Raw genomic sequence first — 115,343 nt, forward strand, 5'->3', positions numbered from 1 at the left:
GCGGGCGACCGAGCGAGGCCGTGAGTGGCAGCATCCGGACGGCGCGCGCTGGTGGCTGGATGCGGCGGGGCAGCTAGCCGAGCGTACGCATCCTGCGCGAGGCGTGGAGCAGTTCACGTGGGACGAGTTCGGGCGGATGGTGGGGTTCGAGAACACCGCTAATGAGCGATGGGTGTATCGATATGATGCGCTCGGTCGGCGTATTGGCAAGCAGGCGGCGGATGTCAGGCCGGAGGTGGGGCACAGGCATCGCGATGAAGGGGCGTGGACGTGGTTCCTGTGGGACGGCGATGCGATGGCCGGCGAGGTGCGGCGAACGGCGTTTATCGAGAGCGAAGCGCGGTTTTATGTGTATCGGCAGGATGGCTTCGAGCCCTTGGCGATGCAGGTGGATGACGGGGCCTGCAAGCGGATTTACTTCTATCAGAATGATCCGAATGGTGCGCCGGTCAGGCTAAGCAGCGCGGACGGTGACATAGTTTGGGAAACGCACTACAGTGTTGCGGGTGGGATCGATTGGGTTGAGACGCGGAAGGTCGAGCAGGCCATTCGGTTGCAGGGGCAGTATTACGACGCTGAATCTAACCTGCATTACAACCGGTACAGATATTTCGATCCCTACACTGGACATTTCATCTCTCAGGACCCCATTGGGCTGCTTGGCGGCTTGAATGTTTTTGAGTTTGGACCGAATACATTTGGATGGATTGATCCCCTTGGCCTAAAGAAAAAGAAGAAATGTGCGTCGCCAAGGTGGAAGAGCAGAAGGAGATTCAGTGCGGGTGATTCAGGACTCAAGGGATCACGCGCACCGACATTCCAATCTGTCGCCAGCAGAGTATCTTGATCGCGGTAGGCAAAACGTCACGGACGGAGTACAGCTTAAAGGTGGAAAATACCCCGACGCAGGGTATTATGTTCGGAAAGTTGGAGAAGATAGTTACAGTCTTACCATCACAGACAAGAAAGGACAAATTCTTTCGATAGATACTTGGTCAAAAGAAGGTGCAACTATAAATCAGGAAAAACTTAGTGTCGGATTTAGAAATAGCGGCATTACACCACCGAAGCATTTTTGGGAGAGTCTGTGATGACCACGGCGCGAATGGTCGAATTAAAGCAGGCTTTGGAGAACGCCGGTTGGATGATTTTCGACGAGGATAGCGATTTATTCATTGTTGACGATGAGAGAGTGGTTTGGAAGATAGAGAAGATTCAATCCGGGAAGTCACTCGATCTGATTTTTTATTTATTCGACGATCTTGGTAGAAGAACTCAAAAATTGGCGGACATTCTGTACGTCGAAGACAACAATCGACGAAAAAGACTTTATTTTAGCAAGATCACATCGAGTAAATGGAAGGAAGATTTAGAGAGGTTTGTTCGCAGTTTGTGAGGTAGGTTGCAGGGGCAGTACTTCGATGACGAGTCGGGGCTGCATTACAACCGGTATAGATATTTCGATCCCTACACGGGGCAGTTCATCTCGCAGGATCCGATTGGACTTGAAGGCGGTGAAAATCCATATGAGTTCGCACTCAACATGTTTGGGTGGATCGATCCCCTAGGACTCAGATCATGCGATAAAAAATTTGATACCCGCCAGGAAGCGTTGGACGCAATATTCGATAGGGCCGGAATTCCCAGAGGCACAAGGCCAGATGCAGTTTGGGAAGTTGGAAACGATGCGACAAGACGAGGCATGCCTGGCTATTTGTTCTCTAATCACACTCAATCTCATGGCCGATATATGCAGTTTGAGACAGATCAAGGGTCGAGAGTGATCTCGGAACATTTGAAAGATGGAGATCCGCATTTCCATGCAGGGCAGCCAAAAATCGATCCGACGCGCGATTTCGTTGATTTTGGCTGGGGTGGTAACGTAAATGTGGCAGAACGCTACTCGCAGATCGATGGCGGACATCACTATTACTATCCGGGGGGGAAATGAAAATTGATGCAAAGTCCCAATTAGAATTTTTCTTAGGGAAACATCCCGAGGTTATCTTCTCCGGTTTTGCGAATGAGATCCAAACCTTTACGCCGCAACAGGTTTGGACGCATGTGGTACGCATTGGGTCGCAACCGTCAGTCGTCTTCTCTGACCGTTGCATGGAAGATGCGTCGAAAAGCTGGTGGAAGCTTGCACAATCGGCTGAGCTAATATCGGCCACGACATCAGACGTTTCTTGTTTGATTTCAATCGGAGGGTTGGGCTTACTTCCTTGGGCGATGGTTCAATTCCCGTTGGAAACTCCCATTCTTGAGGTATTCGCGGTAAATAGAGAGAGTCCTGAGTTTATTGTTTCAAGTAAATCTAAAGATACCTATTTGGCGGTTGTTAGCGAGGAGGACGAGATTTGGATTTATTTCGTGAATAGATGTGGTTCTGAGCTTAAGACAATGCTGCTTCAGCCATAAAGAGTCGACCCTGAACAATGCGCCGAGCCCTGCACGAGTTGAGTTACGAGAGGAACATTCGAGGAGGCATGCTGAAGAACAAGCTCAGCATTAAGACGTAAAAAAGCGTCAGCCTCCTGAGGATCATCCTCAGGTTGTAACCCGCGCCGCACAACACTGCGTGAATCGCATCGCCTAATGCACCTTTGAGCCAATTCCGATCAAGCCTGCCGTCTGTCTTCATGTGGCCGATGGCGGGCTCGATTGCGCTTCGCCGGCGGATCATCGCGCGCAGTCCACGCGTGATGCCGCGACGCATACCCGGGTGATAGATCTTTGCGCCTTCAATCGCAACGCCCTTGTATCCGCGATCCACAATCGCCACTTCAGGACTTACATCACTCAGAATTGCGGCCTGCTCCAACGCCTCTGCCAGCGTGTGACCATCGTACGGATTTCCCGGCATCAAGCGAGCCCCGACGACCAACCCTTCCTTATGCGTCGTCGTGATCGACACTTTCACCCCAAATTCATAAGGCATGCGAGCCTTGCCTTTGGCTAGACACTCGACTTCGGGAGCGTGTAGTGCGTAGAGCTTGTTCTTGTCCCTCGGCTTTTGCGACAGGATGCGCTTCGTTTGAGCAATCAGTTCGAGCAATGCGATGCGGCCCGACTCCGATACCCGCTCGACTTGCCGTTCGACATCGCGCATCACCCTGCCCACACGCGAGCGCAGCGTTCGCAATGCCTTTCTCATCCGCTTGAATTGCTTGGCGTGCGCGTAGCGGCCAATCTGCAGCGCCAGGCGGGGCGCTTCGCGGTTGTAGTTCTGCCGAAGCTTCAGACCGTGGCGCTCTGCAGCCTTGACCAGATGCTCGCGACACCGCTCAAGCAAGCGAGAGTCAGTGGGATGGGCGATTGTCTTGGGCATGACGGTCGTGTCGACGATCACGCGCTTGACGCCTTGATAACGCCGGCGCGTTTGGCAGCCTCGATGGTCTGCGCCAACAACGCTTCGATTCCCGCCTCACCGAGTCGTTTGCGCCAGCGCGTTAGGCTCGACGGATCGATGGGTGGCTCGGTCTGCAGAACACTTCGCCCGTGAAGACTTGCCAATAAGGGTTTTCGACCCACTGCCACACAACCTCTTCATCGGACAGGTCAAACGTGTGTTGAAGATAGAACAAACCAGCAAAAGCGCGGGGATGTCGCGGAGCGTCCAGCAACAGACACGAAGCTTGCACTCATCGTCGTGCCGAGATGCGCCCAGTCGATCAACCCGGCCAGGCGCACCAGTGGATGCTTCAAATTGATCTGCTCAAGCATCGGCTGGCGGAAGAAATCTCGCTGTGTCACACGCGCTTTCATTCGAACCTCATCGAATTTTGCAGGCTTGCACGCTCTAATATGCCCGTATCCTGCAATTCCGGTAATCTAGTTTCGCCATTAACAGCCCATCAGTAAGGGACTTCGAGATTTTTAAGGATCGACTAATTACAATCCGCCGTGTTCGACGTTGATTCTCACGCGCTGCCCTGGGCTGAACACCCGGCCTGCTCGATCCAGTGCCCGGCGAGCCTGAGCCACGGATAAATCGGCGGTTCTTTGCGTTTCCAATCACGCACAGTCGATCCGCTCGGGCGCGTGTTGAACATCCGTTGCGATCCGTTGGGACGGATCGTGAGTCGCATCGCGGAGAGGACAGGCACGATACCCGTTTTCTGACAAATCAGTCCCTTCTCCGCAACTTCCGACGCTTCAGATACATTCGCCTAAGGGTTAACGATCCCGGCAGTTCAGATTAATCGTGTATTCCCTGCTCCAACCGCTTCATAAAATTACGCATATAAGAAAAGCTTTGAAGGCAGAGCGCGTGTTGGTTTGAGAGGCGAGCCAACTAGGGATAGCGCCCCGCATAGGCGGGGCGCGCGTCCTGACGGCAACTGCGGACTCACTTCAAAGAAGCACGCAACGTCTCCGCCGCCGCGACCATATTCCTGAGCGCCGGAATTACCTCATCCCACTGACGCGTCTTCAGCCCGCAATCCGGATTCACCCACAGGCGTTCCGCCGGAATCCGCTCTGCCGCCTTCCTCATCAGATTGACGATATGTTCCTGGCTCGGAATGTTCGGCGAATGGATGTCATACACACCCGGCCCAATCTGATTCGGATACTTGAAGTCATCGAAGGCATCGAGCAGTTCCATATCCGAACGTGACGTCTCGATGGTAATCACATCCGCATCCATGTCAGCGATCGAGGCGATGATGTCGTTGAATTCCGAATAGCACATGTGCGTGTGAATCTGCGTTTCATCCTGTACGCCATTGGCCGTGATGCGGAACGATTCCACCGCCCAGCGCAGATACGCGTCCCACTGCGCGCGCCGCAACGGCAAACCTTCGCGAAGCGCCGCTTCGTCGATCTGAATCACACGGACGCCGGCCCTCTCGAGATCCAGGACTTCCTGACGGATCGCGAGCGCCAACTGCTGGCATGACACCGAGCGAGGTTGATCGTCACGTACGAAAGACCAGTTAAGGATCGTGACCGGGCCGGTCAGCATGCCTTTCATCGGCTTGCTGGTCTGTGAGGCCGCGTACCGCGTCCATTCCACCGTCATGGCCTTCGGGCGGCTGATATCGCCGAACAGGATCGGCGGCTTGACGCAGCGCGATCCATACGACTGCACCCAGCCGAACCGACTGAACGCATAGCCGTCCAGCTGCTCGCCGAAGTATTCGACCATGTCGTTGCGTTCGGCTTCGCCATGCACGAGCACATCGAGCCCGAGCGCCTCCTGTTCGCGCACCGCACGGGCGATTTCCTGCTCCATCGCCGTGCGATAGCTCGCGTCGTCGAGTTCGCCGCGCTTGAACCGGCTGCGCGCCTGACGAATCTCGCCGGTCTGCGGGAACGATCCGATAGTTGTCGTCGGGAATGCGGGCAGGCCGAGAATCGCGGCCTGCTTCTTCGCCCGTTCTTCGTAGCCGTGTTGACGCTTGCCGAGCGTCGCGTCGATGCCTGCAATGGCTGCCTTCACCGCCGGGTTATTGACGCGCGGAGACCGACGCCGGCTTTCGATGGCGGTTGCGTTCGCGCCAAGTTCATCGGCGACGGATTTTCGGCCATGATTCAACGCGCCGGCCAGCACTTCCAGTTCCCCGAGTTTCTGCAGCGCAAAAGCGAGCCACGACTTGATCTCGGCATCGAGTTGAACTTCCGTGTCGAGGTCGACCGGCACATGAAGCAGCGAGCAGGACGGTGCGATCCACAACCGATCACCAAGTTGCCGGTGCAGCGGTTCGAGCCATTCGAGAATCGCGTTCAGGTTGCTTTTCCAGATATTGCGTCCGTCGATCGCGCCGACGGACACCACCGCCGTGTCCGGCAGCTCAGCGGCGGCGGCATCGATTTCTTTACGTGCGTTGATCGCATCGATATGCAGCCCGTCGATCGGCAATCGGCACGCGAGCGAAAGGTTCTCCTGCAACTGGCCGAAGTAGGTGGTGAGGAGCACTCGCACGCGTCGGGCGGACAGCGCATCGTAAGCAGTGACGAACGCAGCGCGCCATGCTTCGTCCAGTTCGGTGACGAGCGCCGGTTCGTCGATCTGCACCCAGTCCACACCTTGCGCCGCGAAATGATCGAGCAACGCGGCGTAGACCGGCAGGATGCGCGGCAGCAGTGCGAGCTTGTCGCTGTCGTCTTTCGCCTTGCCGAGCCACAGATACGTCACCGGCCCGATGATGACTGGCTTCACATTCACGCCCAGCGCACGCGCCTGCGAAACCTGTTCGACCAGACGTGACGTATCGAGTTTGAAGTGCGTGTTCGCATCGAACTCGGGGACGATGTAGTGATAGTTGGTATCGAACCACTTGGTCATCTCGCCGGCGGCGACGCCCGCGCAGCAGGCGGCGCGCGCTTCAGCACCCGCCGCCGAGCGGCCGCGCGCAACGCGGAAGGTGTTGTCCAGCGTGTCGCCGTGGAAGTCGCGCACGCGTTCGGGCAGATTGCCAAGCGTGAAGCTCATGTCGAGCACTTGATCGTAGAACGCGAATTCGCCGACGGGTACATAGTCCAGACGCGCCTGTTGCTTCCAGTGACGTTCACGCAGCTGCGCGCCGACCGTTTTGAGTTCATCGAGCGACGACTCGTCCTTCCAGTATTTCTCGAGCGCGAACTTCAATTCGCGTCCGGCGCCGATGCGCGGAAAACCCGGGTTGTGTGTCGTGACCATCGCGCGTGTCGTCCATGAAAGTGGCGGTAGCGACGATGATAGAATTTCCGATGTATGAATAAAAATGGTAAGTTTTCATACAATGATCAAATTCTTTCATGGAGCACGTCATGCTGGAACGCAGTCATTTGCTCGTCGTGCGTGAGGTCGAGAGGCAAGGTTCGCTGACTGCCGCAGCGGAGGTCCTGAATCTCACCCAGTCGGCGCTGAGCCACACGGTCAGGAAGCTCGAACAGCAATTGGGCACGGCGGTCTGGACGCGTGAAGGCCGTTCCATGCGGTTGACGCAGGCGGGGCACTACCTGCTTGGTCTGGCGAATCGGCTGTTGCCGCAGTTCGAGCATGCCGAAGCGCGCATGAAGCAGTACGCACAGGGCGAGCGCGGCACCTTGCGCATCGGCATGGAGTGTCATCCCTGCTATCAATGGCTGCTTCGCGTGGTCTCGCCGTATCTTGCGAGCTGGCCCGACGTCGATGTGGATGTGAAGCAGCGTTTCCAGTTCGGCGGAATCGGCGCGCTGTTCGGCTTCGACATCGACATCCTCGTGACGCCGGACCCCTTGAAAAAGGAGGGTTTGCGCTTCGTGCCGGTGTTCGACTACGAACAGGTTCTCGTGGTCCCGGAGGACCATGCGCTGGCATCGGCGGACTACGTCACGCCGGAACAGATCGGGTCCGAAGTGCTCATCACCTATCCGGTCGAAACCGACAGGCTCGACATCTACACGCAGTTTCTGACGCCGGCCAACGTCGTGCCGCGGCGGCACAAGGTGATCGAGACGACGGACATCATGATGCAGATGGTAGCGAGCGGCCGGGGCGTCGCCGCGCTGCCACGCTGGCTCGCGGAAGAGTATGCGGACCGGATGCCCATTGCGCCGCTCAAGCTGGGCCGGAAGGGCATCGCGAAGAAGATCTATCTCGGCATGCGCGAGTCGGACCAGGGCATCGACTATCTGGCGGCATTCGTCGACCTGGCGCGCGGGGCCGACGGCGCGCACGCACGCATGCGGGCGTGAACCTCGGCTTCACGCGTCGATGTGAAGGCTCACCACCTCCTGCACCCGTTCCAGCGCAAGCCGTAACGTCTCCACATCCACCGATCCCAGCGCCAGCCGCAACGCATGCGGCACGTGCGCCGTCGTGCAGAAAGGCTCGGCCGTCGATACCGAGATCCGTTCCTGTATCAGCGCCTTCGCGATGCGGTCCGCGCGGACGTCTTCCGGCATCGGCAGCCAGATGAAATAGGACGCGGGATGCGCCAGCCGTTTCAAGCGGCTCAACGCGCGGGCCGCCACTGTCTGGCGCATCGTGGCATCGGCGCGCTTTTCCGCTTCGAGTCGTTCGACCGTTCCGTCTTCGAGCCAGCCACAGGCCAATGCTGTCATTACGCCAGGCGTGTTCCACGTCGTCACCCGGATCGCGCGTTCGATCTTCGACACCCGCTCGCGCGGGGCCACGACATAGCCGACACGCAATCCCGTTGCCACGCTCTTCGAGAAGCCCGACACATACACCGTGATATCCGGCGCGAGGGCCGCGAGTGGGGGCGGCGCGTCATCGGCGAGAAAGGCATAGGCGGCGTCCTCGATGATGAACAGCCCATGCTTGCGCGCGATCGACACGAGTTGCCTGCGTCTGCTCGCCGTCATCACCCAGCCGAGCGGATTGTGCAGCGTGGGCATCGTGTAGATGGCGCGGACGCGACGCCGCTTGCAGAGCGCTTCGAGCGCATCGGGATCGGGTCCGGCGCCGGACGCGGCGAGCGGTGCGAGTTCCAGCCGCTGCGACTGCGCCAGCAACTTGAAGCCGGTATAAGTGAGCGCGTCCACCGCTACCACATCGCCGGGCTTGAGCAAGCCCATGACGGTGGTCGCCAGACCATGCTGCGCGCCATCGACGAGCAAGACCTGCTCTGCGTCGATCGAAAGTCCGCGGCGTTCGAGATGGCGCGCGACGCACGCGCGTTCGTGAAGCCGTCCGGCATGCGGCTGATAGCGCAGCAAGGCCTCCAGATTCCCCGCAGATGCCAGTTGCCGCAACGCTGTGCGCAGCAATTCCGTCTGCCCCGCAAGCGCGGGATAGTTGAAGTTCAGATCGACCATGTCCAAGGCGATGGCGACCTGATCGATGCCCAGCCCGTTCGGCAGGCCGGCTTCCTTCACGAAAGTACCGCGCCCGGTCTCGCCGCTGACGAGTCCCATGGCGTCGAGCTCGGCGTACACGCGCGTGGCCGTGACGATGCCGAGTCCTTCGCGCGCGGCCAGTTCACGATGCGTCGGCAGACGCGTGCCCGGCTTAAGTTGGCCCGATGCGATATCTTCAGCGATGCGGTCGACGATCTGTTTGTAACGTGCAGGCTGTGGCATGAGACGCGTCCGGAACAGGATGTATCCATGACAATCATTTGATTGTATTCATGGCTGACCGTAGCATGCCTGAACTCTCCCCGCCATGAAAGGTTGTCGCCATGCACATCGCCATTCTCACGTTCGATGGGTTCAACGAACTCGACTCGCTGATCGCGCTCGGCATTCTGAATCGCATCAGGAAGCCGGACTGGAGGGTTTCGCTTGCGTGTCCGTTGGCGGAAGTGACGTCGATGAACGGCGTCGTCATCCGGGCGCAGGCCACGCTGGAGGAGGCGAGCGCGGCGGATGCGGTGATCGTCGGCAGCGGCAGGCAAACGCGCGACGTCGTGGCCGATGCCGCATTGATGGCGCGCATCCGCCTCGACCCCAGCCGCCAGTTGCTTGCGGCCCAGTGCTCGGGAACGCTGATCCTCGCGAAACTCGGCCTGCTGAACGATGTACCCGCCTGCACCGACCTCACCACGAAGCCGTGGGTTCAGGAAGCCGGCGTGCGCACGCTCGATCAGCCTTTCGTCGCGAACGGCAATGTGGCGACGGCGGGCGGATGTCTTGCATCCCAGTATCTGGCAGCCTGGGTGATCGCGCGTCTGGAAGGTGTCGATGCGGCATGCGCCGCGTTGGATTATGTCGCGCCGGTCGGCGAAAAAGACGAATACGTCGAACGCGCCATGAAAAATATCCTGCCGTTCGTGGACGCTGCCGCGCCCGTGTGACGCAGCGGAATTCGTGCACTGCAAAGCCCGTCGCCATGCGCGCGACGGGCATTTTCATGCTGCATCCGCGCATGAAGCAAATCTCCATCGAGGCGCAGAACCGTCCGGGAAAGTCCCGAGAGAAACATCAGACGTCTGATGTACATTTCAGTGACTGCCAACCGAGAGACCTTCATGCGCCTGAGCGTCGAGCGTTCGATGAGCGACAAGATCCAGGCGTCGCTTCTCGACATGATCCATGAGCGCAAGCTCAAGCCCGGCGATCAGATTCCCACTGAAATAGAGCTTTGCGAGCTGCTCGGCGTCGGCCGGTCCAGTCTGCGCGAGGCCGTGGCGCAGATGATCTCGCACGGGCTGCTGTCGCGTCTGCAGGGCAAGGGCACCTTCATCAGACAAATTTCGCTGAAGCTGCACGGCGGGCTCGATGATCTGATGTCGGTGACGGACATGATCCGCAGCGTGGGCGCTGTGCCGTCGACGAGCCGCAAGCAGATGGAGCATGTGGCGGCATCGGAGAGTCTGGCGGAGAAGCTCGGCATCCGGCCCGGCGATCCGTGCGTGCGCATCGAGCGCGTGCGCCGCGCGGATGACGCCATCGCCGCGTACTGCATCGATACCATCCCGAAGCACGTCTTCGACGGCGCGGAGGGCGAGTTGGGCGAATCGCTGTTCGGCATGCTGGAGCGCACCGGACGCCGGCTGTCGCACACCCACACGTCGATCCAGCCGACCATCCTGACGCCGCGCGACCTGCCGGAACTCGGCGATGGTTTCGGCCTGTTCCTGCTGCTGGACGAAGTGGATTTCGATCAGAGCGGCGAGCCGCTCTGCTACAGCAACGACTACTACAACACGAGCATCTTCAAGTTCGATCTGGTGCGCAAGCGTCGTTGAGCGCGCGTGCCGGAGCACATCGGAGGAGGCACCGATGGAGTTTGAAGCTTTCACGGCGCAGGAACTGGCCGCGTATCTGGGCGGCGTGCCCGACGTGCGCGCGCTGCTGGGCGATCCTGCGGATCTGGATGTCGCGGAAGTCGGCGACGGCAATCTGAACTATGTGTATTTCGTGACCAACACGAAAACGCCGCAGCGCAGTGTCGTCGTGAAGCAGGCGCCGCCGTTCCTGCGTCTGGTCGGCAAGACCTGGCCGCTGTCGTGTCAGCGCATGGAGCATGAAGTCGCCGCGTTGCGGCGCTTCGGCGCGCTCTGTCCGCAACATGTGCCGAAGGTCTATCACGCGGACAGCACGCGCTTCCTGATGGTGATGCAGCATCTCGCGTCGCATCGCATCCTGCGGCAAGGCCTGATGGACGGCACGGTCTATCCGTTGCTTGCGCAGCATCTGTCGGCGTATCTCGCCCATACGCTCTTCTTCGGCTCCGATCTCTTTCTCTCGGCCGACATCAAGAAGCAGGCAGCCGGCGCGGCCATCAATCCGGAGCTGTGCAAGATCACCGAGGATCTGGTTTTTACCTTTCCGTTCGAGGCGCATCCTTCGAACGTCTACAGTCCCGCGCTGCCGCAGGCGGCCATCGAAAGGCTCAGGACCCACGAACCGCTGCGCGCCGCCGCCGCCGACATGAAGTGGGCCTTCATGAACCACGCGGAAACGCTGCTGCACGGCGACCTGCATACCGGCTCGATCATGGTGAACGCGGAAGACACCTTCGTGATCGATCCCGAGTTCGCGTTCTATGGCCCGATGGGCTTCGACGTCGGTGCGCTGCTTGCGAACCTGCTGCTCGCGTACTTCTCGCGCGACTGGCACGGACGTCTCGACGGGCGCGATCCGCTCGAATACCAGGAATGGCTGCTCGACCAGATGACGCGCATCTGGAACGGCTTCAGCGCGCAATTCGTGGCGCTGTGGCGCGATCACGAAAACCGCAGCAAGCGGCCGTTCATCGGCGGCGGCGCAGAGAACCGCGCGGTCGCGGCCTATCGAGCGCACTTCATGCGCCGGCTGCTCGCCGAGTCGCTCGGCTTCGCGGGCTGCAAGATGATCCGGCGTATCGTCGGCATGGCGAAGGTCGCGGAGATCACGCGCATCGCCGATGCCGAAGCGCGGGCCCGCATCGAGATGCGCTGTCTGCGTTGCGCGGAGACCTTGCTCGTGCAGCGCGCGGCGCTGGGCGACATCGAACAGGTCGCGACGCTGGCGCGCGAGCTCCAGCGCGATGCGGTGTCAATGTAACGGCGGCTCGTTTCGCACAGGTTTCGCACAGGGAGACTTCATGGATTCGCAGCGCTTGTTCAGCACGCTTCCCCCGACGATCGAATGGCGCGACGGCGATCTGCTGCTGCTCGACCAGACGCGTCTGCCGCATGAGATCGTGGTGGAGAACGTGGCGGACGTGCAGTCCGTCTGGCGCGCCATTCGCGAGTTGCGCGTGCGCGGTGCGCCGGCCATCGGCGTGGCGGCGGCATACGGGCTGTGCATCGCGATGCGCGACTCGACCGCGTTGCCCATCGCGGAGTTTCGTGCGGCGCTCGAACGTCAGGCGGTGTGGCTCGAATCCGCGCGGCCCACGGCGGTCAATCTGAGCTGGGGCTTGCGGCGCATGCTGGACCGCGCCCGCGCGACCGACGCACACGATGCCGCCATGCTGTATCAGGCTTTGGTCGAAGAGGCGCGGCGCATCCACGAGGAAGATGTGGCGCTGTGCGAAGGCATCGGCATGCATGGCATGGCGCTCATTCGCGAAGGCAGCGGCGTGCTCACGCACTGCAATGCCGGTGCGCTTGCGACCACCGGCACCGGCACGGCAACGGCGCCGATCTACGCGGCGCATCGCGCGGGCCGCGCCTTCAAAGTCTATGCCGACGAAACGCGCCCGCTGTTGCAGGGCGCGCGGCTCACGGCATTCGAATTGCAGCAGGCGGGCGTCGACGTGACGCTCATCATGGACAGCGCGGCGGCGTCGATCATGTCGCAAGGACTCGTCGATCTGGTGATCGTCGGGACGGATCGCGTCGCGGCGAACGGCGACTTCGCCAACAAGATCGGCACGCTCGGCGTCGCCATCGCGGCGCATCACTACGGCATTCCGTTCTATGTCGCGTGTCCGTCGTCGACGCTGGACCTGCACACCGCTGGCGGCGCGCGTATCGAAATCGAGGAACGCGCGGCGGAGGAAGTCACGCATCTGGCCGGGCGGCGCGTCGCGCCCGACGCCATCCAGGCGCGCAATCCGGCTTTCGATGTCACGCCGCATGCGCTCGTGACCGGCTTCATCACGGAGCGCGGCATCGTGAAGCCGCCGTTCGAGCACGCGCTGCGCAGTCTGTTCGCGGCCGAGGGGAATGCCGCATGAGCGCGATGCAGGAAGTCGCGCTGCGGCAAGGGATCGTCGAGACAGCGCTCGAGATGGAACGGCTGGGCATCAATCAAGGCACCTCGGGCAACGTGAGCGCGCGGCATGGCGACGGCTTCCTGATTACACCAAGCGGCGTCGCCGCGCGCGAGCTGGACGCAGGACAGATCGTCCGCTTGCCGCTCGACATCGCCGACGACGCCGACGTGTTGCGCACCGCGCGGCCGTCTTCGGAATGGCGCATTCATCGCGACATCCTGCGCGCGCGCGGCGACATGCATGCCGTCGTCCACACGCATTCGATCGCGGCCACCGCGCTTGCCATTCACGGCCGCGAGATTCCCGCGCTGCACTACATGGTGGCGGCAGCAGGCGGCAACTCCGTGCGTTGCGCGCCCTATGCGGTGTTCGGCAGCCAGCAACTGTCGGATCACGCGCTGGCGGCGTTGCAGGACCGCCGCGCGTGTTTGCTGGCGCATCACGGCGTGATCGCGTTGGGAACGGACCTGGCGCGCGCGGTCTGGCTCGCGCACGAAATCGAAGTGCTCGCGCGGCAGTATCTGCTGGCGTTGCAGATTGGTGCACCGCCCGTGCTGTCGGATCAGCAGATGGAAGAAGTGCTGGAGAAGTTCAAGACTTATGGCAGGCGCAGCAACGAAGCTCGCTGACGGCAGCACGGAGCAAAAAAGCCAGCGCAGCGCTCACCGCAACGTCATCGCATTGAACCACTCGTACAACGGAGACAACCATGGCCTGGAGTTCAGCAAGATTCGACAGTTGGGGCACGTTCGGCAAATCCACGGGCGCCGTCGTGCTGTGCGCGGCCGCCGCGCTGACCGGATGCTCGAAGAGCGACAACTCATCGTCCACGAGCAGCACCAGTTCAGCGGCGAGCGCGAGCGCGCCCGCCAGCGCACCCGCGAGCGCGGCGGCGACGAGTTCGGCGGGCGGCAAGCCGAAGATCGGCTTCTCGATCGCGACGCTCAACAACGCGTTCTTCGTCGGCCTGAAGGCGGGCGTCGAACGCGGTTCGAAGGAGCAGGGCTTCGAGCTCGTGCAGACCAACGCGAACGGCGACGCCCAGCAGCAGGTCAACGACGCCCTCAACCTGCTGAGCCAGGGCGTGACGGCCATCGTGCTGAATCCGATCGACTCGAAAGCGATCATCCCCGCCGTGCAGAAGGCGAATGAAATGAACGTTCCGGTGTTCACGCTGGACCGCGGTTCGGATGGCGGCAAGGTGACCTCGTTTGTCGCGTCGGACAACGTGGCGCTCGGCCAGACCGGCGCGAAATGGATCGCCGAGCAACTGAAGAAGCGCTACGGCGAGGAGAAGGGCAACGTGGTGGACCTGATCGGGTTGGTCGGCACGACAGCGGCGACGGACCGTGAGAAGGGCTTCAGCGAGGAGATCGCCAAGTATCCGAACATCAAGGTCGTCGCACGCCAGGAAGGCGCGTTCGACCAGGAGAAGTCGCTCAACGCGATGACCAATATCCTGCAGAAATTCCCGCAGATCGATGCCGTCTTCGGCGCCAACGACGACAACACCGTGGGCGCGGAAAAGGCCATCGACAATGCCGGGCGCTACAAGCCGCTCGGCGACAAGGAGCATATCCTCGTGATCGGCGCCGACGGCACCGCGCAGGCGCTCTCCGCGATCCGCGCGGGCAAGCAGGACGCCACCATCTCGCAGAATCCGATCATGATGGCGGCTAAGTCGCTGCAATTCATCGCGGATTACAACGCGAAGAAGGACGTGCCCGCGAACTACGCGTGGCCGACGATGCTGATCGACAAATCCAACATCGACTCGGATGAAGTGAAGAAATACGGGCTGTGGTCGGAGGAAGTGAAGCAGTAAGGGCAACCGGCGGCCGCGTGTCCTCCAGGACAGGCGGCCCGCACACGGAATGCGGATCATGACAGTCGAAACACACGCTCACGCACGTACCCCCGCCACATCGGCCAAACCGTTGCTGCGCATGCAGGGCATCGTGAAGAGCTTTCCCGGCGTGAAGGCGTTGCGCGGCGTCAGCCTCGAGCTGCACGCAGGGCACGTGATGGCGATCGTCGGCGAGAACGGCGCGGGCAAGTCGTCGCTGGTGAAGACGCTTTCAGGCGCCTACGAACCCGATGAGGGCACGATCGAGATCGACGGCATGCCGCTTGCGCGCGGCACGAACGCCGCCATCGACGCGGGCGTGGCCGTGATCTATCAGGAGCTTTCGCTCATCAACGACATGACGGTCGCGGAGAATCTGTTCCTCGGCCGCATGCCCGCGCGCAACGGTTTCATGAGGATGCGCGAAGCGAACCAGATGGCGCGTGAAGCGCTCGCGCGCGTCGGGCTGGACAACGTGCCGCCCTGGATGCGCCTCGGCGATCTGCCGCTGAACAAGCGTCAGCTGGTAGAAGTCGCGAAGGCGATTGCACGCGACGCACGCATCCTCGTGATGGACGAACCCACCGCCGCGCTGCAAAGCCACGACATCGCGAATCTGTACGCCGTGGTGCGGCGGCTGCGCGCGGAAGGCATGGGGATCATCTTCATTTCGCACCATCTGGAAGAGGTGTTCGAACTCGCGGACTCGGCGGTCGTGATGCGCGACGGCGCGACGGTCGGCGCGCGCCCGATGTCCAAATGGACCGAGGCCGATCTCGTGCAGGCCATGGTCGCGCGCGATCTCGAATCGTTCTATCCGTGGGAGCCGCGTGAATACGGTCCCGTGGTGCTCGAAGTCCGCGATCTCGCCAGCGCGCCGCTGCTGCGCAACGCGAGCTTTGCGGTGCGCGCGGGGGAAATCGTCGGCATTGCGGGGATCGCAGGTGCGGGGCGCACGGAGTTGCTGAAGACCATCTTTGGCGCGCTGCCGGTGACAGGCGGCGAAATCCACGTGCGCGGCAAGAAAGTGAGCAATCACTCGCCGACGCAAGGCGTGCGGCATGGCCTCGTCTACACGTCGGAGGACCGCAAGCTCGAAGGGCTGGTGCTGGAGGCGAACATCGAGGAGAACATCGCGCTGTCGAGCCTGAAGGCGCTGGCGAGCGGCGGCTTCGTCAGCCGCGCGAAGAAGCGCAAGCTCGCGCACGAAGCCAGCGCGCGTTTCAGCGTGCGAGCTTCGTCCGTGTTGCAGATCACCGGCACGCTCTCCGGCGGCAACCAGCAGAAAGTGATTCTCGGCCGCGCGACGGCAACCAGCCCGTCCGTCATCATGCTCGATGAACCGACGCGCGGCATCGACGTGGGCGCGAAGTCGGAGATCTACGCGCACATGGTGACGATGGCGCGCGCGGGCGCGGCGGTCGTCATGGTGAGTTCGGAGCTGCCGGAACTGCTCGGCATGTCGGATCGCGTGCTGGTGATGTATCGCGGCACTATCGTGACCGAGATTCCGCGCGCTCAGGCGAACTCGGAAACCGTCATTCAGTGGGCAACGACAGGAGCAGGCGCATGACCTCCACAGCAGCCGATCGTGCGGATTCCGAGGCGCTCTCGCGCCGCGTGATCCGCCAGTTGCGCAGCGGCATCGGGCCGTTGTTCGCGGCGCTCGTCATCATATGCGTGGCGCTTTCCATTGCATCGCCGGAATTTCTCACCACCAGCACGCTGACCAACATCATGGTGCAGGTGTCCGTCGTGGGCATCGCGGCGGTGGGCGGCACCTTCGTCATCATCACGTCGGGGATCGATCTGTCGGTCGGCTCGCTCGTGGCGCTGAGCGGCATGGTCGCCGCCACCGTGATGGCCGGCTCCAGTCCGGGCGCGGTGGGGCTCGGCGTTGCAGGACTGTGCGTGACGCTCGCCGTCGGCGCGGGCGCGGGCGCGCTCAACGGCCTCGCGGTCTCGTGGCTGCGGCTCGTGCCGTTCATCGTCACGCTCGCGGCAATGGCCATGGCGCGCGGTCTCACGCTCGCCATTTCCGATGGCCGCACCAAGTTCGATTTTCCGAGCGCGTTCACGCTGTTCGGCGCGAAGACGGTCGCCGGCCTGCCCATGCCGATGGTCGTCATGCTCGTGGTCTTCGTCATCGGCCACGTATTGCTGCGCAAGACCACCTTCGGACATCAGGTGTTCGCCGTCGGCGGCAATCAGGAAGCGGCGCGGCTCGCGGGCATCCCGGTGCGGCGCGTGGTGTTCTTCACCTACATGCTGGCCGGCGTCACGGCGGCGATCGCGGGCATCGTGCTGGCCGGGCGGCTCAATTCCGCGTTGCCTTCCGCTGCGAACGGACTCGAGTTGCAGGTCATTGCGGCCATCGTGATCGGCGGGACTTCGCTCGCGGGCGGGCGCGGGTCCATTGTCGGCACGTTCATCGGCGTGGTGCTGATCGGCGTGATCAATGTCGGCTTGTCGCTGCTCGGCGTGAATCCGTTCTGGACACAGTTCATTCAAGGCGGCGTCATCTTCGCCGCCGTGCTGCTCGATGCCCTGAGCCAACGGCGCAAGCCCTGAACACATTGGAGACGCCCACCATGAAGAAAATCATCAACCAGCCGGACGAATTCGTCGACGAGATCATCGAGGCGCTGCTGCTCGCCCATCCGCACTGGATCCGCGCCGCCACCGCCGATCAGCGCGCACTGGTTCGCGCCGATGCGCCGGGCAAGGGCCGTGTCGGCATCGTGACGGGCGGCGGCTCGGGCCATCTGCCGGGCTTTCTGGGTTACGTAGGCGAGGGCTTGTGCAGCGGCGTCGCGGTGGGCAACGTGTTCTCGTCGCCGTCGTCCGAGCAGATTTTCGAAGCGACCAAGGCCGTGAGCGGCGGCGCGGGCGTGCTGTATGTGTACGGCAACTACGGTGGCGACGTGCTCAACTTCGATCTCGCGGCGGATCTGGCGGAGGCTGAAGGCATCGACGTGAAGACGGTCGTGCTCACCGATGACGTCGCCTCCGCACCGAAAGACCGCGCAGCCGACCGGCGCGGCGTCGCTGGCATGGTGTTCGCGTTCAAGTGCGCCGGCGCGGCGGCGGAGCGCGGCGATTCGCTCGACGACGTGACGCGCATCTGCGCGAAGGCCAATGCCAACTGCCGCACGATGGGCGTCGGCCTCTCGCCCACCATTCTCCCCGCCGCCGGAAAGCCCACCTTCACGCTGCCCGAAGGGGAAATGGAGATCGGCATCGGCATTCATGGCGAACCGGGCACGCATCGCGGCAAGCTGGAATCCGCCGATGCGATCGCCGAGCGCATCACCACGCAGATCACCAGCGATCTCGCCGCTCCGAAGGGCTCGCGCGTCGCGCTGCTGGTGAACGGGCTGGGCGCGACGCCGCTCGAAGAACTGTATCTGCTGTACCGGCGCTCGGCGAAGCTGATCGCGGATCAAGGGCTGAAGATCGCGCGTTCGTATGTTGGCGAATACGTGACGAGCCTGGAAATGGCAGGTGCGTCGATCACCCTCATGCTGCTCGACGGCGAACTCGAAGCGCTGCTCGACGCCCCCGCGCGCTCGCCTTTCTTCCGCGACGGCACCGAATCCTGAAGGAGCGATCCATGAGTGTGACGAGCCAGGAGCTTCGCGACATCCTCACGCGCACGCTGAACGCGCTGCCTGCCCATGCCGATGAGCTGCGTGATCTCGACGCAGCGCTCGGCGACGGCGATCTCGGCATTACGGTGCAGTCGGGATCGGTGGCCGTGGTGAAGGCGCTGGCCGCGCTGCCCGCCGAAGCGACGCTGAACGAAACGCTGCTGGCGGCCGCAAAGGCGTTTTCGACGGCGAATCCATCGACGTTCGCGGCGCTGATCGGCGGCGGACTGCTCGCGGCGGCGAAGACGGTGAACGGCAAGGACGCGTTGAACCGCGATGATGTGCTCGCGATCGGTCAGGCGGTGGCCGGTCGCATCATCGAGCGCGGCAAGAGTCAGGTCGGCGACAAGACCGTGCTCGATGCGCTCGTGCCGAGCCTCGACGTGCTGGCCGCGTCGCAGGGCAGCACCAGTGACGCGCTCGATGCGATGATCGCGAAGGCCGACGAGCAGGTCAACGCAACGGCCGCGATGCAGTCGAGGAAAGGCCGTGCGGCGTGGGTGCAGGAGCGCAGTGTCGGTCATGCCGACCCTGGCGCGACCGCGTATCTCCGCTTTCTCCAGGCCTTGCAACAGACACTTTCAGCCTGAGCACGGGCAAACCTAAGCGCGCTTCTTCTTCAACACGACTTCGCCCTTGCCCGAATGCACGACCTTGAGTTTCGTGCGGGCGAGGGCGAGCGCTTCTCCCTTCGTGCCGACACACGGACCCGAGCCAGGCAACGGCTTGCGCGCGCTTTCTTGCAGCGCGAACACCGACATCATGCCGATCACCGAGGCCGCCATCAGATAGTAGGCGGGCATCATCAGGTTGCCGGTTGCATCGACGAGCCATGCCGTGACCAGCGGCGTCGTGCCGCCGAACAGCGATACCGAAACATTGAAGCCGATGGCCAGCGCGCCATAGCGGATGCGCGTCGGGAAGAGGGCGGGCAGGGAAGAAGGCATGACGCCGGTAAACGTGGACAGCAGCGCGCCGAACATCAGCAGGCCGAGAAACACGAGAGAAGGCGCACCGGTGCGCACGAGCAGCAGCGCCGGAATCGAGAGCGCGAACAGGCCGATACACCCAGTCATCATCACGGGCCGGCGGCCGAGACGATCGGAGAGATGGCCGGCGCACAGCGTCATCGGGATCATCAGCAGCATGACGAGCAGCACGAGCAGCAGGCCTCGCGTCTCGGCGAAATGCAGCGTCGCCGACAGATAGCTCGGCAGATACGAAAGCGCCATGTAGTCGGTGACGTTGAAGATCAGCACGAGGCCGACGCATTGCAGCATCGGCTTGCCCTGATGCGACAGCAACTGCACGAACGATTCCTTCGGCCGCGAGCGCTCGTCCTTCTCGCGCGCCTGCGCCTCCTTCTTGAACGCAGGCGTTTCCTCCAGCTTCATGCGGATGTACAGGCCGACCAGACCCAGCGGCCCGGCGATCATGAACGGCACGCGCCAGCCCCACGAGAGCAGCGCATCATGCGGCAGCAAGGCGGTCAGCAGGGCGACGGTGCCCGCGCCGAGGATGTAGCCCACCAGCGTGCCCACTTCGAGGAAGCTGCCGAAGAAGCCGCGCCGCGCATCGGTGGAGAACTCGGCGATGAAGGTCGCCGCGCCGCCATATTCGCCGCCGGTGGAGAAGCCCTGCACGAGCCGCGCGAGCAGCAGCAGGACGGGCGCGAAGATGCCGATCGACGTATAGGCCGGAAGGAGGCCGATGCAGAAGGTGCCGGCGGCCATCATGATCATCGTCATCGCGAGCACGCGCTGGCGGCCGATGCGGTCGCCGAGCGGGCCGAACACCATGCCGCCAATGGGCCGCACGAGAAAGGCTGCCGCGAAGGTGCCGAAGGTTGCGATCAGCTGCGCGGACGGAATGCTCGACGGAAAGAACACCTGGCCCAGCACCACGGCGATATAGCTGTAGACGCCGAAATCGAACCACTCCATGGCATTGCCCAGCGCCATTGCGCCGACCGCGCGTTTGAGCAAAGCGTGATCGACGACGGTGATGTCGTCCAGCGTGACGGGCGGTGACGGCTGCGAGGCGGCATGACGCGCGTGCGTGGGGCTCACTTGTCTCACTCCTGTAGTGCAGGCTAGGGAGTGTGCGGATCATCGCGCCTGACTGCCTTCGCCCACGCGTCTGGAAACTGGCGGAAAACGACACGGCTGCATGGCGGTGTCGGAGACGCGCGAACAGGGCGGCTTCAGAGCGTCGTCGTGCCGCCGACACATGGAGCATGCGCGGCCGCGTGCGCTGACGCGCTCGCCCTTTCATGACGGGCTTTGCGGGCATCTGCCGCGCACACTGGCATGGGCCATGCACTTCGGGGCGCGGGACGTTATCGATCCGCGAAGGAAGCCGCCATGAAACCCCAGTTCATCATCATTCTTCTCGCCGCGAGCGTGGCATGGTCCGCCGTGCCTGCGTTAGCCGGCGATTGCAGCATGTCGAAACGCGTCTGCCGGGTTTCGCATGCGGACCGATTCGCCGGTGCCAAGGCGTCGCCGCACCCGGTGCGCGGCGTCGACGCCCGTCGCACGCAGCCCGGAAAGCACGAGCAGCGCGACAGCATCGACGCCTGGTATCGCGGAGGCTGAACTCCCCGCGCGGCGCTCAATCGAGCGTGATGCCGTCGAAGCGGTGTCCGCCAAGCGGGCTGATCAGATAGCCGTGAACGCGCTTCGAGATCGGCTGGAAGATGTTGGCGTGCGCGAGCGGCGTGTACGGCACCTGATCCTTGAACACCACCTGCGCTTCCTCGTACAGCTTCGTGCGCGCGTTCTGATCCGTGATGAGCCGGGCCTTCGCAAGCAGGTCGTCGAACTGCTTGTTGCACCACTTCGCCATGTTGCTGCCATGCACCGCGTCGCAGCCCAGCGTGGTGCCGAGCCAGTTGTCCGGATCGCCGTTGTCGCCGAGCCAGCCGTAAAGAATGGCGTCGTGTTCGCCGTCGGTCTTCGCGCGCTTGTTGTACTCGGCCCATTCGTACGTCACGATGTTCGCCTTCACGCCGATCTTCGCCCAGTCGGACTGGATCAGCTGCGCCATCAGACGCGCGTTCGGGTTATAGCCGCGCTGCACCGGCATGGCCCACAGCGTGATCGTGAAGCCGTCCGGAAAGCCCGCTTCCTTCAGCAGCGCCTTCGCCTTCGCGGGGTCGCGCGGCGCGTCCTTCAGCGCCTTGTTATAGGACCATTGCGAGGGCGGCATCGGATTGGTCGCCACCGTGGCCGCGCCTTCGTAGACGGTCTTGATGATCGCCTGCTTGTCGATTGCCATGTCCAGCGCGCGGCGCACCTTCACGTTGTCGAGCGGCTTGTGGGTCGTGTTGTAGCCGACATAGGCCACGTTGAAACCGACGCCCGACAGCACCGTGAGTTTCGAGTCCTGTTTCGATGTGGCGATGTCGGCGGGACGCGGGAACGACGTCACCTGGCATTCGCCGCTCGCGAGCTTCTGCTGACGCACGGCCGCGTCGGGCGTGATCGAGAAGACGAGCTTGTCGATATGCACGTCCTTGCGGTTCCAATAAGTCGGATTCACTTCGTAGCGGATGGTCGAGTCCTTCTGGTAGTCGCGGAACACGAACGCGCCGGTGCCCACCGGCTTCTGGTTGATATCTTCCGGCTTGCCCTGCTTGAGCAATTGCGCCGCATACTCGGCCGAGACGATCGACGCGAATTCCATCGCGACGTTGCGCACGAACACCACGTCCGGCGTCTTCAGCGTGAAGCGGACCGTGTTGTCGTCGAGCTTCTCCACCGAGGCGATGTTCTTGTCGTAGCCGAGATCGGTCAGATAGGGAAAGCTGACCGGATGCGCCTTCTGGAACGGCTCGTTCGGGTCGATCATGCGCTTGAACGTGAACACCACGTCGTCGGCGTTGAAGTCGCGCGTCGGTTTGAACCAGGGTGTCGACTGGAACTTCACGCCGCGTCGCAGATGGAAGGTGAAGGTCTTCGCATCCGGCGACTCGTCCCATTTCTCGGCGAGTCCGGGCGTGAGATCCAGCGTGCCGCGCTTGAATTCGACCAGCGTGTCGTAGACGGCGTGAGCGCCCGCGTCGAAGTCGGTGCTGGTGGTGTACTGCGCGGAATCGAAACCGGCGGGGCTGCCTTCGGAACAGAACACGAGCGTCTTGCTCGCAGCCGATGCAGCCTGTGAAGACAGGGCGAGCGCGGCAAGGAGGGATACGGCGAGAGTGCGTCGTCTGTTGATCATTGTTCTTGTTGCCCGGAAGAGTTGGCTGGCCGCCCTGCGGCGGACGCGAACCCTACTCTACCCGAGCCGACTTTTTTTCTCGCGACGCGGTTCTACAGCGCCCGCAATGCGAAACGCTTGAGCTTGCCGGTCTCCGTGCGCGGCAAGGCCGCGAGGAAGGTCACCAGACGCGGATACTTGTAGGGCGCGACGTTGCGCTTCACGAAGGCCTGCAACTCGGCGGTAAGCGCATCATCGCCGATAAAACCGGGATTGAGCACGACGAAAGCCTTCACGATCTGGCCGCGCGTCTCGTCCGGCACGCCGATCACGCCGCACTCCGCCACGGCTTCGTGCTTCATCAGCACGCTTTCCACTTCGGGCCCGGAGATGTTGTAGCCCGCCGAGACGATCATGTCGTCGGCGCGCGCCTGATAGAACACATAGCCGTCTTCATCGATCACGACAGCATCGCCGGGCAGGTTCCAGCCGTCGCGCACGAAGTTCTGCTGACGCGGGTCCGACAGATAGCGGCAACCGGTCGGACCGCGCACCGCGAGCTTGCCGAGGGTGCCGGGCGGCACGGGCTGCATGGCGTCGTCGACGGCCTGCACGACATAGCCAGGCACCGCGCGGCCGATGGCCTGATCGCGCACCTCCGCGCCCGCCGACGAGATGAAGATATGGATCATCTCCGTGCCGCCAATACCATCGATCATCTCGATCCCGCTCGCGTCACGCCACAGAGCGCGCGTGGAGGCAGGCAAGGCTTCGCCGGCGGAGACGGTTTTTTTCAGGCTCGATACATCGAAGCGGCCGATCAGCGGCGCCATCTGCCGATAGAAGGTCGGCGCGGTGAACACGATGCTGGCCTTGAAGCGCTCGATGGTGTGCAGCAAGGACTCGGGCGTGAGCTTTTCCAGCAGCACCGTGGATGCCCCGGCGCGCAACGGAAAGCACAGCAGCCCGCCGAGCCCGAACGTAAACGCGAGCGGCGGCGTGCCGCAGAACACATCGTCGGGCGTGGGCTTGAGGATATGGCGCGGGAACAGGTCGCACATCGCGAGCACGTCGCGATGAAAGTGCATGCAGCCCTTCGGCGCGCCCGTCGTGCCGCTCGTGAACGCGATGAGGCAGACATCGTCGGCGGCGGTGTCGCAGGCGTCGAAATGATCGGGCTTCGATGCCGCCAGCACCTCCAGCGCGTCCGGGGCATCGTCGTGGAAGGTGAAGACTTGCGCGAGCGTGGCGCAATGATGCTCGCCCGCCTCGCGACAGCGCGCGAGTTCTTCGGTGAGCCGCACGTCGCAGAGCGCCGCCGAGATGCGCGCCTTGTCGATGATCTGCTTCAGTTCCTTCGCGCGCAGCAGCGGCATGGTCGGCACGACGACCAGCCCCGCTTTCAACGCCGCGAGGAACGCCACCGCCATCTGCAAGGTATTCGGTCCGCGCAGCAACAGCCGGTTACCGGGACGCAGGCCCATTTCATCGACGAGCACATGAGCGCTGCGATTCACGAGCGCATTCAGTTCCCGATAAGTCGTCGCGTGCGGCGCGCCGTCTACGTCCGACCAGATGGCGGGACGCTCGCCATGACCGGCATCGATGGCCCGGTCCAGCAGTTCGGTCGCGCAATTCAGGCGCGGCGGATAAGCAGTGTCGGCATGGTCCAGCAGAAGCACGGGCCATTGATCCTGAGGCGGCAATGAATCGCGCGCGAAGGTATCGACGTGTGCGGACGGTTCCATGGCGCGCTCCGTTCAGTCGGGAATGACAGCCGTTGCTTCGATTTCCACCAGCGCATCGTCTTCGATCAGCGCGACGACCTGCACGGCGCTCATCGCGATGTCGTAGTCGCCGATATGCTCGCGAAACGCCGCACCGATCTCCTTCGCCGCCGCGAGATACGCGCGCTTGTCGGTCACGTACCAGGTCATGCGCACGATGTGGTCCGGCTTGCCGCCTGCCTCGCGCAGCACGGCCGCCACGTTGCGCAGCGCCTGCGCGGCCTGCGCGCCGAACTCGCGGCTGACGAAGCGCGCCTGTTCGTCCCAGCCAATCTGGCCGGCGATGTACACCTGCGTGCCACGCACCGCGACGCCGTTCGCATAGCCGCGCGGCTTGATCCAGCCCGGAGGCAGAAGCGTTTTCTTCATGTGTCCGATTCCTCCTGCAAGGCGCGGCTCGTGCCCGGCGCGAACTGTTCGATGGCGCGGGCGATGTCGCCGGGAATGTCGATTGAACGGCCATCGTCGAGCGAGGTCGTCACGAGAACCTGTCTGGAGCGGAAGCGCACTTCGCCGTTGCACTGGCACACGATCCCGATGCGCACCGAACGCTGCCCCACCGAATCGACACTCAGCGAGAGCGTCACGGTTTCGCCGAGACGGCTGGGACGCGAGAATTCGCAGTTGAGCTTGACGATCGGCAGCCCGACGCGGCGCACCGAAATCATGTGCGCATACTCGATGCCGAGCGCGTCGTCGAACCAGTCTTCGACCAGCGCATTCGTCATCACGAGGTATTGCGGAAAGTAGACGATGCCGGCCGGATCGCAGTGCGCGAAGCGGATGCGTACCGGCATCTCGAAGGTGGGTGTCATCGCGTGCTGTCTCCCTGCGCCTTCAGCAGATCGCGCCCGACAATCAGTTGCTGGACCTCGGTGGCGCCCTCATAGATGCGCAGCGCGCGAATCTCGCGATACAGCGACTCCACTGCCATGCCGCGCTTCACGCCGAGCCCGCCCCACAGTTGCACGGCTGCGTCGATGACCTGCTGCGCGCCTTCTGTCGCATGCCATTTCGCCATGGCGGCTTCGCGCGTGACGCGTTCGCCCTGATCGCGCAGCCAGGCCGCGCGATAGACGAGCAGCGCGCTGGTATCGATGGTCAGCGCCATCTGCGCGAGCTTCGCCTGCGTCAACTGGAAGTCGCCGAGGGTCTGGCCGAACATCTGGCGTGATGTTGCGCGCGCCAGACCTTCTTGCAGCGCACGCCTCGCAAAACCCAGCGACGCCGCCGCGACCGAGGTGCGGAAGATGTCGAGCGTGCGCATCGCCAGCTTGAAGCCTTCGCCAGGCGCGCCGAGCATCTGGTTGCGCGGCACGTTCAGCGCGTTGAAACGCAGCCGCGCGAGCGGATGCGGCGCGATCACGTCGATGCGCTCGGCAATCTCGAGCCCGTCGGTGTCTGCATCGACGATGAACGCGCTGATGCCTCGCGCACCCGGCGCTTCGCCTGTACGCGCGAACACCACATAGAAATCCGCGATACCGCCGTTCGAAATCCAGGTCTTCTCGCCGTTCAGCACGTAGGTGTCGCCATCGGCGTGAGCTTGCAGCGACATCGCGGCTACGTCCGAGCCGGCTTCGGGCTCCGACAGCGCGAACGCCGCCAGCGCCGTGCCGGCTGCGACGCGCGGCAAGTAGCGCTGCTTCTGTGCATCGGTGCCGGCGAGCGTGATGGCGCCCGAGCCGAGCCCTTGCATCGCGAACGCGAAATCCGCCAGGCCGTCGTGCTTCGCGAGCGTTTCGCGCAGCAGACAGACGGCGCGCGTATCGATGGCATCGCCCGACGCGCCGTAAGCGGTGCCGCCGATGCAGTGCCTCAACCAGCCCGCCTCGCCGAGCATGCGCGCAAGCTGCTTGCAGGCGGTGTCAGGATCGGCGTGATCGATGTGCTTCAGATGCGCCGATGCCCATGCATCGGCCTCGCAAGCCAGCTTACGATGACGGTCCTCGAAAAACGGCCACGCGAGCGCGCTGTGCGGATCGACGGTCAATTCAGTCTCCTTCGAACACGGGGCGGGACTTGGCGGCGAAGGCGCGGTAGGCGCGCTCGAAGTCGCGCGTGCTCATGCAGATGGCCTGTGCCTGTGCTTCGGCTTCGATCGCTTCGTCGATGCCCATGTTCCATTCCTGATGCAGCATCTTCTTCGTGATGCCGTGAGCGAAGGTCGGTCCTGCGACGAGATCCGCGGCGAGGCGTGCCGCTTCATCGCGCAGGGAATCCGGTTCGCACAGGCGGTTGTAGAACCCCCAGGCATGCGCTTCCTCGCCCGACGCCGAGCGGCCTGTGAACAGCAGTTCCGACGCGCGCCCCTGCCCGATGATGCGCGGCAGGATCGAACACGCGCCCATGTCGCAGCCCGCAAGCCCGACGCGCGTGAACAGAAACGCAAGCTTGCTGCGCGCGGTGCCGAGCCGCAGATCCGATGCCATCGCGAGAATGGCGCCCGCGCCCGCGCAAACGCCGTCCACCGCTGCGATCACCGGTTGCGGGCAATGGCGCATGGCCTTGACGAGATCACCGGTCATGCGCGTGAAGAGCAGCAGCTCGGGCATCGGCAGATCGATCAGCGGCGCGATGATGTCATGCACGTCGCCGCCGGAGCAGAAGTTCTCGCCCGCGCCCTGGATCACGACGGCATGCACGTCCGTCGCATACGCCAACTGGCGAAACAGGTCGCGCAGCTCGGCATACGATTCGAAGGTCAACGGATTCTTGCGTTCGGGCCGGTTCAGCGTGATCGTCCCGACACCGCCCGCCACGCACCACAGGACATGTTGCGCGCGATACCCCGCGAGTTCGATGCGGTTGCCGGCGAGAAGCGCGGCGGCGGCGGATGAGGTCATCGATCGCTCCTTCATTCCTTGAATGTCTTCAACAGATGCTGCTTGAGTTTGCCGAGGCGCTGATGCGTCTGCGACTTCTCGTTCAGTTCGAGCCCGCCAAACATCTCGACGACCCATTGCTCGTGAGCGGCAGCCATCTTGTCGAACGATGCGCGGCCTTGCGGCGTGAGGCGAACGCTGATCGAACGGCGGTCGTCGGGATCGGCGTAGCGCGACACGAGCCCTTCCTTTTCGAGCTGATCCGTGATGCCCGTCACGTTGCCACCCGTGACCATCATGCGGCGCGACAACTCGGTCATCCTGAGCCCTTGCGGATGCCGTTCGAGCTGCGCCATCAGATCGAAGCGCGGCAGCGTGGTGTCGAACTCGGCGCGCAGGCGCTTGCGCAGTTCGGCCTGGACGAGGTTGGTCGTGGTCAGCATGCGCAGCCACAGACGCAGGCCCATGTGGCTGTCCGCGCCAGTGCTCATTTCGAGATCGACGACATTGTCCGCCGGCTTTTCGACGCCCTTGCGCGGGGCTTTTGCGTCGCCGGCGGCGGGCGCTTTTCGGTTGCGTGCGGCTTGCGTCACGTGACTTCTCCACCGGAAACGGAAATGGACTGGCCGTTCATCGAAGCCGATGCGGGCGCGCAGAGCCACAGCACGGCACTGGCGACTTCCTCGGGCTGGATGAAACGGCGTTGCGGATTGTTGCGCATGAGCGCTTCGCGTGCGTCCTGCTCGCTGCGCGAGGTCTTCGACATGATCTGGTCGAGCGATGAACGCAGCAACTCTGTCTCCGTATAGCCGGGACAGACGGCGTTGACCGTGACGCCCTTTGTCGCGACTTCGGCGGCCAGCGCGCGCGTCAGGCCGATGACGCCGTGCTTCGCGGCGCAATAGGCGGCGACGTAGGCATAGCCGGTCTGCCCGGCCGTGCTCGCGACGTTGACGATGCGGCCGAAGCCGCGTTCGAGCATCGATGGCAGCACGGCGCGGGTACAGAGAAACACGCCTGTGAGGTTCACGTCGAGCATGCGTTGCCACAATGCAGCATCGGTTTGCGCGAAGGGTGCGGCCTGGGCATGGCCCGCGTTGTTGACGAGCACATCGACCGGGCCATGGCGTTCCACGGCACGCGCGAAGGCAGCGGCGACTGCGGCTTCATCGGTCACGTCTACCGGCACGCAGGCTGCGTCCGCGTCACTGCGCATTGCATGGCGTTGCGCTTCCAGGCGCGCAAGGTCGCGGCCCATCAACGTGATGCGCGCACCGGCTTGCGCCAGCGCTTCCGCGCATGCAGCGCCGATGCCGCTGCCGCCACCGGTTATCACCGCATGTTTGCCGTTCAGAGAGAACATGATCAGACGCTTCCTTCGGCGCGTTGTGCGCGTTCTTGCGGACTGAGACTCGCATGCTCGGCGGCGCTGGCACGCTCGCGCTCCAGATTGCGCTCGAGTTGCGATTTCGCGGCGGCATATTGGCGAGGCCACGCGATATCGAAATAGCCGATCTTCGCGGCTTCGGTCAGCGTCCACGATGGATTGGCGAGATGCGGGCGCGCCACCGCGCACAGGTCGGCGCGTCCGGCAGCGATGATGCTGTTGACGTGATCCGCCTCGGAGATCGCGCCCACGGCCATCGTGGCGATGCCTGCCTCGTTGCGGATGCGGTCGGCGAAGGGCGTCTGGAACATGCGCCCGTACACCGGCTTTTCGTCCTTGCTGACCTGGCCCGACGAGACGTCGATCATGTCGGCGCCCGCCGCCTTGAATGCGCGTGCGATCTGCACAGCATCGTCGGGAGTCGTGCCGCCATCGACCCAGTCGTGCGCCGAAATGCGGACTGACATCGGCTTGTCCTGCGGCCAGACGGCGCGCATCGCGCTGAAGACCTGCAACGGGTAGCGCAAGCGGTTCTCGAGCGAGCCGCCGTATTCATCGGTGCGACGGTTCGTGAGCGGCGACAGAAAGCTCGACAGGAAATAGCCATGCGCGCAATGCAGTTCGAGCCAGTCGAAGCCCGCTTCATCGGCCATGCGGGTGGCGCGCACGAATTGCGCCTCGATCTCGCGCAGGTCGTCGTGCGAGGCTTCGCGCGACCACTGGCTCACGTCGCGCAGATACTGCTGCGGCGATGCAGAGACGAGCGGCCAGTTGCCGTCCGGAAGCGGTTGATCGATGCCTTCCCAGGCCAATCGCGTCGATGCCTTCGCGCCCGCATGACCGAGCTGCATGCCGATCTTCGCGTCCGACTGCGCATGCACGAACGCGACGATGCGCCGCCACGCCGCAAGCTGCCCGGACGTGTACATGCCGGGGCATCCCGGCGTGATGCGAGCCTCCGCTGACACGCAAGTCATCTCCGTCATCACGAGCGCGGCGCCGCCCATGGCGCGCGCGCCGAGATGCATCAGGTGATAGTCGCCCGCGATGCCATCGACGGCGGAATACTGCGCCATCGGCGATACGACAATGCGGTTCTTCAGCGTGACGCCGCGCAGCGTGAAGGGCGTGAACATCGGCGGGACGGCGCGCTGGTTCGTGTCGCGCACGATGCCCGAGCGTTCCGCGAGCCAGTGTTCGAACGACGCGAGATAGCGCGCGTCGCGTTCGCGCAGGTTTTCGTGCGAGATGCGTTGCGAGCGGGTCAGCAGCGAGTAAGCGAATTGCTCCGGCTCGAACGACGCGTAGCGGTCCACGTTTTCGAACCATTCAGTCGAATTACGCGCGGCGTTCTGGATGCGCAGGACATCTACGCTGCGGACTCGGGTGTAGTGATCGAGCGCGCCTTCGAGATCGCCGTCACGCCTGGCGAACGCGGTGTCGATGCTGTTCGCCAGTTCGATTGCATCTTCCAGCGCGAGCTTCGTGCCCGAGCCGATGGAAAAATGCGCGGTGTGCGCGGCATCGCCCATCAGGACGACGGGTGTGCGCTTGCCGTTCGCGTCCTCTCGCCAGTGAACCCACTCGCGATTCACGACGCGCGGGAAGCGTATCCACTGCGCGGAACCGCGCCGATGCGATGCGTTGGAAATCAGCGGATGGCCGTCGAGATACCGGGCAAAGAGCTTCTCGCAGAACGCGATGCCTTCCTCCTTGCTCATGTCGGCAAGGCCTGCCGCGCGCCAGACGCGTTCTGGCGCTTCGACGATGAAGGTCGAGGTGTTGTCGTCGAAGCGGTACGCATGCGCCTGGAACCAGCCCCATTCGGTCTTTTCGAACGCGAACGTGAAGGCGTCGAAGCATTTGTTCGTGCCGAGCCAGACGAATCGGCAGTCGCGCAGGTCGATATCCGGCTGATACGTGGCGGCGTATTTCTGCCGGATCGCGCTGTTGGCGCCGTCGCAGGCAATGATGAGATCGGCTTCGTAGTCTTCGTCGTTCACGACGTGCGTTTCGAAGACGAGCTTGACGCCGAGTGCTTCACAACGCGTCTGCAGGATATTGAGCAGACGTTTCCTTCCGATGCCGCAAAAGCCGTGACCCGACGAACGGACCGTGCTGCCGTTGATATGGACTTCGATGTCGTCCCAGTGATTGAAGGCACCGAGAATGGCTTCGGCGCTGGGAGCGTCGGCGGCGCGCAGATTGCCCAAGGTTTGATCGGAGAAGACGACGCCCCAGCCGAAGGTGTCGTAAGGGCGGTTGCGCTCGACCACGATGACCTCGCTGGCGGGATGCCGGCGCTTCATCAACAAGCCGAAGTAAAGCCCAGCCGGGCCGCCGCCGATGCAGACAATGCGCATGCCGGGTTCTCCAGTTCGCGTTTGCTCGTGGAGATAATTTAGAGTCGAATAGTTTAGATGTCAAGTAAATCGAGTTGCGAGCGACCGTTGCGGATCCTCTCGAGGAGAGCGTTGCAGGCGTGTCCCTTGGGTTATCGCGAAGGCGCGTGCCGCGAACAGGATGACTTGTGCGCCGATGCCAACGAAGTCATCCAATGCACTGCGGTGGAGACTTGCATCAAACCCATGCAGCGCCTATACAGAGATATCGTTCCGGAATGCGTGGCTGTGAGAACGATAGGGCGCGTTCTGCAGATGGATGTCGCCGATGAGATGGACGCCGGATGTCACCGGAACCAACCCAACACACCTGTCGACATGACCAAAGTCTTCAATGCGTCAGCCGCGGATAGCGGGCTGAGTGTCAAGGCTTACTCGGGCGACCATTGCGTTCTGCTCGCATTCAGTCTGGCCGATGACCTGACTGAACGCCTGGCGGGATTCGCCATTCAACGCTCATCTTCGGCGAATGAACATTGGACATGGCTCGGCAACCGTCTGAATTTTGCAGGCGCCTATACCGATCCGGACGTATCGCACGATCACAAATTCTTCCCTTCCAATACGGCGCCGTTTCAGAAGTTCTGGTGGATCGACTTTCCGCCGGAAGACTCGAAAGGAAGTCTGCGTTATGAGGTCATCGTCAGACGTTTCAAGGACGGCAATGATGACACGTCGATCGAACTGGTCGATGATCAGCGCGTCAAGCTCGAAATAGAAGTGGCTCCGTTCCGAAGCGGTCTGATCGAAGTGGCTTTCACGCGCGGTTATCTGTCATCCCAGGCCTACGCGGACAAGTTTCACAATGCGGCCTTTCAGCGCCGGCAGAGCAAGGGAAAATGGAATTTTGCCACCGGCCCGTTCATCGAACAGTGGACCTGGCTTGGCGGACATGCACGTCAGGCGATTATCGACTTTCTGAACGACTGTCATACCGACACGACATGCACGCTCGATGCGTGCGTCTATGACCTGAACGAGCCTGACATGATCAATGCGTTCGCGTCGCTAGCGCAAGCCGGACGCTTACGCCTGCTCGCCGACGATGCCAGACTTCACGGTCCAAAGTCCGCACACGGGCAGGCGTTCGAATTCATTCGCAACTCAGCGGAAGCGGAGCATCAAGCCAATTTCAAGCGTGGCAAGTTCGGGCGCTTTCAACATAACAAGGTGTTGATCAAACGGGATGCGTCCGGGCAGGCGATACGAGTGCTGAGCGGGTCGACGAATTTCTCGGTCACCGGACTGTATGTCAACGCAAATCATGTTGTCGTGTTTGACGCCAGGGCGGTAGCCGCGAAATACGCAGCGGCGTTTCAGGCAGCATTCGACACCGGAATGGACGCCTCCGCGTTCCAGAAAGCCGACATCGCGCGCAGCGAGTCCAATATCGATGACGCCAGCTTACCTGCGATCGCGCTGTCCTTCGCGCCACACGCGCATCCGACGTCTTCATTGGAGTCGCTTCTGTCTGCCTTGAAGGACGCCGAGAGTTCCGTTATCTTCGCCGTGATGGAACTCGGCGGAACGAGCAAGGTGCTGGAAACACTGCGTGAGCTACACAACTCGCACACCGTTTTCTCGTACGGCATCTCCGATAACGTCGAAGCCGCCGACAATACGGTGAATGGAACGACAGTCTATACGCCTGATCGGGGTGGCGAGCTTGTCTATTCGAAGGAGAACCCCGAGAAGTTTCCGCCGCCGTTCAACGCCGAGCTTGAGGTGCGCAACGCCGTGGCCCACATTGTTCATCATAAGTTCGTGGTGGTCGACTTCAACGGCGCTCATCCCGTTGTGTTTGGCGGTTCATCGAATTTGGCCGAGCTTGGAGAAGAGCTGAACGGCGACAACCTGTTCGCGATTCATGACAAAGCGATTGCCACCGTTTTCGCCATCGAAGGTTTGCGTCTGGTGGATCACTATGCGTTCGCGGCGGCGCTCAAGCGCGCCGAGGCGGGTGGAAAAGCCCCTGCGCCCTTGTGCCTGAAGAAGAACAGCGAAAGATGGTATGCCTCGTACTATCAAGAGGGCAGCATCCGGCAAACGGAGCGTTTGCTCTTCACCCGCTGACACGCACTCTCGTGCTCAGTCCAGCCGTTCCCGCGTAACCAGCCCGCTCGCCGCATCCCACTCTTTCGGCGTCATCCTCTTCACCAGCACGCCGATCGTCCAGATATGCCCTTCCGGATCTTTGGCACGATAGGTCCGCTCGCCGTAGAACTGCGTCTCCGGCTTCGCAACGATAAGGGCGCCTGCTGAACGGGCGTGTTCGCAATGCGCGTCCACGTCCTCGCCCTCCGCGAGTTGCACATGGACCGACTGCGTGTTCTTGCCGTCGATGGAACGCGGGCTGCGATGATCGTCGCTCCATTCCCGGCCGATCATGACAACCGAGTCGCCGAAGGTCAGCTCGCCGTGCACGAAGTCGTCACTGGCGTCGAGGATCACGAAGAGCGGCTCGAATCCGAATGCCGCTTCGAGAAAGCGAAAGCCGAGTTTCGGATCGCGGTAGGACACCGCGCTCGACAAACCTTTGAGGCGATAGAGTTCATTCATGTCGCTGCTCCCGGGTGAGGGTTGAATGAAAAGCGTGAACGCCTGCTCATTCTATGCCTCACGGCCGGGGCGCTTCGCCGGTCAACGCCGTGCGTAATCCCTTGCGGAACACAACGATGAGGCGAGGGCGAGCTTCGTTTCATCCTCGCCACGAAGACGCGCGAGCCAGCGGTTCGCGTCCTTCGACATCGCCGTGATGGGGCTCGTCAGACGTTGCAGCATGGCTTGCCCTTTGGTGACCACCTGCACGTTTTCCATCATGCCGCGGTCTTCATGATCGAGGATATGGCAATGCATGACGAACTCGCCCGTGTAATCCTCGTAGACGGTGCGCATGGTGAGCGTATAGCCCGCCTTGATGAACAGCGTGTCACGCACCACGCCCTTGAGATGGCAATACTCGGTATCGGTGCCATCTCCGGAGTTGCAGTCGCCGTTCGCATCGAAGATGGACGTCGTGCCGTTCTTGATGTCCATGATCTTGAACTTGTTGATATGGATGTGGAACATGTGCGGAGCAAAAGGCGACGCCGTGATGTTCCATTCATCGGTCGTGCCGAGTGTACCCGTTACGGGAATGCTGGCGGGATCATAGCCTGCGCCATTGATGGTGAAGCCCGTCGGAAGCGTGATGTCGAACGTCGCATTGTTCACCTGTTCGATCGGACCATCCACTTCGGCGGTCGGCGCAAAGGCGGTCAATTGCAGCGAATTCAACTGGCTCTTGACCGTGGACGGCAGGAGCGGATTGGCCGCGACAAGCTGATTGCGGATATAGACCCAGTACTTCGAGTGACTGCCTTCCGTCGTGTTCGGGATATTCACGCCGGGACCGACCCGCGCGAGCGACAACAAGCGCCGATCCTTGACCTTGGTCGCGGTCGGGCGGAAGTTGATGGTCTGCGAACTGGGCGCGGCTTCATCGAGAACGCAATAAAGTCCCGGCGATGGAAACGCCACGAGCACGTCGCTGCGATAGCCGGGATTCATCGCGTTGACGTCTTTTTCCAGCATGTTCGTCATCGTGATGCCGTCTTCCGCGAATTCCAGCTGCTTGACGACCTCACCGCTGCACACCTGATCGAGCGTGATGGTTTGCGATGCCTTGGTGCGCGAGTTGGAGAGTGCGTTGGCGGCCGTGTTGGTGGCGGCGTTGACTTGTGCCGCGCTCAGCGAAGTCGAGTCCGCCACACCGAGCACCGCGAGGTTCGCACGCACGATCTTCACGTTGATCGTGTCGCGATTGCCGCCATGCACCATGCGGAAGCGGCGCACCTCACCCGCCGGCACGAAGGTCAGCGCACTCGGAAAGACCGGCTGCACCACGCCGTTGATCTGCGTGTAATGCCCCGAGACGATCCACGATGAATTGGCGCCGGGCGGCTGGCCCACGCGTGTATCGAAGATAAAGCCGAGTTGATTGTTATAGCCGCGAATCTGCCCGATCTTGCCCGCCGGGCAGGTCCACTCGCCGGTCGTGGGATCGAGCAGGGGCGTGGTGGAGGTGGCATCGGAGAAGCACGCGTACTCGATCTGCTGGAACAGCAAGACATGTTCACGCAGCGGCAGCGGGAGCAGACGGCGCTTGAGTATCGTGTCGATATCCGCGCTGCCCGCCTGGGTGCTGCGCGCCTGCCGCGAGCCGCGCACGATCAGCACGCCGGCCATGCCGCTCGATACGTCGATTGCCGTCGAGCCATGCAGGTGCGCGTGATACCAGAACGTCCCCGACGGATGATCGGAAGGAATCTTGTACACGTACTTGTGCTGATACGCGCCCAGCGCAGGGTTGGCCTGGACATCGGCTTTCGGATGGACCGTGAGCAGCACGTTGTCGGCGGGGTCCATCGGCGAGACATGCAGGCCGTGCGTGTGGATGTTCGTGTCGTTGAAGCAATGCGGCGTGATGTGCTCGATGCCCGGAATGGTGCTCGCCGGGCAGGTATCGGTCGGATTTTTCGGAAGGTTGTTCGTGAAGTTGAGCGTGAGCGTCGACCCGGTCTTGATGCTGATGGTCGGTCCCACCGGACAGCCGTTGTACGAGCGCATGTTCACCGTATCGAATGCGTTCGTGGACGGGTTGTAAAGCTGATACGTCGCCATTTGCGCCGTCAGGGAAACGCTTGCGGTGTTGCCGGATGGATTCAGCCCGCTGCGCATTGCAGACGCTGGATAATCGAAGCGAGTCCGTTCGAAGTGGATACGACCGTGTTGTCGGCCGTGCTGTCGGCGGTATCGTCGACATCGGTGAATGAACGTGCGTTCAGGTTGGCCTGGGCGAAACATAACCCAGGCATCACCGCAAGCGCGAAGATCAGAGCGTGGCATGCCTTGACCATCGATGGAATGGCTTTCATAACCTTCTCTCCTCGTTGCGATTCATTGCGATCGCTCATCCGCGCAAAGGGAGATTAGGTAATTACAAAATCGGTCGCGCGGCTATCGATTCTCTAACGTGGGGTAACGCACATAGCATTTTCAGGCACCGGAACGTGGCCATGTTTTCACTTTTTTAGTGCCATCTTCCTTGCGCGTGCGTTGTCCTCATCAAGCTTCTCAACTACCACCCCGGTAAATCTCGCGCATCTCCGCAGCCTGGGCGCTGTTCTGGAAGTCGGCCTGTTCGCGCATGACCTGCTCGCGCGTGAGGGGAGCGGGCGTGTCGGATTGCATGGATGTTGCCGTCGAGGGGGCGGGCTGATCCGTCGCGGACTGGGCCAGGCACGACCCTGCCGTGACCGTTGCCACCAGTGCGATACCGGCGGCGATGATTCGATTGCATTGCATGATGTTCTCCCGGGACGTTTGCTTCGTCAGCCTGATTGGCCCGTGCCGATCAGGTGCTGTGAAGTGTCGGTCGATGCCTTCATGCTTTAAAGACACACAGGTAGGCGTATCGAGTTTCCGGGAAAGAAAGATGTAGATATCCGCAATCAGGAAAGCTCGTTCGGATCGCTACATGTGTATATGTCCCTTCGAATCGCATGCTGCTATTCTGATTTGATCGGCATGCAGCAGCATTCGCGGACAGTGGAATTTCTGACCGGGCATCGTCATGAAATCGTCAGGTTTCGGGGTGCGCAAGTTCAGATCGGCGGCTCAGGAACGGGCGTTCAGGAAAGACTATGCGCGCCGTTTCTCTGCGCAGCGCCTGTTGGCCATTGCCATCTTTACCGCGTTGTGGATTCTGTTTTCCGTCATCGATTCGCGACGCCTCGACGTGCTCGATCCCGCGCATCTGCACCATGCCGAAATCCTGCTGTTGAGGACAGGCGGCGCAATCGGCATGCTGATTCCCGTCGTGCTCTGGACGCCGCGCGCACTCGACGAACGCTGGGCTGTCGGCTTGCTGAGTCTCTGGACATTCAGCAGCTGGTTTTCCGTCGTGCGCTTGCTGGAGATCTATGTCGGCAACTTTCCGTGGCGTGAAGCCTATTCGATCCTGACGCTTACGCTGTTCATGGTCTTCACGGCTTTCAGGCTTCGCGCGATCACGGCGGCGTGGCTCATAGGAACCTGTGTCGCGGCCTATCTGCTGATGCTGCTTTTCGCGCCTCCCGACGAGAAGCCCGGCTGGCATCCCGAGGCAGCGCTGGGTCACGGCGTGGTCATCGTCATGACTTATGTGATCGGCGTGATCGTGAGCATTCCGCTCGAACGCGCGGCACGGCGCGAATTCATCTATCGGCGTAACCTGCGCGCGGCCCGGGCGCGTGTCGAAGCGGCCTCGCGCGCGGTCAACGAGCAGAATCAGCGCATGCAGGCGTTGCTCAAGGAAAAGGAGCGGTTCTTCTCAGCGGCCTATCACGACATCCAGCAGCCGCTCGCCGCAATCAATCTCTTCATACGCAGTGCGCGAGCCCGGATCAAGGACGGAGAGGCGGCAGAGCGGGATCTCGCGGTGGTGGAGGAAACAGCTTCCGACATTCTCGGCATGTTCAAGGACATCCAGGACTACAGCGAGCTGGGGATGTATGTGCCGCGACTGACGCCTGTCAGCACGCACGACCTGCTGACCGAAGTGGTCGAACAATTCCGCGAGGCGGCGCGTTTGCAGGGAATCGGCCTTGCAATCAGCGCGCGCCGGCAGCATCCGCCCTTCATCGAAACCGACCGCCTGCTGTTCAAGCGCGCCCTGTCGAATCTGGTGTCGAACGCAATCAAGAACACGAAGTCAGGCGGCGTCGTGCTCGGCTGGGTACGGCTCGGCGACCGGCTGCGCATCGATGTGCGCGACACGGGAATCGGCATCGCGCAGGTGCATCGCGAGGCGATCTTTGCCGAGTATTTCCAGATCAACAATCCGGGTCGCGACCGCTCGAAGGGACTGGGGCTGGGGTTGTCGATCGTGCAGCGTGTAATCCGCATCCTGCCGGGACATGAGATGAGCTTCGCCTCGGTGGAAGGGCGCGGGTCGCGCTTCTCGCTCTACGCAAAAATATCCGAAGCGAAGCCCGCGGCGTGCGCGAGCGAGACGGCCATCCCAGCCAACGCGCCCGATCTCGACGGCCTCTACGTGCTGCTGTGCGACGACGAACCCGCCGTGCTCGAAGGTCTGCGGCGTCTGCTGTCGAGCGCGGGCGCACGCGTGGATGCGGCTGAATCGATGGCGGGCTTCGAAGCCATCCTCGCCGATGACTCCCGCATCCCCGATCTCATCGTGACCGATATCCGCCTGCGCGACGGCGTCACCGGCACGGACGTGGCGCAGCGGATCCGTCGGCACTTCGCATGGACGGGAAAGATCCCCGTTGCCTTCATCACCGGTGAGTTGCTGTCCGATCACGTCCTCCAGGACTTCCCGCAACCGTTCCTGCTGTTGCGCAAGTCGTCCGCGCCTGCGGCTCTGCTGGCGTCGATCAGCGAATACGTCACGGCCCGGCGGCGGGTCAATGTCGATCTGGCGAAGGATGCGTGACCGGCGGCACGCCGAGCGTGATGCCCTTGTCGGCCATCATGACGATGAGTTCGGTCCGTCGCCGCACGTCGAAGTGCGCCAGCAGGTGGCTGATGTACTTTCGCACCGTGATGTCTTCGAGTCCCATCTTCGCGGCAATGGCCTTCGACGGCAGACCGCGTACGAGCCATGCAAGCGTTTCGAATTCCCTGGGCGTGAGTCCGAAACCTGGCGCGTCCCACGGCGCGTGTGCTTCCTGCACTGGCGGCTCCGGCTCCTGACCGGCTTCGAACGCGCGTCTCATGCCGGCGATGCTCACGGCCGGCAGGAACACGCCCCCTGAGAGCACGGCGCCGATCGCGGCATGCAGCGCCGAAGGCGAGGACGACTTCGGCACATAACCCATCGCGCGCAGTTCGATGCAGCGGCTGACCGTCTCCACGCGTTCATCGGCGGAGATCACGACCACGGGCAAGGCAGGCCGCGCGTCCTTCAGGCGGACGAGGCCCTCGCAGCCGTGGCCGTCAGGCAGTTCGAGATCGAGGAAGACGATGTCCGGATGATCCTGCGTCGCGAGCTGCATGCCTTGCGCCAGGGTGCTGGCATGCAGCAGCTCCACATCGGGAAAGCGCTCCGTGACGAGCAATGCGAGCCCGGCTCTGAAGAGTGCGTGATCGTCGATGAGCAATACGCGCATCGCATCGTCTCCCGTTCACACGTGCGAGTTATCCCGAAGCTCAAAGCATGGTACACGCGCTTGGCGGTGCCGGCAGGACGATGTGCTGGTCCATGCCGCATGCAGATCGGGACCAGGACGTCGCTGGTCCGCCGCCGCTGTGCCGAAATCGTTATCGGCGCGGGTGTGTTCGACCAAGACCGCGCAGTGGCCCTTGCTTATGATTTTCGCCATGAAAACACTCTCTCATATCGACATCGTCGATTCGCATACCGGCGGCGAACCCACGCGCCTCGTGCTCTCCGGCGGTCCCGATCTCGGCCGGGGGCCGCTCGCAGAACGGCTCGCGATCTTCCAGCGCGACTTCGACCGCGTGCGCGAAGCGGTCGTCAACGAGCCGCGCGGCTCGGACGTGATGGTCGGCGCGCTGCTGTGCGAACCGCACGATCCCTCGTGTTCGGCGGGCGTGATCTTCTTCAACAACGTCGGCTATCTCGGCATGTGCGGTCACGGGACCATCGGCCTGATTGCCTCGCTCGCGCATCTCGGCAGGATCGCGCCGGGCATGCACCGGATCGAGACGCCGGTGGGCGTGGTCGAAGCCGAACTGCACGACGACGCCAGCGTGACCGTGCGCAACGTGCCCGCGTATCGCTATCGGGCCGACGTGGCGCTCGATGTGCCGGGCGTCGGGCGCGTGCATGGCGACATCGCGTGGGGCGGCAACTGGTTCTTCCTCGTCGCCGATCATGGCCAGGCGCTCGATTACGCACGCGTGGAAGCGCTCACCGACGTCACGTGGGCCATCCGTGCCGCGCTCGAAGCGAACGGCGTGACGGGCGCAGACGGAGCGGTCATCGACCACATCGAACTGTTCGCGGATTCGCCCACGCCCGGCATCGACAGCCGCAATTTCGTGCTCTGTCCCGGCAAGGCCTACGACCGTTCGCCCTGCGGCACGGGCACGAGCGCCAAGATCGCGTGCCTCGCGGCGGACGGGCTGCTCGCGCCGGGCGTGTCGTGGCGGCAGGAGAGCATTGTCGGCAGCGTGTTCGAGGCAAGTCATGAGCGCGACGACACGCTCGCGCCGGGCTTCATCCGGCCCAGCATTCGCGGCACCGCGCACGTGAACGCCGAAGCGCGGCTGATTTTCTCGAACGACGATCCGTTCGCATGGGGCATCCGCACATGACCATGAGTGCCGGGTCGGGGCTTCGGCATCCGGATGTGATCGTGGTGGGCGCGGGCATTGTCGGGGCGGCGTGCGCGCATGAACTCGCGCTGCAGGGCGCGAATGTGCTGGTGCTGGATCGCGCGGGCATCGGCGGCGGCGTGACGGCGGCGGGTATGGGCCACGTCGTGGTCATGGACGATACGCCGGCCGAGTTTGCGCTCTCTTCGTGGTCGCGGCGCTTGTGGCTCGATCTCGCGCCGCGCCTCGATGCGCGTCAGGCGTTCGTGCGTTGCGGCACTGTCTGGGTGGCCGCCGACGACGAGGAATACGACCTCGCCGCGGAACGCCGGGATGCGTTGATGCGTCAGGGTATCGCGTGCGAGATGCTCGACGCACGGCAGTTGCGCGACGCGGAGCCGTTTTTGCGGGACGGCTTGCGCGGCGGCATGATCGTCCCCGACGATGCCGTGGTCTACGCGCCCTCGGCGGCCGCGTGGCTGCTTGGCAATGTATCGGACATGGGCGCGTCGTCGGGGCATGGAAGCATTGCTTGCCGGACTGGCGCGCAGGTCGCGCGGCTTACTGGCGAAGGCGTGATGCTCGCCGATGGCGAACAGCTTCGCGCGGGCGCAGTGCTGCTTGCCAACGGCCTGCAGGCCACGGAACTGCTGCCCGATCTGCCGATGCAGGCCAAGAAAGGGCATCTGCTCATCACCGACCGCTATCCAGGCACCATCCGCCATCAGATTCTCGAACTGGGCTACATCAAGAGCGCGCACAACACGACGGGCACCTCAGTGGCGTTCAATGTGCAGCCGCGTCCGACCGGGCAGTTGCTGATCGGTTCGTCGCGACAGTTCGACAGCGTCGATCCGGCCATCGAGCCGGCCATTCTGGCGCGCATGCTGCGGCGCGCAAGCGAGTATCTGCCGCAACTGGCGACGCTCAACGCGATCCGCGCGTGGACCGGTTGCCGGCCCGCCACAAGCGACGGTCTGCCGCTGATCGGTCCGGCGGATGGTGCGCAGACCGTGCCGCTGTGGCTCGCGACGGGTCATGAAGGGCTCGGCGTGACGACCGCGCTCGGGACCGCGAAGCTGATTGCCGCGCAGATGACGGGCGCGCAGGCAGACGTGGCGATCGATGCGACGCCTTTCCTGCCGTCGCGCTTCGGCGATACGCGTTCCGTGCAAGGGGTCAGCGAGGGGGTCGCGCATGTCTGAAACGCAGTTGACGGTGCTCATCGACGGACATCGTGTCAGCGTCGCGCGCGGCAGTTCGGTCGCGGCGGCGGTGGCGCTTGCGGCCGGCGGCGCGAATGCGGTCACGCGACGCTCGGTGAGCGGCGCGGCGCGGGGTCCGCTGTGCGGCATGGGCGTATGCCAGGAATGCCGGGTCACGATCGACGGCGTGCGGCACAGACTCGCCTGCCAGACGGTGTGCGCACAGGACATGTCGATCGAGACGGGACACTGACTGGGATGAAGTACGACATTCTGATCGTCGGCGCGGGGCCGGCGGGATTGCAGGCGGCACGTGTAGCGGCCGAGGCGGGCGCGAAGATCGCGCTCGTCGATGACAATGCGTTGCCCGGCGGCCAGATCTGGCGGCAGGGACCGAACCATCCCGCGAAGGGCGCGGCGCGAACGGCCATCGATACGCTCACGCGCTCCGGCAACGTCACGCATCTCGGCGGGACTCGCGTGGTGCAGGGATTGCCCGAGCGACAGCTTCTCGTCGAGGATGCATCGAGCGGCTACCGGATCGGCTATGAAAAGCTGATCGTGGCTACCGGCGCACGCGAGCGCTTTCTGCCGTATCCCGGCTGGACGCTGCCGGGCGTGACGGGCGCGGGCGGATTGCAGGCGCTCATCAAGGGCGGCGTGCCGGTGCAGGGCGAGCGGATCGTGATTGCCGGAACCGGACCGTTGCTCTGGGCAGCGGCAGTGACCGCGCGGGAGCAGGGCGCGCAGGTGGCGGCCATTGTCGAGCAAGCCGCTCCGGGTGACGTGAGACGCTTCGCCATGGGGCTGGCAGGCACGCCTGCGAAGCTCGTCCAGGCGTTGCGCATGCGCTTCGATCTGCGCGCGACACCTTATTACTGCGGCGCTCACGTTGCTGAAGCGGAAGGCCAGTCACACATCACGCACGCGCGCATTCGGCGTGGCAATGAAGACATAAGAATCGCATGCGACCGGCTTGCGTGCGCATACGGTCTGGTGCCGAACACGCAGACCGGACTGGCGCTCGGTTGCGAACTGATGACCACGATGGACGGCACGACTGCCTTGCAGGTCGACGAATGGCAGGCGAGCTCGGTGCCGCATGTCCTTGCGGCAGGCGAATGCACGGGCGTGGGCGGCATGGAACTCGCCGCGCTCGAAGGCCGGATCGCGGCGCATGCGGCGCTCGATCAGCGCGACCACGCGCAAGCACTGTTCGGTCAGCGCGCACGCTACCGGCGTTTCGCTCGACGCCTGCACGAAGCCTTCGCGCTCGATCCGTCACTGCGCGCACTCGCGGCTCCCGACACGATCCTGTGCCGTTGCGAGGACGTCCGCTTCGGCGAGGCGGCGCAGTATCGGACGTGGCGGGACGCGAAGTTGCAGACACGCTGCGGCATGGGTCCGTGCCAAGGCCGGATCTGCGGCGAGGCCGCTGCGTTCTGCTTCGGCTGGGGACCGGAAGGACAGCGTCCGCCGTTCTCGCCCGCGCGCATCGAGACCTTGCTCGAAGCATGATGCGTGCGATGACCGAAGGCATAATCGCCGCGCCAGATGCTGCTGAAGACCCGGCTCGATGCCGCGTCGCGACTGCTTGCCAGCGACGACAGCATCACCGGCGTCGCCACGCAGTGCGGCTATAACGACCACAGCGCCTTCACGCGTCAGTTCAAGGCGACGGTGGGCATCACGCCGAGTCAGTACCGCGCGCTGCTGCGCACCGCCGAGCGTCGCCAGGGGCCACGAAGGCCACGCGCCACTGTGCCGATTTCGTCTTTTCGTGGCGCGAATGCACGCAAGCCGCAGGCCTTTTGATTGGCGATACTTCAGATCATGGCCGAGGGCATGAAGCCGCCGCCGAAACGTCACGCAGGCACGCCCTCCATGCAGAATCATTCAACGTCCAGAGGAAGCACATGAGCAAGAACATTTTCACGGGTGCCATTCCGGCGCTCATGACGCCGTGCACGGCCGAGCGCACGCCCGACTACGACGCACTCGTCGCTAAAGGGCGCGAGCTCGTCGGCCTGGGCATGAATGCCGTCGTCTACTGCGGCTCGATGGGCGACTGGCCGCTCCTGACCGAAGCGCAGCGCCAGGAAGGCGTGGCGCGCCTCGTGGCCGCCGGTGTGCCGACCATCGTCGGCACGGGCGCGGTGAACTCGAAGGAAGCGGTGTCGCATGCGGCTCACGCAGCCAAGGTCGGCGCACACGGGCTGATGGTCATTCCGCGCGTGCTGTCGCGCGGCGCATCGGCGGCTGCGCAGAAGGCGCATTTCTCCGCGATCCTCGAAGCAGCTCCCGCGCTTCCGGCCGTGATCTACAACAGCCCGTACTACGGTTTCGCCACGCGCGCTGACCTGTTCTTCGAACTGCGCGCGAAGTACCCGAATCTGATCGGCTTCAAGGAATTCGGCGGCGCCGCGGACATGCGTTATGCCGCCGAGCACATCACCAGCCAGGACGACACCGTCACGCTGATGGCAGGCGTCGATACGCAGGTCTTCCATGGCTTCGTCAACTGCGGCGCCACGGGCGCGATCACCGGTATCGGCAACGCGCTGCCGCGTGAAGTGCTGCTGCTGGTGGACCTGTGCGGCAAGGCGGCGAAGGGCGATGTCACCGCGCGTCGCCAGGCGCGCGAACTCGAGGCGGCGCTCGCCGTGCTGTCGTCGTTCGACGAAGGAACCGATCTGGTGCTGTACTACAAGTATCTGATGGTGCTCAACGGCGACAAGGAATACACGCTGCACTTCAACGAAACCGATGTGCTCAGCGAAGCCCAGCGCCGCTATGCCGAGACGCAGTATGAGCTGTTCCGCAAGTGGTTCGCGGGGTGGTCGAAGGAAGTGATCGCCTGACGGGTAGCCCGCCCGCTGCCGAACGATCCCGGCACGGGCTCATTCCGGAAAGGGCAGTTCGACCTGCCCTTGCGCGCGATTTTCAAAGACGTTCAAGGTCATCGCGACCAGCGTGTAGTAACCGAGCAAGCCGGTCAGGTTGACCACGGTCACATGGCCGAACCGCGCGACGGTCCGCTCGTAGGTCTCATCGGACACCCGGCGCGTCTCGTTCAATTCCCTTGCGAAGGTGTGGATCAGGCGATCGTCGTCATCGTCGAAGGCCGGAGCCGTTCCCTGGCGAAGCGCTTCGGCTACGTGGGCGGGCAGGCCGGCCTTCAGCGCGATCGGATGGTGAATGTGCCACTCGGCCTGCGAGCGCCAATGCGCCGCTACCGCCAGAATAGCCAGCTCCGAGAGCCGCAACGGCAACCCCGTTTCATAACGGCAGAATGCGCCGAGCCGCTGCGCGTGGCTGGCCAGCGCCGGACTGTGGATCCAGCTCAGGAACGGGCCATCCAGATTGCCGCGCGGACCGTTCTCGATCTCGTCGAGAACGGCGCGCTGTGGTGCGCTGGCGGCGGTCCGGTCGAACGCGGGAAGACGTTTGCTTGTCATGGAGCGGTTTTCCTTTGATGGCCGCACGGACGACGCGTCAGTGCATGGGCTCGCCTTCGAGCCGATGCGTCGGCAATTCGCCGGGCGATGCCGTGCGGCCGGCGGGCAGTGCGAAGCTTGCGATCAAGGCGATGCCGCAGGCCCCGATCACGAAGTAAGCCGGCGCGGCGAGCGAGCCGGTTTCGCGAATCAGCATGGTCGCCAGCAAGGGCGCGAAGCCGCTGAACACGAGCACCGACGCGTTATACGAGAGCGCGATGCCGCTGAATCGTACCTGGGTGGGAAACTGGTCGGCAAGCACGGACGCCCAGGTTCCGCTGGCGAGCGAGAACACCACGCCTGCGAGCACGAACAGCACCATCAGGTTGACCGTGTGGCCGACGAGCGCCTGATAGAACGGATAGCTCAAGAGCACAAGCAGCGCGGCCGAGGCACGCAGGAGATGGCGGCGCGGCACCTTGTCTCCCAGCCAGCCGGCGGCGAGCAGCCCGAACGAGCTGACGATCAGATAGGCATTCTGCGCGAGCGCCGCGGTCTTCGGTGCATAGTGAAGCTGCTGCACCAGATAGGCCGGCATGTGTCCGTACAGGATGCCGTTGACGCCGGCCATTACCGCGATGGTGAGCGCCGCGGCCGTGACCGCCTTGCCGTGATGCCGCAAGGTTTCGCGAAACGGCTGCCGGTTCACGGCGCCATGCATTCTCCTGAACTCGGGTGATTCGTCGAGATTGCGCCGCATCCACCACGAAGCGATCCCGCACACTCCGCCGAACAGGAACGCGACGCGCCAGCCGTACGCTGCTGCATCTGCGCTCGACAGCACCGTCTGGATGACGAGATTGACGATCGTCGCGAGCAGCACGCCCACGTTGACGGCGCAGATGATGATGCCTGCCGCAAGACCAGCCCGTCGCGGCGCGGCCTCCACCGCATAGGTGATGGCGCCGGGCATTTCCCCGCCGACGCAGAAGCCCTGGATCATGCGCAGCACGATCAGCGCGATCGATGCCGTGATGCCCCAGCTCTGGAAGTTCGGCAACACCCCGAGGCAGAGGGTCGCGGTCGTGACCACGATGATGGAGCCGATGAACACCGGGCGGCGGCCGAAGCGGTCGCCCCAGCTGCTCAGCACGATGCCGCCGAGCGGGCGGATCACATAGCCGATCGCCAGCACGGAAAACGCGGCCAGCATGCTCAGCAGCGCGGACGCGTTCGGGAAGAACTGCGCCGCGATGTGATGGGCGAAGAATCCGTACACGATGAAGTCGTAGAACTCCAGCGAGCCGCCGAGGCTCGCGATGAGGATCATCTTCCACTGCGCGCGCGACAGTCCCGGCGCGGGCGCGCCGCCGGTCTCGCCGATGGGATTGCGGGTTGTCTCCATGATTTCTCCGTAAGACTGGCTTCTGTGTCCAATGCACGACGTGCACAAAATGCGCGATGCGTTCAGGCGTGTTCCATGCGATACCGCGGCAAAGCGCGGGCGAGCAGACCGTCCACGGCCTGCAGGTCCGGTGCGACGCCGAACACGTAACGGTCGGGCCGCAGCAGCACGGCGACCGCGCCTGTCGCTGCGAGCCAATCGCGCACCGGAGCCGCGTTGCTCTCGACGAGCACGAGGTCCGCCTGCGCCGCCGGTTCGTGCAGATCCGGGCAGGCGGCGAGCACGCCCGGCAGCGCGACCAGCGCGAAGCGATAACCGACCGTGTCGTCGAGCAGCCGGCCGTCGTCGAGGCGAGGCTGCGGCGCGACGTGCCCTGCAGTGCCCGATGCGTCCTCCTGCCACGCGCCGGGTCCAAGCTGCGGTTGCGGCGTGACGAAACGGCGGATGGCGTCGGCCATGTCGCGGTCCCGGGCATTCGCCAGATCGGGATGCGTCATCTGGATCACGGCGCCGAGTTGCACGGCGGTTTCGATGAACTCGCGCACATGTGGCGAGCGTTCCGATTCATAAGTGTCTAGCAGGGATTCGGATGCTTCGCCGCGCAGCACGGCGCCGAGTTTCCACGCGAGATTCGATGCATCGCGAATGCCCGCGGCCATGCCCTGCCCCATGAAGGGCGGCGTCTGGTGCGCCGCGTCGCCTGCCAGAAGCAAGGCGCCGCGCCGCCAGCCGCGAGCGACGACGGAATGGAACGTGTAGAGCGCCGAGCGTTCGAGCCGCGCATCGGCAGGCGTGACCCAGCGCGCCAGTTTGTCCCACAGCCAGTCGGAGGAAGAGAGCTGCGCGGGGTCGTCGTCGGGCATCACCATGATTTCCCAGCGACGCCGGTTGCCAGGACCGCGCGTGTAGGTGCACGGGCGGGCCGGGTCGCAATACTGGATCGAGTAGTCGCCGAGATCGGGGCGGGGCGCGTCGAGCATCACGTCCACCACGACCCAGCGTTCGTGCGATTTCAGATCGGTCAGTTCGGTGCCCATGAAGCGCCGCGCAATGGAACGTGCGCCGTCGCAGCCCACCACATAACGCGCAGTGGCGCGGCCGAACCTGCCGCAACTCGTGTCCTCGAAGCGCAGCTGGATCCCTTCGGCGGTTTCGTCGAGCGCGAATACCTCGTGACGCAAGCGCACGTCAACGTTCGCCTGCCGCGCCAGACGGTCGCGCAGCGCGTTTTCGAGTTCGGGCTGATGAAACTTGTAGCTGGCGCACCAGCCGTGCGGTCCGATGCAGGTCGGACGCTGCCAGTCGATCAGCAACCGGCCCTGCGCGTTCACGAACTTCATGCCCGGACCGACGAACAGATTGGGCAGCAGCGCATCGGCGATGCCGAGGGTCTGGAAGACGCGCATGCATTCACCGTCGAAATGCAGCGCGCGAGGCAGCCCGAAGATGTCCTTGTCGCGCTCCAGCACGAGCACCCGCAAACCCTGGAGCGCGAGCAGGTTGCCCAGCGTGGCGCCGGTCGGTCCGAGGCCGATGATCGCGACGTCGTACTCGCACGTATGCGTGGGGATGATTTGATCTGCCATGTTCAACTCCGCCTGAAGAGACGCCGGGCGCATTTACGCTTCGTCCGCGACCGGATTGGACAGCACGCCGATGCGGTCCACTTCCACTTCCACGACATCGCCCGGCTTCATGAAAAGCGGCGGAGTCCGCTTCGCGCCGACGCCGCCCGGCGTGCCGGTCACGATCACATCGCCGGGAAAGAGCGGCGTGAAGGTCGAGAGATAGGCAATCTGTTTCGCGATGCCGTGAATCAGCATGTCGGTGGTCGCGCGCTGGACTTCCTGTCCGTTCAGGCGGGTGACGAGCGTCATCAAGGTGTCGGGGCCAAGCTCGTCGCTCGTGACCATCCACGGGCCGAAAGCGCCGGTGCGGTAGAAGTTCTTGCCCGGTCCCCATTGCGTGGTGTGGCGCTGCCAGTCGCGCACCGAACCGTCGTTGTAGCAGGCATAGCCCGCGATGTGATGCCACGCGTCCGCTGCGGCGATGCGCCGTCCACCGCGTCCGATGATCACCGCAATTTCGCCTTCGTAGTCGAACTGCTGCGACTCGGGCGGGCGCAGCATCGGTTGTCCGTGTCCAACCTGTGAGGCCGGCAGGCGCATGAAGATCACCGGCTGTTCGGTGGTCTCGCGATTCGTTTCCCGCACGTGCTCGGCGTAGTTCAGGCCCACGCAGAAGATTTGCTGCGGATTGGGAATGACGGGCAGCAGGCTAACGTCGGAGAGCGTGTAGTCAGGCGCACCGTCCTGCGCGGCGCGCGCCGCCTCGCTCAGTGCGTCGGCGGCAAGCAGCGCCTTGAGGTCGGCGAAGCGTCCGCCGAGACGCGCGCCCAGATCGAAGACGCCCTTGTCCCGCACGATGCCGAACGAGGAACCCTGCGAGGTCGAGAAGCTGACGAGTTTCATTGATGCTCCAGTGATAAAGAGGTTGGCTAAGCTGCTGGGCTTGTCGAAAAAACTTGTGCGGTTATCGTATTTTGAGAATAAACTGGATTTACCAAGCGAGACAACGGATTTTTCTTAAGGGTTTATCACTACTGGAGACGAAGATGGATGGGATCAAGCAGAAGCGGCCGGGACTTTCACTGAGCCACATGGGCTTTTACGTGAACGATCTGGCACGTCTCGAAGACTTTTATGCGCGCGTGCTGGAGTTCACCGTGACCGATCGCGGCACGTTGCAGACACCGAACGGCGAAGTGCGGCTGGTGTTCCTGAGCCGCGACCCGGCGGTGCATCACCAGATCGTTCTCGCGAGCGGACGGCCTGCGCATCTCGCGTTCAATCCGATCAACCAGATTTCGCTGGAGGCGGACAGCCTCGCCACGCTCAGGCGGTTTCATCGCCGGTTCAAGGAGGAAGCGCTCGAAGACATTCATCCGGTGACGCACGGAAACGCGGTGTCGATCTACGCGCGCGATCCCGAAGGCAACCGCCTGGAGTTGTTCATCGACACGCCGTGGTATGTCGACCAGCCCATGCGCGTGCCGGTCGACTTCAGCCTGCCGGATGCCGGACTGATGGCGGAAGTCGAGCGTCACGCACAGACGCTGCCGGGCTTTCGTCCGCGCAGTGTCTGGCAGGCCGAGATGGCGAAGCGCATGGGACTGGTGTGAAGGCGCGGCGCGCAGGGGCAGGGACGAAGGCAGCGCTCGCTATAATCCATTCACGTCCACGGGGTCCCTTGTCCAGATGTCGAGCATCACCAGACTCTTATCCATCCTCGAACTGTTTTCGGAAGCCAGGCCGTTTCTGTCGGCGGAAGACGTCGGGGCGGAACTCGATTGCTCGATTCCAACCGCGTACCGTTATGTCCGCGAGCTCGTCGATGCAGGCCTGCTCGTGCGGTTCGCGGGAGGCGACTATGGCCTGGGTCCGCGCATCATCAAGCTCGACTATCACTTGCGCATGTCGGATCCGCTGCTGGCGGCGGGTCAGCCGGTCATGCACGAGTTGAGCGAGCACACCGGTTTCGACATTGTGATGTCGCGCTGGTACGGGAACGAACTCGTGGACACGCATCGCGAGACGCACGATGCGTCGCTGGATCTCCGCTACGGCCGCGGGCGTCCGCGCCCGCTGTTCCTGGGCGCGGCGTCGAAGGCCATCCTGTCGACCTTTCCCAAGGCCAAGCTCGCGGCGCTGTTCGAGCACTACGCCGAAGACATCGCGCAAAGCGGCCTCGGCGATTCGCTCGACGCGTTTCGCGGCGCGCTGCTCAAGATTCGCCGGGCAGGCTTCTATTTGTCGAGGGACGAGCTGGAGACCGGCGTGTCGGCAGTGGGCTCGCCGCTGTTCACGGACGATTCGGGCGAGGCGGTCGCCGCGCTTGCGGTGATCGTGCCCACGCAGCGTCTGGAGTTCGTGAAGCTGGAGCGCATCGTCGAATCGGTCAAGGAGGCGGCCGCGCGGATTTCACAGCGCACGCGCGGCGTGATCGAGAGCCGGCAGGGCGCAGTGGAACAGCAGACTCGTAACCGCGTTTCGACGTAGTATCAGTCGAACCCGTTGACTGGAGCCCTTTCGTGAACACGACCATCAAGGCCATTGCATTCGGCATCGCCCTCCTTCCTGTGGTGTGCCACGCGCAGGCAGGCGGCTGCGACGCCAAGCGCCGTTCACTGGAGCAGGAGATTGCCTATGCCCAGGCGCATGGCAACAAGCAGCGCGTCGATGGACTGGAAACTGCGCTCGCGCAAATGAACGCGAATTGCACCGATGCCTTGCTCAAAGACCAGGCACAACGCAAGGTGACGCAGGCTCAGCAGAAGCTGGCCGAACGCGAGCGCGATTTGCGCGAGGCGAAAGCGGACGGCAAGAGCGCGAAGAAAATCGCCGAGCGTCAGAGAAAGGTCGATGACGCCCACGCGGATCTCGAACGCGCGCAGGCGGAAGCGGCGCAGTAACGTCCGCTGCCGGCGCGTGACGAGGCGATCGCTAATCGGGCGTCTTCATATCCAGCTCGAAGTGCGGCGCGTTGCGGCTTTCAAGCAGATGCAGGAAGCGATCCTGCGTCGCTCGCGCATGCGCAGGGAGATACTGCACCAGGGCCGCGCGATCCTTGCGTTTCACGATATCGATGATCTGCTCGTGTTCGCGCAGGTTCAGATCGAACTGTGCGTTCTGTTCGTCGGGCGTCGCTTCGGCTTCCATCTTGTAGAGATGCACCAGCAGCCGCCTGACATGACGGTGCGTCGATTGCGCGAACTCATAGAAGAAGCCGTTGCGCACGGCCTGATTCATCCGCATGTGAAAGCGCTCGTTCAGCGCGGTGATGTTGAGGAACGCGCGCGCTTCCACCTGCTTCACATACTGCGCCTGGATGGCTGACAGGTCGTCGGCCAGTCCCGGTTCGAACCGCATCAGTTGCGCGAGGATGTTCTCCGCCAGTTGATGCGCGACCAGAATCTCGCCGATCTCCTCGAAGTCCAGCTTGCGCACAAAGGTCCCGCCGCGATTCGGCAGGATATTCACGAAGCCTTCCGCCACCAGCCGGTTGACCGCCTCCCGCGCGGGCGTGCGGCCGAGCATGAAGTCGTTGAGCAGCATCGGTTCGTCGATACGGCTGCCCGGCGGAATCGACAAGTCGATGATGCGGGACCGGATGGCGTTCACCGCGGCATCGGTCTGGCTCATCGACGCTTCTCCCGCCGCGCCGTCGACGGCGTCTTCCGGCAAAGCCTGCACCTTCTCTTCACCCTTCTTTCGCGTGGTGGTCTTACGCGCGCTCTTCGCCGTTGCGGCACGTGTTCTGGGCATGAACCTGCTCTCCTGCGACAAATCGTCGGAATTTACATATACGGCAAGTATATAGAAATTCCGTATCGACCCGGAATCCGCGTCATGAAAGCCTTCGAGCGAGCCAGAAGTACGTTATTTTGAAAAGTATACGCCACGTATATTAGCGTGCTATGTTTGCTCCAACGGTGCTTCGGAGCGGCCTTCGAGGTGCGCTTGAACGCCGCTTCCACGACTCGAAGGACAGGGACATCGCATGACAGAAACCATTGAAGGCATCGAAACGCTCGTCGGACAAAAGGTCCGGCGCGACATCAGCCGTCTCGTGGCATTCGCCAGGGGCAACCTCGCCCGCGCGGCCGAGTCCATCGCGACGCATGCCTCGCCGCATGTCGGCATCGTGTGCGGATTCTTCGTGCGCCATGCCGAGCCGCCCTCGCCGGAAACCGACGGGCTCAACGGCATGGCGCAACTGGCCGCGGGTCTCGTGGAAGCGGGCATTCGCGTGACGGTCATCACCGATGCGCCCTGCGCCAAAGCCGCATGGGCCGTGACGAAAGTGCTGCCGGGCAAGGTGGGCCTTGAAGTCGTGGCGGTCGACGATTCGGCCGTGCGTGATCTCCGCGCGCGGCTCGAAGCGGCGGAGCATCCGCTCACGCATCTGGTCGCCATCGAACGCTGCGCGCTCGGCTCGGACGGACGCGCGCATCGCGAGCACGGATGGGACATCTCCGACGACACCGCCGCGCTCGACTATCTCTTCACCGATGAAGGCTGGACCGCGCCGTGGAAGACCATCGGCATCGGCGACGGCGGCAACGAGATCGGCATGGGCGTGTTGCCGAAGGAGATCGTCGAGCAGGACATTCCGAACGGGCCGCTGATCGCCGCGCGCACCCCGGCGGACTATCTGATCGTGTCGGGCGTCGCCAACTGGGGCGCCTATGGACTGCTGGGCGCGATCGCGGGCTTGCGGCCCGAACTCGCTACGCGCCTGCTGACGCACTTCAACGGCACCTTCGAACATCAGGTGCTGGAGGCCGCGGTGCAGGTCGGACAGGCCATCGACGACAGCCGTGTGGACCGGCTCGGACAGTTGCAGATGACGATCGATCGCCTGCCGCTGGAGGATCACGTGGCGATCATCGACGGCATCAGCGCGCTGGTCGCGCGCGGCGCGGCGTCGGGCGTCCCGGTCTGAGGCAACGCTCATGCGACCCGACCCGTCCATTGTCCTGCTGCATGCCACGCCGGTGGCGATCGAACCGGTCGTGCGGGCGTTCGCTTCGATGTGGCCGGAAGCGCGCCTGTCGAACCTGCTCGACGACGGCCTGACCACCGCCCGCGCGCAGTCCGAGGAGTTGACGCCGGCGCTCGCGCAGCGCTTCGTCGATCTGGTGCGCTACGCCCATGCTACCGGCGCCGATGCAATCCTCGCGACGTGTTCGGCGTTCGGGCCGGCCATCGAGGCTGCGGACCGCGCGTTGCCGGTGCCGGTCTGCAAGCCGAACGACGCAATGTTCCAGGATGCGCTCGCATGCGGACGCCGGTTCGCGATGCTCGCCACGTTCGCGCCCGCGTTGCCGACGATGCAGGCCGAGTTCGCGGAGGAGGCCGCGCGGCTCGGCGTGGAGGCGACGCTGGACACCTTCGTCGTCGCTGATGCAATGACGCGTCTGCGTGCCGGCGATGCGGACGCGCACAACGAACTCGTGGCGCTTGAGGCCGCGAAGCTCGAAGGCTACGACGCCGTGTTGCTCGCGCATTTCTCGACGTCGCGCGCGCTGGAGCGGGTCAGCGCGGCGGTTCGCGTGCCGGTGTTTGCTGCGCCGGAAAGCGCGGTGCGGCGACTCAGAAGCCGTCTCGGACTGTAGGGGAGATATCGACATGACGAACCCGATTCGTTCTCGAACGCCGCTCGTGCTGATGAGCACGCTGGCCGTGCAGGGTGCGCTGGCTGAAGAAGTGCTGCCGGCGTTCGAAGCGCAATTCGGCTCGAACGTGGAGCCTGTCTTCGACCCGACGAATGTCCTCATCCAGCGCATCGCGCAGGGCGAACGCGCGGACGTGATGATCGCAGTGAGCGCGTGCATCGAGGACCTGATCGCGCAAGGGGTGTTGAGTCCGCATGGCGCGCGGCAGATCGTGCGCACGGGCATCGGCGTGGCGGTGGCGCACGACGCGCCGCTGCCGCCGCTTGCCACGGCCGGCGATCTTCGTCATGCGCTGCTCGACGCGAGTTCCGTGGCGTACTCGCGCACCGGCGCAAGCGGCGTGTACTTCGCGGACTTGCTGGAACGCATGGGCATCGCGGAACGCATCAATGCGAAGGCGACCGTGATCCCGAAAGGCTTGACGGGCGAATGCATCGTGCGCGGCGAAGCGGACCTGGCCATCCAGCAGCTGAGTGAACTGGCGATCGTGAAGGGCATCCGGATAGCCGGTCCGTTGCCCGACGAGGTCCAGTCCCATACCCGCTTCTCCATCGCAGCGTTCGCTCATGCGACGCGGCGTCCGGAAGCCGAAGCCCTGTTGAACTGGCTGGATGCGCCGCTTGCCCGCAGCGCCTATGTCCGCCACGGCCTCGAATGTCTCGACCGATCTTCATCGGAGCGTTCATCATGAACTATCACTTCGACTTCAGTTTCCTGCACGAGTACTGGCGCGATCTGCTCTACGGCGTCTGGCTCACGATCCGCATGACGCTGATCGCCACCTTGCCCGGCTTCGTGCTCGGCATCGTGCTGGCTGTCGGGCGTCTGCACGGAAGCGCGGCCGTTTCACGCGCGATCCGCGCCTATGTGGAAGTCATCCGCAATACACCGCTCGTGCTGCAGGTGTTCTGGATCTTCTTCGGACTGGCCGCGATCCGTCTGCATGTTCCGGCGTTCGGCGCGGCCATCGTCGCGCTCGTCGTCAACGTCAGCGCCTATACCGCCGAGATCATGCGCGCAGGACTGGAAGCCGTGCCGCACGGGCAGATCGAAGCGGCCTCGTGTCTGGCGATGTCGCGCCGCCAGGTGCTGTGGCACGTCGAGATTCCGCAGGCCATCGAGAAGATGTATCCCGCGCTGGTGAGCCAGTTCATTCTCATGCTGCTGGCCACGTCGATCATGTCGCAGATATCGGCGGAAGAACTGACGGGCGTCGCCGATCTCATCCAGTCCATCACCTTTCGCGGCTTCGAGGCGTATGTCGTCATCGCCGTCGCCTATCTCGCGCTGGCGAGCGCACTGCGCTGGCTGCTGCTCGCGGCAGGCGGCACGCTGTTCCCGCGCCTGCGCATGACCGGCGCACGGGGAGCACGCTCATGAGCTTCTTCAATCTCACCGATGCGCAACTGGCCTTCATGCTGAAGGGCGCGCTCTCCACGCTGGAACTGTCGGTCGCGGGCGCGCTGGGCGGCGCGTTGATCGGGCTGCCGGTGGCGCTGATGCTGGTGTCGTCGCGCGGCGTGGCGCTGGCGCTGAGCCGCGCTTACGTGCACATGCTGCAGGGCATTCCCTTGCCGGTGGCGATGTTCGTCGCGTACTTCGGCATCGGGCTCTTCGGCTTCGATGTGCTGCCGGTGATCGCGGCCTCGATCGCGCTCGCCATCAACGCCGGTGCCTATCTCGCGGAGATCTGGAAAGGCGCGATTCTCGCCGTGCCCGCGACGCAATGGGAGGCGGGCGAATCGCTGGCGCTCTCGTACCTGCAGCGCATGCGCTACGTGATCCTGCCGCAGGCATTGCGCATCTCGGTGCCGCCGACGGTCGGCTTCATCGTATCGCTCATCAAGAACACGTCGTATGCAGTGGTGATCGGCATGGGTGAGCTGACTTATTCGTCGCGCATGGTCAACAACACCACGTTCGAACCGTTCCTCATCTTCACGCTCGCGGCCGGCGTGTATTTCCTGCTCTGTTATCCGGTCGCGCGCATCAGCGTGCATCTGGAGCGTGCCGGCCGCTTCGGCGCGCGCTCCACGGGAGACTCCACACAATGAACACCATGGTCAGTTTCCGCGGCGTGCGCAAGGCGTACGGCTCGACGGAAGTGTTGAAGGGCATCGATCTCGACGTGCAGCGCGGCGAGGTGATCGCGCTGATCGGCCGCTCCGGTTCAGGCAAGAGCACGGCGCTGCGCTGTGTGAACGGTCTCGAGCGCATCAGCGGCGGCTCGCTCGAAGTCTGCGGACACCGGCTCGACGCTGCCGAGGTGGATCTGCGCGCGTTGCGGCTCGATGTCGGCATCGTGTTCCAGAGCTACAACCTGTTTCCGCATCTGACCGTGCAGCAGAACATCACGCTCGCACCGCTCAAGGTCAGGCGGACCGGACGCGCGGAAGCGAACGAACTGGCGGCGCACGTGCTGGACCAGGTAGGACTCGGCGCGCGCGGGGCGGCGTATCCGCATGAACTGTCGGGCGGTCAGCAGCAGCGCGTGGCCATTGCACGGTCGCTTGCCATGCAGCCCGCGGTGATGCTTTTCGACGAAGTGACCTCGGCCCTCGATCCGGAACTGACCGGCGAAGTGCTGCGCGTAATGGAGCGGCTGGCGCACGACGGCATGACGATGCTGATCGTCACGCACGAAATGGCCTTCGCGCGCTCGGTGGCGCGCAAGGTGGTCTTCATGAACGACGGCGTGATCTGGGAGCAGGGCGGCGCGGAGATGCTTGCTTCGCCCCGTTCGACCGAGCTTCAGTGTTTCGTCGGCAACGGCTTGTAGTTCCTGTTTATCTCTCTTCCAGAGGCACATGAAATGACCTTCAAAAGCAACCTCAAAGGCCTGTTGACGATTGCGCTGGCCTTATGTGTGACGACCGGCGTGGTTCGGGCGGACACGCTCTCGGACATCAAGTCGCGCGGCACGATCAACGTGGGCATCGACTTCACGCATCCGCCCTACGGCATGATCGACAAGAACGCCGTGCAGACCGGCACCGACCTCGATATCGCGCGCCTGATCGCCAAGGACCTGGGCGTAAAGCTCAATGTCGTGCCCGTCAACGGACCCAACCGCATTCCGTTCCTGCTGACGGGCAAGGCGGATATCGTGGTCGCTTCGTTCTCCGTGACCGACGAGCGCAAAAAGGTCATCGGCTTCAGCCGCGCCTACGCAACCGAGCCGATCTTCGTGGTTGCGCCCGGCAAGAACACGCTCAAGGATGTGACGAGCCTGTCCGGCAAGACGGTGGCGACCGCGCGCGGCACGACCGCCGACCTCGATCTCGTCGCGGCCATCAAGGACAAGAACGTCAAGGATGTGAACATCGTGCGCTATCTCGACGAAGCGACGGAACGCACGGCGGTTTCGTCGGGCCAGCAGAGCATTTTTGTGGCCGCGCTGGCGGATGCGCTCGCCGTCAAGCAGGCCAGCCCGGACGCCAACTTCGAGTATCAGTTCCAGGTGGCGGAAGATCCGCTGGCAATCGGCCTGAAGAAGGATGACGCCGCCATGCAGGGATGGCTCGATTCCTGGGTCGCGAGCAATCTGCACAATGGCAAGCTCAACGCGATCTGGAAGCAGTACTTCGGCATCGATCTTTCACGCTCTGTCTATTGAGGGCCGACGCCATGACAGCTTCGAATGCACAGGCGCCGAGCACGCTGCTCACGCCGGTGAGGGTAGCAGGAACGCTCGCGTTCGTCAGCGGGCAATTGCCGCGCGAACAGGGCGAATTGAAGTACCGCGGCAGGGTGGGCGATGCCGTGAACCTGGAAGACGCCGAGTCCGCTGCGGCGCTTTCGGCGAGAGCGTGTCTTGCCGCGCTCGAACGCGCGTTGGGTTCGCGTGAACGCATCGCGGCCATCGTCAAGCTGACGGGCTTCGTCGCCTGCACGAGCGAGTTCACGGCGCAGGGCAAGGTGATCGATGCCGCGTCGCGCGTGTTCATCGACGAACTCGGCAGCACCATCGGCGCGCACGCGCGCAGTGCGATCGGCGTGCAGCAATTGCCGCATGGCGCGCCGGTGGAGATCGAGCTGATCGTCGCATTGCGCGAGGCGGCGTGATGACGGTCGCGAGCGAAGCCGAGCCCTTGCGATTCTGCGCGAACCTCAAGTGGCTGTTCACTGAACTGCCTTTCATCGAGCGCTTCGAGGCGGCGGCGAAGGCGGGCTTCGCCGCGGTGGAGTACGCATCGCCGTATGAATTCGATGCGGCCACGCTCCGCGCGAAGCTTTCCGCGACCGGCCTCGAACAGGTGCTCATCAATACGCCGGCGGCCATGCCGGGCCAGCCAGGCGCCAATGGCTTCGCGTGCATGCCTGGCGAACGCGAGCGCTTTCGCGAGGGCGTGCAGCGGGCGCTGCGTTATGCGGCGGAACTGCGCTGTCCGCTCGTTCATGTGATGGCGGGTCTCGTTCCCGCAGACGTGTCACGCGACCAGGCCGGCGCTACGTTTCGTGAAAACCTGCGCTGGGCGTCCGATGCCGCGCAAGACAGCGGCGTCACGCTATTGCTCGAATGCCTCAATCAGACCGATGCGCGGGGTTACTTCCTGCGTGACCTCGATCATGCGAGCCAGATGATCGAAGAGAGCGGGGCATCGAATGTGCGCCTGCTGTTCGATGCCTATCACTGCCGCATGATGGGACAGGATGTGGTGGAGCAGTTCGCGCTCCACGCGCGACATATCGCTCATGTTCAGTTCGCCGATGTGCCGGGTCGCCATGAACCCGGTTCCGGCGACATGCCATGGAAGGAACTGACAGCGTGCATTCGCGGTCATGACTATGATGGCTGGATCGGTTGTGAATATCGGCCGCAGGTATCGACACTCGAAGGTTTGGGATGGCGGACTGCGTTTCCTCGGCGTGCGTAGTGGCGGGGTACATGAACGTACGTGCCTTGCATTGCTTTTCTGTCTGCCGTAAAAGTTCGATATCCACGCCGAGGCTGCGCGGGACACAGTCCATCGTTTCAATCGAGCCCGTAAATTTCACAATATGCGCGCTAGTCTGCGCATAGTCAGACCGCACCCGTTCCGCCGCTCTGCGTCTTCAAAGCTTCACGCAACGCCAGCACAACAGCGGATCGCAATTCTTCGTATGAAACCCGGTGCGCAAACGTTTCAGCGCGTGCCCGATTGTTGCTTCCGGTCTCGCCGCGCCACACACACGTGGGCAGCCTCAGAACTGATGAATACGTCATCCAGGGAGTTTCGATGGAGAGACCCTCCGCCAGCTCGCCGCGTTCGCCTGAACTTGCGCCGAACGCTTCCATGCCCGTTTCGTCCGGCAAGGCCGGCACGTTCATAAACGATTTACTGTGTGGAAGCAGGCCGCTGTCCGGCCGTGCTTTCTGGGGCATCTGTATCGCGATCGGGCTGCTTGCGCTTGCCTTGCGTCTGATTACGCTGGGCAGCCGCTCATTGCAAATGGACGAGGCCTACAGCGTATGGTTCGCTGCGCGGCCATGGTACGAGCTATGGCACGTCGTCCCGCTGTATGAGATTCATCCGCCGATGTACTACTCGCTGCTCAAGATATGGATCGGCTGGTTCGGCGACTCCGAATTCTCGGTGCGTGTGCCATCGGTCATCATCAGCACGGCCACCGTACTGGTCGTCGCCGTGAGCGGCAGGCTGATGCGCGCGGGTCCGGTGATCGAGCGCGCGGGGCTCATCGCGGGGCTGCTCATCGCGGCCAACAAGGGCAGCATCCTCTATGGCGAACTGGCGCGTCCCTACGCGTTCGAAGCCTTCGCGGCAACCGTTGCCATCCTCTGTTCCGTGATCGTGCTGAGGGAACTCACCGACAGCCGCGCACCGGAAGAAGGCAATGCTGCACCTCAACGAGGACGATTGCTGCCCGCGCTGGTTGTGCTTGCGCTTGCCGCATGCGGGACCTTGTGGTCGCACAACACGGCGGTGCTCGTTGCCTTTGCAGTCGGGCTTGGCATGCTGGTCGCGACGCTCGGCTGGGCGCGCAGCAACCGCCTCATGGCGGCCTTGATCATCGGGGCGCCGTTCGTGGTGGCGCTGGCGCTCTGGTCGCCTTACGTCCACTTCCTGATTGCCGCAACGAAGTATGTGCAGTCGTCGTTCTGGGTCAAGCTCGAATGGGTCGACTTCCTCAAGGCATGGTCGCTGGCGGCCGGCGCGCGGCTCACGCTGCTGCCCGTGTTGCTGCTCTGTGCCGGGGCATGGCTGATCCTGTGGCGCACCTGCCGCGCCGTGGCGGTGCATGTGGCGATCGTCCTGCTGCTGCCCTTCGTGTTCATCGTTGCTTATAGCGTGCTCGTACGGCCCATCTTCATGGACCGCCTGTTCGAGTGGATGGCCGCGCCCATCATGTTCCTGACGGCGCTCGGCATCGTGTGGGCGTTGCCGCGCAACCGCATTCGCCTCGGCGTGCTCATCCTGTTGTTGCTGCTGTCCGGCGTGCAGGCGGTGCAGCTGTATCGCGGCGTACAGGAAGACTTCCGCGCAAGCGTGGCGGAAGTCGCGAATCATCGCCGCAGCGGCGACCTGCTGATTGTCAGTCCGAATGAAGTCGACGTAGCCGTGCAGTATTACGCGAAAAATTATCGCGACTTCCCGGACGTGCTCGTCATGCCTTCGGCGTTTCCCGCGATCGGACTGAAGCGGCCGTACATGAGCAATGTCGCCGCGCCCGGGATCATTCCTGAGGATCGCGAGATTGTCAGGGCCGCGCTCGCGACGCACGGGCGCGTCTGGCTGATCCAGCGCAATCCCGGCGGCTTCGATCCCGACTCCGTGGTGCGCAACGAAATACTGTCGCTGCGCAAGCCGGTGCAGGTTCACGACGAGCATTCGCCTGAACTGCAGCCTGAGCTGTTCCAATGACTTGACGGAAGAATTCGAGTTATGTGCGCTGGCGCACATAACTCGTGCGACATCCTCGCTATCTGCCGACAGAGGTTAGTAAAACGCGTGTGCGGGAATGAGGATTGCAAATGTTCGCACGGCGTGAATCGCATCTGCGCGATGAACGTTTTCATTTCATGGGTGTCTTGTAAGACAGCCCATCAGGACGAGCCAGTATCGCTGATGTCACTGCAACGCGAGGCAGCCTGAAGTCTTTGCAGGTTCGCCCTGTCACCGAATCGCACGCGCGCGCTTCTTTCAGCGCTGCTGATGATCGGTCATCAGCCACGGTAAAGGAAAGTCATGAACACTCCTGTTTTCGAGGCCGTCCGGCTGGACGATGTCCTGCTGAAGCCCGATCCGATCGATCCCGCGTGGATCATCGAAGGACATCCGGTGGCACGCAGCGGCCAGTGGTCGCGCAGCCGCGACACGACCACGTCGTCGTGGGTCTGGGATTGCACGGCCGGCCGCTTCAGATGGTATTTCGATGCCGACGAAACGATCTATGTAATCGAAGGCGAAGTGATCGTCACGTCGGAGGGGCAGGCGCCGCGTTCACTGCGGGCCGGAGACGCGGCGCTGTTTTATGCAGGCACCTGTTCCGAATGGTATGTGCCGAAGTACGTGCGCAAGCACGCGATCCTGCGTCCGCATATCTCGAAGCCGGTGTTGCTGGCGCTCAAGATGAGCCGCAGGCTCAGGCGCAGGCCGAGCGGTTACCTGCCTCGTTCATCGCTCTGAACGAAGCGGCCTTGCAAGCGAACAGGCCGGACCTTGTACAGGTCCGGCCTGATTCATCACTCGAAACGCCCCAACACAAGCGTCAGAAGTTGAACTCGGCGGACAACAGCACCGTGCGCGGCGCGGCATTCGTGATGTACGTGCCTTGCTGGATCCAGTAGCGGCTGCCGAACAGGTTCTCGATGTTGGCGCGGAAGATCACGTCCTTGCTCGCAATGCGCGTGCTGTAGCGAAGGCCCGCGTCATAGCGCGTCCACGACGGCAGGCGCAGCGTGTTGGTCGCGTTGTAGTACTGCGCACCCGTGTGGATGATGCGGCCATTCACACTCAGGCCCGGCACCCACGGCAGATCATAGTCGGCGCCCAGGTTGAGGGCGAACTTCGGCACGCCGGCCGGATCGTTGCCGTCGTTCGCGCCGCCAGCGGTGCCTTCGAGCTTCGGATCGTAGAAGGTCGCGCTCGCCATCATGCGCAGGTTGCGGAACACTTCGCCGTACGCCGCGAGTTCGAGACCGCGCACCTTGGTGCGGCCGTCGTAACCGTAGACCAGCGTCGTCGGGTTCAGCACGCCATTCGGCTGCGAGATCTGAAAGACCGACACCGAGGTCATCACGCGTCCCCAGTCCGCCTTCACACCCGCTTCGTACTGGTTCGACTTGTACGGCGCGAAGACCTGTCCCACGTTCACTGCACCGGCGGGCGCGCTGCCGCCGTTGGTCAGCCCCGACGTGAAGTTGCCGTACACCGAGATGTTGTTGAGCGGCTTGAACACGATACCCGCGAGCGGCGTGATCGCTTGCTGATCGATCGTGCCGGTGCGCGAGCCCGACGACACGTCGTAGTTGTCGAGGCCGATGGTCTGACGGCGGAAGCCGCCCGTGATCAGCAGACGGTCATTGAAGAACGACATCGTGTCGATGACCTGCTGGCTGTTCAGACGCAACTGCGCGCTGCGTTGCGCGTCGCCGCGCGGCGTGGTCATCGGCGGGAGCGGCGTCGGGTTGTACAGGCTCGACGGCACCGCCTGGGCGGCTGTTCCGAGCGCGTAGAAGTAGCCATCTTCCTTGTTCAGGCTCGTGATGCCGGTGACCAGCGTGTGCTTCACGCCGAAGGTATCGAAGTGGAAGCGCAGGCCCGCATCGATCGTCTTCGTGCGGTTATAGGCGTCGTAGTAGCCGTTGCGAACCGAGAAGTTGCCCGCGTTGGTCATGCCGCTCGCCGCCGGGAAGTTCTGCGCCGACGTGCCGTAGTGTTCGCCCGCCGCGCCATAGACGGTCACGTGCGGGTTGATGTCGTATTCGAGGCGCGTCATGACGGCCGAATCGCGCAGCTTGAGCTTCGAGCCGGGATAGAGGTTCGCATAGCCCGACGGCACCGCCGGCACCGCGGTAGCCGTGCCCAGGCCGATCTGCGAGCGGAGTTCGTCCGTGTTTTCGGAGACGTTGTAGGCATCGAACGACCAGCGCAGGTTCTTGCCGCGATAGTCGAGGCCCACGGCGCTGTCGCCCTGCAGCTGATTGCCGTGCGCGATGCTCGTCTGGCCATCCTTGATCTGGCCGTTCACGCGAATGCCGAACTGGCCTTCATCGCCGAAGCGCCGGCCCACATCGGCTGCGACACCGAACTGTCCTTTCGATTGATACAGCGCGGTGAGACGCGTGAGCGGGGTGTCGTCGGCACGCTTGGTGACGATGTTGATCGCGCCGCCGACGCTGCCCGACGGTCCCATGCCGTACATCAGCGAACCCGGACCCTGCAGCACTTCGACGCGGTCCAGCAGGTTCACCGGCACGCGCGCCGCCGAGACCATGCCGTAGAGGCCGTTCAAGGCGACATCGGTGGCCTGCACCGCGAAGCCGCGAATCTCGAACACGTCGCCGAAACCGCCGCTGCTTTGCTCGGTACGCACCGACGCGTTGTTCACGACGACATCGCCGATCGTGCGTGCCTGCGTGTCCTGGATGAATTGCTCGGTGTAGTTGGTCGTGTTGAACGGCTGGTCCATCACGTTCGACGTGCCCAACACGCCGATGCCGCCGCCTCGCGCCACCTGGCCGCCGGCGTAGGGCGCGGGCAGATCGCTGGTGGTCGTGCCCTTCACCACGACGGCGGGCAAGGAGGCCGGCTGAACTGACGAAGCGGCATCCGCGCTTTGCGCGTGAGCGATGCCCGCTGTTGCCGAGGTGGCGATGAAACCGAAGAAAAGATGCTGGACGGCGCGGGAAACGGCGGTGCGTCGGCAATTCGACGCCTGGGTTTGGCGATGAGACATGACGTGCTGGATCTTCTGGCTGGAGGGGTGAAGGCGACGCAACGTGGAACGTTCCGAATGAGAATCGTTCGCAAGTGTAAGTTAAGCGTTCACTGGAGGAAACGGTTTGCCACGAAATTTCTGCAGAGCAAGGATTTAAGTCGGAGGAAAACGTTTGCGCGCGGAACATCTGTTGCGCCGTAATTACACGCGATGTAATTGGCACGCCGCGCCCGCCTCACTACTGTGTGGTCATCGCGCGGCCATTCCGGCTGCGCTGGCCAACAGGAGAGATTCATGTCCAGCCACATCATTCACACGACAACATCCGCACCGGTGCAATCGCGGCCCGTGCTCGAGCAACTGCAACAACGCTTCGGCCTGATTCCGAATATCGCGGGAGCGATGGCGGCATCGCCGGTACTGATCAACGGCTTTCTCGGGCTGTTCGAGCGCGTGCATGCGAGCAGCCTGACCGAGCCGCAGATCCAGACGCTTCTCCTGACCAACGCCGTGGTGAACGCGAGCGAATGGCCGGTCGCGTTTCACACGGCGCTCGCGCTGAAGGAAGGCGTGCCGCCCGCCGATGTCGACGCCATCCGCCACGGCGCCTTGCCCGGCGACGCCACGCTGGCGGCCCTGTCAGGGCTGGCGCGCGCGCTGATCGAAAGGCGTGGCCGGATCACGGCGCACGACCAGGAACGCTTTCTCGCAGCGGGCTTCAGCGACGAGCAGATACTGGAGGTCATTGCGGTAGTGGCGGCATCGACGATCACGAACTACGCGGCCAGCGTCACGCAGCCGCCGCTCGAACCGCAGTTCGAAGCCTTCGCATGGCGTCAAAAACAGGAGATCCGATGAACGACACGCGGTCCGACCGCCCGGCGCCGGTCTCCGGTCTCGGCGACCTGCTGCGCTACTGGCGCGACGTGCGCGGCGTGAGTCAGCTCGATCTTTCGCTGGACGCAGGCATTTCGCAGCGGCAGATCAGCTTCATCGAAAGCGGACGCAGCGTGCCGGGCCGCGACACGCTGCTGACGCTCGCCCAGACCCTCGACGTGCCGCTGCGCGAGCGCAATGCGCTGCTGCTCGCAGCGGGCTATGCGCCGATGTATTCGGAAGCGCCCTGGAGCGCGCAGGAGATGCACGGCGTGATCCGCGCGCTCGAACGCGTGGTGCGCCAGCACGAACCGTTTCCGGCCATCGTGATGGACCGGCACTGGAACGTGCTGATGACCAATGACGCCGCGCCGCGCTTCTTCGGCTGTTTCATCGACATGGCCGCGCGCAAGGGGCCACGCAACATGCTGCATCTGATGTTCGATCCGCACGGCATGCGGCCGCACCTGATGCAGTGGGAAGAACTCGCGCGCAGTCTGCTGCAGCGTGTGCAGCGCGAGTCAGTGGGCCGCGTGCTGGACGCGGGCACCATGCGGCTGCTGGATGAACTGCTGGGCTATCCCGGCGTGCCGCAGGACTGGCGGACGCATCACGAGCCATCCGCGACGCCGGGCGCGCCGGCCATGCCGGTCATTCCGATGGTGTTTTCACGCGGTGCGCGCGTGCTGCGCTACTTCTCGCTCGTCACGACGGTGGGCACGCCGCAGAGCGTGGCGGCGCAGGAGTTGCGCCTCGAATGCATGTTCCCCGCCGACGAGGAAACCGAGGCGCATTACCGGCAACTGCTGGCCGATGATGCGCATCATCGCGGAACAGCTACCAGCGCACGTTGAACGTGCTGCACAGCTCGTCGATAGCGGATTGTTCGAGCGGTTCAGGACGCGGCGTGGTCATGAGCCACAGGCGCGCGGTTTCTTCCAGTTCTTCCAGCGCCCAGGACGCGTGCGAGACGCTGCGTTCCCATACCACCGGACCGAGGCGCTCCAGCAGCACGGCGCGCACCGAAGCCGCACGCGCCGCGATTTCAGCCGCCACCTGCGGATCGCCCGGACGCCGATAGCGCACCAGCGGCACATGTCCGACCTTCATCACGTAGTACGGCGTGATGGGCGGCAACACGTCTTCATCGCTCCACACGCCCGCGAGCGTCAGCGCGACGAGCGAAGTGGAATGGGTATGCACGACGCCGCGCGTGTCCGCGTTGTTCGCGTAGATGCGCCGATGCAGTTCCAGCGTCTTCGAAGGCCGGCCGCCGGAGACGTGCTGGCCTTGCGCATCGACCTTGGCGATCTCGGCGGGGTCCATGCGGCCGAGGCAGGCGTCGGTCGGCGTGATGAGCCAGCCGTCCTCGCAGCGCGCGCTGATGTTGCCCGCGCTGCCCACCGTGTAGCCGCGCGCATAGAGACTCGCGCCGACCGTGCAGATTTCCTCGCGCAGCGCCGCGTCGCTGCCGGTGTTGATCATCGCGCTGCTCATGAACGTTTTCCCTCGGCATAACGCAGCGCCTTCGCGAAGAAATCGCGTGCGCCGAAATTGCCCGACTTGAGCGCGAGCACCAGCGGCGTCTCGCCCAACGCGACCGTCACGGGCACGCCCGGATCGATCGGCGGTCCGATCTGCAGCATGTTGACGTCGAGCGCCTGCACCACCGCGCCCGAAGTCTCGCCGCCCGCCACCACGAACTTGCGCACGCCGCGCGCTTTCGCTTCACGCGCGATGGCCGCGAGCGCGTCTTCCACGAGCTTGCCTGCCGCCGCGACGCCGAGTTCGCGCTGCACTTCGCCCACTTCCTCGGGCGCGGCCGTCGCGTAGATCAGGACCGGCTGTCCGGCGTGGCTGTCGATGAAAGCGAGTGCCGCTTCGACCACCGCCTCGCCGCGCGCGAGCGAACGCGGATCGACGCGGAAAGCGGGACGCGCGGCTTGCCATTCGGCCACCTGCGCATTGGTCGCCTTCGACGCGCTGCCGGCCAGCACGAGCGCCGGGCCGCTGACGGACGGCAGGTCGGCGGCCTGTTCGTTCGGTTCGATCAGCCCCGCGCGGCGGAAGTTCTCCGGCAGCCCGATGGCGACGCCCGAGCCGCCCGTCACGAGCGGCAGGTCGGCGCAGGCTTCGCCGAGGGTACGCAGGTCGGCGTCGGTGAGCGCGTCGGCGATGGCGAGGCGCACGCCGTCCGCACGCAGCCGCGCGATGGCTTCACGCACGGCCGTGGCGCCGGCCGCAACAGTGGCGCTGCCGATCAAGCCCACTTTTGATTGCGACTGCCGCTGCAACACGCGCACGAGGTTGGGATCGCGCATCGGCGTGAGCGGATGGTTTTCCATGCCCGACTCGTTCAGCAGCGCATCGCCGACGAACAGATGCCCGCGATACACCGTGCGCCCGTTCTCCGGAAAAGCCGGGCAGGCGATGGCGAAGTCGTCTTCGCTGCCTTGGGCCGCGAGTGCGCCGAGCAGCGCTTCGGCGACCGGGCCGATATTGCCCGCGTCGGTGGAATCGAAGGTCGAGCAGTACTTGAAGAAGAACTGGCGGCAGCCTTGGGCGCGCAGCCAGTCGAGCGCGGCGAGCGATTGCGCGACGGCGTCCTGCGCGTCGATGGTGCGCGATTTCAGCGCGACCACCAGCGCGTCCACGTCTTCGGCCACGGCGGATGCGGGCACGCCGATGGTCTGGATCGTGCGCATGCCGCCGCGCACGAGGGTGCTGGCGAGGTCAGTGGCGCCGGTGAAGTCGTCTGCGATGCATCCCAGTACGGGACGGCGTGTGCGTGTGTGCATGGTGTTCCCTCCGTGCATCGATTGTACGGCGCGATGATCGATTCGTGTTAAACGGTGTTAAAAAAATTGACGTGAGTGGTAAAGAGCGTTAACGTCTGCGGTATTCGACGTAGACGTTGTCCGCGTTCCTTTTTTTCCTTTATTTCCCCGTCGTCGGCGGAAAAATCTGCCGGCCACGCCTTTTTGCGCGGATCCCAAGATGAATTTCGAGCTTCTCTTCGCCTCGCCGTCGCCGGCCCAGACAGTCCAGCCGGTGCGCTACGCGCTGACCGGCGCCAAGGGCGGTTTTGCCCGCACGCTGCTGGCGCAGACGCGGCTGATCGAGCGGCTGGTGCCCGCCGCGCTGTGCGATCTCGACGTTCCCGGCCTGCGCGCGATGTGTATCGAACTGGGCTTCGCCGAAGCGTCGCTCGTCGAATGCACGGACGCAGCGAGCGTTGCCGCGCTCGCGCCCGGCCAGATCGCGCTGGTTGCGGATGTCGCGCTGCTGGCGTCGTCGGAATGGGACATCCTCGTCGAGGCGACCGGCAATCCGTCGGTGGGCTATCGCGTGGCGGTGGCGGCGCTCGAAGCGAAGCGCCACGTCGCGATGGTCAGCAAGGAAGTCGATTCGGTCGCGGGCGTCGCGCTCGCGCGGCTGGCGGAGCGCCAGGGCGTCGTGTACACGACGGCGGACGGCGACCAGCCGTCGAACCTGATCGGCTGGGTGACGTGGGCGCGCGTGCTGGGCCTCGACGTGGTCGCGGCGGGCAAGTCGAGCGAATACGATCTCGTGTTCGATGCCGACACCGGCAACGTCACGCAGCTCGACCAGACTTTCCCCGCGCCGGAACTCGCTGGCCTGATGACGCTCGGCGACGACATCGCCGCGACGCTCGCCGCGCGCCGCGAGGCATTGCGCGGCCGCAAGACCTCGGCGACGGCGGACTATTGCGAAATGAGCGTGGTCGCGACCAACACGAATCTCGTGTCGGATGTCGAACTGCTGCATTACCCGGTTGCGCGCACCACCGAACTTGCGGACATCTATGCGCTGCGTGAAGACGGCGGCGTGCTGTCGCGCAGCGGCGTCATCGAAGTGTTCAACATGCTGCGCCGTCCCGACGAAGCGAGCTTCGCGGGCGGCGTGTTCGTCGTCGTGCGCACCTTCGACGCGCCGACCTGGGAACTGCTCGCGCAGAAGGGCCACGTGGTGAGCCGCAACGGCCGCTACGCGTGCATGTATCTGCCGTATCACTTCATGGGCGTCGAAACGCCCATCTCGTTGCTCGATGCAGTGCTGCACGGCCGGCCCTCGGGCGCCGCGAAGCCGGCGCAGTGCGTCGTGCTGGCGGGCCGCGCGAACGTCGATATCGCCGCGGGCACGGTGCTGCACATGGGCGGCCATCATCACGACGTGACCGGCGTGCAGGCCGTGCTGCTCGATCGCAGCCGCGCGCCCGGCGACGTATCGCCGCTCTATCTCGCGGCCCACACGACACTGGCCCGCGATGTGAAGGCAGGCGAACTCATCACCATCGCCGACCTGCGCAACCCGGACGAAGCGCTGCTGCGCGCGTGGGAAGAAGGCTGCGAATAGGCGTAGCGGGCTACAACACACACTGAAACAGAAGGAAGGGGAGACCATGCGGGGAGAATTTGGAACGATCACGATGGCGGTGATCGCGATCATCGTGCTGATCGTATTGATTGCGCGGTTCAAGCTGAGTCCGTTCATCGCGCTGACGCTGACGGCGCTCGGACTCGGCCTTGCGGCAGGCGTGACGCCGGAACATGCCATCGACAGTTTCACGAAGGGCTTCGGCGGCGCGCTCGCGCGTACCGGTCCGGTGGTCGGACTGGGCGCGGTGCTCGGCGGCATCATGATCGGCACGGGCGGTGCGGACCGCATCGCCAATGCGTTCGTCGGCAAGCGGCCGCTGTGGCTCGCGCCGTGGACGGTCTGCGCGGCGGCGCTGCTGATCGGCATGCCGCATCTGTTCGATGTGAGCTTCATCATGCTCGCGCCGCTGGTCTATACCATCGCGCGCCGCACCGGCAGCCATCTGCTGTATATCGGCTTGCCGCTCGCTGCGGGCCTTTATGTGTCGCACGGTCTGCTGCCGCCGCATCCGGCGCCGACGCTCGCCGTCAACGCGTATCACGCGAACACCGGCCTCACGCTGCTGTACGGCCTGATGATCGCGATTCCGGCGGCCATCATCACCGGTCCGCTCTTCACGACGCTCGCGCGCCGCTTCTTTGGTCCGGCGCCGGATCTCGCGAAAGGTCCGGGCGGCACGCGCACCGACACGGAAAGCACCGGCGAAGTCTCGCTTGCCCTGTCCGTGCTGTGCCTGCTGATTCCGCCGGCCTTGATGCTGATCGGCACGCTCGGCATGGACTACAGCGTGAAGGGCACCGGGCAGTACGTGTTCTTCCAGTCGCTCAACGACCCGATTCTGTCGCTGCTCGCCGCGGTGATCTTCGCGTTCTTCGCGCTGGGCATCAAGGGACGCTTCCCGCTGGCGGACATGCAGAAGATGATCAGCAAGGGCATCGCACCGCTGTCGGCGATCCTGCTGATTCTCGGCGCGGGCGGCGGCTTCAAGCAGATGCTGACGTCGATCCATCTGGACACGATCATCGTTTCTCATACAGCGACGTGGGCCGTGAGCCCGCTCGTGCTGGCGTGGCTGATCGCGGCGCTGCTGCGCGTGTGCGTCGGCTCGGCGACGGTTGCGACCGTTGCGGCGTCGGGCATCGTCGCACCGCTGCTGATGTCGCATCCGGGCGTCTCGCCGGAACTGATGGTGCTGGCGACGGCGTCCGGCGCGGTGATGCTGTCGCACGTGAACGACTCCGGCTTCTGGCTCTTCAAGGAGTATTTCCAGCTGACGGTGGCGCAGACGCTGCGCACCTGGACGCTGATGCTGTGCGTGCAGTCGCTGGTGGGACTGGGCGGCGTGCTGCTCATCAATATGTTCATCGGCTAAGATAGGCGACCCGCCGCGCGCGCAGTGCGTCACGCGGGACGCCTAACCCAGAACCCTTCATGTCGAGCCAAGCCAAACCCGATCCCGCCGAAGTCCCGCTGATTCCCGATCAGCGGCGCGAGGCCATGCTGCGTCAGCTACGCCGGGACAAGGTGCTCTCCGTGCATCAGTTGATGGAATCGTTCAACTGTTCGCACATGACGGTGCGGCGCGACATCGCCGCGCTGGAGGAAGCCGGCTTCGTCTACACGGTGCCGGGCGGCGTGCGCATTGCGAGTCACCTGAACACCGAGCCGAGCCATCAGTCGAAGGCGGTCGTCGAGCAGCCGCAGAAGCAGGCCATCGCGCGCCGCGCCTGTGAAGGTCTGCGCCCCGGCATGTCCATCTATCTCGATGCCGGCACCACCATGCTGTCGTTCGTGCCGCATATCGCCGAACTCTCGAACATGACGGTCGTCACCAACGACTTCGAGATCGTGCGCGAACTCGCGAGCGCGCAGCATGTGAACGTCATCCACATCGGCGGCCAGCTCGATCACAAGAACCTGTCGAGCGTCGGCACGCTGGCGGCGGCCACGTTGCGTCAGGTCGTGCTCGACGTGGCCTTCATCTCGGCAAGTTCATGGGATCTGCGCCGCGGCGTGACCACGCCCTCGGCGCCGAAAGTGGAAGTGAAACTCGCGGCCATGGACGCCGCATCGCGCACCGTGCTGACGGTCGCGAGTTCCAAGTACGGCACGGTCGGGCTGTACAAGGTCGCGAGCCTGGAGCGCTTCGACCAGGTGATCACCGACGACGGCCTCGCCCCCGCCGCGGCGACCGGCATCCGGCAATCGGGCATCGATCTCGCGCTGGCTTCGGTGGCGTGACACGCTGCGTTCGTCGGATTCTCTGCTTCAATGCGGCCTGGCGCGCTCCGCACGCCTGAATAACCCCACTACAATGAGCGCCGCACCCGGCGCGTCAATTCTCATTCGAATGGCCTGAGGAATCGGGCGGACCCGCCGCGCATGGCGACAGCGTTCGCCCCCTTCCTGGAGCGTCCATGTTCGGTAACTTGCGTATCGAAAGAGGCCCTGACTGGCAGGTCCACGTCTCCACGGACAGCTGGATGGTCGCGACACTGCTGGTCGTCGCGCTGCTGCTGGGCATCCTGCTCGCAAGCACCGTCTGCTATTACCTGACGCGCTGGATCATGCTGATGATCGTCAGCCGGCTCGCGCGCAAGGAAGGGCGCAAGTGGCTGGTCGCCGCGGAGCGTCATCGCGTGTTTCACCGGCTCGCGCCGCTCGTGCCCGCGGCGATCGTGTTCTGGGCGGCGCCGCTGCTCACCGGGCTGACCTTTCCGATCATCCCGGCGCTCGGGCAGCCGCTCGCCATCCTCGCTGCATGCTTCATGGTCGTGACGCTGGTGCGCGCCGCGCTCGCGCTGCGCGACAGCATCGAGGAACGCTACAGCCACTTTCCGTCCGCGAGCGAGCGGCCCATCAAGAGCTTTCTGCAGATCGCCACCATCGTGGTCTATCTGGTCGCGCTGATCGCGATCGTCTCGATCGTGCTGGAACGCTCGCCGGTCTATCTGCTGACGGGCCTCAGCGCGATCACCGCGCTGCTCATCATCATCTTCCGCGATTCGCTGCTGGGCTTCGTCGCCAGCATCCAGCTCGCGGCGTACGACATGCTGCGCGTGGGCGACTGGATCGAGGTGCCGGGTTTCGTCGCCGACGGCACGGTGATCGATATCGCGTTGAACACCATCAAGGTCCGCAACTTCGACAACACCATCGTGATGTTGCCCAGCCAGGTGCTGCTGGCGAACAGCGTCAAGAACTGGCGCGGGATGACGGAAGCAGGCGCGCGCCGGTTGCGGCATGCCATCCATTTCGATGTCGATACGATTCGCTATCCCGACGATCGCTTGCTCGCGCAATTGCATGAGGCGTTCGACCTTCCGCTCGCCGTGCCCGACGACGAACGCCGCACCAATCTCGGGCTGTACCGCCGCTATCTCGGCGCGTGGTTCAGGGCGCATCCGGCGGTGCGGCGCGACATGCCGGTGGTGATACGCCAGGTGCAATCGGCGGCGCCCGTGCTGGCGCTGGAAATCTGCGTGTATCTCGCGGAAATCCGCTGGGAGCGCTACGAAGCGCTTCAGTCCGACATGCTCGATCACGCCTATGGCGTCGTCCCAATGTTCAGCCTGCGCTGCTGGCAACCGGACCGCGGCACAGCCGTAATGCAATGAGCTAATGCCCGCTTATCAGGTCGACAGGCATGAATGCGGCAGTGCGGCATTCCGGATTCAATGATATCGATTTAACTTTTTCGATTAAAAGATTGAATCGAGTTCGATTAACTGGGAATACGGACTGCTTCCACAACATAAATTGCCGATTGCGTGCATTATCGCGGGTTATTTTTTCTGCCTGTTGTCTTTTGCTCAATCCTTTTGCGCCTGAAGAAAACGGGGATGCAAAAAGAATGAAACCCGATAATTGAAAGCGAATTGCGTCGGGCGATTTCGTTTATCGAAACAATAATAAGGTTTGATTGATATGAACATTGCTTTCAGGAGAATAATTTTTCTGCCGAAGGCGTGCGTTGAGAGACAACTGAGCTTGGAGGCGAAAGAGAGGGTGGCCTATGCTTGCGCTTAGCCGTTAAAGAGAAGCTCGACGAAGGATGAGTCCTGGCTTTTTTTGAAGCGGGTGTGAGACAGGAGCGCCGTAAGCCTGAGGAACAGCGCAAACGTTTCCATAACCCGTGCTAAAAGGACCACTTTGTCGGCTCAAAACCTGAGAGAACTGCGTGCGCCTGAAAACCGCTCCCGCCACACCGGGAGCGGTCGACAATGCACGCAAGCCGGAGCTGACGATGGCCGTCGAATACAGCTTTGCAAGAAAAAATGATTTGGTCGCATCTTCGCGCTTCGGTTGGTTTAACTCCTTTCCCCTATTCATCGCTTTCTCCCTGGCGATAATCGCCAGCCTGGCGAGCACTGACGCGCAAGCGCTCTGTCTCGGCACGACTTCGGTGTCGTGCACAGGCGCGAATGGCGCCTTTGTCGGCACGACGCCGCAGCAGACGGTGACCGTCCAGTCCGGCGCGACGCTCACTCCAGGACTCGGCACGGCGCTCAGCATGTCCGGCGCCAATCCGACGCTCGTCAACAACGGCACCATCGATCCTTCGCTGCTCGGCGTCCTGAGCGTGCTGGCGACGGGCGCGGTGGTGGGCAACGCGTCGGCGAACAACGTGAGCGTCACCAATGCCGGCACGATCAGGGGCACGACGGGCCTGCTCGGCGTCAATCTCGCCGACCTGACCGGCCTCGCGCTGGTCGCGCAGAACGGCACGGGCGGCACCACGACGATCAACAACAGCGGCACGCTGGGCACGACGGCGCTGCTTGGCGTCACCCTGATTCCCAACGACGCAGCCACGGTGGCGTCCTACGGCGGCGCGCGCACGGACTTCACCAACACCGGCACGATCAACGGACGGGTCGCGTTTCAGGCGCCGACCTCGGGAGCGGGCAACACCTTCACCAATGGCGGCACGATCAACGGCAGCGTGTCGATGGGTGCGGGAACCACGAACACGTTCACGGCGCAGACGGGCTCGTCGGTGAGCACCGCGCCCGGCGCGAGCCTGAACGTGCTGGGTGTCGCGGGGCTTTCGCTGGGCTTTGCGGTGCCGGGCATCGTGGACGGCGGCGCGGGCGGCAACAACACGCTCTTGCTGACGCAGGCGGGGGGCGGTCCGACGACGGGCACCATCAATACGTCGAACTACATCAACTTCCAGCATCTCGGCTTGAACAGCGGCACCTGGACGCTCAACGGCGCCTCGACGGTGCTGGACACGACGCTCCTCGGCGGCTCGACGGCCATTTTCAATGATGGCGGCGCGTTCGGCACCGGCACGATCACGTCGACCGGCGGCACGATCCAGGCGGGAACCGCGGGCCTGACGGTCGGCAATGCGGTGACGCTCGGCACGGGCGGCCTCACGGTGCAGGGCACGAACGGCACGACGCTCTCGGGCGTCATGTCGGGCACAGGTGGCCTCACGAAGAACGGCACAGGCACGTTGACGCTTTCGGGCGCGGACACCTACACCGGCGGCACCAGCATCAACGCCGGCACGCTGGCGCTGGGCGCGGGCGGCAGCCTGGCGCCGGCCGGCGCCGTGACGCTCACCGGCGCGGGGGCGGGCTTCAATATCGCGGGGGCGAGCGGGCCGCAGACCATCGGCGGGCTGAACGGCGTGGCAGGTTCTCTTATCGGACTCGGGGCGAACACGCTGACGTTCGGCGATGCCAGCAACGGCGCCTTCGGCGGCACGATCAGCGGCACGGGCGGCATCGTCAAGAGTGGTACGGGCACCGAAACACTGACGGGCGCGAACACCTACACCGGCGGCACCACGATCAACGCCGGCAAGCTCGCGCTGGGCGCGGGCGGCAGCCTGGCGCCGACCGGCGCGGTGAATCTCGCGGGCGCGGGCACGTCGTTCGACTTGAGCGGCGCGTCGGGCGCGCAGACCATTGGCGCGCTGAGCGGTATCGGCGGAACGTCAGTGCTGCTGGGGGCGAATTCGCTGAGTCTCGGCGGCGCGACCAGCGCGGCGTTCGGCGGCGCGATCAGCGGCACGGGCGGCATCACCAAGACCGGCACCGGCACCGAAACGCTGACCGGCGCGAACACTTATACCGGCGGCACGACGATCAGCGGCGGCACGCTCGCGCTGGGCGCGGGAGGCAGCCTGGCCTCGACGGGCGCGGTGAATCTCAACGGCGCGGGCGCTGCGTTCAATATCGCGGGCGCGAGCGGCCCGCAGACCATCGGGGCGTTGAGCGGGATCAGCGGGACGTCGGTTGCGCTAGGCAACAACGGGCTCACCTTCGGCGATGCCGGCAACGCCACGTTCGGCGGCGCGATCAGTGGTGCGGGCGGCATCACCAAGGCGGGCACGGGCACCGAGACGCTGACCGGCGCGAACACCTTCACCGGCGGCACCACGATCAATTCCGGCACGCTGGCTCTGGGCGCGGGCGGCAGTCTGGCCTCGACCGGCGCGGTGACGCTCGCGGGCGCAGGCTCGGGCTTCAACATCGCCGGGGCGAGCGGGCCGCAGACCATCGGCGCGCTGAACGGCGTGGCGGGCTCGACGATCGGACTCGGCGCGAACACGCTGGGATTCGGCGATGCCGGCAACGGCACGTTCGCCGGCACGATCAACGGCACGGGCGGCATCGTCAAGAACGGTACGGGAACCGAAACACTCACTGCGGCCAACACCTACACCGGCGGCACGACGATCAACGCCGGAACGCTCGCGCTAGGAGCGGGCGGCAGCCTGGCATCGACGGGCGCGGTGAACCTGGGGGGCGCGGGTGCATCGTTCGATCTCAGCGGCGCGACCGGCGCGCAAACGATTGGCGCGCTGAGCGGAGTCGGGGGAACCTCGGTGGCATTGGGCGGGAACGGACTCACGTTCGGCAACGGCGCCAACGCGACCTTCGGCGGCTCGATCGGCGGAACGGGCGGGATCACCAAGGCGGGCACGGGCACCGAGACGTTGACGGGCGCGAATACCTACACCGGCGGGACGACGATCGGCGCCGGCACGCTGGCGCTGGGCGCGGGCGGTAGTCTGGCGTCGAACGGGGCGGTTACGCTCACGGGCCTGGGTTCGGGCTTCGACATCAGCGGCGCGAGCGGGCCGCAGTCGATTGGCGGTCTGAACGGCGTAGCCGGATCGACGATCGGTCTCGGCGCCAACACGCTGGCATTCGGCGACGGCAACAACGGCACGTTCGCTGGTGCGATCAATGGAACGGGCGGCATCGTCAAGAATGGCGCGGGGGTCGAAACGCTGAGCGGCGCGAACACCTACACCGGCGGCACGACGATCAATGCGGGCGGCATTGCGTTGAGCGCCACGGGCAGTCTCGCTCCGACGGGCGCGGTGAATCTCGCGGGAACGGGCGCATCGCTGGATCTCACCAATGCGAGCGGCGCGCAGACGATCGGGGCGTTGAGCGGGGTCGGCGGGACGTCAGTGCTGCTGGGCGCGAATCCCTTGACCTTCGGCGATGCCACCAACGCCACCTTCGGCGGCGCGATCAGCGGCGCGGGCGGTCTGATCAAGAACGGTACGGGCACGGAAACGCTGACGGGTGCGAACACCTACACCGGCGGCACGGCGATCAACGCCGGCACGCTCGCGCTGGGCGCGGGCGGCAGTCTGGCGTCGAATGGTGCGGTCACGCTCACGGGCTTGGGTTCGGGTCTCGATATCAGTGGCGCCAGCGGGCCGCAGTCGATCGGCGGTCTGAACGGCGTAGCCGGTTCGGTGATCGGTCTCGGCGCCAATACGCTTGCGTTCGGTGACGGCAACAACGGCACGTTCGCCGGCACGATCAACGGGACGGGTGGCATCGTCAAGAATGGTGGAGGCGTCGAAACGCTCACGGGCGCGAACACCTACACCGGCGGCACGACGATCAATGCAGGCGGCATCGCAGTCGGCGCGGGTGGCAGTCTGGCATCGACGGGTGCGGTCAATCTCGCGGGAGCAGGAACGTCGCTGGACCTGGCGAATGCAGGCGGCGCGCAGACAATTGGTGCATTGAGCGGTGTCGGCGGCAGTGCGGTGCTGCTGGGCGCGAATCCCTTGACCTTCGGCGATGCGACCAACGCAAACTTCGGCGGCGCGATAAGTGGCACAGCCGGCATCGTTAAAAACGGTACGGGTACCGAAACACTCACCGGCGCCAACACCTTCACCGGCGGCACGACGATCAACGCCGGCACGCTCGCGCTGGGCGCGGGCGGCAGTCTGGCGTCGACGGGCGCGGTCACGCTCACGGGCCCAGGCGCAGGCTTTGATATTGGCGGAGCGAGCGGACCGCAGACCATCGGCGCGTTGAACGGCGCAGCGGGCTCGGTGGTTGGTCTCGGAGCGAACACGCTCGCATTCGGCGATGCCGCCAACGGCACGTTCGCCGGCACGATCAATGGCACAGGCGGTCTCGTGAAGAACGGCACAGGGACCGAAACGCTCACGGGCGCGAACACCTATACCGGCGGTACGGGCATCAACGCGGGCACGCTGGCGCTCGGCGCAGGCGGCAGTCTGGCATCGAATGGAGCGGTCACGCTCTCGGGCGTCGGCGCGGGCCTCGATATCAGCGGAGCGAGCGGGCCGCAGAGCATTGGCGGTCTGAACGGCGTAGCCGGTTCGGTGATCGGTCTCGGCGCCAACACGCTGGCATTCGGCGACGGCAACAACGGCACGTTTGCCGGTGCGATCGGCGGCACGGGCGGCATCGTCAAGAACGGCGCGGGGGTCGAAACGCTGAGCGGCGCGAACACCTACACCGGCGGCACGACGATCAATGCGGGCGGCATCGCAGTCGGCGCGGGCGGAAGCCTCGCTTCGACAGGCGCGGTGAACCTCGCGGGAACGGGCGCATTGCTTGATCTCGCCAATGCAGGCAGTGCACAGACGATCGGCGCGTTGAGCGGTGTCGGCGGTACTTCAGTGCTGCTGGGCGCGAACCCGCTGACCTTCGGTGACGCAACCAACGCCTCGTTCGGCGGCGCCATCAGCGGCGCGGGCGGCCTTATCAAGAACGGTACGGGCACGGAGACGCTGACGGGTGCGAACACCTATACCGGCGGTACTGCGATCAACGCTGGCACGCTGGCGTTGGGCGCGGGCGGCAGTCTCGCGTCGAATGGTGCGGTCACGCTTACGGGCTTGGGTTCGGGTCTCGATATCAGTGGCGCCAGCGGGCCGCAGTCGATCGGCGGTCTGAACGGCGTCGCCGGATCGACGATCGGCCTTGGCAACAACACACTCGCATTCGGCGATGGCAACAACGGCACGTTCGCTGGTGCAATCAACGGCACGGGCGGCCTCGTCAAGAATGGTGGAGGCGTCGAAACGCTGACAGGCGCGAATACCTACACCGGCGGCACGACGATCAACGCGGGCGGCATCGCGTTGGGCGCCACGGGCAGTCTCGCTCCGACGGGCGCGATCGATCTCGCGGGAACGGGCGCATCGCTCGATCTGAGCAACGCAGGCGGTGCGCAGACAATCGGCGCGTTGAGCGGTGTCGGCGGGACGTCGGTGCTGCTGGGCGCAAATCCCTTGACCTTCGGCGATGCGACCAGCGCCACCTTCGGCGGCACGATCAGCGGCACGGCCGGCGTGATCAAGAACGGCACAGGCACCGAAACGCTGACCGGCGCCAACACCTTCACCGGCGGCACGACGATCAACGCCGGAACACTCGCGCTGGGCGCAGGCGGCAGTCTGGCCGCGACCGGCGCGCTGAATCTCGCCGCGAACACCGGCTTCGACATCAGCGGCGCCAGTGGACCGCAGACGGTCGGCGCGTTGAACGGCGCGGCGGGTTCGGCTATCGGCCTGGGCAACAACACACTCGCATTCGGCGACGTCGCCAACGGCACCTTCGCGGGCACGATCAACGGCGCGGGCGGCATCGTCAAGAACGGCGCGGGCACCGAAACGCTCACCGCCGCCAACACCTTCACCGGCGGCACGACCATCAACGCCGGAACGCTCGCACTGGGCGCGGGCGGCAGCCTGTCGCCGACCGGCATCGTCGATCTGGTGAACGCGGGCGCGGCGCTCGACGTGAGCGGCGCCACCACGGCGCCGGCAATCGGCTCGCTCGCGGGCGCGGCCGGCACCAACGTGACGCTCGGCGCCAACACGCTGCAACTCGGCGACGCGAACAACGCCACCTTCGGCGGCACGATCTCCGGCACCGGCGGCCTGGTCAAGACGGGCGCGGGCACCGAAACCCTCACCGGCGCCAACACCTTCACCGGCGGCGCGACGATCAATGCAGGCACGCTCGCGCTGGGCGCGGGCGGCAGCCTCACTCCGACAACCTCGGTGACGCTGACCGGCCCCGGCGCGGGCTTCGACATCGGCGGGGCGAGCGGACCGCAGACGATCGGCGCGCTGAACGGCGTGAGCGGCTCCGTCGTGGGCCTCGGCAACAACACGCTCACGTTCGGCACCGCCGCCGACGGCACCTTCGCCGGAGCAATCGACGGCGCGGGCGGCATCGTCAAGAACGGCGCGGGCACGCAGGCGCTGAGCGGCGCGAACACCTTCACCGGCGGCACGACGGTCAATGCCGGCACCATCGCGGTCGGCGCGGGCGGCAGCCTGGCATCGACCGGCGCGGTGAATCTCGCGAACGCCGGCACCGCGCTCGATGTGAGCGGCGCAGGCGCGCCGCAGACCATCGGCGCGCTGAGCGGCGTCGGCGGCACCTCGGTCGCACTCGGCGGCAATACGCTGACCTTCGGCGATGCCGGCGACGCCACCTTCAACGGCACGATCGGCGGGACGGGCGGCATCGTCAAGCAAGGCACGGGCACGGAAACGCTCACCGCGGCGCAGACCTTCACGGGCGGCGCCAACATCGGCGCAGGCAGGCTGGTGCTCGCGGGCGCGGGCGACCTCGCCGCGGGCAGCGCGGTCAATCTGTCGGGTACCGGCGCCGATCTCGACCTGAGCGCCGCGAACGGCCCGCGTACGATCGGCGCGCTGAGCGGCGTCGGCGGCACTGCGGTCACGCTCGGCAACACCGCGCTGACGCTCGGCGACGCCAACAGCACCACTTTCGGCGGCGCGATCAACGGCACCGGCGGCGTCACCAAGGACGGCAGCGGCACGCTCACGCTCACCGGCGGCAACACCTTCACCGGCGGCACCACCGTGAACGCGGGCACCATTGCGGTCGGCGCGGGCGGCAGCCTGGCATCGACCGGCGCGGTCAACCTCGCGAACGCCGGCACCGCGCTCGATGTCAGCGGCGCGGACACGCCGCAAACCATCGGCGCGCTGAGCGGCGTGGGCGGCACCTCGGTCGCGCTGGGCGGCAACACGCTGGCCTTCGGCGATGCGGGCAACACCACCTTTGGCGGCACGATCGGCGGGACGGGCGGCATCGTCAAGCAAGGCAGCGGCACGCAGACGCTCACGGGCGCGCAGACCTTCACCGGCAACACGACGATCAACGCCGGCACGCTCGCACTCGGCGCAGGCGGCTCGCTGGACAGCGCGAGCATCGTCGATATCGGCCAGCCCGGCGCAACGCTCGACGTAAGCGGCGCCAGCACGAATCCGACGCTCGGCGGGCTCTCGGGCGTCGCGGGCGGCAGCGTGCTGCTCGGCTCGCACAGCCTGAATCTCGCGGTCAACGGCAATTCGGTCTACGGCGGCACCATCAGCGGCATGGGCGGCATCGTGAAGACAGGCACGGGCTCGCAGACGCTCGACGGCGCCAATACCTTCACCGGCGGCACCTCGCTCGCGGACGGCACGCTCGTGCTCGGCAATACCGGCGCGCTCGGCTCCGGCGGCCTCAGCGTCGATGCCCCGTCGACGTTGGATACCTCCACGGCGCTCACCATCGGCAACGCGGTCACGCTGAACACGGGCGCGACCTTCGGCGGCAGCAACGATCTCACGCTGACGTCGCCGGTGACGGGCGGCGGCGGCATCACCAAGGACGGCGCCGCCAACCTGACCCTCGCCGGCAACAACAGCTACGGCGGCGGCACCACGCTCAACAGCGGCTCGATCACCGCGAACACCGGCACCGCGCTCGGCAGCGGCACCGTCACGCTCAACGGCGGCACGCTCAACACGGGCACCACGCAAGTAGCGATCTCGACCCTCAACGGCGTGTCCGGATCGGCGGTCAACGTGGGCACGGGTGGCATCGCGGTGGGCGGCGGCGACTACGGCGGCACCATCGGCGGCGCGGGCGGCGTGACCAAGACGAGTCCCGGCACGCTCACGCTCACCGGCGAGAACACCTACACGGGCGGCACGACCATCAACAGCGGCACGCTGCAAGTGGGCAACGGCGGCACCAGCGGCAGCATCACCGGTCCGATCAACAACAACGGTTCGCTGGTGTTCAACAGCTCGGGCAACGTGACCTATGGCGGCAGCATCAGCGGCAGCGGCACGGTGACGAAGGTCGGCGACGGCACGCTGTCGCTGACCGGCAACAACACGAGCACTGGCCCGGTGGCGGTGGGCGGCGGCACGCTCGACGTCGCCGGCGCGATGCCCGCCGCACCCGTGACGGTCGGTTCGGGCGGCACGGTGTCGGGCAGCGGCACGGTTGGCAGCGTCGTGGTCCACGACGGCGGCACGGCTGCCGCGACGACGCCCGGACAGGCGCTCAACGTCGCCGGCAACGTCACCTTCGAACCCGGCTCGAACTACAACGTCGGCGCGAATCCGCAGCAGCAGAGCGGCAAGATCCTGGCGGGCGGCACGACGACGATCCAGGGCGGCACCGTCAACGTGCAGGCCGGCGGCGGCAAGTGGGGGCTCGACAACAACTACACCATCCTCACCTCGCAGGGCGGCGTGAACGGGACCTTCACCAACGCGACGTCGAACCTGGTGTTCCTCACGCCGACGCTCGGCTACGACGCCAACAACGTGTATCTGTCGCTGGTGCCGAACGGCGTGCTGTTCCCGTCGATCGCGGCGACGCCGAACCAGCGCGCGGCGGCCACGGCCATCGCCCAGCTCGGCGTCGGCAATCCGGTGTTCGACGCCATCTTCCTGTCCGATGCGCCGAGCGCCCGCTGGGGCTTCGCGACGCTCGCGGGCGAGATCTACGCAAGCACGCGCAGCATGCTGGTCGACGACAGCCGCCTCTTGCGCGACGCCGTCACCGACCGTCTGCGCCGCGGCCTCTCGCCGGAGGACGGACCGCTGGCGGCGCTGTCGTCATCGCAAGGCGCGATGTGCGACGACACCTCGACGAACGCGGCCGGCACGACGCATCGCGGCTCCAGCGCGGCCTGCGCCGAGCGCGCGCCGTGGCGGCCGACGGTCTGGGCGCAGGGCTATGGCGCGCATGACCGGCTGAACGGCCCGAGCGGCTTATCCGATGTGACGCAGACCACCAGCGGCTTCTTCGCCGGCGTCGATACGGCGGTGGACGATCACTGGCGCGTGGGCGCGGCGGCGGGCTTCGGTCACGGCTCGATCAGCGACGACCTCAACGCCAGCGCTTCGGTGGACAGCTATCACCTTGCGCTGTACGGCGGTGCGCAGTACGGCCCGCTGGGCGTGCGCATGGGTGGCGGCTACTCGTGGAATCATGCGGACACGGATCGCACGATCGGCTTCTCGGGCTTCAACGCGAAGGAAAGCTCGGGTCAGACGACCAAGATCGGACAGGTCTTCGGCGAGGTGGGTTATGGCATCGCGGCGGGACCGGTCGCGGTGGAACCGTTCGCCGCGCTCGCTTACGTGAACGTGTCTTCGGACGGCTTCGAAGAGAGCGGGCCGGCCGCGCTCAAGGGCGACTCCGACAATCAGGGCATCACCTATTCGACGCTCGGCGCACGGGCCGCATGGCGCTTCTATCCCGGCGCACGCGGCATGCTGACTGCCCGCGCGATGGCCGGCTGGCGGCATGCGATGGGCGATACCACGCCGGTCTCGCGTGTGGCGTTCGTCGCGGGCGGCAGCGCGTTCGACGTGACTGGCGTGCCGATCGCGCGGGATGCCGCTGTGGTGGAACTGGGCGTGGATGCCGCGATCACGAAGAACCTGAGCTTCGGCGTGCAGTACTCCGGCCAGTATGGCGGCGGTGCGCAGGATCACACGCTGACGGGGAATTTGCAGTGGAAGTTCTGATGGGCGGCGCGCCCTGGGTCTTGCGAGGGCGCGCCGTGTCGAGCCTGGCTTTTCTTCGGGAAGCCCAGCTGGCAGGCGCGCTTACCCTACAGCGCCACTTCCGGCGGCGCCTGACGGAAGAACTTCGTGATCCAGCACAGGTAAGCGATCCCCACCACGAACCAGACTGCGCCGAGCACGAGCGCCCGCGTTTCCAGGCTCGCGAGCAGCCAGATATCGGCGATGGCGCCAATGGCCGGAAACACCAGTCCGCCCAGCATGCCGATACGGCGTTCGCCATGATTCCCTGACAGCCAGATGCGGATCACGCAGAGATTGACGGCCGTGAACGCGAGGAACGCGCCGAAGTTGATGAACGACGTCGATGTCGCGACATCCATCTTCAACGCGATCAAGCCGACCACGCCCGCAATCGCGATGTTGAACGCCGGCGTCTTGAAGCGCGGATGCACGAAGCCGAAGATGCGTCGTGGCAGGATCTCGTCGCGTCCCATCGCATACAGCAGGCGGCCGACGCTCGCTTGCGCCGAAATGCCCGAAGCGAACTGCGCGAGAATCAGCCCTGCGAGGAACACGCTCACGAAGAGATCGCCGCCGATCATCTTCGCGACCTCGAACGCCGCCGAATCCGTATCCTTGAATTCGACGCCGGGGTGCGCGAGCTGCATCGTCCAGGCGGCAATCACGAAGATGGCGCCGCCGATCAACGCAATCAGCACGATGGCGCGCGGCATGTTCTTCTTCGGTTCGATGGTTTCCTCCGTGAGCGTGGACACCGCGTCGAAGCCGAGATACGAATAGGCGGCAATCGCGGCGCCCGCCATCGTCACGCCGAGCGGCACATGCGGCTTGAAGAACGGCTCGGCCATCGCGATGCCGCCCGGCCCGGCAACCGCTGCGGCGTAATGCCAGCAGAGCGCGACGAACAGCGCGACGATCACGAGCTGCACGATCATCAGCACGATGTTGAAGCGCGCCGCCAGTTCGATGCCGACGATGTTCAGTCCGCTCGTCAGCATGATGAACGCGACGATCCACACCCACGACGGCACATGCGGGAACGCGGCGTTGAGATAGGCCGCGCCGATCAGCCAGATCACCATCGGCAGGAAGAAATAGTCGAGCAGCGTCGCCCAGCCGATCATGAAGCCGAGATGCGCGTTGAAGGTCTTGCGCGTGTAGGTGTAGGCCGAGCCCGCCACCGGAAAGAGCCGTGCGAGCTTGCCATAGCTCAGGGCCGTGAAGACGATCGCGATGAGTGCGAGCAGATAGGCGAGGGCGGCCGTGTCGCCGCTGGCTTTGGCGAGCACGCCATAGGTGCCGTACACGATCAGCGGCGCCATGTAGGCCAGGCCGAACAGCAGCACCGACGGCAAGCCGAGCGTGCGTTTCAGATGCGTGGGTCCGGAAGATGAAGTCTGCATGGTGTCTCCTGGCCGCGGCGGCGGCCGGTGGTGTTGTGATTCTGTGATTCGACCAGCGTGTCGTGCGGTCAGCCTGCTTTGCGGGCGCGCGCGTCGATCAACAGCGAACGGGTGCCGTCGGCTTCCTGGACGGCTGTCAGACCAAGCGCAACGCGCGCGTCATGGTGGTAGTTGTAGTGCTCGCGGCTGGCTTCGAGTCGCTTCAGGTCGATGTCCGCCTTCGTCACGGTCTCCGCGCCGCCCAGTTCGACGACGGTTTCGCCAAAAGGATCGATGAGCGCGGACAAGCCGGGGAACGTCAACGCTTCATCGCCCGAGCCGCAGCGATTGACCATGAGCGCGAACATCTGGTTTTCCATCGCGCGCGCGGCGATGGCGCGGCGATGCACCGGACCGAACGGATCCATGTTGCCGTTCGTCACGAGCAACAGGTCCGCATCCAGCGCGCCAATCGCACGCGCGGTCTCGGGAAACTCGATGTCGTAGCAGATCAGCAGGCCCACTGTGAGGCCGTTCCACATGCAGGTGGAGAAGCGGTCGCCCGGCGTGTAGATGCCAATGTCCGACGCCCACAAATGCGTCTTGCGATAACGCAGTGCAATCTCGCCGCGTTCGTCGATGAGCACTGTCGTGTTGTGCAAACGCGCGCCTTCGCGCTCGGTGAATCCCACCGCTGCGGCCACGCGGCGTTGACGTGCGGCGTCGCGCACCGCGGTCAACGCGGGGCCGTCGAGCGCCTGCGCCAGTTGCGCCACGTTCTCGCGCACCGGAAAGCCCGACAGCGTGGTCTCGGGAAACACGATCAGCTTCGTGCCGCCGGAGGTGTCGGCGTTCGAGATCGTCTGCACGACCTTGCGCGTGTTGTGCGCGAGATCGCCGTCGATCAGTTGCAGTTGCGCCAGCTCCACTTGCATTGCCCGTCTCCTTCCATATCCCTTTCAGACGCGCTGAACACGCCGGATGCGTCGCGCCATGTGATGATTCGCGCCTGGACTGCCGGCGTCTCGGCCGATTATCAAGGTAATATTTTTGGCGAGAAATTACCCATCCGGGGTACCCCACAGGAGCACTGCATGGAGTTGGAATGGCGGGATCTCGCCTTTCACCGGGAGATCGGCTCGGCCATCGAGGCCCTCGACGGCCCGCAATTCTGGGCGCGTCTCACACGCGTGCTGGAACGGCACGTGGCCTTCGACAGCTGGGTCGCATTGCGCTTCCTGCGCGATGACTCGCCGCACGTGCTGGCCGAGCAGGCCTTGCCCGACGGCAAGATCGACGTATTGTTCCAGCACTATCTGTCGGCAATGTATCAGCTCGATCCGTTCTATCTCGCCGCCTTCGAGATGCGTCAGTCGGGCTTCTACACGCTCGCCGACGTCGCGCCCGACAACTTCCGCATGACCGAGTATTACCAGCGCTACTTCAAGCGCAATATCGTCGGCGATGAAGTGCATTTCAACGTGTACATCGGGCAGAACGAGACGATGGGTCTGTCGCTGGGCAAGACGAGCCGGTATGACGATCGCGAGACCGCGCTGCTCACGCTCTATGCGCCGTGGGTGTTGGCGCTGATGCAGCAGCGCGTGCGCTTCGAGCGAGAAGCGGCGCACGAGGCGCATGCGCCCGTGGAAGGCGATGACCAGCACATGGCCGCGCGCTTCGGCACGCTGGGCAGCCGGAGTGGGCGAAGCGTGCTGACGGCGCGCGAGACTGAAGTGGCGATGCTGATCCTGCGCGGCTTTTCCTCACGCGCGATCTCCGAGAAACTGGCGATCTCGTTTGAAACCGTGCGGGCGCACAAGAAGCATATCTACGCGAAGCTCGGCGTGAATTCACAGTCCGAGCTCTTTGCGATGTTCTACGAGTCCGACATGGATGCGAAGTGAGTCTCGATGAATAACCCCTTGCACACGACACCCGTCGCGCAGGCGCAGTTGCGCCTGCAACAGGCGCGCCGCCTGCTCGCGATTGCCCAGACGGGACTTCACTATGCCACCGGCGATTTCGACCGCGAGCGCTATGAGGAAATCGCGCAGATCGCGCATGCGCAACTCGCGGAGCTGGCGTCGATGGACACGCAGCACGTCGCGCAACTCTTCGCCTTCGAGTCCGGTTATGCCAATCCGAAGCTCGACGTGCGCTGTGCCGTATTCGATGACGAAGGGCGCATTCTGTTGGTGCGCGAGCTTGCGGATGGCAGGTGGTCGCTGCCGGGCGGATGGGCTGATATCGGTGTATCGCCGGCTGCGAACGCGGCCAAGGAAGCGCGCGAGGAGAGCGGCTTCACCGTCGATATCGTGCGCCTGCTTGCCGTGTGGGACATGAATGCGCATGCGCACCCGCCGTCCGTGTTCCATATCTGGAAGCTGGTGTTTCTCGGGCGGATTGCGCAGGCCGGCGACATCATCGGCAGCGAGACGAACGAGACCGGGTTCTTCCCGCTCGATGCCCTGCCGCCGCTCTCGCTGGGTCGCATCCTGCCCGAACAGATCAGGCGGCTCGATGCATTGCGCCGCAGCGATCAGGTGGACTTCGACTGAAGCGCCCGCGCGCCCGGACCCACTCTGTGGATGTTGGCGGCGTACACCCAGTCGCGCGCGTGGTGCGCGATGAAATCCATGAATGCGGGCGGGCCGCTGCAATAGATCTGCGTGTTGGCGCGTGCGGGACTGAGCGCATGCGTACACGCTTGTTCGAAGAGCGCATGAGGCAGATCCACATGACGATGCACCTTGCCGTGATGACGCAGGGCGTCGATCTCGTCGTGCTGCGCGCTGCGGTCCGCGGACTGCAGGAAATGATGCAGCTCGAAGCGTTGTCCGGCCACGGCGAGCCGCCGTGCAATGCCCGCTATCGTCCGGGTGCTCGTGCCGCCCGCAAACAGGATGGAGCGCGTGTGCTGCTCCGGAATTGCGGAAGTGCCTGCCGGACCGGCGATGACGGGACTGAGGTTGTCGCGCATGTCTTCTCCATGAATCGTTCGTTGGTGTGCCACGAATCGAGGCGGCATCGACGGCAATGCGCCTTCTGACCGAGAGTAGGTGCAGGCCGCGACGGCAACAAGGCGCTCGGCCGAATGTCTGTCATATAGGCATGCTGATAAGCGGTCCCCGCGTTTCATCTGACCGAAGAGGTCCAGTGCGGCGTCCGGTCAAGCGCGAAAAACCGTGCGTTTTCGCTTCATCGGTCCGTGAAGTCTGCCTACACTACGTGCTTAGGCTCACGTCCAGGGGAAGCGATCATGTCTCTTCAGACACATGGCTATGACGTCCTGCACAATCCGCGCTTGAATCACGGGACGGCGTTCACGCTCGAAGAACGCAAGGCCTGGCGCATCGAAGGGCTGTTGCCGCCCGGAGTCAGCTCGCTCGAATTGCAGATTGCGCGCACGCATGCCGAGCTGCCGCAACTCGATAGCGACCTGCAGCGCTACCTGTTTCTCTCCGACATGCAGGCCCGCAACGAAACACTCTTCTATGCGTTGCTGATGTCCGATCCGGCCAGCTACATGCCGATCGTCTACACGCCGACAGTCGGCGAAGCATGCCAGAAGTTCGATCAGATCTTCAGGGCCACGCGCGGCCTCTACCTTCCGATCCATGCGCGCGGCCGCGTGAGGGGGTTGCTCGGCAACTGGCCGGAAACGGACGTTCGGTTCATCGTCGTGACGGATGGCGAGCGCATCCTGGGGCTCGGCGATCTGGGTGTCGGCGGCATGGGCATTCCGATCGGCAAGCTGGCGCTGTACACCGCCTGCGCAGGCGTGCCGCCGATGCATTGCCTGCCCGTCATGCTGGATGTCGGCACGAACAACCAGACATTGCTCGAAGACCCGCTTTATCTCGGCCTGCGGCAGGAACGCGTACGTGGCGCCGACTACGATGCGTTTCTTGACGAATTTGTGAACGCGGTCCAGGACGCGTATCCGAAGTGCTGCATCCAGTGGGAGGACTTCGCGAACTTCAACGCCGTGCCGTTGCTGGCGCGCTACAAGGACCGGGTCTGCACCTATAACGACGACATCCAGGGCACCGCGGCCGTCGCGCTGGCCGGCATCTATGGCGCACTGCGCATCTCCGGACAGAAGCTGACCGAACAGCGCTTCCTGTTCCTCGGCGGCGGATCGGCGGCGACAGGTATTGCCGAACTCGTCAGCGAAGCCATGGCGCTCGAAGGCCTGGACATCGACGCGGCCCGCGCGCGCAACAGCCTCTTCGACATCAACGGACTGATGGTCCGCTCGCGCACGGATCTCGCGGCGTTCCAGCAGCCCTTCGCGATCGATCACGAACCGCTCGACAGCTTCGTCGACGCAGTGCGCGCGCTCAAACCTACCGGCATCATCGGCGTGAGCACGGTGCCCAAACTGTTCAACCAGCCGGTTATCGAAGCAATGAGCGAGATCAACGAACGCCCGATCATCTTCCCCTATTCGAATCCGACTTCGCGTTCCGAGTGCACTGCCGAGGAAGCGTACCGCTGGTCGAAAGGGCAGGCGATTTTCGCGAGCGGCAGCCCGTTCGGACCGGTCGAGATCGAAGGACGGCAGTTCGTGCCGGGACAGGGCAACAACGTGTACATCTTTCCCGCGATGGGCATGGCGGTCTTCGCCACCGAAGCGACGCGCGTGACCGAAGACATGTTCATCGTCGCGGCGAAGGCGGTCGCCGAGCAGGTCAGCGATGAAAGTCTCGGCAAGGGCTTGATCTACCCGCCGCAGAGCGGAATCTTCGAGGCGTCGATGCACGTGGCCGCCAAGGTGGCGGAATACATCTTCGAGCAGGGACTCGCGCGTGTGAAGCGGCCGGACGATCTGCTGGCCCACATGAAAGCGGTTGCCTATGTGCCGGCGTATCGGCCGCTGTTGTAGGGATTCACCGCGCCGCAAACGCAACGAGCGACCGCCAGGGTCGCTCGTTGCGTTTCGAACTACGCGGGATCTGCGGATCCCGCGTCATGCATTACATCGGGTGGGATGCAACGAAGTTCTTGTAGGCCGTGTAAGCCGGCTTTTGCGTCTTGCCGTCGCCGCGCAGCAGGCCGAAGTTGCCTTCGCTGTCGTCATACAGTTCGAACTGCTGGATCGACTGGATGTTGTACTTCGACGCCACGCTCTGGAACTGCGCCATCATCGTGTTGCCCGACATGTAGTTCGCGATCTGCTGATCCGAGCCGTAGTTCGGACGGACGCCGAACTCGTTGATCCAGATGGGACGGCCAAGCGACTTGAGCACGGCCAGCATGTCGTAGCAACCCGAACCGCCGCATGCGTGCGTCATGTCGCCCTGATCCGAGTACCAGTGCCACGCGGTGATGTCCCAGCTGACGGTCGGGTGACCGTGCGTGCCGTCCGGCTGCGAACCGTCGAGCAGCATCTGGAAGAACGAGTAGTGCAGCCAGGTGCCGTTGATGATGATCTTCGCCGAGCTGTTCACCGACTTCACACCTGCGATCAGGCCGCGATACACGCCACGCGCGACGACGAACGGCTGGTTCTTGTAGTGCTTCCAGTTGGTGCCGTCGACATTGCCGTTGAGCGCCTGCGCTTCGAGTTCGTTGGCGACTTCGTAGTATTGCCAGTTGTAGGTCTGCGCGACCTGGCGGCCCAGCGTATAGCCCGCGTTGTAGGCGTCCTGCTCGTTGTTGTAGTTGGCGCCGAGCATCAGCACCGGATAGACCGTCACGCCGCCGGCGGCCATCGTCTGCGTCATCTTCGCGACGACTGCGGCCGATGCCACGTTGTACACGTCGTTACGATAGATCTTCGCGCCGAGGTCCTTCAGCTGTGCAAGCTGGGTTGCGACCGGCGTGCCGTCGTAGGCGCCGCCGTTGGTGTTGCGGCCATTCACGCCGTAGAAGATGGACGAGCTGGTCGCAGCCTTTGCGGTGGATTCAGGCAGGTCGCTGGCCTTGGCGGTGGCGGCTGCGTCGAGGGCGGAATCACCGCCGCCGCCGCATGCGGCGAGCAGAACGCTGGTGAGGACGGCGGTCGCGACGGCCGTGATCTTGCGTGCGGAGAAAACGTTGAAGCGGCGAACGGAGGTTTGGTTACGAGTCGTCATTGCGATCAGCAGGGCTAATGGGTGAGCGCAACGATCGTGAATTCATACACGCTTGATGGACCTGTCTGTGCGCAATTCGAAACTGCTTTGAATCGCATCCATCCGTTCTCATCGTTGAGATGACATTGATTAGTCATCCGGAAGATAAGCGCACCAGTCCTGTCAGCCGCGCTCATTGCGCTGGCGGACGGTGGGGTGCGACACGGATTTTTTACCGACAAGATCCAGTGCGTGACACGACTAGCGCTCTGGATGGCAGAGTCGAGCAAATGAAAGGGTCATTCGCCCGGTTAAGCCTCGTGAAATAACATCAGATCATTTTCAAGGCTACGTCGACGGAACTGGTACAACGTTTGCGCGTGTCCGGTAAAAAAAGCCGATTTCTCGGAGGTTCTTTCCCGGTTCAGCAAGCATTGCCGAAAACCTGATCAACGGAACGAACTTTATCTTCTTATGAGATGAATGTAAACGCTTGTCTCAGTAAAAAAATCTTTTGTCGTACTTGGGATGCAGCAAGAATTGCAGTGACATGCAAAACGTTCACCGTAGAAACCCTGATCGCGAACGCGCGTGCGAAATGCAAGGACTATTGAATAAAATTTACCGGGTAGAAATTGCGACCAGCCTCTCTCGCTATCGGCGTCGTTGGTTATCGCATAACAGGTATTCGAGCATCCCCAACACGCCAGTACTAAGCTCGGAATTCGTCGTTTCGCAAACCGCGAATCGACTATGGCGGCGCCATCGAAACTGGCGTGCTCAGCATGATCTCCCTCCTGCTCGAAAGCTCCGGCATGGCCGAATTCATCTCGGCCGTGTGCCGGGTCGCGTTCGTCCGTCCGGGTGACATCAACGCTGAATCCGCTTGCCTCGCGGCGCAGACAATAACGAAGAAATGGCGGGAGACAGGAATGGTCGATAACAAGGATATCCGGCGCGTCGCATGGTCGAGCGCGATCGGCGCGACGCTCGAGTGGTACGACTTCTTCATATTCGGATCGGCGGCGGCGCTGATCTTCAACAAGCTGTTCTTCCCGGCCTTCGACCCCGTCGCGGGCACCATCGCTTCGCTGGCGACCTTTGCGGTCGGCTTCATTGCGCGTCCGCTGGGCGGTATCGTGTTCGGTCATTTCGGCGATCGCATCGGCCGCAAGGCGATGCTCGTCATGAGCCTCACGATGATGGGCGGCGTGACCTTCCTCATCGGCCTGTTGCCGACGTATGCGCAAGTCGGCGTTGCCGCGCCGATCCTGCTGACGGTGATGCGCTTCCTGCAAGGCTTCGCCGTCGGCGGCGAATGGGGCGGCGCCACGCTGATGGTGATCGAACATGCGCCGGCGAAGAAGCGGGGTGCGTTCGGCAGCTGGCCTCAGTGCGGCATTCCCGCCGCGTTGTTGTTGTCGACAGGCGTCATGGCCCTCACCACGGCGATGTTCTCGAGCGAGCAATTCGCCGCGTGGGGATGGCGCATTCCATTTCTCGTGAGCGGTGTGCTGGTGGTGTTCGGCATCGTGCTCCGCCGCAGCGTCTCCGAATCACCCAGCTTCAGGAAGCTGCAGAAGGCCAATGCGAAGGATCGTCTGCCCATCGCAACCGTGCTCCGCACCGAGAAGCGCAAGACGCTTTGCCTGCTGGCCGCGCAAGCAGCGGAGAACACGAGTTTCTACGCCATCGCGGTCTACTCGCTGGTGTATCTGACGCAGGATCTGCACGTGCCGCGACCGCTCGCCTTGCGCGCGCTGATGATCGGCGCGTTACTGCAAACCGTCACGCAACCGATCTTCGGCGCGCTCTCGGATCGCATCGGCCGCAAGCGGGTTTATATGGGCGGCATGATCTTCATCGGCCTGTTCATCTTTCCCTTCTATGCCATGCTTCATACGGCCAGCTATCCGATGATCGTCGCGGCCATTTCGATTGCGCTGATCGGACAGGGCAGCACGCAAGCCACGCAGCCCAGCCTGATGGGCGAACAGTTCCACGCGGCGATCCGCTATAGCGGCGTGTCGGTGGCGTATCAGTTCGCCACCGTCGTGTGGAGCGGTCCCACGCCGATTCTCGCCGCGTTGATGGTGGGCTGGGCGGGCAGCTACTGGCCGCTTGCGGCGTATATCGCGCTGGCTTCCGTCATCTCGGTGATCGGCATCACGCAACTGCGCGAGGCCGCCGGTCAGGAACTGGGCGCGGCGGAACCCGCGGCCGTCGAGGACGACGCCGTGCAACGCGAAGCCGCCGCTGCGTGAGCACAACCTTCATCAGGAGACAACCCACATGATTCGATTCAGGATCGGCAAGATCACGGCGACGCTCGTCGAAGAGATGGTGGATCACTCGTTCAACTTCCTGAAGTTCTTTCCGCTGGCGACCGAAGAGGCGCTCGCCGAAAATCTCTCGTGGATGACGCCGGGCCACTACGACGCGGCCTCGGGGCGCCTGTTGCTCAGCATGCATTCATGGCTCCTCGATACCGGCAAGCACAAGATCCTCATCGACGGCTGCGTCGGCAATGGCAAGGACCGGCCCGGCCGGCCCGACTGGTGCGGACTCGACACGCCGTTTCTCGATCGGCTCGCTGCCGCCGGCGCGACGCCCGAAGAGATCGACTATGTGCTCTGCACGCATCTGCATGCCGATCACATCGGCTGGAACACGCGGCTCGTCGGCGGGCGCTGGGTGCCTACGTTCGCGAACGCGAAGTATGTGTTCTCGCGGCGCGAGCACGCCTTCTGGGAAGCGAAGTGCGCAGCCGACGCAGGCAAGGGCGGCCCGCATCTGATCGCGTATCAGGACAGCGTGCTGCCGGTGATCGAAGCGGGGCAGGCGATGATCGTCGACGACTACGCCGAGCTCGCCGGTTGCCTCACGCTCGAACCGGCGCCGGGACACACGCCGGGGCATGTGGCGATCTGGGTCAAGTCTGACGATGCACGCGCCGTGATGACGGGCGACATCATCCATCACCCGGTGCAGGTCCGGTATCCGCAATGGAGCTGCTTTGGCTGTATCGATCCGGTGCAGTCGGCGCAGACACGCGAGCGGGTCTTGCAGGCAACCTGCGAGCATCGCGCATTGCTATTGCCCGGGCATTTCATGGCGCCGCATGCGGGCTATATCGACGAGGCGCGCAACGGCTTCGCGCTGCGCTGGGCCGAACCGGAAGCCTGATGAATCCTAATGCGCGTCGATGAACGCGACGACATCGGCCAGCACCGGAGAGGGCTTGCCCGGTTTGGCCGAGAATGACTCGACGATCGTCACGTGCCCGAGCCCCGGGTACTTCTTCAACTCCACCTTGTCGTGATGCGCGCGCAGGACATCGGCGAAGCGGTCGCTGTTGCGCGGATCGACATCCTTGTCGTCGGTGCCGGCAGCGAGGAACATCGGCGGCTCGTTGCCGTCGACGAAGGCAATCGGAAGCGCCTGTGAACGCAACGCGGCAGGGAAGATCTCGTCCATGTGCGGGTCCGTCGTCGGAATGACGGCGTACGGTCCCGCCAGTCCGATCATGCCGGCAAGCGAGCGATTCGAGAGCCCATGCGCCGCCAGATAGCGCGGATCGGTCGCGAGCATCGACGCCATGTGTGCGCCGGACGAATGTCCCATGACGAACAGGCGCTGCGGATCGCCGCCGAATTCATGCGCGTGATCGTGCGCCCAGCGTACAGCCGTGGCGGGATCATCGAGGAAGCTGGGAAAGACCGTGTCCGGATACAGGCGATAGTCCGCCGCGACGGTCACGACGCCATGTGCGGCGAGCGCCTGCGCCACGCCATGCGAGTCCGAGCGATGGCCGCTCTGCCACGCGCCGCCATAGAAGTACACGACGATGGGCCGCTTTGAACCGGCATCGGCGGCCGGGGCGTATAGATCGAGCCGCTGGCGGCGCGCGGCGCCATAAGGGATGCCGCCCGCTTCGTCGTGTTCGCGCGCACGCGGGGCGATGACGCCCACTGCGCAGGCGGCCAATGCCGCGGAGATGAATCGTCGTCTGGTGATGACACGCATGGTGCTGTCGACCCGCAATGGTTCCGGTACAGCCGTCATTAGACGATGTCTCGCGCGGCGCTGTACGTGCGCAAGACATCGCTCACACAATATGTCCGGATCGGAAGGAGGATCGAAGCGCCCGATACGCGCACAGTGTTCGGTATCGCACCGAAGCGTGGCGCGTGCGGCAAAAACGACAAGTCCCGGTGGACGGCTGCGCGCCGTGCACCGGGACTCTGCTCACATGAAGCTCAGGCTTAGTGCGATGCCTGAACAGCCGCCTTCATGGTCGCGTAGATGGCCTTCTTCTGGCCGCTGTTGGTGAGGATGCCGTAGTCGCCGGTGGGATCGTCATAGAGCTCGTACCACTGGAAGCCCACCACGCCATACGTGTTACGCGCCGCGTACAGCTCAGGAATCGTCTTCGTGATGTAGGCCTGCGCCTGCTGTGTCGTGAAGTCGAAGTTCACGCCGATTTCCGTGAACATGATCGGCAGGTTATAGGCGTCGTGAAGGATCTTCAGCACGTTGTAGTTGGTGCCGTCCTTGCCCCAGGTGTTCTGCGGATCAAGGCCGTCCGAATACCAGTGCAGCTGGATGATGTCGGTCTTCACCTTCGGATGCCCGGTTGAACCGTCCGGCTGAACGCCCGTCAGCATGCCCTTGTACCAGCCCAGATAGAGGAAACCCGCCGATGCCGTCGCGATGACCTTCGTCTGTCCCGCCGTATCGACCGAACGCCAGCCGTCGTAGTAACCACGCAGCGCGCCGCGCCAGATCGGCCAGGTCGTGTTGTCGTAGTCGGAGACATTGACGCCGTCGTTCGCGATGCGCTTGTTGTGAACGTCGAGATCGTATTCGTTACCGAACTCCACCACCGGCACGCCCTTCAGCTTCGTCGCCGCGTAGGCCGCCATGTTGTAGGCGTAGGTGTAGGCGCTCGATTCCGTCGGCGTCTTGCCGTTCAAGGTCGGATCGTCCCAAGGATAGGCGTCGATCAGCGGCATCACCGTGACACTCGAACCGAGACCGGGGATGACTTTCTCCGCCAGCGTATCGATCTGATCGTAGCCGTGCACGTCCTGACGAATGCCGGTGAGACCGAGGTCGACCATCGTCGCTGCCTGGGTGCTCAGCGGAGTCTGCGAATAGACGCCGCCGTAAGCGTAATGCTCGTTGACGCCGAAGAAGGGCATGCCCGGCGCGCCCGACGTGGACGTGCCCGTGGACGCCGCGGTCGTCGACGATGCGCTCGACGGCGCCGATGCGGCCGTCGAAGACGATGCAGGCGTCGAAGTCGATGCGGGCGAAGAGGCTGCGGTCGAGCCCGAGGCCGAGCCCGTAGTGGTGCCTGACGTGGTGCCCGTCGATGAACCCGTGGACGTGGCGGGACGCGGGTCCGCCGACACGACCCAGGTGTTGTTCTGCCAGACCCACCATAGCTTGTTCACGTTCTGCTGATAGATCTTGCCCGCGTACCAGAGCAGCGCGATCACGTCCTGCGAGAAGCCGGCTTTCACATTCGCGCGATAGATGACGCCGCTTTTCACGGTCCACACGGCGCCGCTGGAGTCATTGAGCGACGTGGCGGGCGGAATGACGGTGCCGCTCACGGAAGCGGGATGCCGGTTGATATCGATGACCGTGGCGGGATCAGCGCTGTTGGCGACGCTCGACGGACCACCGTTGTCACTCCCGCCACCGCAGGCTGACAAGATAAGCGCACCTAAGCAGTACGCATAAGCACTCGTACGGAGATTTTTCATTTCTTTTAGATCCGGAAATCGTTGATTGGAATCGCCGGAGAAAAACGTCCCCACTGCTTTCGAATGGCCATTCGAAGCAGTCGGAAAAGTGGCGATCGGGCTAGACGTTCGCGGGAGAAATGCGATGCGAAACGCGCTTCAGTCGGTTTGTTGGCGACTTGAAGAAATGTTACACAGCTGAATCAAGATGAGTATGACGTAAGAAGTAACTTCTTGTAACCAAAATGGACGACGCGAAAAAATTGCATGTCATTCCATAATATGAATGCAATTGGATGCCGCGCAGGGGCTTGCAATACGGCTTTTGAGTCGTCCCCGATATCTTTTATATTGGTTATACAAAAGAGGATGAGCGAATGCGGTAAATCTGGCAATGGCGGTTTTGTATCGCCGAAGAAACATGCTTGTGAAACTTTGACGACAACCATCACTTCTTTTGGCAGGTAATCGCGCCAGGCCAATATGCTGGCCATCTGTCGATTTACCCTTCGATGAAACGTCGTCGATATATCTCCAACCTGTCCTGAGAAGAGGAAATCACCATGGCTACCGGAACCGTTCAATTGCACCGCGTCTTGCGCACTCCGCCGGAACGCGTTTATCGCGCGTTTCTTGAACCCGACGCCATCGCGAAATGGCTGCCGCCCTATGGCTTCACCTGCCGGGTTCATCAACTGGAGGCGCGTGTCGGCGGGACGCACAAGATGTCGTTTCATCAATTCGGCACGAGCAACGGCCATTCATTCGGCGGCGAGTATCTGGAACTCCTGCCGAACGAAAAGCTTTGCTATACCGACCGTTTCGACGACGCCAACCTGCCTGGCGAAATGCGCGTCACGGTGACCTTGCGACAGGTGTCGTGCGGGACCGAACTGAGGATCGTGCAGGAGGGCATTCCGGAAGCGATCCCGGTGGAGATGTGTTATCTCGGCTGGCAGGAATCGCTGCTGCAACTGGCGAGACTGGTCGAGCTGCAGATTCCGGAGTGACAAGCGCGTATTCCGATTGATGTCGCGGGTGGCGGTTTTTTATTCGAGGGCGTCAGCGGGTTACGATGCGTGAACCTGTCAAAGGTGAACGCAGGCAGGCCCGCCTGCGGCACAACGAGAAACCGCAGCCATGCAAACGAACCGGATCGTCCTGACGCTGTACATGGACGAAGAAACCGCGGCCGCATCGGTCACGGCGAGTCTCTTGCACCGGCTCCAGCGTTCGGTCGATCACATCGTGATCGAGCGAAGCGTTGCGACAGGCGAGCCGTCGCGCACGGCAACCGTGCTCGTTGCCGTGCTCGGCCCGCGGGACATCATGGAGTTCGCTCATCAGCTGCACGACTGGCTCGCCCGCAACGGGTCGGCCGAAATCGCGATCGGCGCGAATCCGATCACGCCATGCCGGGGGCTGACCACCGGGCAATTGCACATGCTTCTCGCGAGTGCCGTCGAGGACGAGCACGCGCCGCGCTAAGGCATCCGGCATTCATCTCCAGTAGCCGACACCATAGCGCGGTCCCCACCAGCCCGGATGTCCCCAGTACCCGACCGCGACAGGCGGCGCATAGACAGGCGGCGGCGCGTAATAGGCGGGTGGCGGCGCATATACGGTCGCCGGAGCGTAGGGCGCATAGGGAACGTAAGGAGACACGGGCACGACCGCCGGCGCCATCACGACAGGCGCGACTGGCATGCCGATACTCATCCCGACGAAGACATGCGCCTGAGCCGCGCTGATGCACCCAAGGCTCAGCACCGTGGCGGCGATCACATAACCGGTCTTCTTCATGATGGTTCTCCTCAGAACGCGGTGCGGCTTGAGTGCGCATCGGTTGAGGATGATTCTCGGCGTCGTGAATGAGCGGCGAATTAGGGCAGTGCGCGGCCTTCGCGCAGCCTGTGCGGCATCGTGCAGTCAAGCCGAAAGCCTGTTTCGATGGCGCGCATCGCATTTGACGAGTCAGCTTTCCTACTATGACCAAGCAGGCCTGAAGTGCATGAAGAAGCGTATTCAACACAACAACCTCTTCCAAGGAAAGCCATGAAGCCAGCCTATGTTCTGATGACCCTGACGTGTGCCCTTGCCGCTCAATCGGTGTTTGCGGACGACCAACCCGTCGCGCCCATGAAGATGACCTGCGAGCAATTCACCCAGCTCGATGACGCCTATCGCCCCGCGCTCGTCTACTGGGTCGCGGGCGTGGACAAGCTCGGCATCAAGGAAACGGACAGAGTCGTGGTCGATACGGCGCATCCGGTCGGCGAGATCGTCGCCACGGAATGCAAGAAGGATCCGAACGCGCCGTTCGTGAAAAAAGTGCGGTCGATGATCAAATCCAACCAGATCTCGCTCTTCGACCATCACTGAAGATCTGCGGCGGGCATCGCGGCATGGCCGCGATGCCTTTGCACTTCATGACTCGAGCGGCACGGCACTGACGCACTTGAGTTCGTCGAGACAGACGCTGGACTTGACGCCGCTCACGCCGGGAATGCGCATCAACGTGTCGAGCAGGAATTCCGACAGTCCCTTGAGATCCCGCGCGATCACCTTCAGCATGTAGTCCACGTCGCCGGCCACGGCGAAGCACTCCTGGATCTCGGCCAGCCGGCTGACCACGCCTTTGAATTTGGCCAGATCGCGCACGTGGCCACGCTCCATCGTCACCTGAATGAAGGCCACCACGCCGAAGCCGAGCATCTGGGCATCCAGACGCGTTTCATAGCCCCTGATGACGCCCAGCTCCTCGAGGCGTCGATGTCGCCTGAGTGTCTGCGCGGGTGAGAGACTGATGGCTTCGGCCAGTTCGAGATTGGAAATGCGCCCGCGCGCCTGGAGCATGGCGAGCAGGCGCAGGTCGATGCGATCGATCTCGATGGTCTGCAATTTTCTTTCTCCCCTGGAGCAAACGATGAAACGTGCATGCACGAAAACCGGCTGCGACGCTGCAAATGCGAAATCATAGCGTGCCGCCGCCCGGCGCCGGACCCACGCCGCTCGATGCCCTGCTGAATGAAATCGTGCGGCGCTACCGGCTGACGGAGATCGGTCCGACGTCGTGGCCGCTCGACGCAGCGCAACCGGCGACGACGCTCGCCCTCGACATCGAGCGCGCGCGTGAGGCGAGCGCACGCGGCGAGGCGCCCGACGCCGCCTGTCGTCTGCGTTTCCTGCATACGCTTGCGCGCCTGATCGGCGATGCCATGCATCCCGATTCCGGCGATGCCGCATTCCAGGCCCTGGTGCTGCGCCATTGCTCGGCCTGGGTGGGCGAATACGCGTCGCTTTCGGCGCAGGCCGCTCAGGACCGCAGACGGATCCGCACGGAAGTGGCGGCAATCGCGCATCCGGCGAAGCTGGACCGTACGCCGGCGGGTGTCCGGCGAACCTTGCTGGCGCACCTGCATGCGGCAGCTTCAGTCGCGCGTCCAGCCGAATTGCAGGACGCCGTGAAGGCGTTGCTGGACCTTCCCGACGTCGCCGCCGACGCTTCCTTGCACGAGGCGCTGGCGCGTCTCCAGCGTGGTGCCCCGCTCGAACGGCTCTTCCGTCTCGAAACGCTGGAGCAGGATGAGCGCGTGCGCCGCTACCGCGCGCTGTGGGACCGCCAGGGGCCGGCGCCGGGCAGCGACGAGGCGGCCGCACGCGGCGCGCGATCGCGAGCGCGCGGGGCGAGCGCGGAGGCGTCGGCGGCGGACGCCCTGCGCGCGCTGGCACGGCGGCTCAATCATCTGGAAGCGGGGAGGGCGGAGTATGGCGTCGTGACCTCCCTGCGCGTGCCGGCCACGATTCCCGGCAGCGCGGCGCACGCCAAGAGCGAGTGGGATGCCGTGCTGTTGCGGCGCGCAGCGCCGGGCGCGGCGGCTTCGGCCTGGGATGTGTGTCTGCTGGTGGAGGCGAAATCCTCCGTCGATGCCGCTGCGACCGATTTCCCGCGGCTGCTGCGCGGCGTGCGGCTGCTCGCGTGCGCCGAAGCGGACATCGAGTACGCCTTTGGTGCGCGGGAGGGCGAAGTGCGCCTGCGCGGCGCGTCGCTGGCAGCGTTGCGCACGGATGAAGCCGCATTGAGGCGTTCAATCCTGTATTGTTGCGATGCGCCCGCGGAGCCTGCGCCGCGCCTGCTGAACGCGGCGGGCCGCATGCAACTCCTGACCGCTCCGGCGAGTCTGAGCTTTGCGGCGCGGCTGGACGAAGGCTTCCTGGCGGAACCCGCCGAACTGGAACCTGTATGGAAGGAGTTGCTGTCCTCGCCCCGCTGGGCTACCGTGCTGAATCAGTACCCGATACTGCGTCAGGTCCGGGAGTTGATGGTTCATCCGCATGATCTGCTTGCCGTGGCAGGCGCTGCGGCCGACGGCCGCTGATTGCGGCACGCCGGGCGGCGATAATGCCGTATTGCCGATGAACCGGCCACCCGATACGCACCAACTGAAGGCATGTGGACTGCTGGGCTTCATGTATTTCACCGTAAGCGCCAGCAAGGCCATTCCTGTTTAATTACCGATCGAGCTTGCCATGTCAGAAGCTGTTACAAATCCGCAAAATGATTTCCTGAACGCGTTGCGCAAAGAGCGCAAGCGCGTCGCTATTTTTCTTGTCAACGGGATCAAGCTGACGGGCCACATCCAGTCGTTCGATCCTTACATGGTCTATCTCAGCTCGACAGCCGGCGCGCAATCCATCTACAAGCACGCCATTTCCACCATCAGCGAAGATCACGACCGTCCGCATCGCACGGATCGCCCCGAGCGCCGTCCGCACGGGCCGGCCCGCTGAGCGGCGCGGTTGCTTCCTGGCTTTGCATCCCTTCCCGTTGCGCTGACCGCGTCGCGAGCCCCGATTGCCGGGGCTCGCCCGAACGCGCGTTCCAGTGCACAATCTCGCGCCGGATCCGGCGCGATACAATTTCCTTTCTCGAAACAGGCCGCGGATGAAATTCTGATCGCTGAGTCAGGGTTTGTCTGTGTCCGTTAGGAAATCATATTGTGCGGCAGGAAATCTACACTGATTCCCCTGAAACGGACGGCGCGCGCTTCGGCATCGCCGTGTCAGGTTCAACCGCATAACGAGGGAGAGGGCACGTGGCATTGCAAGAAGACGGCACGCTCAAACGCGGCCTGAAAAATCGTCATATTCAGTTGATCGCGCTCGGCGGGGCGATCGGCACCGGATTGTTTCTCGGCATTGCGCAGACCATCAGGACGGCGGGTCCGTCGGTGCTGCTCGGTTATGCCATTGCCGGCATCGTTGCGTTTTTCATCATGCGCCAGTTGGGAGAAATGGTGGTCGAGGAACCCGTCGCCGGTTCGTTCAGCCATTTCGCCGACAAGTACTGCGGCCAGTATGCAGGCTTCCTGTCAGGCTGGAACTACTGGGTGCTCTACATTCTCGTGTCGATGGCCGAGCTTTCCGCCGTCGGCATCTACGTCCAGTACTGGTGGCCGGGCATGCCCACGTGGATCTCGGCGCTCGTCTGCTTCTGCGTCATCAACGCCATCAACCTCACGAGCGTGAAGTCGTATGGTGAACTGGAGTTCTGGTTCGCGATCGTGAAGGTGGTCGCGATCGTCGGGATGATCGGCTTCGGCGGCTATCTGCTGCTTTCCGGCAGCGCAGGCCCGGAGGCCAGTGTGTCGAACCTGTGGCGCCACGGCGGTTTCTTCCCGAACGGCGTCTCGGGGCTCGTGATGGCGATGGCCGTCATCATGTTCTCGTTCGGCGGACTGGAACTCGTGGGCATCACGGCGGCGGAGGCGGACGATCCGTCGCACACCATTCCGCGCGCCACCAATCAGGTCATCTACCGCATTCTCATTTTCTACGTGGGCGCACTCGGCGTGCTGCTGTCGCTGTATCCGTGGCAGAAGGTGGTGACCGGCGGCAGCCCGTTCGTGCTGATCTTCCACGCGATGAACAGCAATCTCGTCGCGCACGTGCTCAATGCCGTTGTGCTGACGGCGGCGCTCTCGGTCTACAACAGCGGCGTGTACTGCAACAGCCGGATGCTCTACGGCCTCGCGCAGCAGGGCAATGCGCCGCGCGCGCTGCTGCGGGTCAACGCGCGCGGCATTCCGCTCGCCGCGCTCGGCGTCTCGGCGCTCGCGACGGCCGTCTGCGTGCTGATCAACTACCTGATGCCGGGCAAGGCGTTCGAATTGCTGATGGGCCTCGTGGTGTCCGCGCTGATCATCAACTGGGCGATGATCAGCCTGATTCACCTGCGGTTCCGTCGTGCGAAGGCGCGCGCCGGCGAAACGACCACGTTCCGCAGCCTCGGCTATCCGCTGACCAATTATCTGTGTCTCGCGTTCCTCACCGGGATTCTCGTCGTGATGTGCATGATTCCCGACTTGCGCATGTCGGTTTATCTGATTCCCGTGTTGCTCGCGGCGCTCGGCGTGGGCTATGTCGTGCGGAACCGGCGGACGCGGGCGGGGCTGGCGGTGTCGCGCTGAAGCTTCATTCGCGCAGGCCCATCGCGCGCAGCAGCGCGTCGATCTGCCCGAACGCGTCCTGCTGCCACTGGTCCGGCGTGCGGTCGCCCAGCGCTCGCGTATCTTCGACGAAGCGCCTCACGCAGGTCGGACCGTGCGCCTCGAAGGACGCGAATTTGTCGGCGATGTGAGCGAAGCCCCGCGCGCCGCTCGCATGCTCCAGCAGCGGCCGGCACTCGGCTGCCAGCGCCTCGATGCCGCCGGCATAGTTGCGCACGCAATAGTAGATGTCGTACGCATCCTTCTGCTTGTAGCGGCCCGCGAGCGCATGGCCTTTCATGGCCAGCAACGCCGGGATGGAACAGACGGCAATCTCCACGCGGTTCGTGCCGCCGTTCGGCATCGGTCCCGCCACTGCCACCAGTTGATAGAAGCGCATGGCCAGGTCGGCGCCGTCGGCGCGCTGCACGGCGAAGTCGCTGATCAGCGGCGGCACGTTCTTGACGATCTCGGCATCGCGCGGCATCAGAAAATCGACGATGACGTCGATCGCTTCCCCGCCGTCGCGCACGGCAACCTGCCGCACCAGCTGGAAGCGCCGCAGCCCGGCGCGCTGGCTGTAGCCATGACCTTGCAGCGTGCCGACGAGCGTGGCGTATTCGCCGTCGCCGAGCGCTTCCGCATCGAGCCCGACATCCACGTCGAGCGTGCCGACGTGCGGCATGTCCTCGTTGGCCAGCAACAGCCACGGCACCGCGCCGCCGATGATGGCGAACTTGCCCTTGAAGCTGCCGAGGATCTGACCCATTTCGATCAGCACGGACTTGACGGCGGCGGTGGTGCGGTCGTCGTAGTCGGCGGCCGATTGCGGTTCGTGGGGAGGTGTCATCGGGACCATGGAAGTTTTTCCTGGCGCAGGTGGTCGGCGGCCTCCGCGCCACGTTCGCCGGCAATGGAGAGGTCGAGCCAGGTCTGGACCGGGCTGGTGCAGATGGCGCCCGGCGCGGGCTCGATGGTATCGGCCAGCAGCGCCGGATCCTTCGGCAGAAGGATGCTCACGTTTTCGCCCTTCAGGACCGGCGCCAGCTTGAGCGCGGCTTGCAGCGTGCGCAGGCCGTCGTCATCGGCGAAAAAATAATGGGTGCCGGTGCGGCCGTAGGGCGCCAGCCATTGCGCCGCCGAGAAGGAGGCGAAGGCCGCATGCCCGGAAGCGTCCGGGGCGCGCAGTGCATTGCGGGCTGCGTCTTTGAGCGCGCTGCCGTGCAGCGGCGTATAGAAGCGCAGCAGTTCGCCGGCCGGCGCGGTGTAGCTGTCGCGCCATGCGTCCAGCAGGGCGGCCGGCGCACAGAGCACGAGTCCGTCGTCCGAGGTGCGCGCCCATTCGCGGTCGAGCAGGCCGTTGCGGACATTGCTGACATGCCCGAGGCTGACGCCCGACAGGTCCGCCAGGTCGCTGACGCGCCACGCTCGCTCCGGCTCGCGCAGCATGACCCGCAACACTTGCGCGGATTTCGGCCTGAACAGGGACTTGAGTTCGCGTTGTTCCGCCTGCGGCTTGTCCGCCACGATGCGTTCGATGAAGACGTTGCCGAACGCTATCCGGGTGTTGCCCTGCAGGTCCAGATAGCCTGCGTGTTCCTCGCTGCACATCTGCCTGACTGCGGGCGAAATATACGGGGCGATGAACACAGGTGTGGCGCCCGGCGGATGGCGCGCGACATGACGGCGCAACTCCAGCAGCGCGGCGCGCGCGTAGCGCGGTTGACCGCTCGGCTTGAGCACGCAGATGAGCGAGTGCCGTTGGTCATTCACCGTGATCCGGAAGATGAGGTCCGGTTTCCAGTCGTCGAACTCGGAAACCGTGTCGATGCCTTCAACCCTGAGCACGGGGACGCGCGCGAGCAAGTCCCGCAAGGCCGATTCGGCTTGCTGCAGACTGGGAGCGGATTCTCCGGTGGGAAGGGGGTCTTTCATCAAATAGCCCGGTTTCAGCATTTGTTGAAAGTACCATCTTTACTGAAAATCCGCCAGTTTTCACTGTTTTGGCTGGTTTCAACATTTGCTGAAACCAGCCAATTTACTGAAATTCAGGTGCAAGGCCTATTGTCGTTCGTGGGTGCGGTGGCCACCACGCGCCGTTTCGCCCGCACGAAGCCGCGGCGCGCGCACTCAATGAATCGACGAAGGGTGTTTCGCGAGCGCGGTCACCTTGACTGTCATGTACGGAAACAGCGGCAGCGCCGAAAGCAGGGTGTGCAGCTCGTCGTGCGAGTCGACGTCGAAGACACTGTAGTTCGCGTACTCGCCCACCACGCGGTGCAGTTGCTGCCACTTTCCGGAGCGCTGCAGTTCCTGCGAGTATTCCTTCTCGCGCGCCTTGATGGAATCGGCCGTGGCTGCGGGCATGTCGTGCGGCAGGTGCACGTCCATTCGTACCAGATAAAGCATGTCGTTTCTCCGGATGGTTGAAGACATCCCCGCCGGTCGGGCCGCGCGCGGATGCCGTGGTGATGGAGCCGTGTTCAGGCGCGCTTGTCGCGGCGATAGAACGCGAGCTTGTCTTCGTCGATCTGCAAGCCGAGGCCCGGTCCTTCCGGCAGATGCAGGTCGAAGTCGCGGTAGTGCGGGCGCGCGGTGACGATGTCGTCCTTCAGCAGCAGCGGTCCGAAGAGTTCGGTGCCCCACGCAAGCTGCGGCAACGCGCTGAAGCCGTGCGCCGAAGCAATCGAGCCGATGCTGCCTTCGAGCATCGTGCCGCCGTACAGCGAGACGCCGGCCGCGTCCGCGATGGCGGCGGTGCGCAACATGCCGTAGATGCCGCCCGATTTCGCGATCTTCAGCGCGAACACATCGGCGCAGGCGTTGCGTACCAGTTCGAGCGCGTCTTCCGGCCCGGTCACGGCTTCGTCGGCCATGATGGGCACGATGAAGCGCGCCGCAAGCCGCGCCAGCGTGTCGCGCTGTTCGCGCGGCGTCGGCTGTTCGATCAGGTCGATGCCCGCCGCCTGCAGCGCTTCGATGCCGAGCGCCGCGTCGGTCTCGTTCCAGGCCTGGTTCACATCCACCGTGACCTTCGCGCGATCGCCGAGCGCCGCCTTGATCTTCGACACGTGCGCCACGTCGTCACGCACGCCGCGCCGGCCGATCTTCAGCTTGAACGTGTGATGGCGGCGCTCGGCGAGCAGCATCTCGGCTTCCTCGATGTCGCGCCCGGTGTCGCCGCTCGCGAGCGTCCAGAGCACCGGCAGCGTCTTGCGCACCGCGCCGCCGAGCAGTTCGTTCAGCGGCACGCCGAGGCGCTTGCCCTGTGCATCGAGCAGCGCGGTTTCGAGCGCGCACTTGGCGAAGCGGTTGCCGCGCGCGACCTTGTTCAGCCGGAGCATCGCCGCGTTGATGTTGGTCGCGTCCTGACCGACGAGCGCCGGCGCCAGATAGGTATCGATGGTCAGCTTGATGCCTTCGGGACTCTCGTCGCCATAAGACAGCCCGCCGATCGTCGTGGCCTCGCCGATGCCTTCGATGCCGTCGCTCGAACGCAGGCGCACGATGACGAGGGTTTGCTGCTGCATCGTCGCCATGGCGAGCTGATGCGCGCGGATAGTCGGGAGATCGACCAGGATCGCTGAGACGGACGTGATGTGGGCGTTCATACCTGAAATGTCGGGAAGGGAGGGTTGCTGAAGTATTGCGCGCCCGATATTCGCCTGTCCAAGACCATCGACGTCTAGTCTCATACCCTCGAGGTATGAGCGTGTCACGTACCCCGGTCGGTGCGCGGGGTGTAGTCGATGCGTTCCTCCTCATACAGCCGGTAAATGAGTTCGAGCATCTCGCGGATGTCGCGCGACTCGTCGAGCGCGCGCATGCTCATGATGATTGGCGAGACGAGCGTCGGATCGTCGAGTTCCTGGTAGCTGACGTCGTCGCGCTTGAGACCGTAGACGCTGCTCGGCACCACGGAAATGCCTTCGCCCGCCGCGACCAGACCCAGCGCGATCTGCAACTCTCGCACTTCGTAGGTCTTGCGCGGCGCGAGCCCGCGGTCCTGAAACGCGGACAGCACCTGATCCGCGTAACTGGGACGCGGCGCCTTCGGAAAGATGATGAGCGTTTCGTTGATGAGGTCGCGCAGTGCGAGCACCGGTTTGACCAGCGACAGCGGATGACCCACCGGCAGCGCGACGATCATCTTTTCCTCGCGCAGGATCACGCGGCGAATGTTGGCGTCTTCATGCCGGATCCGGCCGAACCCGACGTCGATGCGCCCGTCCTTCAGCGCGCGGATCTGGTCCATCGTCGACATCTCGTGAAGACTCAGTTCGACGGTGGCGTTTTCGTCGCGGAACCGGCGGATGATCTTCGGCAGCATGCCGTACAGCGTCGAACCCACGAATCCAACCGAAAGACTGCGTTCGATATTGCCCACGCGCCGCGTCATCGATTCCAGCTCGGAGGTCTGCGCCAGCAACTGCACTGCGTGGGAATAGAAGAACTTTCCCGTCTCGGTCAGCTTGAGCGGACGCGACGCGCGTTCGAACAGCTGCACGCCGAGCGTTTCTTCGAGCTGCTGGATCTGCCGGCTCAACGGCGGCTGGGCGATATGCAGCCGCTGCGCCGCGCGCGTGAAGTTGCGCTCTTCCGCCACCGCGACGAAATAACGAAGATGCCGCAATTCCATTTCGATACCTCCTGGATATAGCCCAATACTAAATCAGTGTTGGACCGGGCGTTCTGGCGTCGACTATTCTGCCTTCACGCTCTGTTTCAGCACCCGATCATACCTTCCGAGCATATCTGTGTCGGCGCTGGAGCAGGGGTTAACCCCACTAAAAACAGCGAGACACAGGAGCAGACATGAACGTCAAAGTGTTCGATACGAAGGAAGTGCAGGACCTGCTGAAGGCCGCTTCCAATCTCGGCGGTGAGGACGGCAATGCCCGCGCGAAGCTGATTACGCATCGCTTGCTGGGCGACCTGTTCAAGGCCATCGACGACCTCGACATGACGCCCGATGAAATCTGGGCCGGCGTCACCTACTTCAACAAGCTGGGCCAGGATGGCGAAGCCGCCTTGCTGGCTGCCGGCCTCGGCCTGGAGAAGTTCCTCGACATCCGCATGGATGCGGCGGACCGCGAAGCCGACATCCATGGCGGCACGCCGCGCACGATCGAAGGCCCGCTGTACGTGGCCGGCGCGCCGGTGCGCGACGGCGTGTCGAAGATCGATCTCGACGCCGATGCCGACGCCGGCCCGCTCGTGATCCGCGGCAAGGTGACGGGTCCCGACGGCAAGCCGGTGGCGCACGCGGTAGTGGAATGCTGGCACGCGAACTCGCACGGCTTCTACTCGCACTTCGACCCGACCGGCGCGCAAAGCGACTTCAACCTGCGCGGCGCGGTCAGGACCGGCGCCGACGGCGTCTATGAGTTCCGCACGCTGATGCCGGTGGGCTACGGCTGTCCGCCGCAGGGCGCGACGCAGCAACTGCTCGATGCCCTTGCACGTCATGGCAACCGTCCGGCGCACGTGCATTTCTTCGTCTCCAGCGACCAGCATCGCAAGCTGACGACGCAGATCAACATCGAAGGCGATCCGCTGATCTGGGACGACTTCGCCTACGCGACCCGCGAAGAACTGGTGCCGCACGTGGTCGAGAAGAGCGGCGGCGCGGCGCTCGGACTGAAGGACGATGCGTACCGCGAGATTGACTTCGACATCCAGCTCACCTCGCTCGTGCAGGGCAAGGACAACCAGCTGGTGGAGCGTCCGCGCGCAAGCGTCGCGGCTTGAGCGCCTCGTCTTGACACGGCGGCGCGCGGACTGCGCGGCCGCCTTCCTACCCCGAATCAAACTTCACCGATGCAAGGGCTTCGTTCACTGAAGCCCGCATAGGGAGAGCACTCATGTCCGCCATCAACGACCGCGCCCGGCAACTGGACGATCTGCTGCAAACCGCCGTTCAGGACGACAAGGAAAGCGGCGTCTACCGCTGCCGCCGCGACATCTTCACGAACGCCGACCTGTTCGATCTCGAGATGAAGCACATCTTCGAGAGCAACTGGGTTTATCTGGCGCACGAAAGCCAGATTCCCGCGAACAACGACTACTACACGACATGGATCGGCCGGCAGCCGGTGGTCGTGACGCGCGACAAGACCGGCGAACTGCATGCGGTCATCAACGCCTGTGCCCACAAGGGCGCGATGCTCTGCCGCCGCAAGCACGGCAACAAGGGCAGCTTCACGTGCCCGTTCCACGGCTGGACCTTCTCCAACACCGGCAAGTTGCTGAAGGTGAAGGACGAGAAGACCACTGAATATCCGGTGCAGTTCAACAAGCAGGGCTCGCACGATCTGCGCCGCGTGCCGCGCTTCGAGAACTATCGCGGGTTCCTGTTCGGCAGCCTGAACCCGGATTCGATGCCGCTCGAAGACTATCTCGGCGAGACTCGCGTGATCATCGACCAGATCGTCGATCAGGCGCCGGACGGGCTCGAAGTGCTGCGCGGCAACTCGTCCTATATCTACGACGGCAACTGGAAGATGCAGATGGAAAACGGCTGCGACGGCTATCACGTCAGCACCGTGCACTGGAACTATGCCGCGACGATGGGCCGCCGCAAGGTCGAAGGCACCAAGGCCGTCGATGCCAACAGCTGGAGCAAGTCGGTGGCGGGCGTGTACGGCTTCGAGCACGGCCACATCCTGCTGTGGACCCGGACGATGAATCCGGAAGTGCGGCCGGTGTACCGGCATCGCGAGGAACTCAAGGCGCGGGTTGGCGAAGTAAAGGCGGACTTCATCGTCAACCAGACCCGCAACCTGTGCCTGTATCCGAACGTGTTCCTGATGGACCAGTTCAGCACGCAGATCCGCGTGGTGCGTCCGCTCGGCGTCGACAAGACCGAGGTCAGCATCTTCTGCTTCGCGCCGAAGGGCGAAAGCGCGGAGCAGCGGGCACTGCGCATCCGTCAGTACGAGGACTTCTTCAACGTCACCGGCATGGGCACGAGCGACGACCTCGAGGAATTCCGCGCATGCCAGGCCGGTTATGCGGGCACGACTGCGCTGTGGAACGACCTGTCGCGCGGCGCGCCGCTGTGGATTGAAGGCGCGGACGAGAACGCCAGGCACATGGGCCTCAAGCCGCTCATCTCGGGCGAGCGCAGCGAGGACGAAGGGCTGTTCGTCTGTCAGCACGAGTACTGGGTCGAGGTGATGCGCGACGCGCTGAAGAAGGAGCAAGCGGAGGTGCCGGCATGAGCTTCGATTACCAGACCATCTGTGCCGCGCTGTATCGCGAGGCGCGCTTTCTCGATGACCGCCAGTGGGACGAATGGCTCGGCTGTTATGCGGAAGACGTGACTTACTGGATGCCCGCGTGGGACGACGACGACCAGCTCACCGACGATCACGAAAGCCAGATCTCGCTGATGTACTACCCCGACCGGGGCGGACTCGAAGACCGCGTGTTCCGCATCAAGACGGAACGCAGCGGCGCCTCGTTGCCCGAGCCGCGCACGAGCCATAACGTGACGAACGTGGAAGTGCTGGCCGAGCGCGGCAACGAAGTGGACGTCCGCTATAACTTCGACACGCTGAATCACCGCTACAAGATCACCGACCATTTCTTCGGCACGATCTTCGTCACGTTCCGCAAGGTCGACGACATTCTCTTGATCGCGAGAAAGAAGATCGTGCTCAAGAACGACACCATTCGCCAGGTGCTCGACGTGTATCACGTCTGAGTTCCGCGATGAGAGACAGCACGCAGGAGGCAACATGACCAGCTTCAACATTGCACTGAATTTCGAGGACGGCGTGACGCGCTTTGTCGAATGCAAGGCGGGCGAGAAAGTGCTCGACGCCGCATTCCGCGCCCGGATCAACCTGCCGATGGACTGCTCCGACGGCGTCTGCGGCACCTGCAAATGCCGCGCCGAAAGCGGCCGCTACGATCTCGGCGACGAGTACATCGACGACGCGCTCACCGAAGACGAAAAGGACAGCGGTCTCGTGCTCACCTGCCAGATGATTCCGGAGAGCGATTGCGTGATCGCGGTGCCGGCATCGTCGACGGCCTGCAAGACCGGACAGAGCACGTTCGCGGCGACGGTCACGAAGATCGAACCGCATAACGACGCCGCCGTCGTGCTCGAACTCGATGTGGACGCCGCAGCGCCCGTGTTTCTCGCGGGCCAGTATGGGAACATCGACGTGCCTGGCAGCGGCCAGCATCGTTCGTATTCGTTCTCGTCGGCGCCGGGTGAAACGAAGATCAGCTTTCTCATCAAGAAGATTCCGGGCGGCGTGATGAGCACCTGGCTCGAATCCGCGCAGGCAGGCCACAAGGTCGAACTCACCGGACCGCTCGGCAGCTTCTACTTGCGCGCGGTAGAGCGGCCGCTGTTGTTCCTCGCGGGCGGCACCGGGCTGGCGCCGTTCCTGTCGATGCTGGAAGTGCTGGCGCGCGCGGAGTCGCAGCAGAAAGTGCATCTGATCTACGGCGTGACGCGCGATCTGGATCTGGTGCAAGTCGAAGCGATCGAGGCCTTCACCGCGAAGCTGCCGAACTTTACCTTCAGCACCGTGGTCGCCGACGCGGCGTCGGCGCATCCGCGCAAGGGCTGGGTCACGCAGCACATGCCGGCCGAGTCGTTCAACGACGGCGATGTGGACGTGTACCTGTGCGGTCCGCCGCCGATGGTCGATGCCGTGCGCAAGCATTTCGACGACAACGGCGTGAAGCCGAACAGCTTCCACTACGAGAAGTTCACGCCCAACGCCGCGCCGGTGACCGCATGAGCACGCCACGTTTCGACGGCAAGGTGATGGTCGTGACGGGTGCGGCGCAGGGCATCGGGCGCGGTGTGGCGTTGCGCGCGGCGGCGGAGGGCGCGAAGGTGCTGTTCGTCGATCGCGCGGATTTCGTCGCCGAGGTAGCAGCCGAGGCGCGGGGCGCGCAGACCGCGGGCTTCGTCGCGGATCTCGAAACCTACGAAGGCGCTGCCGCCGCGATGGCGTTCGCGGTGCGCGCGTTCGGCCGTATCGACATTCTGATCAACGGTGTGGGCGGCGCGATCCGCATGCGCCCTTTTGGTGAATTCGAGCCGGCGCAGATCGACGCGGAGATTCGCCGTTCGCTGATGCCGACGCTTTACGCCTGCCACGCGGTCCTGCCGTATCTGCTCGATAACGGCGGCGGCACCATCGTCAACGTATCGTCCAACGCTACGCGCGGGATTCGCCGCGTGCCGTATTCGGCGGCGAAGGGCGGCGTGAATGCAATGACGCAGGCGCTCGCGATGGAATACGGCGAGCACAACATCCGCGTGGTGGCCGCCGCGCCGGGCGGAACCGAGGCGCCGCCGCGTCGCGTGCCGCGCAATGCCGCCGGCGATAGCGAGCAGGAAAAGACCTGGATGAACGAAGCGGTGCGGCAGGTCAAGGAATCGACCTTCTTCAAGCGCTACGGCACGCTGGACGAACAGATCGCTCCGATCCTGTTTCTCGCGTCCGATGAAGCCAGCTATATCACCGGGGCCGTGCTGCCGGTGGCGGGCGGCGACAACGGCTGAATATCCCGAGCCGATAAGCTTGCAGCCGCTTAAGCAAAAGCACTACAAGAACACTAAAACTTTGCTTAGCCGCGCTCAGCCGCTTCGCTTGGAATTCCGTCAAAGCAAGGCAAGTTCGTCTTAGCGCAGGATATCGCCGGTGCGATGCCCTGCCTCGACACCCTCTATGAGAATCACCGCGCCGCGCGAATGGTTGGTCCTGAGCGGCAGGATGACCCGATAGGCATCCGATCCGTACCACGCGCGCGCCTCGGCCAGCGACGGAAACTCGATGATGACCAGATCGCCTCGCCACTGCCCTTCGCGCACATCGGGCGGCGCGCCATGCACGATGAAGCGGCCTTCGAACGGTGCGAGCGTGGCATCGATCTCGTCGAGATAACGAATGATGTCGTCGTTCATGACGACGTCATGAAGATGCGCAACGGCATAAGCGGACATGATGGACACTCCATTAAGCGGGTATGTCCATGTTCGCGGTAAGACTGAGCGATGTCGATTACCTGGCAGGTAAAAAGCGCTCTCTCGAGAGGCGGCATTCCTCATACCATGCACAACATTTTTGAATCCCTTCGACAAACAGTAGCGGAGTCCCGATCATCTTTATTATTCTTTAGCCTTCGCAGGCAATAATCGCGAAAGCATCGAGCTTGACTTCTCAAGAACCGGAGGTTCGCAGATGAAAGGGCACTCGACGTTTGGCGTGATGGCAATCGCTTTCGCACTGTTGCTTGCCGGATGTAGCGGCGGCAGTTCAAGTTCCGATTCGGGATCTTCCACGGGCGGTGCATCGCCGGCATCGAATCCCTCTTCCGCGTCGAGCCCGGCGGGTGCGTCCACTCCGTCCGGCGCCAGTTCGCCTTCGGGCGCGAGTACGCCTTCCGGCGCCAGCACGCCCTCCGGTGCCAGTTCGCCTTCCGGCGCCAGTACGCCGACAACGACGCAGCCATCAGCATCCACCCCCGCCGACGTCACTACCTATCACAACGACAACCTCCGCACTGCCCAGCAATTGAACGAAACCCGGCTGGCGCCCGCCAACGTCAACGCCAACACCTTCGGCAAGATCGGCTTCTATACGGTGGACGGCGCCGTCGACGCGCAACCGCTCTTCCTCGGCTGCGTGCCGTTTGCAGGCGGCACGCACAACGTGCTCTACGTCGCCACCGAGGCGGGCAGCGTGTATGCGTTCGATGCCGACACCGGCACCGTGCTGTGGCGCGTGACGACCTTGCCGACGGGCGAAGTGCCCAGCGACGACCACGGCTGCAACCAGACCACGCCGACCATCGGCATCACGTCGACGCCGGTCATCGACCGCACGCGTGGACCGAATGGGACGATGTATGTGGTCGCGATGTCGAAGGACACGGGCGGTGCATATCATCAGCGGCTCCATGCGCTCGATATCGCCACGGGCGCCGAACTCTTCAACGGCCCCGCGGAAATCACCGCTTCCTATCCGGGCACGGGTTCGGGAAGCGTCAATGGCGTCGTGCCGTTCACGCCGGGACAGTACATCGAGCGGGCTTCGCTGTTGCTGCTCAATGGCGTGGTCTACACGGCCTGGAGTTCGCATTGCGATGCGCTGCCGTACACCGGCTGGGTCATCAGCTATAACGCGGACACGTTGAAGCAAGCCGGAGTATTGAACGTCACGCCGAACGGCGAAATGGGCGGCATCTGGATGAGCGGCGCCGGTCTTGCATCGGATGGCACGTCGGTCTATTTCCTCGACGGCAACGGCACCTTCGATCCCACCACCAACGCGCAGGACATGCCCAACAAGGGCGACTTCGGCAATGGCTTCCTCAAGGTCTCGCCGACGCCGACCCTGCACGTCGCGGATTACTTCGAGCCTTCGGATACGGTGGCGCAGTCGAACGCCGACCTCGACCTCGGCTCGGGCGGCGTGCTGCTCCTGCCGGACCTCAAGGACATCAACGGCAACGTGCGGCATCTCGCGGTGGGCGGCGGCAAGACGCGCGCGCTGTTCATCGTCAACCGTGATTCGATGGGCAACTTCGACTCCAACGGCGACCATATCTACCAGGAGCTGTTCTCGACCATCTTCGGCCCGATGTTCAGCGCGCCCGCGTTCTACAACAACACGGTGTACGTGGGTCCGGCCGGCGATCATCTGAAGGCGATCCCGGTGGTCAACGCGGTGTTCGCGACCACGGCGTCGAGCCAGAGCTCGCAGACCTGGAGCTTCCCGGGCCTCGCGCCGGTGATCTCGGCGAACGGCAATACGAACGGCATCGTGTGGGGCGTGGAGAACGGCACGGCCATCGGCATCCTGCATGCCTATGACGCGGGCAATCTCGCCACGGAGCTCTACAACAGCAATCAGTCGGGTACGCGCGATCAGTTCGGCAGCAACAAGTTCATCTCGCCGATGATCGCGAACGGCAAGGTCTATGTCGGCACCAAGACGGGCGTGGCCGTGTTCGGCCCGCGTTGATGATGGCGCGATGAACACAGGCGGGGGCTGCATCGATATAAGATCGCAGTTTTCCCACCTGTGGAGCGCTTCATGCAATTGACCCGTCTTCTGGTCCCGACCTTCGTGCAGACGCTGAAGAACTTGTCCGCATGGCTGGACAAGGCCGCCGGGCCCGACAAGGACAAGAGTGGCGAAGCGGCCGCCGGCCTCGACATGCTGATGACGCTGCGTCTCGCGCCCGACATGTTTCCGCTCGCCGCGCAGGTTCGTTTCGCGTGCTTTCAGGCCCAGGAACCGGTGTATCGCTTGCGCGGCGAAGACGTGCCGCAGGCGTTGCGGCAGGTGCGGGAGGAAGGCGTGAAGTCGAACGAAGCGCCGGGCACCTTCGCCGACGCCAAGGCGCGCATTCAGGAGGCGGTGTCGTTCCTGTCGCTGCTGACCCCGGATGCGCTCGATGACGCCGCGAACCGCCCGATCGCGCTGGATCTGCCGAACGGCGTCATCTTCGACATGACCGGCGAGGAATATGCGCGCGACTGGTCGCTCCCGCAGTTCTATTTTCATGCGGTGACTGCTTATTCGATCTTGCGCAGTCACGGCG

Annotated in this window: 104 protein-coding genes and 3 pseudogenes (1 of these 107 only partly in view); 64 read left to right on the forward strand and 43 right to left on the reverse strand. The window is 63.9% G+C overall.

Annotated elements, in window-relative coordinates; translation table 11 throughout:
- From QCE62_RS22040 to QCE62_RS22055, 5 genes and pseudogenes are all read left to right on the forward strand, one after another.
- Positions 1-847 (forward strand): RHS repeat-associated core domain-containing protein (locus tag QCE62_RS22040; protein WP_309923194.1); only part of this gene is annotated, 847 nt, incomplete at its 5' end.
- A 243-nt stretch (positions 848-1,090) separates the two neighbouring features.
- A complete protein-coding gene (locus tag QCE62_RS22045; protein WP_309923196.1) occupies positions 1,091-1,396 on the forward strand; it encodes a hypothetical protein in 306 nt (101 codons plus the stop codon).
- Between the two features lie 3 nt (positions 1,397-1,399).
- Positions 1,400-1,573: pseudogene (locus QCE62_RS35305) on the forward strand (RHS repeat-associated core domain-containing protein); the annotation flags it as partial.
- 39 nt (positions 1,574-1,612) lie between these two features.
- Complete coding sequence (locus QCE62_RS35310) at positions 1,613-1,951, forward strand: HNH/endonuclease VII fold putative polymorphic toxin (RefSeq protein WP_409017919.1); 339 nt, start codon at positions 1,613-1,615, stop codon at positions 1,949-1,951.
- A complete protein-coding gene (locus tag QCE62_RS22055) occupies positions 1,948-2,421 on the forward strand; it encodes a hypothetical protein (protein ID WP_309923200.1) in 474 nt (157 codons plus the stop codon). Before QCE62_RS35310 ends, QCE62_RS22055 begins: the two co-directional genes overlap by 4 nt.
- Before the next feature lie 43 nt (positions 2,422-2,464).
- On the opposite strand, the pseudogene QCE62_RS22060 reads toward QCE62_RS22055, so the two are convergent.
- Together QCE62_RS22060 and metE are read right to left on the reverse strand one after the other, a co-directional pair.
- Positions 2,465-3,768, reverse strand: a pseudogene (locus QCE62_RS22060) (IS5 family transposase).
- Positions 3,769-4,351: 583 nt separating this feature from the next.
- Positions 4,352-6,646 carry a 5-methyltetrahydropteroyltriglutamate--homocysteine S-methyltransferase gene (metE, locus tag QCE62_RS22065; protein ID WP_309923202.1) on the reverse strand — a complete coding sequence of 765 codons (2,295 nt, stop codon included), beginning with the start codon at positions 6,644-6,646 and terminating at the stop codon, positions 4,352-4,354.
- 110 nt (positions 6,647-6,756) lie between these two features.
- Here metE and QCE62_RS22070 point away from each other — a divergent pair, with 110 nt between their 5' ends.
- The gene (locus QCE62_RS22070) at positions 6,757-7,665 is read left to right on the forward strand and encodes a LysR family transcriptional regulator (protein ID WP_309923203.1); all 909 of its coding nucleotides are present in this window, start codon (positions 6,757-6,759) and stop codon (positions 7,663-7,665) included.
- 9 nt (positions 7,666-7,674) lie between these two features.
- Here the strand turns inward: QCE62_RS22070 and QCE62_RS22075 are convergent, their stop codons facing one another.
- Positions 7,675-9,015 carry a PLP-dependent aminotransferase family protein gene (locus QCE62_RS22075; RefSeq protein WP_309923205.1) on the reverse strand — a complete coding sequence of 447 codons (1,341 nt, stop codon included), beginning with the start codon at positions 9,013-9,015 and terminating at the stop codon, positions 7,675-7,677.
- A 101-nt stretch (positions 9,016-9,116) separates the two neighbouring features.
- Here QCE62_RS22075 and QCE62_RS22080 point away from each other — a divergent pair, with 101 nt between their 5' ends.
- From QCE62_RS22080 to QCE62_RS22125, 10 genes are all read left to right on the forward strand, one after another.
- Positions 9,117-9,731, forward strand: a complete 615-nt coding sequence (locus QCE62_RS22080) for a DJ-1/PfpI family protein (protein WP_309923207.1) — start codon at positions 9,117-9,119, stop codon at positions 9,729-9,731.
- A gap of 174 nt (positions 9,732-9,905) precedes the next feature.
- Entirely contained in the window at positions 9,906-10,625 is a 720-nt protein-coding gene (locus QCE62_RS22085; protein ID WP_309818343.1) for a GntR family transcriptional regulator, read from the forward strand.
- A gap of 34 nt (positions 10,626-10,659) precedes the next feature.
- Entirely contained in the window at positions 10,660-11,925 is a 1,266-nt protein-coding gene (mtnK, locus tag QCE62_RS22090) for an S-methyl-5-thioribose kinase (protein ID WP_309923209.1), read from the forward strand.
- A gap of 40 nt (positions 11,926-11,965) precedes the next feature.
- Positions 11,966-13,045 carry an S-methyl-5-thioribose-1-phosphate isomerase gene (gene mtnA, locus QCE62_RS22095; protein ID WP_309923211.1) on the forward strand — a complete coding sequence of 360 codons (1,080 nt, stop codon included), beginning with the start codon at positions 11,966-11,968 and terminating at the stop codon, positions 13,043-13,045.
- The gene (locus tag QCE62_RS22100) at positions 13,042-13,713 is read left to right on the forward strand and encodes a class II aldolase/adducin family protein (RefSeq protein ID WP_309923212.1); all 672 of its coding nucleotides are present in this window, start codon (positions 13,042-13,044) and stop codon (positions 13,711-13,713) included. Before mtnA ends, QCE62_RS22100 begins: the two co-directional genes overlap by 4 nt.
- An 80-nt stretch (positions 13,714-13,793) precedes the next feature.
- Complete coding sequence (locus tag QCE62_RS22105) at positions 13,794-14,909, forward strand: sugar ABC transporter substrate-binding protein (RefSeq protein ID WP_309923214.1); 1,116 nt, start codon at positions 13,794-13,796, stop codon at positions 14,907-14,909.
- Positions 14,910-14,967: 58 nt separating this feature from the next.
- Positions 14,968-16,503, forward strand: a complete 1,536-nt coding sequence (locus QCE62_RS22110) for a sugar ABC transporter ATP-binding protein (RefSeq protein WP_309923217.1) — start codon at positions 14,968-14,970, stop codon at positions 16,501-16,503.
- On the forward strand, positions 16,500-17,501 hold the full coding sequence (locus QCE62_RS22115; RefSeq protein WP_309923219.1) for an ABC transporter permease: 1,002 nt from the start codon (positions 16,500-16,502) through the stop codon (positions 17,499-17,501). Before QCE62_RS22110 ends, QCE62_RS22115 begins: the two co-directional genes overlap by 4 nt.
- A gap of 20 nt (positions 17,502-17,521) precedes the next feature.
- Positions 17,522-18,532 carry a dihydroxyacetone kinase subunit DhaK gene (locus QCE62_RS22120; RefSeq protein ID WP_309923221.1) on the forward strand — a complete coding sequence of 337 codons (1,011 nt, stop codon included), beginning with the start codon at positions 17,522-17,524 and terminating at the stop codon, positions 18,530-18,532.
- An 11-nt stretch (positions 18,533-18,543) separates the two neighbouring features.
- Positions 18,544-19,170, forward strand: coding sequence for a DAK2 domain-containing protein (locus tag QCE62_RS22125; RefSeq protein WP_309923223.1), 627 nt, complete (start codon positions 18,544-18,546; stop codon positions 19,168-19,170).
- A gap of 12 nt (positions 19,171-19,182) precedes the next feature.
- Here QCE62_RS22125 and proP read toward each other — a convergent pair whose 3' ends face one another.
- Complete coding sequence (gene proP, locus QCE62_RS22130) at positions 19,183-20,649, reverse strand: glycine betaine/L-proline transporter ProP (protein ID WP_309923226.1); 1,467 nt, start codon at positions 20,647-20,649, stop codon at positions 19,183-19,185.
- 294 nt (positions 20,650-20,943) lie between these two features.
- On the opposite strand from proP, the gene QCE62_RS22135 reads away from it, so the two are divergent.
- A complete protein-coding gene (locus QCE62_RS22135) occupies positions 20,944-21,177 on the forward strand; it encodes a hypothetical protein (protein ID WP_309923228.1) in 234 nt (77 codons plus the stop codon).
- A 16-nt stretch (positions 21,178-21,193) separates the two neighbouring features.
- On the opposite strand, the gene QCE62_RS22140 is transcribed toward QCE62_RS22135, so the two are convergent.
- The 9 genes from QCE62_RS22140 to QCE62_RS22180 all read right to left on the reverse strand — a co-directional run bounded on the left by QCE62_RS22140 (position 21,194) and on the right by QCE62_RS22180 (position 31,142).
- Positions 21,194-22,801, reverse strand: a complete 1,608-nt coding sequence (locus QCE62_RS22140; protein WP_309923230.1) for an ABC transporter substrate-binding protein — start codon at positions 22,799-22,801, stop codon at positions 21,194-21,196.
- 92 nt (positions 22,802-22,893) lie between these two features.
- Entirely contained in the window at positions 22,894-24,528 is a 1,635-nt protein-coding gene (locus tag QCE62_RS22145) for an AMP-binding protein (RefSeq protein ID WP_309923232.1), read from the reverse strand.
- Positions 24,529-24,540: 12 nt separating this feature from the next.
- Complete coding sequence (locus tag QCE62_RS22150) at positions 24,541-24,936, reverse strand: RidA family protein (RefSeq protein ID WP_309923235.1); 396 nt, start codon at positions 24,934-24,936, stop codon at positions 24,541-24,543.
- A complete protein-coding gene (locus QCE62_RS22155) occupies positions 24,933-25,382 on the reverse strand; it encodes a thioesterase family protein (protein WP_309818371.1) in 450 nt (149 codons plus the stop codon). Before QCE62_RS22155 ends, QCE62_RS22150 begins: the two co-directional genes overlap by 4 nt.
- A complete protein-coding gene (locus QCE62_RS22160) occupies positions 25,379-26,560 on the reverse strand; it encodes an acyl-CoA dehydrogenase family protein (RefSeq protein ID WP_309923237.1) in 1,182 nt (393 codons plus the stop codon). The genes QCE62_RS22155 and QCE62_RS22160 overlap by 4 nt, the downstream gene beginning before the upstream one ends.
- 1 nt (position 26,561) lies before the next feature.
- Positions 26,562-27,413 carry an enoyl-CoA hydratase family protein gene (locus QCE62_RS22165; RefSeq protein ID WP_309923239.1) on the reverse strand — a complete coding sequence of 284 codons (852 nt, stop codon included), beginning with the start codon at positions 27,411-27,413 and terminating at the stop codon, positions 26,562-26,564.
- An 11-nt stretch (positions 27,414-27,424) separates the two neighbouring features.
- Positions 27,425-27,985 (reverse strand): MarR family transcriptional regulator, encoded by a 561-nt coding sequence (locus tag QCE62_RS22170; protein WP_309923241.1) that lies wholly within the window; start codon positions 27,983-27,985, stop codon positions 27,425-27,427.
- Complete coding sequence (locus QCE62_RS22175) at positions 27,982-28,755, reverse strand: SDR family NAD(P)-dependent oxidoreductase (RefSeq protein ID WP_309923243.1); 774 nt, start codon at positions 28,753-28,755, stop codon at positions 27,982-27,984. The genes QCE62_RS22170 and QCE62_RS22175 overlap by 4 nt, the downstream gene beginning before the upstream one ends.
- A 2-nt stretch (positions 28,756-28,757) precedes the next feature.
- The gene (locus QCE62_RS22180) at positions 28,758-31,142 is read right to left on the reverse strand and encodes a bifunctional salicylyl-CoA 5-hydroxylase/oxidoreductase (protein WP_309923245.1); all 2,385 of its coding nucleotides are present in this window, start codon (positions 31,140-31,142) and stop codon (positions 28,758-28,760) included.
- A 126-nt stretch (positions 31,143-31,268) separates the two neighbouring features.
- Between QCE62_RS22180 and QCE62_RS22185 the strand changes: the two genes are divergently transcribed.
- The gene (locus tag QCE62_RS22185) at positions 31,269-33,254 is read left to right on the forward strand and encodes a phospholipase D-like domain-containing protein (RefSeq protein WP_309923246.1); all 1,986 of its coding nucleotides are present in this window, start codon (positions 31,269-31,271) and stop codon (positions 33,252-33,254) included.
- Positions 33,255-33,269: 15 nt separating this feature from the next.
- Here QCE62_RS22185 and QCE62_RS22190 read toward each other — a convergent pair whose 3' ends face one another.
- The 4 genes from QCE62_RS22190 to QCE62_RS22205 form a co-directional block, all read right to left on the reverse strand.
- The gene (locus tag QCE62_RS22190) at positions 33,270-33,740 is read right to left on the reverse strand and encodes a VOC family protein (protein WP_309923248.1); all 471 of its coding nucleotides are present in this window, start codon (positions 33,738-33,740) and stop codon (positions 33,270-33,272) included.
- An 81-nt stretch (positions 33,741-33,821) separates the two neighbouring features.
- Positions 33,822-35,843: a multicopper oxidase domain-containing protein gene (locus QCE62_RS22195; protein ID WP_309923249.1), complete on the reverse strand. Its 2,022-nt coding sequence runs from the start codon at positions 35,841-35,843 to the stop codon at positions 33,822-33,824.
- Positions 35,844-35,884: 41 nt separating this feature from the next.
- Positions 35,885-36,097 (reverse strand): hypothetical protein, encoded by a 213-nt coding sequence (locus QCE62_RS22200; RefSeq protein ID WP_309923252.1) that lies wholly within the window; start codon positions 36,095-36,097, stop codon positions 35,885-35,887.
- Positions 36,098-36,296: 199 nt separating this feature from the next.
- A complete protein-coding gene (locus QCE62_RS22205) occupies positions 36,297-36,527 on the reverse strand; it encodes a hypothetical protein (RefSeq protein WP_309923254.1) in 231 nt (76 codons plus the stop codon).
- A 268-nt stretch (positions 36,528-36,795) separates the two neighbouring features.
- On the opposite strand from QCE62_RS22205, the gene QCE62_RS22210 reads away from it, so the two are divergent.
- Complete coding sequence (locus tag QCE62_RS22210) at positions 36,796-38,658, forward strand: hybrid sensor histidine kinase/response regulator (protein WP_309923256.1); 1,863 nt, start codon at positions 36,796-36,798, stop codon at positions 38,656-38,658.
- On the opposite strand, the gene QCE62_RS22215 is transcribed toward QCE62_RS22210, so the two are convergent.
- A complete protein-coding gene (locus QCE62_RS22215; protein ID WP_309923257.1) occupies positions 38,630-39,334 on the reverse strand; it encodes a response regulator transcription factor in 705 nt (234 codons plus the stop codon). The genes QCE62_RS22210 and QCE62_RS22215 overlap by 29 nt on opposite strands.
- A 211-nt stretch (positions 39,335-39,545) precedes the next feature.
- Between QCE62_RS22215 and QCE62_RS22220 the strand changes: the two genes are divergently transcribed.
- From QCE62_RS22220 to QCE62_RS22245, 6 genes and pseudogenes are all read left to right on the forward strand, one after another.
- Positions 39,546-40,505 (forward strand): 4-hydroxyproline epimerase, encoded by a 960-nt coding sequence (locus QCE62_RS22220; RefSeq protein ID WP_309923259.1) that lies wholly within the window; start codon positions 39,546-39,548, stop codon positions 40,503-40,505.
- 2 nt (positions 40,506-40,507) lie between these two features.
- Complete coding sequence (locus QCE62_RS22225; protein ID WP_309925251.1) at positions 40,508-41,710, forward strand: FAD-dependent oxidoreductase; 1,203 nt, start codon at positions 40,508-40,510, stop codon at positions 41,708-41,710.
- Positions 41,703-41,963: a 2Fe-2S iron-sulfur cluster-binding protein gene (locus tag QCE62_RS22230; RefSeq protein ID WP_309923260.1), complete on the forward strand. Its 261-nt coding sequence runs from the start codon at positions 41,703-41,705 to the stop codon at positions 41,961-41,963. The genes QCE62_RS22225 and QCE62_RS22230 overlap by 8 nt, the downstream gene beginning before the upstream one ends.
- Positions 41,964-41,968: 5 nt before the next feature.
- Positions 41,969-43,228, forward strand: coding sequence for an FAD/NAD(P)-binding oxidoreductase (locus QCE62_RS22235; RefSeq protein WP_309923262.1), 1,260 nt, complete (start codon positions 41,969-41,971; stop codon positions 43,226-43,228).
- Between the two features lie 24 nt (positions 43,229-43,252).
- Positions 43,253-43,525: pseudogene (locus QCE62_RS22240) on the forward strand (helix-turn-helix domain-containing protein); the annotation flags it as partial.
- Positions 43,526-43,626: 101 nt separating this feature from the next.
- A complete protein-coding gene (locus QCE62_RS22245; protein WP_309923264.1) occupies positions 43,627-44,571 on the forward strand; it encodes a dihydrodipicolinate synthase family protein in 945 nt (314 codons plus the stop codon).
- Between the two features lie 39 nt (positions 44,572-44,610).
- On the opposite strand, the gene QCE62_RS22250 is transcribed toward QCE62_RS22245, so the two are convergent.
- The 4 genes from QCE62_RS22250 to QCE62_RS22265 form a co-directional block, all read right to left on the reverse strand.
- On the reverse strand, positions 44,611-45,168 hold the full coding sequence (locus tag QCE62_RS22250) for a carboxymuconolactone decarboxylase family protein (protein WP_309925253.1): 558 nt from the start codon (positions 45,166-45,168) through the stop codon (positions 44,611-44,613).
- Between the two features lie 37 nt (positions 45,169-45,205).
- Positions 45,206-46,552: an MFS transporter gene (locus QCE62_RS22255; RefSeq protein WP_309923266.1), complete on the reverse strand. Its 1,347-nt coding sequence runs from the start codon at positions 46,550-46,552 to the stop codon at positions 45,206-45,208.
- A 62-nt stretch (positions 46,553-46,614) separates the two neighbouring features.
- On the reverse strand, positions 46,615-48,138 hold the full coding sequence (locus tag QCE62_RS22260; protein WP_309923268.1) for a bifunctional 3-(3-hydroxy-phenyl)propionate/3-hydroxycinnamic acid hydroxylase: 1,524 nt from the start codon (positions 48,136-48,138) through the stop codon (positions 46,615-46,617).
- 33 nt (positions 48,139-48,171) lie between these two features.
- A complete protein-coding gene (locus QCE62_RS22265) occupies positions 48,172-49,023 on the reverse strand; it encodes a fumarylacetoacetate hydrolase family protein (protein WP_309923269.1) in 852 nt (283 codons plus the stop codon).
- Between the two features lie 143 nt (positions 49,024-49,166).
- Here QCE62_RS22265 and QCE62_RS22270 point away from each other — a divergent pair, with 143 nt between their 5' ends.
- From QCE62_RS22270 to QCE62_RS22280, 3 genes are all read left to right on the forward strand, one after another.
- Positions 49,167-49,733 (forward strand): VOC family protein, encoded by a 567-nt coding sequence (locus tag QCE62_RS22270; protein ID WP_309923272.1) that lies wholly within the window; start codon positions 49,167-49,169, stop codon positions 49,731-49,733.
- Between the two features lie 76 nt (positions 49,734-49,809).
- Positions 49,810-50,610 (forward strand): IclR family transcriptional regulator, encoded by an 801-nt coding sequence (locus QCE62_RS22275; RefSeq protein ID WP_309923275.1) that lies wholly within the window; start codon positions 49,810-49,812, stop codon positions 50,608-50,610.
- A gap of 32 nt (positions 50,611-50,642) precedes the next feature.
- Positions 50,643-51,023 (forward strand): DUF1090 domain-containing protein, encoded by a 381-nt coding sequence (locus tag QCE62_RS22280; protein WP_309923277.1) that lies wholly within the window; start codon positions 50,643-50,645, stop codon positions 51,021-51,023.
- Positions 51,024-51,054: 31 nt separating this feature from the next.
- Here the strand turns inward: QCE62_RS22280 and QCE62_RS22285 are convergent, their stop codons facing one another.
- Positions 51,055-51,876, reverse strand: a complete 822-nt coding sequence (locus QCE62_RS22285) for a GntR family transcriptional regulator (RefSeq protein WP_309923278.1) — start codon at positions 51,874-51,876, stop codon at positions 51,055-51,057.
- Between the two features lie 235 nt (positions 51,877-52,111).
- On the opposite strand from QCE62_RS22285, the gene QCE62_RS22290 reads away from it, so the two are divergent.
- Genes QCE62_RS22290 through QCE62_RS22330 form a run of 9 tightly spaced genes read left to right on the forward strand, consistent with a single transcriptional unit; the run spans position 52,112 to position 58,666 of the window.
- Complete coding sequence (locus tag QCE62_RS22290; protein ID WP_309923280.1) at positions 52,112-53,056, forward strand: glutamate cyclase domain-containing protein; 945 nt, start codon at positions 52,112-52,114, stop codon at positions 53,054-53,056.
- Between the two features lie 10 nt (positions 53,057-53,066).
- Positions 53,067-53,729, forward strand: a complete 663-nt coding sequence (locus QCE62_RS22295) for an aspartate/glutamate racemase family protein (RefSeq protein ID WP_309923282.1) — start codon at positions 53,067-53,069, stop codon at positions 53,727-53,729.
- Positions 53,730-53,742: 13 nt separating this feature from the next.
- Positions 53,743-54,480: a substrate-binding domain-containing protein gene (locus tag QCE62_RS22300; protein WP_309923284.1), complete on the forward strand. Its 738-nt coding sequence runs from the start codon at positions 53,743-53,745 to the stop codon at positions 54,478-54,480.
- Complete coding sequence (locus tag QCE62_RS22305) at positions 54,477-55,169, forward strand: amino acid ABC transporter permease (RefSeq protein ID WP_309923286.1); 693 nt, start codon at positions 54,477-54,479, stop codon at positions 55,167-55,169. Before QCE62_RS22300 ends, QCE62_RS22305 begins: the two co-directional genes overlap by 4 nt.
- The gene (locus tag QCE62_RS22310; RefSeq protein WP_309923288.1) at positions 55,166-55,843 is read left to right on the forward strand and encodes an amino acid ABC transporter permease; all 678 of its coding nucleotides are present in this window, start codon (positions 55,166-55,168) and stop codon (positions 55,841-55,843) included. Before QCE62_RS22305 ends, QCE62_RS22310 begins: the two co-directional genes overlap by 4 nt.
- The gene (locus QCE62_RS22315) at positions 55,840-56,568 is read left to right on the forward strand and encodes an amino acid ABC transporter ATP-binding protein (protein WP_309923290.1); all 729 of its coding nucleotides are present in this window, start codon (positions 55,840-55,842) and stop codon (positions 56,566-56,568) included. The genes QCE62_RS22310 and QCE62_RS22315 overlap by 4 nt, the downstream gene beginning before the upstream one ends.
- 33 nt (positions 56,569-56,601) lie before the next feature.
- Entirely contained in the window at positions 56,602-57,405 is an 804-nt protein-coding gene (locus QCE62_RS22320) for a transporter substrate-binding domain-containing protein (RefSeq protein WP_309923292.1), read from the forward strand.
- Between the two features lie 11 nt (positions 57,406-57,416).
- Complete coding sequence (locus tag QCE62_RS22325; protein WP_309923294.1) at positions 57,417-57,854, forward strand: RidA family protein; 438 nt, start codon at positions 57,417-57,419, stop codon at positions 57,852-57,854.
- A complete protein-coding gene (locus tag QCE62_RS22330; protein WP_309923296.1) occupies positions 57,854-58,666 on the forward strand; it encodes a TIM barrel protein in 813 nt (270 codons plus the stop codon). Before QCE62_RS22325 ends, QCE62_RS22330 begins: the two co-directional genes overlap by 1 nt.
- A 146-nt stretch (positions 58,667-58,812) precedes the next feature.
- Here QCE62_RS22330 and QCE62_RS22335 read toward each other — a convergent pair whose 3' ends face one another.
- Entirely contained in the window at positions 58,813-59,067 is a 255-nt protein-coding gene (locus tag QCE62_RS22335; RefSeq protein WP_309923298.1) for a hypothetical protein, read from the reverse strand.
- Between QCE62_RS22335 and QCE62_RS22340 the strand changes: the two genes are divergently transcribed.
- Both QCE62_RS22340 and QCE62_RS22345 read left to right on the forward strand, forming a co-directional pair.
- The gene (locus tag QCE62_RS22340; RefSeq protein WP_309923300.1) at positions 59,066-60,652 is read left to right on the forward strand and encodes a hypothetical protein; all 1,587 of its coding nucleotides are present in this window, start codon (positions 59,066-59,068) and stop codon (positions 60,650-60,652) included. The genes QCE62_RS22335 and QCE62_RS22340 overlap by 2 nt on opposite strands.
- A 324-nt stretch (positions 60,653-60,976) precedes the next feature.
- On the forward strand, positions 60,977-61,417 hold the full coding sequence (locus QCE62_RS22345; protein ID WP_309818434.1) for a cupin domain-containing protein: 441 nt from the start codon (positions 60,977-60,979) through the stop codon (positions 61,415-61,417).
- An 82-nt stretch (positions 61,418-61,499) separates the two neighbouring features.
- Here the strand turns inward: QCE62_RS22345 and QCE62_RS22350 are convergent, their stop codons facing one another.
- Entirely contained in the window at positions 61,500-63,689 is a 2,190-nt protein-coding gene (locus QCE62_RS22350; RefSeq protein ID WP_309923302.1) for a TonB-dependent siderophore receptor, read from the reverse strand.
- A 276-nt stretch (positions 63,690-63,965) separates the two neighbouring features.
- Here QCE62_RS22350 and QCE62_RS22355 point away from each other — a divergent pair, with 276 nt between their 5' ends.
- Together QCE62_RS22355 and QCE62_RS22360 are read left to right on the forward strand one after the other, a co-directional pair.
- A complete protein-coding gene (locus tag QCE62_RS22355; RefSeq protein WP_309923304.1) occupies positions 63,966-64,529 on the forward strand; it encodes a carboxymuconolactone decarboxylase family protein in 564 nt (187 codons plus the stop codon).
- Entirely contained in the window at positions 64,526-65,401 is an 876-nt protein-coding gene (locus QCE62_RS22360; protein ID WP_309923307.1) for a helix-turn-helix transcriptional regulator, read from the forward strand. Before QCE62_RS22355 ends, QCE62_RS22360 begins: the two co-directional genes overlap by 4 nt.
- Here QCE62_RS22360 and QCE62_RS22365 read toward each other — a convergent pair.
- A complete protein-coding gene (locus QCE62_RS22365; protein ID WP_309923309.1) occupies positions 65,385-66,044 on the reverse strand; it encodes an aldolase in 660 nt (219 codons plus the stop codon). The genes QCE62_RS22360 and QCE62_RS22365 overlap by 17 nt on opposite strands.
- The gene (gene otnK, locus QCE62_RS22370) at positions 66,041-67,345 is read right to left on the reverse strand and encodes a 3-oxo-tetronate kinase (protein ID WP_309923311.1); all 1,305 of its coding nucleotides are present in this window, start codon (positions 67,343-67,345) and stop codon (positions 66,041-66,043) included. The genes QCE62_RS22365 and otnK overlap by 4 nt, the downstream gene beginning before the upstream one ends.
- Positions 67,346-67,544: 199 nt before the next feature.
- Between otnK and QCE62_RS22375 the strand changes: the two genes are divergently transcribed.
- The 5 genes from QCE62_RS22375 (at position 67,545) to QCE62_RS22395 (ending at position 83,052) form a co-directional block, all read left to right on the forward strand.
- Positions 67,545-68,924, forward strand: coding sequence for a homoserine dehydrogenase (locus QCE62_RS22375; RefSeq protein ID WP_309923313.1), 1,380 nt, complete (start codon positions 67,545-67,547; stop codon positions 68,922-68,924).
- A gap of 46 nt (positions 68,925-68,970) precedes the next feature.
- Positions 68,971-70,320, forward strand: coding sequence for a gluconate:H+ symporter (locus QCE62_RS22380; RefSeq protein WP_309923314.1), 1,350 nt, complete (start codon positions 68,971-68,973; stop codon positions 70,318-70,320).
- 59 nt (positions 70,321-70,379) lie between these two features.
- Complete coding sequence (locus QCE62_RS22385) at positions 70,380-71,189, forward strand: DeoR/GlpR family DNA-binding transcription regulator (RefSeq protein ID WP_309923317.1); 810 nt, start codon at positions 70,380-70,382, stop codon at positions 71,187-71,189.
- Positions 71,190-71,365: 176 nt separating this feature from the next.
- Positions 71,366-72,565 (forward strand): mechanosensitive ion channel domain-containing protein, encoded by a 1,200-nt coding sequence (locus QCE62_RS22390; RefSeq protein ID WP_309923318.1) that lies wholly within the window; start codon positions 71,366-71,368, stop codon positions 72,563-72,565.
- 788 nt (positions 72,566-73,353) lie between these two features.
- Positions 73,354-83,052 carry an autotransporter-associated beta strand repeat-containing protein gene (locus QCE62_RS22395; protein ID WP_309923319.1) on the forward strand — a complete coding sequence of 3,233 codons (9,699 nt, stop codon included), beginning with the start codon at positions 73,354-73,356 and terminating at the stop codon, positions 83,050-83,052.
- An 86-nt stretch (positions 83,053-83,138) separates the two neighbouring features.
- Here QCE62_RS22395 and QCE62_RS22400 read toward each other — a convergent pair whose 3' ends face one another.
- Positions 83,139-84,476: an APC family permease gene (locus QCE62_RS22400; RefSeq protein ID WP_309923321.1), complete on the reverse strand. Its 1,338-nt coding sequence runs from the start codon at positions 84,474-84,476 to the stop codon at positions 83,139-83,141.
- A gap of 68 nt (positions 84,477-84,544) precedes the next feature.
- Entirely contained in the window at positions 84,545-85,390 is an 846-nt protein-coding gene (locus QCE62_RS22405) for a carbon-nitrogen hydrolase family protein (RefSeq protein ID WP_309923323.1), read from the reverse strand.
- Positions 85,391-85,549: 159 nt separating this feature from the next.
- On the opposite strand from QCE62_RS22405, the gene QCE62_RS22410 reads away from it, so the two are divergent.
- Positions 85,550-86,362, forward strand: a complete 813-nt coding sequence (locus QCE62_RS22410; protein WP_309923325.1) for a helix-turn-helix transcriptional regulator — start codon at positions 85,550-85,552, stop codon at positions 86,360-86,362.
- A 6-nt stretch (positions 86,363-86,368) separates the two neighbouring features.
- Entirely contained in the window at positions 86,369-87,016 is a 648-nt protein-coding gene (locus QCE62_RS22415; RefSeq protein ID WP_309923326.1) for an NUDIX hydrolase, read from the forward strand.
- Here QCE62_RS22415 and QCE62_RS22420 read toward each other — a convergent pair.
- Positions 86,998-87,438: a hypothetical protein gene (locus QCE62_RS22420; RefSeq protein ID WP_309923328.1), complete on the reverse strand. Its 441-nt coding sequence runs from the start codon at positions 87,436-87,438 to the stop codon at positions 86,998-87,000. The two genes, QCE62_RS22415 and QCE62_RS22420, sit on opposite strands and share 19 nt — an antisense overlap.
- Before the next feature lie 279 nt (positions 87,439-87,717).
- On the opposite strand from QCE62_RS22420, the gene QCE62_RS22425 reads away from it, so the two are divergent.
- Positions 87,718-89,346 carry an NAD-dependent malic enzyme gene (locus QCE62_RS22425; RefSeq protein ID WP_309923330.1) on the forward strand — a complete coding sequence of 543 codons (1,629 nt, stop codon included), beginning with the start codon at positions 87,718-87,720 and terminating at the stop codon, positions 89,344-89,346.
- A gap of 91 nt (positions 89,347-89,437) precedes the next feature.
- Here QCE62_RS22425 and QCE62_RS22430 read toward each other — a convergent pair whose 3' ends face one another.
- Positions 89,438-90,538, reverse strand: coding sequence for a lipopolysaccharide biosynthesis protein (locus QCE62_RS22430; RefSeq protein WP_309923332.1), 1,101 nt, complete (start codon positions 90,536-90,538; stop codon positions 89,438-89,440).
- Between the two features lie 764 nt (positions 90,539-91,302).
- On the opposite strand from QCE62_RS22430, the gene QCE62_RS22435 reads away from it, so the two are divergent.
- Both QCE62_RS22435 and QCE62_RS22440 read left to right on the forward strand, forming a co-directional pair.
- Positions 91,303-92,781, forward strand: coding sequence for an MFS transporter (locus QCE62_RS22435; protein WP_309923334.1), 1,479 nt, complete (start codon positions 91,303-91,305; stop codon positions 92,779-92,781).
- Positions 92,782-92,809: 28 nt separating this feature from the next.
- Complete coding sequence (locus tag QCE62_RS22440; RefSeq protein ID WP_309923336.1) at positions 92,810-93,703, forward strand: MBL fold metallo-hydrolase; 894 nt, start codon at positions 92,810-92,812, stop codon at positions 93,701-93,703.
- Between the two features lie 6 nt (positions 93,704-93,709).
- Here QCE62_RS22440 and QCE62_RS22445 read toward each other — a convergent pair whose 3' ends face one another.
- The 3 genes from QCE62_RS22445 to QCE62_RS22455 form a co-directional block, all read right to left on the reverse strand.
- On the reverse strand, positions 93,710-94,543 hold the full coding sequence (locus tag QCE62_RS22445) for an alpha/beta hydrolase (RefSeq protein ID WP_309923338.1): 834 nt from the start codon (positions 94,541-94,543) through the stop codon (positions 93,710-93,712).
- 239 nt (positions 94,544-94,782) lie between these two features.
- Positions 94,783-96,240, reverse strand: a complete 1,458-nt coding sequence (locus QCE62_RS35315; protein ID WP_409017896.1) for a beta-glucosidase — start codon at positions 96,238-96,240, stop codon at positions 94,783-94,785.
- 233 nt (positions 96,241-96,473) lie between these two features.
- Entirely contained in the window at positions 96,474-96,764 is a 291-nt protein-coding gene (locus tag QCE62_RS22455) for a hypothetical protein (RefSeq protein ID WP_309923340.1), read from the reverse strand.
- A 69-nt stretch (positions 96,765-96,833) separates the two neighbouring features.
- Here QCE62_RS22455 and QCE62_RS22460 point away from each other — a divergent pair, with 69 nt between their 5' ends.
- Entirely contained in the window at positions 96,834-97,280 is a 447-nt protein-coding gene (locus QCE62_RS22460) for an SRPBCC family protein (protein WP_309923342.1), read from the forward strand.
- Positions 97,281-97,410: 130 nt separating this feature from the next.
- On the forward strand, positions 97,411-97,758 hold the full coding sequence (locus QCE62_RS22465; RefSeq protein ID WP_309923344.1) for a hypothetical protein: 348 nt from the start codon (positions 97,411-97,413) through the stop codon (positions 97,756-97,758).
- A 12-nt stretch (positions 97,759-97,770) separates the two neighbouring features.
- Here QCE62_RS22465 and QCE62_RS22470 read toward each other — a convergent pair whose 3' ends face one another.
- Entirely contained in the window at positions 97,771-98,073 is a 303-nt protein-coding gene (locus QCE62_RS22470; protein ID WP_309923346.1) for a hypothetical protein, read from the reverse strand.
- Positions 98,074-98,325: 252 nt separating this feature from the next.
- Between QCE62_RS22470 and QCE62_RS22475 the strand changes: the two genes are divergently transcribed.
- Entirely contained in the window at positions 98,326-98,652 is a 327-nt protein-coding gene (locus tag QCE62_RS22475; protein WP_309923348.1) for an HdeA/HdeB family chaperone, read from the forward strand.
- 45 nt (positions 98,653-98,697) lie between these two features.
- Here QCE62_RS22475 and QCE62_RS22480 read toward each other — a convergent pair whose 3' ends face one another.
- The gene (locus QCE62_RS22480; RefSeq protein ID WP_309923349.1) at positions 98,698-99,171 is read right to left on the reverse strand and encodes an Lrp/AsnC family transcriptional regulator; all 474 of its coding nucleotides are present in this window, start codon (positions 99,169-99,171) and stop codon (positions 98,698-98,700) included.
- A gap of 65 nt (positions 99,172-99,236) precedes the next feature.
- On the opposite strand from QCE62_RS22480, the gene QCE62_RS22485 reads away from it, so the two are divergent.
- From QCE62_RS22485 to QCE62_RS22495, 3 genes are all read left to right on the forward strand, one after another.
- On the forward strand, positions 99,237-100,649 hold the full coding sequence (locus tag QCE62_RS22485) for a 3-deoxy-D-arabino-heptulosonate 7-phosphate synthase (RefSeq protein ID WP_309923351.1): 1,413 nt from the start codon (positions 99,237-99,239) through the stop codon (positions 100,647-100,649).
- A gap of 151 nt (positions 100,650-100,800) precedes the next feature.
- Positions 100,801-101,061: an RNA chaperone Hfq gene (gene hfq, locus QCE62_RS22490; protein ID WP_309818489.1), complete on the forward strand. Its 261-nt coding sequence runs from the start codon at positions 100,801-100,803 to the stop codon at positions 101,059-101,061.
- A 305-nt stretch (positions 101,062-101,366) separates the two neighbouring features.
- Positions 101,367-102,740 carry an amino acid permease gene (locus tag QCE62_RS22495; RefSeq protein ID WP_309923353.1) on the forward strand — a complete coding sequence of 458 codons (1,374 nt, stop codon included), beginning with the start codon at positions 101,367-101,369 and terminating at the stop codon, positions 102,738-102,740.
- Between the two features lie 4 nt (positions 102,741-102,744).
- On the opposite strand, the gene QCE62_RS22500 is transcribed toward QCE62_RS22495, so the two are convergent.
- The 5 genes from QCE62_RS22500 to QCE62_RS22520 form a co-directional block, all read right to left on the reverse strand.
- Positions 102,745-103,617: a nucleotidyl transferase AbiEii/AbiGii toxin family protein gene (locus QCE62_RS22500; RefSeq protein ID WP_309923356.1), complete on the reverse strand. Its 873-nt coding sequence runs from the start codon at positions 103,615-103,617 to the stop codon at positions 102,745-102,747.
- Positions 103,605-104,693 carry a hypothetical protein gene (locus tag QCE62_RS22505; RefSeq protein ID WP_309923358.1) on the reverse strand — a complete coding sequence of 363 codons (1,089 nt, stop codon included), beginning with the start codon at positions 104,691-104,693 and terminating at the stop codon, positions 103,605-103,607. Before QCE62_RS22505 ends, QCE62_RS22500 begins: the two co-directional genes overlap by 13 nt.
- Positions 104,694-104,888: 195 nt before the next feature.
- The gene (gene catC / locus QCE62_RS22510; RefSeq protein ID WP_309818499.1) at positions 104,889-105,167 is read right to left on the reverse strand and encodes a muconolactone Delta-isomerase; all 279 of its coding nucleotides are present in this window, start codon (positions 105,165-105,167) and stop codon (positions 104,889-104,891) included.
- A 74-nt stretch (positions 105,168-105,241) separates the two neighbouring features.
- On the reverse strand, positions 105,242-106,369 hold the full coding sequence (locus tag QCE62_RS22515; protein ID WP_309818501.1) for a muconate/chloromuconate family cycloisomerase: 1,128 nt from the start codon (positions 106,367-106,369) through the stop codon (positions 105,242-105,244).
- A 104-nt stretch (positions 106,370-106,473) separates the two neighbouring features.
- Positions 106,474-107,397 (reverse strand): LysR family transcriptional regulator, encoded by a 924-nt coding sequence (locus tag QCE62_RS22520; protein ID WP_309818503.1) that lies wholly within the window; start codon positions 107,395-107,397, stop codon positions 106,474-106,476.
- A gap of 176 nt (positions 107,398-107,573) precedes the next feature.
- Here QCE62_RS22520 and catA point away from each other — a divergent pair, with 176 nt between their 5' ends.
- From catA to benD, 5 genes are all read left to right on the forward strand, one after another.
- A complete protein-coding gene (gene catA, locus QCE62_RS22525; RefSeq protein ID WP_309923359.1) occupies positions 107,574-108,509 on the forward strand; it encodes a catechol 1,2-dioxygenase in 936 nt (311 codons plus the stop codon).
- A 113-nt stretch (positions 108,510-108,622) separates the two neighbouring features.
- Complete coding sequence (locus QCE62_RS22530) at positions 108,623-109,981, forward strand: Rieske 2Fe-2S domain-containing protein (RefSeq protein ID WP_309923361.1); 1,359 nt, start codon at positions 108,623-108,625, stop codon at positions 109,979-109,981.
- Positions 109,978-110,466, forward strand: coding sequence for a benzoate 1,2-dioxygenase small subunit (benB, locus tag QCE62_RS22535; RefSeq protein ID WP_309923363.1), 489 nt, complete (start codon positions 109,978-109,980; stop codon positions 110,464-110,466). The genes QCE62_RS22530 and benB overlap by 4 nt, the downstream gene beginning before the upstream one ends.
- A 34-nt stretch (positions 110,467-110,500) precedes the next feature.
- Positions 110,501-111,523, forward strand: coding sequence for a benzoate 1,2-dioxygenase electron transfer component BenC (gene benC / locus QCE62_RS22540; RefSeq protein ID WP_309923364.1), 1,023 nt, complete (start codon positions 110,501-110,503; stop codon positions 111,521-111,523).
- Positions 111,520-112,296 (forward strand): benzoate diol dehydrogenase BenD, encoded by a 777-nt coding sequence (gene benD / locus QCE62_RS22545; protein ID WP_309923366.1) that lies wholly within the window; start codon positions 111,520-111,522, stop codon positions 112,294-112,296. Before benC ends, benD begins: the two co-directional genes overlap by 4 nt.
- Positions 112,297-112,416: 120 nt before the next feature.
- Here benD and QCE62_RS22550 read toward each other — a convergent pair whose 3' ends face one another.
- Together QCE62_RS22550 and QCE62_RS22555 are read right to left on the reverse strand one after the other, a co-directional pair.
- Positions 112,417-112,737 carry a DUF1330 domain-containing protein gene (locus tag QCE62_RS22550; RefSeq protein ID WP_309923368.1) on the reverse strand — a complete coding sequence of 107 codons (321 nt, stop codon included), beginning with the start codon at positions 112,735-112,737 and terminating at the stop codon, positions 112,417-112,419.
- Between the two features lie 165 nt (positions 112,738-112,902).
- Entirely contained in the window at positions 112,903-113,256 is a 354-nt protein-coding gene (locus tag QCE62_RS22555) for a hypothetical protein (protein ID WP_309923370.1), read from the reverse strand.
- A gap of 52 nt (positions 113,257-113,308) precedes the next feature.
- On the opposite strand from QCE62_RS22555, the gene QCE62_RS22560 reads away from it, so the two are divergent.
- Together QCE62_RS22560 and QCE62_RS22565 are read left to right on the forward strand one after the other, a co-directional pair.
- Positions 113,309-114,760, forward strand: coding sequence for a PQQ-binding-like beta-propeller repeat protein (locus QCE62_RS22560; protein ID WP_309923372.1), 1,452 nt, complete (start codon positions 113,309-113,311; stop codon positions 114,758-114,760).
- Between the two features lie 72 nt (positions 114,761-114,832).
- A protein-coding gene (locus tag QCE62_RS22565) for a DUF1993 domain-containing protein (protein WP_309923374.1) crosses the window boundary here: on the forward strand, positions 114,833-115,343 show its 5' portion. Its footprint extends 74 nt past the window's final position; only the first 511 of its 585 coding nucleotides appear in the window; its start codon is at positions 114,833-114,835; its stop codon lies off the right edge, out of view.

The sequence above is a fragment of the Caballeronia sp. LZ033 genome (genome assembly GCF_031451265.1).
Lineage (GTDB): Bacteria > Pseudomonadota > Gammaproteobacteria > Burkholderiales > Burkholderiaceae > Caballeronia.

Coding starts and splice junctions, on each gene's coding strand:
- QCE62_RS22400 (WP_309923321.1), bottom strand. CDS start 84,476: ATGCAGACTTCATCTTCCGGACCCACGCATCTGAAACGCACGCTCGGC.
- QCE62_RS22515 (WP_309818501.1), bottom strand. CDS start 106,369: ATGAACGCCCACATCACGTCCGTCTCAGCGATCCTGGTCGATCTCCCG.
- QCE62_RS22080 (WP_309923207.1), top strand. CDS start 9,117: ATGCACATCGCCATTCTCACGTTCGATGGGTTCAACGAACTCGACTCG.
- QCE62_RS22180 (WP_309923245.1), bottom strand. CDS start 31,142: ATGCGCATTGTCTGCATCGGCGGCGGCCCGGCTGGGCTTTACTTCGGC.
- QCE62_RS22355 (WP_309923304.1), top strand. CDS start 63,966: ATGTCCAGCCACATCATTCACACGACAACATCCGCACCGGTGCAATCG.
- catA (WP_309923359.1), top strand. CDS start 107,574: ATGAACGTCAAAGTGTTCGATACGAAGGAAGTGCAGGACCTGCTGAAG.
- QCE62_RS22235 (WP_309923262.1), top strand. CDS start 41,969: ATGAAGTACGACATTCTGATCGTCGGCGCGGGGCCGGCGGGATTGCAG.
- metE (WP_309923202.1), bottom strand. CDS start 6,646: ATGGTCACGACACACAACCCGGGTTTTCCGCGCATCGGCGCCGGACGC.
- benC (WP_309923364.1), top strand. CDS start 110,501: ATGACCAGCTTCAACATTGCACTGAATTTCGAGGACGGCGTGACGCGC.
- QCE62_RS22435 (WP_309923334.1), top strand. CDS start 91,303: ATGATCTCCCTCCTGCTCGAAAGCTCCGGCATGGCCGAATTCATCTCG.
- QCE62_RS22475 (WP_309923348.1), top strand. CDS start 98,326: ATGAAGCCAGCCTATGTTCTGATGACCCTGACGTGTGCCCTTGCCGCT.
- QCE62_RS22260 (WP_309923268.1), bottom strand. CDS start 48,138: ATGGCAGATCAAATCATCCCCACGCATACGTGCGAGTACGACGTCGCG.
- benD (WP_309923366.1), top strand. CDS start 111,520: ATGAGCACGCCACGTTTCGACGGCAAGGTGATGGTCGTGACGGGTGCG.
- QCE62_RS22100 (WP_309923212.1), top strand. CDS start 13,042: ATGAGCGCGATGCAGGAAGTCGCGCTGCGGCAAGGGATCGTCGAGACA.
- QCE62_RS22485 (WP_309923351.1), top strand. CDS start 99,237: ATGCGAAATCATAGCGTGCCGCCGCCCGGCGCCGGACCCACGCCGCTC.
- QCE62_RS22380 (WP_309923314.1), top strand. CDS start 68,971: ATGCGGGGAGAATTTGGAACGATCACGATGGCGGTGATCGCGATCATC.
- QCE62_RS22140 (WP_309923230.1), bottom strand. CDS start 22,801: ATGATCAACAGACGACGCACTCTCGCCGTATCCCTCCTTGCCGCGCTC.
- QCE62_RS22075 (WP_309923205.1), bottom strand. CDS start 9,015: ATGCCACAGCCTGCACGTTACAAACAGATCGTCGACCGCATCGCTGAA.
- QCE62_RS22335 (WP_309923298.1), bottom strand. CDS start 59,067: ATGGAAGCGTTCGGCGCAAGTTCAGGCGAACGCGGCGAGCTGGCGGAG.
- QCE62_RS22340 (WP_309923300.1), top strand. CDS start 59,066: ATGCCCGTTTCGTCCGGCAAGGCCGGCACGTTCATAAACGATTTACTG.
- otnK (WP_309923311.1), bottom strand. CDS start 67,345: ATGCACACACGCACACGCCGTCCCGTACTGGGATGCATCGCAGACGAC.
- QCE62_RS22125 (WP_309923223.1), top strand. CDS start 18,544: ATGAGTGTGACGAGCCAGGAGCTTCGCGACATCCTCACGCGCACGCTG.
- QCE62_RS22230 (WP_309923260.1), top strand. CDS start 41,703: ATGTCTGAAACGCAGTTGACGGTGCTCATCGACGGACATCGTGTCAGC.
- QCE62_RS22360 (WP_309923307.1), top strand. CDS start 64,526: ATGAACGACACGCGGTCCGACCGCCCGGCGCCGGTCTCCGGTCTCGGC.
- QCE62_RS22205 (WP_309923254.1), bottom strand. CDS start 36,527: ATGCAATGCAATCGAATCATCGCCGCCGGTATCGCACTGGTGGCAACG.
- QCE62_RS22315 (WP_309923290.1), top strand. CDS start 55,840: ATGAACACCATGGTCAGTTTCCGCGGCGTGCGCAAGGCGTACGGCTCG.
- QCE62_RS22120 (WP_309923221.1), top strand. CDS start 17,522: ATGAAGAAAATCATCAACCAGCCGGACGAATTCGTCGACGAGATCATC.
- QCE62_RS22195 (WP_309923249.1), bottom strand. CDS start 35,843: ATGGCGACGTATCAGCTTTACAACCCGTCCACGAACGCATTCGATACG.
- QCE62_RS22155 (WP_309818371.1), bottom strand. CDS start 25,382: ATGACACCCACCTTCGAGATGCCGGTACGCATCCGCTTCGCGCACTGC.
- QCE62_RS22470 (WP_309923346.1), bottom strand. CDS start 98,073: ATGAAGAAGACCGGTTATGTGATCGCCGCCACGGTGCTGAGCCTTGGG.
- QCE62_RS22045 (WP_309923196.1), top strand. CDS start 1,091: ATGACCACGGCGCGAATGGTCGAATTAAAGCAGGCTTTGGAGAACGCC.
- benB (WP_309923363.1), top strand. CDS start 109,978: ATGAGCTTCGATTACCAGACCATCTGTGCCGCGCTGTATCGCGAGGCG.
- QCE62_RS22345 (WP_309818434.1), top strand. CDS start 60,977: ATGAACACTCCTGTTTTCGAGGCCGTCCGGCTGGACGATGTCCTGCTG.
- QCE62_RS22350 (WP_309923302.1), bottom strand. CDS start 63,689: ATGTCTCATCGCCAAACCCAGGCGTCGAATTGCCGACGCACCGCCGTT.
- QCE62_RS22305 (WP_309923286.1), top strand. CDS start 54,477: ATGAACTATCACTTCGACTTCAGTTTCCTGCACGAGTACTGGCGCGAT.
- QCE62_RS22405 (WP_309923323.1), bottom strand. CDS start 85,390: ATGCAAGTGGAGCTGGCGCAACTGCAACTGATCGACGGCGATCTCGCG.
- catC (WP_309818499.1), bottom strand. CDS start 105,167: ATGCTTTATCTGGTACGAATGGACGTGCACCTGCCGCACGACATGCCC.
- QCE62_RS22425 (WP_309923330.1), top strand. CDS start 87,718: ATGTCTCTTCAGACACATGGCTATGACGTCCTGCACAATCCGCGCTTG.
- QCE62_RS22145 (WP_309923232.1), bottom strand. CDS start 24,528: ATGGAACCGTCCGCACACGTCGATACCTTCGCGCGCGATTCATTGCCG.
- QCE62_RS22390 (WP_309923318.1), top strand. CDS start 71,366: ATGTTCGGTAACTTGCGTATCGAAAGAGGCCCTGACTGGCAGGTCCAC.
- QCE62_RS22190 (WP_309923248.1), bottom strand. CDS start 33,740: ATGAATGAACTCTATCGCCTCAAAGGTTTGTCGAGCGCGGTGTCCTAC.
- QCE62_RS22275 (WP_309923275.1), top strand. CDS start 49,810: ATGTCGAGCATCACCAGACTCTTATCCATCCTCGAACTGTTTTCGGAA.
- QCE62_RS22285 (WP_309923278.1), bottom strand. CDS start 51,876: ATGCCCAGAACACGTGCCGCAACGGCGAAGAGCGCGCGTAAGACCACC.
- QCE62_RS22365 (WP_309923309.1), bottom strand. CDS start 66,044: ATGAGCAGCGCGATGATCAACACCGGCAGCGACGCGGCGCTGCGCGAG.
- QCE62_RS22325 (WP_309923294.1), top strand. CDS start 57,417: ATGACAGCTTCGAATGCACAGGCGCCGAGCACGCTGCTCACGCCGGTG.
- QCE62_RS22460 (WP_309923342.1), top strand. CDS start 96,834: ATGGCTACCGGAACCGTTCAATTGCACCGCGTCTTGCGCACTCCGCCG.
- QCE62_RS22250 (WP_309925253.1), bottom strand. CDS start 45,168: ATGACAAGCAAACGTCTTCCCGCGTTCGACCGGACCGCCGCCAGCGCA.
- QCE62_RS22265 (WP_309923269.1), bottom strand. CDS start 49,023: ATGAAACTCGTCAGCTTCTCGACCTCGCAGGGTTCCTCGTTCGGCATC.
- QCE62_RS22165 (WP_309923239.1), bottom strand. CDS start 27,413: ATGACCTCATCCGCCGCCGCCGCGCTTCTCGCCGGCAACCGCATCGAA.
- QCE62_RS22290 (WP_309923280.1), top strand. CDS start 52,112: ATGACAGAAACCATTGAAGGCATCGAAACGCTCGTCGGACAAAAGGTC.
- QCE62_RS22085 (WP_309818343.1), top strand. CDS start 9,906: ATGCGCCTGAGCGTCGAGCGTTCGATGAGCGACAAGATCCAGGCGTCG.
- QCE62_RS22135 (WP_309923228.1), top strand. CDS start 20,944: ATGAAACCCCAGTTCATCATCATTCTTCTCGCCGCGAGCGTGGCATGG.
- QCE62_RS22255 (WP_309923266.1), bottom strand. CDS start 46,552: ATGGAGACAACCCGCAATCCCATCGGCGAGACCGGCGGCGCGCCCGCG.
- QCE62_RS22505 (WP_309923358.1), bottom strand. CDS start 104,693: ATGAAAGACCCCCTTCCCACCGGAGAATCCGCTCCCAGTCTGCAGCAA.
- QCE62_RS22415 (WP_309923326.1), top strand. CDS start 86,369: ATGAATAACCCCTTGCACACGACACCCGTCGCGCAGGCGCAGTTGCGC.
- QCE62_RS22445 (WP_309923338.1), bottom strand. CDS start 94,543: ATGCGTGTCATCACCAGACGACGATTCATCTCCGCGGCATTGGCCGCC.
- QCE62_RS22110 (WP_309923217.1), top strand. CDS start 14,968: ATGACAGTCGAAACACACGCTCACGCACGTACCCCCGCCACATCGGCC.
- QCE62_RS22210 (WP_309923256.1), top strand. CDS start 36,796: ATGAAATCGTCAGGTTTCGGGGTGCGCAAGTTCAGATCGGCGGCTCAG.
- QCE62_RS22430 (WP_309923332.1), bottom strand. CDS start 90,538: ATGACGACTCGTAACCAAACCTCCGTTCGCCGCTTCAACGTTTTCTCC.
- hfq (WP_309818489.1), top strand. CDS start 100,801: ATGTCAGAAGCTGTTACAAATCCGCAAAATGATTTCCTGAACGCGTTG.
- QCE62_RS22500 (WP_309923356.1), bottom strand. CDS start 103,617: ATGGTCCCGATGACACCTCCCCACGAACCGCAATCGGCCGCCGACTAC.
- QCE62_RS22115 (WP_309923219.1), top strand. CDS start 16,500: ATGACCTCCACAGCAGCCGATCGTGCGGATTCCGAGGCGCTCTCGCGC.
- QCE62_RS22550 (WP_309923368.1), bottom strand. CDS start 112,737: ATGTCCGCTTATGCCGTTGCGCATCTTCATGACGTCGTCATGAACGAC.
- QCE62_RS22375 (WP_309923313.1), top strand. CDS start 67,545: ATGAATTTCGAGCTTCTCTTCGCCTCGCCGTCGCCGGCCCAGACAGTC.
- QCE62_RS22270 (WP_309923272.1), top strand. CDS start 49,167: ATGGATGGGATCAAGCAGAAGCGGCCGGGACTTTCACTGAGCCACATG.
- QCE62_RS22245 (WP_309923264.1), top strand. CDS start 43,627: ATGAGCAAGAACATTTTCACGGGTGCCATTCCGGCGCTCATGACGCCG.
- QCE62_RS22420 (WP_309923328.1), bottom strand. CDS start 87,438: ATGCGCGACAACCTCAGTCCCGTCATCGCCGGTCCGGCAGGCACTTCC.
- QCE62_RS22465 (WP_309923344.1), top strand. CDS start 97,411: ATGCAAACGAACCGGATCGTCCTGACGCTGTACATGGACGAAGAAACC.
- QCE62_RS22200 (WP_309923252.1), bottom strand. CDS start 36,097: ATGAAAGCCATTCCATCGATGGTCAAGGCATGCCACGCTCTGATCTTC.
- QCE62_RS22320 (WP_309923292.1), top strand. CDS start 56,602: ATGACCTTCAAAAGCAACCTCAAAGGCCTGTTGACGATTGCGCTGGCC.
- QCE62_RS22385 (WP_309923317.1), top strand. CDS start 70,380: ATGTCGAGCCAAGCCAAACCCGATCCCGCCGAAGTCCCGCTGATTCCC.
- QCE62_RS22310 (WP_309923288.1), top strand. CDS start 55,166: ATGAGCTTCTTCAATCTCACCGATGCGCAACTGGCCTTCATGCTGAAG.
- QCE62_RS22410 (WP_309923325.1), top strand. CDS start 85,550: ATGGAGTTGGAATGGCGGGATCTCGCCTTTCACCGGGAGATCGGCTCG.
- QCE62_RS22070 (WP_309923203.1), top strand. CDS start 6,757: ATGCTGGAACGCAGTCATTTGCTCGTCGTGCGTGAGGTCGAGAGGCAA.
- QCE62_RS22520 (WP_309818503.1), bottom strand. CDS start 107,397: ATGGAATTGCGGCATCTTCGTTATTTCGTCGCGGTGGCGGAAGAGCGC.
- QCE62_RS22330 (WP_309923296.1), top strand. CDS start 57,854: ATGACGGTCGCGAGCGAAGCCGAGCCCTTGCGATTCTGCGCGAACCTC.
- QCE62_RS22300 (WP_309923284.1), top strand. CDS start 53,743: ATGACGAACCCGATTCGTTCTCGAACGCCGCTCGTGCTGATGAGCACG.
- mtnA (WP_309923211.1), top strand. CDS start 11,966: ATGGATTCGCAGCGCTTGTTCAGCACGCTTCCCCCGACGATCGAATGG.
- QCE62_RS22295 (WP_309923282.1), top strand. CDS start 53,067: ATGCGACCCGACCCGTCCATTGTCCTGCTGCATGCCACGCCGGTGGCG.
- QCE62_RS22225 (WP_309925251.1), top strand. CDS start 40,508: ATGAGTGCCGGGTCGGGGCTTCGGCATCCGGATGTGATCGTGGTGGGC.
- QCE62_RS22150 (WP_309923235.1), bottom strand. CDS start 24,936: ATGAAGAAAACGCTTCTGCCTCCGGGCTGGATCAAGCCGCGCGGCTAT.
- QCE62_RS22220 (WP_309923259.1), top strand. CDS start 39,546: ATGAAAACACTCTCTCATATCGACATCGTCGATTCGCATACCGGCGGC.
- QCE62_RS22530 (WP_309923361.1), top strand. CDS start 108,623: ATGTCCGCCATCAACGACCGCGCCCGGCAACTGGACGATCTGCTGCAA.
- QCE62_RS22055 (WP_309923200.1), top strand. CDS start 1,948: ATGAAAATTGATGCAAAGTCCCAATTAGAATTTTTCTTAGGGAAACAT.
- QCE62_RS22175 (WP_309923243.1), bottom strand. CDS start 28,755: ATGTTCTCTCTGAACGGCAAACATGCGGTGATAACCGGTGGCGGCAGC.
- QCE62_RS22215 (WP_309923257.1), bottom strand. CDS start 39,334: ATGCGCGTATTGCTCATCGACGATCACGCACTCTTCAGAGCCGGGCTC.
- mtnK (WP_309923209.1), top strand. CDS start 10,660: ATGGAGTTTGAAGCTTTCACGGCGCAGGAACTGGCCGCGTATCTGGGC.
- QCE62_RS22105 (WP_309923214.1), top strand. CDS start 13,794: ATGGCCTGGAGTTCAGCAAGATTCGACAGTTGGGGCACGTTCGGCAAA.
- QCE62_RS22440 (WP_309923336.1), top strand. CDS start 92,810: ATGATTCGATTCAGGATCGGCAAGATCACGGCGACGCTCGTCGAAGAG.
- QCE62_RS22455 (WP_309923340.1), bottom strand. CDS start 96,764: ATGGCCAGCATATTGGCCTGGCGCGATTACCTGCCAAAAGAAGTGATG.